The 89,358-nt window shown below is 62.4% G+C and carries 89 protein-coding genes; 35 read left to right on the top strand and 54 right to left on the bottom strand.

The features are described 5' to 3' along the window. Positions 1-166: 166 nt before the first annotated feature. The 8 genes from AC0IYH_RS26020 to AC0IYH_RS25985 all read right to left on the bottom strand — a co-directional run bounded on the left by AC0IYH_RS26020 (position 167) and on the right by AC0IYH_RS25985 (position 7,812). On the bottom strand, positions 167-1,342 hold the full coding sequence (locus tag AC0IYH_RS26020) for an ABC transporter substrate-binding protein (protein ID WP_471836901.1): 1,176 nt from the start codon (positions 1,340-1,342) through the stop codon (positions 167-169). Next, complete coding sequence (locus tag AC0IYH_RS26015) at positions 1,339-2,313, bottom strand: CobW family GTP-binding protein (RefSeq protein ID WP_471836899.1); 975 nt, start codon at positions 2,311-2,313, stop codon at positions 1,339-1,341. The genes AC0IYH_RS26020 and AC0IYH_RS26015 overlap by 4 nt, the downstream gene beginning before the upstream one ends. After that, positions 2,310-2,609 (bottom strand): hypothetical protein, encoded by a 300-nt coding sequence (locus tag AC0IYH_RS26010; protein ID WP_116630578.1) that lies wholly within the window; start codon positions 2,607-2,609, stop codon positions 2,310-2,312. The genes AC0IYH_RS26015 and AC0IYH_RS26010 overlap by 4 nt, the downstream gene beginning before the upstream one ends. 13 nt (positions 2,610-2,622) lie before the next feature. Next, complete coding sequence (locus AC0IYH_RS26005) at positions 2,623-3,372, bottom strand: SDR family NAD(P)-dependent oxidoreductase (protein WP_471836898.1); 750 nt, start codon at positions 3,370-3,372, stop codon at positions 2,623-2,625. A 79-nt stretch (positions 3,373-3,451) separates the two neighbouring features. Beyond that, positions 3,452-4,213 (bottom strand): SDR family oxidoreductase, encoded by a 762-nt coding sequence (locus tag AC0IYH_RS26000; RefSeq protein WP_116630580.1) that lies wholly within the window; start codon positions 4,211-4,213, stop codon positions 3,452-3,454. A gap of 10 nt (positions 4,214-4,223) precedes the next feature. After that, positions 4,224-5,564 carry an MFS transporter gene (locus AC0IYH_RS25995; RefSeq protein WP_116630581.1) on the bottom strand — a complete coding sequence of 447 codons (1,341 nt, stop codon included), beginning with the start codon at positions 5,562-5,564 and terminating at the stop codon, positions 4,224-4,226. Between the two features lie 26 nt (positions 5,565-5,590). Next, the gene (locus tag AC0IYH_RS25990; RefSeq protein ID WP_003234086.1) at positions 5,591-6,469 is read right to left on the bottom strand and encodes a polysaccharide deacetylase family protein; all 879 of its coding nucleotides are present in this window, start codon (positions 6,467-6,469) and stop codon (positions 5,591-5,593) included. An 11-nt stretch (positions 6,470-6,480) separates the two neighbouring features. Next, on the bottom strand, positions 6,481-7,812 hold the full coding sequence (locus tag AC0IYH_RS25985; RefSeq protein ID WP_471836895.1) for an amidase: 1,332 nt from the start codon (positions 7,810-7,812) through the stop codon (positions 6,481-6,483). Between the two features lie 333 nt (positions 7,813-8,145). Between AC0IYH_RS25985 and AC0IYH_RS25980 the strand changes: the two genes are divergently transcribed. The 6 genes from AC0IYH_RS25980 to cmoB all read left to right on the top strand — a co-directional run bounded on the left by AC0IYH_RS25980 (position 8,146) and on the right by cmoB (position 14,716). Next, the gene (locus tag AC0IYH_RS25980; protein WP_471836894.1) at positions 8,146-9,135 is read left to right on the top strand and encodes a GntR family transcriptional regulator; all 990 of its coding nucleotides are present in this window, start codon (positions 8,146-8,148) and stop codon (positions 9,133-9,135) included. Between the two features lie 173 nt (positions 9,136-9,308). Next, complete coding sequence (gene lon / locus AC0IYH_RS25975) at positions 9,309-11,729, top strand: endopeptidase La (RefSeq protein ID WP_122772659.1); 2,421 nt, start codon at positions 9,309-9,311, stop codon at positions 11,727-11,729. Between the two features lie 206 nt (positions 11,730-11,935). Then, positions 11,936-12,325, top strand: coding sequence for a protease inhibitor I42 family protein (locus AC0IYH_RS25970; protein WP_116630585.1), 390 nt, complete (start codon positions 11,936-11,938; stop codon positions 12,323-12,325). A gap of 1 nt (position 12,326) precedes the next feature. After that, positions 12,327-12,983, top strand: coding sequence for a lysoplasmalogenase (locus tag AC0IYH_RS25965; protein WP_471836892.1), 657 nt, complete (start codon positions 12,327-12,329; stop codon positions 12,981-12,983). 36 nt (positions 12,984-13,019) lie between these two features. After that, positions 13,020-13,763, top strand: a complete 744-nt coding sequence (cmoA, locus tag AC0IYH_RS25960) for a carboxy-S-adenosyl-L-methionine synthase CmoA (protein WP_471836890.1) — start codon at positions 13,020-13,022, stop codon at positions 13,761-13,763. Next, positions 13,760-14,716 (top strand): tRNA 5-methoxyuridine(34)/uridine 5-oxyacetic acid(34) synthase CmoB, encoded by a 957-nt coding sequence (gene cmoB, locus AC0IYH_RS25955; protein WP_116630588.1) that lies wholly within the window; start codon positions 13,760-13,762, stop codon positions 14,714-14,716. Before cmoA ends, cmoB begins: the two co-directional genes overlap by 4 nt. Positions 14,717-14,731: 15 nt before the next feature. On the opposite strand, the gene lhpH is transcribed toward cmoB, so the two are convergent. From lhpH to lptF, 11 genes are all read right to left on the bottom strand, one after another. After that, positions 14,732-15,739, bottom strand: coding sequence for a trans-3-hydroxy-L-proline dehydratase (gene lhpH / locus AC0IYH_RS25950; protein ID WP_471836889.1), 1,008 nt, complete (start codon positions 15,737-15,739; stop codon positions 14,732-14,734). Positions 15,740-15,838: 99 nt separating this feature from the next. Next, positions 15,839-16,327 (bottom strand): tRNA adenosine(34) deaminase TadA, encoded by a 489-nt coding sequence (gene tadA, locus AC0IYH_RS25945; protein WP_116630590.1) that lies wholly within the window; start codon positions 16,325-16,327, stop codon positions 15,839-15,841. Then, a complete protein-coding gene (locus tag AC0IYH_RS25940; protein ID WP_122772667.1) occupies positions 16,327-17,703 on the bottom strand; it encodes a multicopper oxidase family protein in 1,377 nt (458 codons plus the stop codon). Before AC0IYH_RS25940 ends, tadA begins: the two co-directional genes overlap by 1 nt. Positions 17,704-17,942: 239 nt before the next feature. Then, entirely contained in the window at positions 17,943-18,686 is a 744-nt protein-coding gene (gene pdxJ, locus AC0IYH_RS25935; RefSeq protein ID WP_116630591.1) for a pyridoxine 5'-phosphate synthase, read from the bottom strand. Positions 18,687-18,737: 51 nt separating this feature from the next. After that, a complete protein-coding gene (recO, locus tag AC0IYH_RS25930) occupies positions 18,738-19,421 on the bottom strand; it encodes a DNA repair protein RecO (RefSeq protein WP_116630592.1) in 684 nt (227 codons plus the stop codon). Between the two features lie 142 nt (positions 19,422-19,563). Beyond that, positions 19,564-20,466: a GTPase Era gene (gene era / locus AC0IYH_RS25925; protein WP_005785147.1), complete on the bottom strand. Its 903-nt coding sequence runs from the start codon at positions 20,464-20,466 to the stop codon at positions 19,564-19,566. Beyond that, positions 20,459-21,148 (bottom strand): ribonuclease III, encoded by a 690-nt coding sequence (gene rnc, locus AC0IYH_RS25920; protein ID WP_116630593.1) that lies wholly within the window; start codon positions 21,146-21,148, stop codon positions 20,459-20,461. The genes era and rnc overlap by 8 nt, the downstream gene beginning before the upstream one ends. Before the next feature lie 146 nt (positions 21,149-21,294). Beyond that, complete coding sequence (gene lepB / locus AC0IYH_RS25915) at positions 21,295-22,149, bottom strand: signal peptidase I (protein WP_116630594.1); 855 nt, start codon at positions 22,147-22,149, stop codon at positions 21,295-21,297. A 5-nt stretch (positions 22,150-22,154) separates the two neighbouring features. Then, on the bottom strand, positions 22,155-23,954 hold the full coding sequence (lepA, locus tag AC0IYH_RS25910) for a translation elongation factor 4 (RefSeq protein WP_032859966.1): 1,800 nt from the start codon (positions 23,952-23,954) through the stop codon (positions 22,155-22,157). 151 nt (positions 23,955-24,105) lie between these two features. After that, on the bottom strand, positions 24,106-25,185 hold the full coding sequence (gene lptG, locus AC0IYH_RS25905) for an LPS export ABC transporter permease LptG (protein ID WP_116630595.1): 1,080 nt from the start codon (positions 25,183-25,185) through the stop codon (positions 24,106-24,108). Continuing rightward, positions 25,178-26,296, bottom strand: coding sequence for an LPS export ABC transporter permease LptF (lptF, locus tag AC0IYH_RS25900; protein ID WP_116630596.1), 1,119 nt, complete (start codon positions 26,294-26,296; stop codon positions 25,178-25,180). The genes lptG and lptF overlap by 8 nt, the downstream gene beginning before the upstream one ends. A 284-nt stretch (positions 26,297-26,580) precedes the next feature. Here lptF and AC0IYH_RS25895 point away from each other — a divergent pair, with 284 nt between their 5' ends. The 5 genes from AC0IYH_RS25895 to rlmF all read left to right on the top strand — a co-directional run bounded on the left by AC0IYH_RS25895 (position 26,581) and on the right by rlmF (position 33,226). After that, positions 26,581-28,071, top strand: a complete 1,491-nt coding sequence (locus AC0IYH_RS25895) for a leucyl aminopeptidase (RefSeq protein WP_471836886.1) — start codon at positions 26,581-26,583, stop codon at positions 28,069-28,071. 54 nt (positions 28,072-28,125) lie between these two features. Continuing rightward, the gene (locus tag AC0IYH_RS25890) at positions 28,126-28,554 is read left to right on the top strand and encodes a DNA polymerase III subunit chi (RefSeq protein ID WP_122772653.1); all 429 of its coding nucleotides are present in this window, start codon (positions 28,126-28,128) and stop codon (positions 28,552-28,554) included. Between the two features lie 7 nt (positions 28,555-28,561). Then, complete coding sequence (locus tag AC0IYH_RS25885; protein WP_116630599.1) at positions 28,562-28,930, top strand: DNA polymerase III subunit chi; 369 nt, start codon at positions 28,562-28,564, stop codon at positions 28,928-28,930. Positions 28,931-29,143: 213 nt separating this feature from the next. Further along, complete coding sequence (locus AC0IYH_RS25880) at positions 29,144-31,990, top strand: valine--tRNA ligase (protein WP_116630600.1); 2,847 nt, start codon at positions 29,144-29,146, stop codon at positions 31,988-31,990. A 216-nt stretch (positions 31,991-32,206) separates the two neighbouring features. Continuing rightward, positions 32,207-33,226 (top strand): 23S rRNA (adenine(1618)-N(6))-methyltransferase RlmF, encoded by a 1,020-nt coding sequence (gene rlmF, locus AC0IYH_RS25875; protein ID WP_116630601.1) that lies wholly within the window; start codon positions 32,207-32,209, stop codon positions 33,224-33,226. 64 nt (positions 33,227-33,290) lie between these two features. On the opposite strand, the gene AC0IYH_RS25870 is transcribed toward rlmF, so the two are convergent. Continuing rightward, complete coding sequence (locus AC0IYH_RS25870) at positions 33,291-33,572, bottom strand: HU family DNA-binding protein (protein WP_003188840.1); 282 nt, start codon at positions 33,570-33,572, stop codon at positions 33,291-33,293. Between the two features lie 396 nt (positions 33,573-33,968). On the opposite strand from AC0IYH_RS25870, the gene yejK reads away from it, so the two are divergent. Together yejK and AC0IYH_RS25860 are read left to right on the top strand one after the other, a co-directional pair. Beyond that, positions 33,969-34,973: a nucleoid-associated protein YejK gene (yejK, locus tag AC0IYH_RS25865; RefSeq protein ID WP_003171997.1), complete on the top strand. Its 1,005-nt coding sequence runs from the start codon at positions 33,969-33,971 to the stop codon at positions 34,971-34,973. Next, complete coding sequence (locus AC0IYH_RS25860; RefSeq protein WP_116630602.1) at positions 34,973-35,326, top strand: glutaredoxin family protein; 354 nt, start codon at positions 34,973-34,975, stop codon at positions 35,324-35,326. The genes yejK and AC0IYH_RS25860 overlap by 1 nt, the downstream gene beginning before the upstream one ends. On the opposite strand, the gene AC0IYH_RS25855 is transcribed toward AC0IYH_RS25860, so the two are convergent. Genes AC0IYH_RS25855 through AC0IYH_RS25835 form a run of 5 tightly spaced genes read right to left on the bottom strand, consistent with a single transcriptional unit; the run spans position 35,327 to position 39,088 of the window. After that, positions 35,327-36,304: a FecR family protein gene (locus tag AC0IYH_RS25855; protein WP_471836882.1), complete on the bottom strand. Its 978-nt coding sequence runs from the start codon at positions 36,302-36,304 to the stop codon at positions 35,327-35,329. Then, the gene (locus AC0IYH_RS25850) at positions 36,301-36,879 is read right to left on the bottom strand and encodes an RNA polymerase sigma factor (RefSeq protein ID WP_116630604.1); all 579 of its coding nucleotides are present in this window, start codon (positions 36,877-36,879) and stop codon (positions 36,301-36,303) included. Before AC0IYH_RS25850 ends, AC0IYH_RS25855 begins: the two co-directional genes overlap by 4 nt. 9 nt (positions 36,880-36,888) lie before the next feature. Next, complete coding sequence (locus AC0IYH_RS25845) at positions 36,889-37,215, bottom strand: DUF3325 domain-containing protein (protein WP_116630605.1); 327 nt, start codon at positions 37,213-37,215, stop codon at positions 36,889-36,891. Beyond that, a complete protein-coding gene (locus tag AC0IYH_RS25840) occupies positions 37,215-38,789 on the bottom strand; it encodes a PepSY-associated TM helix domain-containing protein (RefSeq protein ID WP_471836880.1) in 1,575 nt (524 codons plus the stop codon). Before AC0IYH_RS25840 ends, AC0IYH_RS25845 begins: the two co-directional genes overlap by 1 nt. Beyond that, positions 38,786-39,088, bottom strand: a complete 303-nt coding sequence (locus AC0IYH_RS25835) for a DUF3649 domain-containing protein (RefSeq protein WP_101266816.1) — start codon at positions 39,086-39,088, stop codon at positions 38,786-38,788. The genes AC0IYH_RS25840 and AC0IYH_RS25835 overlap by 4 nt, the downstream gene beginning before the upstream one ends. 170 nt (positions 39,089-39,258) lie before the next feature. Here AC0IYH_RS25835 and AC0IYH_RS25830 point away from each other — a divergent pair, with 170 nt between their 5' ends. The 3 genes from AC0IYH_RS25830 to fecA all read left to right on the top strand — a co-directional run bounded on the left by AC0IYH_RS25830 (position 39,259) and on the right by fecA (position 43,112). Further along, positions 39,259-39,747 carry a sigma-70 family RNA polymerase sigma factor gene (locus tag AC0IYH_RS25830; RefSeq protein WP_116630607.1) on the top strand — a complete coding sequence of 163 codons (489 nt, stop codon included), beginning with the start codon at positions 39,259-39,261 and terminating at the stop codon, positions 39,745-39,747. After that, positions 39,744-40,685 (top strand): FecR domain-containing protein, encoded by a 942-nt coding sequence (locus tag AC0IYH_RS25825; RefSeq protein ID WP_116630608.1) that lies wholly within the window; start codon positions 39,744-39,746, stop codon positions 40,683-40,685. The genes AC0IYH_RS25830 and AC0IYH_RS25825 overlap by 4 nt, the downstream gene beginning before the upstream one ends. Before the next feature lie 90 nt (positions 40,686-40,775). Next, positions 40,776-43,112, top strand: coding sequence for a TonB-dependent Fe(3+) dicitrate receptor FecA (gene fecA, locus AC0IYH_RS25820; protein ID WP_471836878.1), 2,337 nt, complete (start codon positions 40,776-40,778; stop codon positions 43,110-43,112). On the opposite strand, the gene AC0IYH_RS25815 is transcribed toward fecA, so the two are convergent. Further along, positions 43,113-43,985, bottom strand: a complete 873-nt coding sequence (locus tag AC0IYH_RS25815; protein ID WP_471836876.1) for a LysR family transcriptional regulator — start codon at positions 43,983-43,985, stop codon at positions 43,113-43,115. It lies immediately after the preceding gene. A gap of 104 nt (positions 43,986-44,089) precedes the next feature. Between AC0IYH_RS25815 and AC0IYH_RS25810 the strand changes: the two genes are divergently transcribed. Next, positions 44,090-45,586: an MFS transporter gene (locus AC0IYH_RS25810; RefSeq protein WP_471836874.1), complete on the top strand. Its 1,497-nt coding sequence runs from the start codon at positions 44,090-44,092 to the stop codon at positions 45,584-45,586. Between the two features lie 52 nt (positions 45,587-45,638). Here AC0IYH_RS25810 and AC0IYH_RS25805 read toward each other — a convergent pair whose 3' ends face one another. Together AC0IYH_RS25805 and AC0IYH_RS25800 are read right to left on the bottom strand one after the other, a co-directional pair. Then, entirely contained in the window at positions 45,639-46,049 is a 411-nt protein-coding gene (locus AC0IYH_RS25805; protein WP_101266804.1) for an HPF/RaiA family ribosome-associated protein, read from the bottom strand. Between the two features lie 212 nt (positions 46,050-46,261). Next, on the bottom strand, positions 46,262-47,209 hold the full coding sequence (locus AC0IYH_RS25800) for a LysR substrate-binding domain-containing protein (protein ID WP_116630612.1): 948 nt from the start codon (positions 47,207-47,209) through the stop codon (positions 46,262-46,264). 137 nt (positions 47,210-47,346) lie between these two features. Between AC0IYH_RS25800 and AC0IYH_RS25795 the strand changes: the two genes are divergently transcribed. The 3 genes from AC0IYH_RS25795 (at position 47,347) to AC0IYH_RS25785 (ending at position 50,666) form a co-directional block, all read left to right on the top strand. After that, positions 47,347-48,723 carry an L-serine ammonia-lyase gene (locus tag AC0IYH_RS25795; RefSeq protein WP_116630613.1) on the top strand — a complete coding sequence of 459 codons (1,377 nt, stop codon included), beginning with the start codon at positions 47,347-47,349 and terminating at the stop codon, positions 48,721-48,723. Positions 48,724-48,783: 60 nt separating this feature from the next. Continuing rightward, entirely contained in the window at positions 48,784-50,073 is a 1,290-nt protein-coding gene (locus tag AC0IYH_RS25790) for a serine/threonine transporter (protein ID WP_471836872.1), read from the top strand. 275 nt (positions 50,074-50,348) lie between these two features. Further along, positions 50,349-50,666 carry a DUF3509 domain-containing protein gene (locus AC0IYH_RS25785; RefSeq protein WP_122772642.1) on the top strand — a complete coding sequence of 106 codons (318 nt, stop codon included), beginning with the start codon at positions 50,349-50,351 and terminating at the stop codon, positions 50,664-50,666. Here AC0IYH_RS25785 and AC0IYH_RS25780 read toward each other — a convergent pair. The 3 genes from AC0IYH_RS25780 to relB form a co-directional block, all read right to left on the bottom strand. Beyond that, positions 50,663-51,151, bottom strand: a complete 489-nt coding sequence (locus AC0IYH_RS25780; protein WP_057724703.1) for a phosphate-starvation-inducible protein PsiE — start codon at positions 51,149-51,151, stop codon at positions 50,663-50,665. The two genes, AC0IYH_RS25785 and AC0IYH_RS25780, sit on opposite strands and share 4 nt — an antisense overlap. A gap of 170 nt (positions 51,152-51,321) precedes the next feature. Then, positions 51,322-51,591: a type II toxin-antitoxin system RelE/ParE family toxin gene (locus tag AC0IYH_RS25775; RefSeq protein WP_471836869.1), complete on the bottom strand. Its 270-nt coding sequence runs from the start codon at positions 51,589-51,591 to the stop codon at positions 51,322-51,324. Beyond that, the gene (relB, locus tag AC0IYH_RS25770) at positions 51,581-51,769 is read right to left on the bottom strand and encodes a type II toxin-antitoxin system RelB family antitoxin (RefSeq protein ID WP_122772640.1); all 189 of its coding nucleotides are present in this window, start codon (positions 51,767-51,769) and stop codon (positions 51,581-51,583) included. Before relB ends, AC0IYH_RS25775 begins: the two co-directional genes overlap by 11 nt. A gap of 305 nt (positions 51,770-52,074) precedes the next feature. On the opposite strand from relB, the gene AC0IYH_RS25765 reads away from it, so the two are divergent. Continuing rightward, complete coding sequence (locus AC0IYH_RS25765) at positions 52,075-52,335, top strand: YebG family protein (protein WP_003171979.1); 261 nt, start codon at positions 52,075-52,077, stop codon at positions 52,333-52,335. A 55-nt stretch (positions 52,336-52,390) separates the two neighbouring features. Here the strand turns inward: AC0IYH_RS25765 and AC0IYH_RS25760 are convergent, their stop codons facing one another. Next, complete coding sequence (locus tag AC0IYH_RS25760; protein WP_122772639.1) at positions 52,391-53,410, bottom strand: Glu/Leu/Phe/Val dehydrogenase dimerization domain-containing protein; 1,020 nt, start codon at positions 53,408-53,410, stop codon at positions 52,391-52,393. Positions 53,411-53,596: 186 nt separating this feature from the next. On the opposite strand from AC0IYH_RS25760, the gene AC0IYH_RS25755 reads away from it, so the two are divergent. Continuing rightward, a complete protein-coding gene (locus tag AC0IYH_RS25755) occupies positions 53,597-54,400 on the top strand; it encodes a transglutaminase family protein (RefSeq protein ID WP_122772638.1) in 804 nt (267 codons plus the stop codon). 15 nt (positions 54,401-54,415) lie between these two features. Here AC0IYH_RS25755 and maiA read toward each other — a convergent pair whose 3' ends face one another. Genes maiA through hmgA form a run of 3 tightly spaced genes read right to left on the bottom strand, consistent with a single transcriptional unit; the run spans position 54,416 to position 57,637 of the window. Continuing rightward, entirely contained in the window at positions 54,416-55,051 is a 636-nt protein-coding gene (maiA, locus tag AC0IYH_RS25750; RefSeq protein WP_471836866.1) for a maleylacetoacetate isomerase, read from the bottom strand. Positions 55,052-55,063: 12 nt separating this feature from the next. After that, on the bottom strand, positions 55,064-56,350 hold the full coding sequence (gene fahA / locus AC0IYH_RS25745) for a fumarylacetoacetase (RefSeq protein WP_471836864.1): 1,287 nt from the start codon (positions 56,348-56,350) through the stop codon (positions 55,064-55,066). A 3-nt stretch (positions 56,351-56,353) separates the two neighbouring features. Then, positions 56,354-57,637 carry a homogentisate 1,2-dioxygenase gene (hmgA, locus tag AC0IYH_RS25740; RefSeq protein ID WP_471836862.1) on the bottom strand — a complete coding sequence of 428 codons (1,284 nt, stop codon included), beginning with the start codon at positions 57,635-57,637 and terminating at the stop codon, positions 56,354-56,356. Between the two features lie 120 nt (positions 57,638-57,757). On the opposite strand from hmgA, the gene AC0IYH_RS25735 reads away from it, so the two are divergent. Beyond that, entirely contained in the window at positions 57,758-58,537 is a 780-nt protein-coding gene (locus AC0IYH_RS25735; protein ID WP_116630621.1) for an IclR family transcriptional regulator, read from the top strand. A 1-nt stretch (position 58,538) separates the two neighbouring features. On the opposite strand, the gene dacB is transcribed toward AC0IYH_RS25735, so the two are convergent. The 8 genes from dacB to AC0IYH_RS25695 form a co-directional block, all read right to left on the bottom strand. Continuing rightward, entirely contained in the window at positions 58,539-59,996 is a 1,458-nt protein-coding gene (dacB, locus tag AC0IYH_RS25730; RefSeq protein WP_471836860.1) for a D-alanyl-D-alanine carboxypeptidase/D-alanyl-D-alanine endopeptidase, read from the bottom strand. A 54-nt stretch (positions 59,997-60,050) separates the two neighbouring features. Further along, the gene (locus AC0IYH_RS25725) at positions 60,051-61,091 is read right to left on the bottom strand and encodes a YncE family protein (protein ID WP_471836858.1); all 1,041 of its coding nucleotides are present in this window, start codon (positions 61,089-61,091) and stop codon (positions 60,051-60,053) included. After that, a complete protein-coding gene (locus tag AC0IYH_RS25720) occupies positions 61,091-63,508 on the bottom strand; it encodes a TonB-dependent siderophore receptor (protein ID WP_471836856.1) in 2,418 nt (805 codons plus the stop codon). The genes AC0IYH_RS25725 and AC0IYH_RS25720 overlap by 1 nt, the downstream gene beginning before the upstream one ends. A gap of 109 nt (positions 63,509-63,617) precedes the next feature. Continuing rightward, positions 63,618-64,553, bottom strand: a complete 936-nt coding sequence (locus tag AC0IYH_RS25715) for a glutathione S-transferase family protein (RefSeq protein WP_471836854.1) — start codon at positions 64,551-64,553, stop codon at positions 63,618-63,620. 75 nt (positions 64,554-64,628) lie between these two features. Further along, positions 64,629-64,904 carry a GIY-YIG nuclease family protein gene (locus AC0IYH_RS25710; protein WP_101266778.1) on the bottom strand — a complete coding sequence of 92 codons (276 nt, stop codon included), beginning with the start codon at positions 64,902-64,904 and terminating at the stop codon, positions 64,629-64,631. Between the two features lie 36 nt (positions 64,905-64,940). Next, complete coding sequence (locus AC0IYH_RS25705) at positions 64,941-65,411, bottom strand: nuclear transport factor 2 family protein (RefSeq protein WP_471836852.1); 471 nt, start codon at positions 65,409-65,411, stop codon at positions 64,941-64,943. A gap of 94 nt (positions 65,412-65,505) precedes the next feature. Further along, positions 65,506-66,141, bottom strand: a complete 636-nt coding sequence (locus tag AC0IYH_RS25700; protein ID WP_116630626.1) for a response regulator transcription factor — start codon at positions 66,139-66,141, stop codon at positions 65,506-65,508. Between the two features lie 199 nt (positions 66,142-66,340). After that, positions 66,341-67,072 (bottom strand): response regulator, encoded by a 732-nt coding sequence (locus tag AC0IYH_RS25695; protein WP_122772629.1) that lies wholly within the window; start codon positions 67,070-67,072, stop codon positions 66,341-66,343. A 431-nt stretch (positions 67,073-67,503) separates the two neighbouring features. Here AC0IYH_RS25695 and AC0IYH_RS25690 point away from each other — a divergent pair, with 431 nt between their 5' ends. From AC0IYH_RS25690 to AC0IYH_RS25655, 8 genes are all read left to right on the top strand, one after another. Continuing rightward, a complete protein-coding gene (locus tag AC0IYH_RS25690) occupies positions 67,504-68,133 on the top strand; it encodes a DUF1120 domain-containing protein (protein ID WP_122772628.1) in 630 nt (209 codons plus the stop codon). A 43-nt stretch (positions 68,134-68,176) separates the two neighbouring features. Next, positions 68,177-68,794 carry a DUF1120 domain-containing protein gene (locus tag AC0IYH_RS25685; RefSeq protein ID WP_471836850.1) on the top strand — a complete coding sequence of 206 codons (618 nt, stop codon included), beginning with the start codon at positions 68,177-68,179 and terminating at the stop codon, positions 68,792-68,794. 43 nt (positions 68,795-68,837) lie between these two features. Beyond that, on the top strand, positions 68,838-69,470 hold the full coding sequence (locus AC0IYH_RS25680; RefSeq protein ID WP_471836848.1) for a DUF1120 domain-containing protein: 633 nt from the start codon (positions 68,838-68,840) through the stop codon (positions 69,468-69,470). Between the two features lie 68 nt (positions 69,471-69,538). After that, a complete protein-coding gene (locus AC0IYH_RS25675) occupies positions 69,539-70,165 on the top strand; it encodes a DUF1120 domain-containing protein (RefSeq protein ID WP_471836846.1) in 627 nt (208 codons plus the stop codon). A gap of 28 nt (positions 70,166-70,193) precedes the next feature. Next, complete coding sequence (locus tag AC0IYH_RS25670) at positions 70,194-70,892, top strand: fimbria/pilus chaperone family protein (RefSeq protein ID WP_471836845.1); 699 nt, start codon at positions 70,194-70,196, stop codon at positions 70,890-70,892. A 125-nt stretch (positions 70,893-71,017) separates the two neighbouring features. After that, positions 71,018-73,402 carry a fimbria/pilus outer membrane usher protein gene (locus tag AC0IYH_RS25665; RefSeq protein WP_471836903.1) on the top strand — a complete coding sequence of 795 codons (2,385 nt, stop codon included), beginning with the start codon at positions 71,018-71,020 and terminating at the stop codon, positions 73,400-73,402. Positions 73,403-73,413: 11 nt separating this feature from the next. Further along, entirely contained in the window at positions 73,414-74,535 is a 1,122-nt protein-coding gene (locus AC0IYH_RS25660) for a DUF1120 domain-containing protein (RefSeq protein WP_471836843.1), read from the top strand. Positions 74,536-74,550: 15 nt separating this feature from the next. Further along, a complete protein-coding gene (locus tag AC0IYH_RS25655; protein ID WP_471836841.1) occupies positions 74,551-75,201 on the top strand; it encodes a DUF1120 domain-containing protein in 651 nt (216 codons plus the stop codon). Here the strand turns inward: AC0IYH_RS25655 and AC0IYH_RS25650 are convergent. After that, entirely contained in the window at positions 75,198-76,463 is a 1,266-nt protein-coding gene (locus AC0IYH_RS25650; RefSeq protein WP_116630635.1) for a CynX/NimT family MFS transporter, read from the bottom strand. The genes AC0IYH_RS25655 and AC0IYH_RS25650 overlap by 4 nt on opposite strands. Next, a complete protein-coding gene (locus AC0IYH_RS25645; protein WP_116630636.1) occupies positions 76,453-77,112 on the bottom strand; it encodes a FadR/GntR family transcriptional regulator in 660 nt (219 codons plus the stop codon). The genes AC0IYH_RS25650 and AC0IYH_RS25645 overlap by 11 nt, the downstream gene beginning before the upstream one ends. A gap of 159 nt (positions 77,113-77,271) precedes the next feature. Here AC0IYH_RS25645 and AC0IYH_RS25640 point away from each other — a divergent pair, with 159 nt between their 5' ends. Together AC0IYH_RS25640 and AC0IYH_RS25635 are read left to right on the top strand one after the other, a co-directional pair. Further along, positions 77,272-77,583, top strand: a complete 312-nt coding sequence (locus AC0IYH_RS25640; protein ID WP_471836839.1) for a type II toxin-antitoxin system MqsR family toxin — start codon at positions 77,272-77,274, stop codon at positions 77,581-77,583. Further along, on the top strand, positions 77,580-78,068 hold the full coding sequence (locus AC0IYH_RS25635) for a type II toxin-antitoxin system MqsA family antitoxin (protein ID WP_116630638.1): 489 nt from the start codon (positions 77,580-77,582) through the stop codon (positions 78,066-78,068). Before AC0IYH_RS25640 ends, AC0IYH_RS25635 begins: the two co-directional genes overlap by 4 nt. A gap of 58 nt (positions 78,069-78,126) precedes the next feature. Here the strand turns inward: AC0IYH_RS25635 and AC0IYH_RS25630 are convergent, their stop codons facing one another. From AC0IYH_RS25630 to AC0IYH_RS25615, 4 genes are all read right to left on the bottom strand, one after another. Then, complete coding sequence (locus AC0IYH_RS25630; protein WP_003171943.1) at positions 78,127-78,891, bottom strand: amino acid ABC transporter ATP-binding protein; 765 nt, start codon at positions 78,889-78,891, stop codon at positions 78,127-78,129. Positions 78,892-78,902: 11 nt separating this feature from the next. Next, the gene (locus AC0IYH_RS25625; RefSeq protein ID WP_116630639.1) at positions 78,903-80,000 is read right to left on the bottom strand and encodes an amino acid ABC transporter permease; all 1,098 of its coding nucleotides are present in this window, start codon (positions 79,998-80,000) and stop codon (positions 78,903-78,905) included. Positions 80,001-80,010: 10 nt separating this feature from the next. Beyond that, positions 80,011-81,192 carry an amino acid ABC transporter permease gene (locus tag AC0IYH_RS25620; RefSeq protein ID WP_116630640.1) on the bottom strand — a complete coding sequence of 394 codons (1,182 nt, stop codon included), beginning with the start codon at positions 81,190-81,192 and terminating at the stop codon, positions 80,011-80,013. A 72-nt stretch (positions 81,193-81,264) separates the two neighbouring features. Next, positions 81,265-82,296, bottom strand: coding sequence for an amino acid ABC transporter substrate-binding protein (locus AC0IYH_RS25615; RefSeq protein ID WP_116630641.1), 1,032 nt, complete (start codon positions 82,294-82,296; stop codon positions 81,265-81,267). A 347-nt stretch (positions 82,297-82,643) separates the two neighbouring features. Here AC0IYH_RS25615 and AC0IYH_RS25610 point away from each other — a divergent pair, with 347 nt between their 5' ends. Then, on the top strand, positions 82,644-83,300 hold the full coding sequence (locus AC0IYH_RS25610) for an alpha/beta hydrolase (RefSeq protein WP_471836835.1): 657 nt from the start codon (positions 82,644-82,646) through the stop codon (positions 83,298-83,300). Between the two features lie 101 nt (positions 83,301-83,401). Beyond that, on the top strand, positions 83,402-84,862 hold the full coding sequence (gene rhlB / locus AC0IYH_RS25605) for an ATP-dependent RNA helicase RhlB (protein WP_177411992.1): 1,461 nt from the start codon (positions 83,402-83,404) through the stop codon (positions 84,860-84,862). Positions 84,863-85,008: 146 nt separating this feature from the next. Here the strand turns inward: rhlB and moaE are convergent, their stop codons facing one another. From moaE to AC0IYH_RS25580, 5 genes are all read right to left on the bottom strand, one after another. Further along, positions 85,009-85,458, bottom strand: coding sequence for a molybdopterin synthase catalytic subunit MoaE (gene moaE / locus AC0IYH_RS25600; protein WP_116630644.1), 450 nt, complete (start codon positions 85,456-85,458; stop codon positions 85,009-85,011). Positions 85,459-85,460: 2 nt separating this feature from the next. Beyond that, complete coding sequence (gene moaD / locus AC0IYH_RS25595; protein ID WP_471836833.1) at positions 85,461-85,703, bottom strand: molybdopterin converting factor subunit 1; 243 nt, start codon at positions 85,701-85,703, stop codon at positions 85,461-85,463. Then, the gene (moaC, locus tag AC0IYH_RS25590) at positions 85,700-86,173 is read right to left on the bottom strand and encodes a cyclic pyranopterin monophosphate synthase MoaC (protein WP_116630646.1); all 474 of its coding nucleotides are present in this window, start codon (positions 86,171-86,173) and stop codon (positions 85,700-85,702) included. The genes moaD and moaC overlap by 4 nt, the downstream gene beginning before the upstream one ends. A gap of 75 nt (positions 86,174-86,248) precedes the next feature. Beyond that, positions 86,249-87,643: a PhoH family protein gene (locus AC0IYH_RS25585; protein ID WP_116630647.1), complete on the bottom strand. Its 1,395-nt coding sequence runs from the start codon at positions 87,641-87,643 to the stop codon at positions 86,249-86,251. 339 nt (positions 87,644-87,982) lie between these two features. Next, positions 87,983-89,107 carry a polysaccharide deacetylase family protein gene (locus AC0IYH_RS25580; RefSeq protein WP_122772620.1) on the bottom strand — a complete coding sequence of 375 codons (1,125 nt, stop codon included), beginning with the start codon at positions 89,105-89,107 and terminating at the stop codon, positions 87,983-87,985. Positions 89,108-89,358 lie beyond the last annotated feature (251 nt).

Genomic DNA, 89,358 nt, shown 5'->3' with positions numbered 1-89,358 from the left:
GGCCCCCCACATCACTGTCGGATTACGGGCATGCCGAGCCTAGGCGAGGCACCGAGTGGTGGGGCGAGGACCTTTTGCTTACTTTTGGGTCCTTCCAAAAGTGAGCCGCTGTAAGAGCGGAACCCTAAGCCGCCGTTACCGCAGCAACGGATAGGTACTCAACCAATCAAACACAACGAGCCCGCATAAAATCCCCCCACCTGCGCACCAGATAATTGTGCTCATCCATCACCGAATTCCACACCGCAATATGCCCCATCCGCTGCTCATACGACCCCCCATCCCGCACTTCACCCACATCAATCAGCGGCAACCCATCACTCCCCAACAACTCCTCCCGAGCCGCCTTCCCGGCATACCAGTAATCCCACTCGGCGCTGCTCAAGTGATCGCGACTGCGCGCCGGATTACCGATGTAGTACCCCTGCCGCGCCATCACCGCCCCAGGCCAGCCCGACAGCCACCAATTCAAGTACGCATACGCCGCATCCAGCACCAGCCCCCGGGCATGCCGCGACAACGACAACCCACCAAACCAGGCCCGATACCCCTCGCGCGGCACCGCCAACCGATACTTCACCCCCGCCCGATGCAAGCGCATCAAGGTCGGCGACCACAAACTCTGAATATCAATGCTCGGGCTGAGCATCAGTTGCGCAGCCTCCTCGTCATCCGACCAGAACGCCGCAAAGTGCCCTTCCTTCTGCTTGCGCACCAGAATGTCGGCGAGCACATCGATCTCCTCGATGCTCATATTGCCGATGTCCCTGAAGCTGGCCAACCCCGCCCCCTGCACCGCCAACGCCGCATCCAGGGCGCCGATGGCCGCGTCGCTTTGCAGCGCCGTGCGCGCACGCCAGGCGGGGTCGAGCAGCCAGCCCCAGCTTTCATTGCCGTGGCAAAAGCCCTCCGGCAAACGCTCGGGGCGGTAAGCGAAGCTGTCGGCGTTGTGGGTCAGGGGCAGCATGCTGATGCGCTCGGTCACGGTGCTGCCGAGGCTGCCATCGTGCTGCACGAACAGCCGCTCGCTGGGCACGCTGCCGCTGCCCAGGCGGTCATCGGGCGACAGGCGCCCACGCTTGGGCAGGTCATTGATCTCGTGCCACAGCGCAATGCGCCGCGTGTCGATGGGCTGGATCGCCCGCGCCGGCCACACGAAGTCGACGTTGTGGAACCACTGGTCATACAGGTCGTAGCTGTCGGGCTGCATCACCGCGATGCGCTGGGCCTGTTCGACGTCATGCACCTGGTACACCAGGCGAATGCCCAGCTCCTGTTCGGCGCGCACGCGCAAGCATTCCAGCAAGGTCACCGAGGTACCGAGGACGCGCAGTGTGATCATGCCGCGAACCGCCGCGAGAACACGTCAAAGGAGCGCCGCAGCAGCACGGGGTCGAGGCCGCGCAGGATAAATACCAGGCGCGATTGACGGTCTGTGCCCGGCCACGCAGGCAAGTGCACCGGGGCATGCAGGCAATGCTGCACGCCATGAATGACGATGGGGGCGTTACTGGCGTTCACGTTGAGCAGCCCTTTGACGCGGAGGATTCGTTCGCCGTGGCATCTTAACAGCATCGACAACCACACCCCGAACCCCACCCAGTCCAGCGGCTGGTCGAACGTCAGGCTGCACACCTGCGCCGCGCCATGGGTGACGCTGGTGGCCTGGTGCAGTTGCCAGCGGCTGACTTCCACCGCGGGCTCGGCGCTGCGCAAGCCTTCGCCGAGCAGCAGTTGGTCGCCGCTGTGGATGTCCTGGGTATTGAGGATCGGCGTACCGGTGTTCAGCGCGTGCAGGTGGGCGCGCAACTCAGTGCACTCGCCTTCGAGGTCGGTCTTGCTCAGCAGCAGGCGATCCGCCGCCGCCACCTGCGCCAGCCATTCCGGGTGCAGGCGTTCTTGCAGCGTGGCGTGGCTGGCGTCGACCAGGGTGATGACCAGGCCGATATGGAAACGCCCACGCAGTTGCACGTCGTTGTTCAAGGTCGCGAGGATCGGCGCCGGGTCGGCGAGGCCGGTAGTCTCGAGGATCACCCGCTTGAACGCGGGGATTTCACCGCGCTCGCGGCGTTGCAGCAGGCCGAGCAGCGCGTCTTTCAGCTCGCCACGGATCGAGCAGCAGATGCAGCCGCTGGGCAGCAGCACGGTGTTCGGCGCCACCTCTTCGACCAGCAGATGGTCGATGCCGACATCGCCGAACTCGTTGATCAGCAGCGCCGTGTCGCCCAGGCTTTCACCTTGCAGCAGACGCTTGAGCAAAGTGGTTTTGCCGCTGCCGAGGAAGCCGGTGATGACATTCAGGGCGATGCTCATAAGGCTGACTCCAAGTGATCCAGCAGTTGCGGATCGAGAGGATCCAACGGGCGGCCGAGCATGGTTTCGGCTGCCTGCCAGAGTTGATCCAGCCCGCTGGCCAGTGCCTGCTTGCCGGTGGCGCCGAGCAGCAAATACGAGGCGCCCTGGAAGTCTTCGACCTTGAGCCGGAACACCGCCAGCACCTGGTTGATCGCGGCGATGCGGCGCAAACGCTCGCGGCGCCTGGGCAGCTCATCGCCCAGGGGATCGCTCCAGTGCAGGTCTTCGCCGAGCAATCCGCAGAGTCCGCACATGGCTACACCTTACTCATGGCATGACATCGCCGGAGTTCGGGCCGAGGGTCTGGCCAACGAACAGATTACCGCCCGGCTCGCTGGCGAGCAGCACGGCGGTGGGCGCCACTTCGTCCGCCAGGCCGAAGCGGCCCAGGGGCAGCTCCTTGGCCTTGGCGCGTTTCCATTCGTCGCTGATGCCGCCCACCAATGGCGTCTCGATCGGGCCGGGGGCGATGGCGTTGACCAGCACATTGTCCTTGGCCACTTCCAGCGCGAGGGATTTGGTAAAGCCGATCACCCCGGCCTTGGCGGCGGCGTAGTGGGTCAGTTCGGCGCCGCCCTTGATACCCAGTTGCGAGGCGACGTTGATGATCCGCCCCCAGCGCTGCGCGAGCATGTGCGGCAAGGCACGCTGGCTGGCGACAAACACACTGGTGAGGTCGACGCGCAGCATGTCGTTCCACATCTCGATGGACAGGTCGACGCAACGCGCCTGGGTGAGCATGCCGGCGTTGTTGACCAGGATATCGATGCCGCCGAAGTGCTCGACGCAACGGTCGACACTGGCCTGGGCGCCTTCGACCGTGCCGACATCGGCCAGGCATTCGAACACCTCGGCGCCGAGGTTGCGGCAGGTGATTGCGGTTTCGGCGAGGCTCGCAGCGTTGCGGTCGGCGAGCAGCAGGCGTGCGCCCTCGGCGGCGTAGGCACAGGCGATGGCGGCACCGATGCCGCTGCCGGCGCCGGTGATGACGGCACGGCGGTTAGTCAGTTGAGGCATGTAAATTCTCCAAAGCCAAACACAGGTCCAATGTGGGAGGGGGCAAGCCCCCTCCCACATTTGGATTGATGTACACCCGTTAGTCGGGCCAGCGCACAGTTAAGCCGCCGTCGATGATGATGCTTTGGCCAGTCAGATAGCTCGACGCTTCACTAGTCAAAAACTGCACCAGCGACGCCACTTCATCCGCGCGCCCTACCCGCCCCAGCGGAATCGCGCGCGCGGCCTTGGCCAGGCCTTCCGGCCCCAGCGAGTTCTTCGCATCCAGCGACTGCGGCGTCTCGATCAACCCCGGAATCACCGCATTGCAGCGAATGCCCTTGGCCGCCAACTCCACCGCCAGCGACCGGCACAACCCCGGCACGCCGGCCTTGGCCGCCGCGTAATGGCTGTGTTCCTGCCAGCCATAGACGCCGCCGGCAATCGATGAAATCGCCACCAGCGCGCCGCCCTCGCCCATATGCCGCGCCGCCGCACGGAAGGTGCGCATCACCCCCGTGAGGTCGACATTGAGCATCTCGTTCCACAGCGCGTCGGTCATGTCCAGCAAGGGCGCGCGGCGCAGCAAACCGGCGTTGGCCACCGCGTAATCGAGGCGGCCAAAATGCGCCACGGCCTGGGCGGCCAGCGCGTCTACCGAGTCGGTGTCGCCCACGTCCAGCGGCAACATCAGGCACTCGCCGCCCGCCTCTTCCACCAACGCTACGGTGGTGTGCGGGTCATGGGGATCGGCCGGGTAATACCCGCCGACCACCGCCACGCCGACGCGCGCGTACGCCACGGCGAGGGCTTGGCCGATGCCGCTGGCGGCACCGGTAATCAAGGCAACTTTACGGCTCATCGATAACTCCTTACTGAACGGTTTCCGGGCGCACATGGCGGGCGGCAAACATCAGCATCCCGGACAAGAAGCACGGCACGGCGCCAAACCACAGCGCGGCGGTCTGCCAGTCGCTGCCGGCGGACAACACCTGGGTAGCGCCGAAACCTGCGACCACTGCGCCAATCGGGCCCATGGCATGGATGATCGCGCCGCCGGTGGCACGGATGCTGGTCGGGAAACTTTCACTGATAAAAAACAGCGCCGCCGAGTAAGGCCCGATCAGGAAGAACAGGCCCAGGCTATACAGCCCGACCACCATCGCCATATTGCTCGGACCAAACAGCATCCCGGCAAACGACAGCCCGCCGAGCATCCAGCCCAGGCCAATGACATTGCGGCGGCCGATCTTGTCGCCCATCCAGCCGTGGCTGAGGTAACCGCAGTAGCCCACCAGGTTCGACAGCACGAGGATGATCAGCGAGTTCTCGAACGAGATGTGGTGCACGCTGACGATCACCGAAGTGCCCAACACACTGAACACCTGGATCGCCGCCCAGTTGAGCAACAGCGCAGCGCCGATCACCAGTGTCGCGCGGCGCGCCGGGCCACGGAACGCGGCTTTGAGGCCGGCCTTGCTGTGTTCGTCGTAGTCCACGCCGTAAGTTACGGCGACGTTCTGCGCTTCTTTCACCGCGCCGCTTTTACGCAGCTGGCTGATGCGTTGGTGGATCTGGAACTGCGGGCTCTCCTTGAGCTTGCGCGCCATGATCGCGATCACCACCGCCGGGATCGCGGCGAAGATAAAGCAGCCCTGCCAGCCGATGACCGGCAACAGCAGTGCGGTCAAACCGGCGGCGATCAGCGCACCGACCGGCCAACCGCCTTGCACCAGGCTGTAGATAAAGCCGCGACGCTTGGTCAGGCGCGGGTCTTCCGACGCACCGTACAGCTCGGTCAGGTACGTGGCGTTGACAGTTTCCTCGGCATACCCCAGGCCGCCCAACGAACGGATCAGAATCAACGGCGACTTGCCCCACGCCCCGCCAATCGCGGTCAGCGCCGAACACAGTGCGGAGCCGGCCACGGTGAAAATAATGCCTTTGCGGCGCCCCAGCTTGTCGACAATCGGGCCGATGGCCAGGGCGACCACGGCGGTGCCCACCGCCACCCAGGTCGCGATTTCAGCTTGCTCCACTTCACCCCAGCCAAAGTGCCGGCCGATCTCCGGCAGCAAGGTGCCGAACAGGATGAAGTCATACACCGCAAACACCCAGGCGAAAAACGCGATCCAGGTGGCAAAGCGCACTTCCTGGGACGTCAGTTGCCGGGGTTTCCAGCCAGTCAGGTCAAGCTTGTTGTAGATGGACATAAATCGCGCCTCGGAGGGGTTGGGAGTCAGGTACGCGGTTGGCGGCGGATAAAGTCGTCGGCGATTTCGTCGAAGGTGACGAAGCGCACGCCGGCATGGCTCTGGATGTGTTCGATCAGGCGTTCAAGCATCAGCAGCACTTGCGGACGGCCGGAGACGTCGGGGTGGATGGTCATGGTGAACACCGCGTGTTCGTGTTCGCGGTAGACCCAGTCGAACTGGTCGCGCCACATTTCTTCGAGGTGACGCGGGTTGACGAAGCCGTGGCTGTTGGGGGCCTTTTTGATGAACATCATCGGCGGCAGGTCGTCCAGGTACCAGTTGGCCGGGATCTCTACCAGGTCGGTTTCTTCGCCGCGCACCAGCGGTTTCATCCAGGTGTCGGGGTGCTGGCTGTAGTCGATCTTGGTCCAGCTGTCGCCCTTGCGTACGTAGTAGGGGTGGAAGTCGTTGTGCATCAGGCTGTGGTCGTACTTGATGCCTTTTTTCAGCAGTAACTCGTTGGTGACCTTGCTGAATTCCCACCACGGCGCGACGTAACCCGTCGGGCGTTTGCCGGTGACCTGGGTGATCAGCTCGATGGACTTATCCAGCACGATTTCTTCCTGCTCGGCCGTCATCGCAATCGGGTTTTCATGGCTGTAGCCATGCACGCCGATTTCGTGGCCGGCGTCGGCCACCGCCTTCATCTGCTCGGGAAAGGTTTCCATCGAGTGGCCGGGGATAAACCAGGTGGTGCGCAGGCCGTAGCGCTCGAACAGCTTGAGCAGGCGCGGCGCGCCGATTTCGCCGGCGAACAGGCCACGGGAGATGTCATCGGGCGAATCTTCGCCGCCGTAGGAGCCGAGCCAGCCGGCGACGGCGTCAACGTCGACGCCAAATGCACAAAGGATGTCTTTAGCCATGGTGTGTCTCCTTAAACGTTAAGTACGGATTCGACGGACAGGGCCGCGCGCAACAGGCGTGCGTCTTCTCCCGTCGGGGCGCTGAGCAGCAGCCCGGTGGGCAGCCCCTGGGCATCGCGGCCGCTGGGCAGGCTGACGCCCGGCATGTCGAGCAAACTGCCGGGCATGGTCAGGCGCAGGGTGGCGAGGTTGGTTTTAACGAAGAGGTCGTCGTCGGCTTCCAGCGGTGCCAGCGCCGGGGCGACGTGGGCGACTGTCGGGGTGATCAGGATTGCGCCGTCGAGGTCGTCGATCAGCTGTTGCTGCAGGCGCAGGCGTGCGTCGGTCAGGTGGATCAGTTGGCTGGCCGGCAATGCGCGCGCGGCTTCGAGACGGCGGCGCACGCGTGGGTCGAGTTGTTGCGCATCGGGGCTGTCGAGCAAGGCTTGGTGCAGGGCGAAGGCTTCGAAGGAGCCGAGCCAGCCGTGGTGTTTGATCAGGTCCAGGGTGGCCTGGAATCCACGGCTTTCACGTTCTTCGATCAACGCGCCTGCGGCCTTCAGCTGTTCTACGGCGCGCAGCAGGTTATTGCGTACGGCGGGGTCGATGTCTTCCAGCGTGCCCTGCTCCAGCACAAAACGCTGGCCCTTGAGGCTGCGGGCGCTGTGGCTTTGCGTGCGGCCGTGGAGCAGGTCGTCGATGGCCAATGCATCGCGCACGCTGCGGGTCAGCGGGCCGAGGCTGTCGAGGGTGTGTGCCAGCGGGAACACTGCGTCGCGGCTGTAGCGTCGGCTGCTGCTGCGATAGCCGACCAGGCCGTTGAGCGCGGCCGGTATGCGGATGGACCCGGCGGTGTCGGTACCCATGGCAATCGGCACAATACCGGCGGCAACCGCCACCGCCGAACCGGACGATGAGCCACCAGGGATGCGCGGCTGATCTGTGCCGTGGGGGTTATGCGGCGTGCCGAAATGCGGGTTCAGGCCCAGGCCCGAGTACGCCAGCTCGCTGAGGTTGGTCTTGCCGACGCTGACCATCCCGGCGCGGCACAGCAGGCCCACGGTTGGCGCATCGAGCAAGGCCGCGGGCGCGTTGCGACGGTAGGCGGCACCGGCGGTGGTGATGCTGCCGGCTACGTCGTACAGGTCCTTCCAGGCCAGGGGCACGCCGTCGAATACGCTCAACGGTTGCCCGGCACGCCAGCGCGCGGCAGACGCTTCGGCTTCGCGGCGGGCGCGCTCGGGGGTCAGGGAGATAAATACGCTGGTCGAACGGCTCGCATGCTCGAGTGCCTGTTCGAGCGCTTGCACCGGGTCGCTGCGGCCGCTGGCGAAAGACTCGGCCATTGAGGTAGCGTCTGACATCGGGAAACCTCTAAAACGTACATATTAATAAAATGTACATTTTACAAAGGCAGATTTCGTGCCAGTCTCTGTCCAGGGTTTTTCCTGCAACCCGGCGTTATCGTCAATAGCAGCGGGATAGATGGTTTTGCGCGAGGTAAAAAAATTGGGCGGCGCTGCCGGAATGGGCCGCCAATGAAATAATGTATCTTTTATTAATAAGTACATTTTGGTGCAGAAAAGTAACATTCCCACCTCCAGGGCCCCAAAAAAGTGCCACCGACGTGGCGCAGAGTGACAGGTGCATCTATGAGAGAATCCCCGGCCACCGACCTCTTTACCTCAGAGAACGCAATGAAAGCAGTGTCCGCCTCGGCCTCCCGTTACGCGATGATTCACCAGCTATTGCGTGACGCGATCGTCAACGGCACCGCCCGCCACGGGCTGGTGTTGCTGGAGGCACCGCTGGCCGAACTGTTCGGCACCAGCCGCGTACCGGTACGCAAGGCGCTGGACCTGCTGCATGCAGAAGGCCTGATCTGCCGCTTCAACGGCCGGGGTTACCTGATCAACCCCGAAGGCCTGGCCATGGAGCCGCTGCGCCTACCCCTGAGCCATGCGCACCTGGGCCTCAACGGTGACGACGAACTGGTGGACACGCGGCCGCTGGGCGAGCGCATCGTCGAGGAAATCGGCGCGGCGCTGTCCACCTGCATCGCCTTTGGCCATTACCGCCTGGACGAGCAGACCGCCGCCGACCACTACGGCGTCAGCCGCGCGGTGGTGCGTGAAGCGCTGATGCGCCTGCGCGACCGTGGCCTGGTGGAAAAAGAGCCCTACTCGCAATGGCTGGCCGGGCCCCTGACCGCGCGGGAAGTCACCGAAGACTACGAACTGCGCGCCTGCCTGGAGCCCGAAGCCCTGCGCCAAAGTGCGCCGAACCTCGACCGCGAGCAGCTCGAAGCCATGTTGCAACGCGTGCTCAATGCCCAGGACAACCCCGAGTGCAGCCTGGAAGCCATCGAGCAGATCGAGGAAGACTTGCACCAGCACTGCCTGGCCGGCCTGCAGAACCGCAAGATCGCCGCGCTGATCCGCCAGGGCCAGAGCCCGATGATCATCAGCCGGATTTTTCACCGCTTGCTGGGGATCGGCGCCGATCCCGCCATGCTTGCCGAACATCGCTTGATTCTGGAGTTGTTGCTGCATGGTGCGTTTGATGCTGCGGCGTTGAACCTGCGTGAGCATTTGCAGCGGGCCAGGCAGCGGATGTTGCAGCGGTTGAAGGTGCTCTCCGTACTTCCAGAACAACCCTTACCCGCCTACCTGCACAAAATCAGCTGAATGCTCGCAGGACAAAATGTGGGAGGGGCGGAGCGACGATTCGACTTGCCCCCTCCCACATTGACCGCATTGCAGCAGATAATTTATGCAATATGTTGCTATCTCACCCCCGCCATTGAAACCACCGCTGCCCCGCCCCATCTAACCTCCATACTTCCTTATGCAGGTGCCCCATGAGCGACCAGCAAGAATTCCCTGATTACGACCTAAACGACTACGCCGACCCCGAAAACGCTGAAACCCAGTCGTCCAACACCGGCCTGGCCCTGCCTGGGCAAAACCTGCCGGACAAGGTCTACATCATTCCGATCCACAATCGGCCGTTCTTCCCGGCGCAAGTGCTGCCGGTGATCGTCAATGAAGAGCCGTGGGCCGAAACCCTCGAGCTGGTGAGCAAATCCGACCACCACTCCCTGGCGCTGTTCTTCATGGACACCCCGCCCGAAGACCCGCGCCACTTCGACACCTCCAGCCTGCCGCTGTACGGCACCCTGGTGAAGGTGCACCACGCCAGCCGTGAGAACGGCAAACTGCAATTCGTCGCCCAGGGCCTGACCCGCGTACGCATCAAGACCTGGCTCAAGCACCATCGCCCACCGTACCTGGTGGAAGTCGAATACCCGCACCAGCCGACCCAGCCGACCGATGAGGTCAAGGCCTACGGCATGGCGCTGATCAATGCGATCAAGGAACTGCTGCCCCTCAACCCGCTGTACAGCGAAGAGTTGAAAAACTACCTCAACCGCTTCAGCCCCAACGACCCGTCGCCGCTCACCGACTTCGCCGCCGCGCTGACCTCGGCCACCGGCAACGAGCTGCAGGAAGTGCTGGACTGCGTGCCCATGCTCAAGCGCATGGAAAAAGTGTTGCCGATGCTGCGCAAGGAAGTCGAAGTCGCGCGCCTGCAAAAAGAGCTGTCCGCCGAAGTGAACCGCAAGATCGGCGAGCACCAGCGCGAGTTCTTCCTCAAGGAGCAACTCAAGGTCATCCAGCAGGAGCTGGGCCTGACCAAGGACGACCGCAGCGCCGACGTCGAGCAGTTCGAACAGCGCCTGCAAGGCAAGGTGCTGCCGGCCCAGGCGAAAAAACGCATTGATGAAGAACTGAACAAACTGTCGATCCTGGAAACCGGCTCGCCGGAATACGCGGTCACGCGCAACTACCTCGACTGGGCCACCTCGGTGCCGTGGGGCGTGTATGGCGAAGACAAGCTCGACCTGAAACACGCGCGCAAGGTGCTGGATAAACACCATGCGGGCCTGGACGACATCAAGAGCCGCATCCTCGAATTCCTCGCGGTGGGCGCTTATAAAGGCGAAGTCGCCGGCTCCATCGTGCTGCTGGTGGGCCCGCCGGGTGTGGGCAAGACCAGTGTGGGTAAATCCATCGCCGAGTCCCTGGGCCGGCCGTTCTACCGCTTCAGCGTCGGCGGCATGCGCGACGAGGCCGAGATCAAGGGCCATCGCCGCACCTACATCGGCGCCCTGCCGGGCAAGCTGGTGCAGGCGCTCAAAGATGTGGAAGTGATGAACCCGGTGATCATGCTCGACGAGATCGACAAGATGGGCCAGAGCTTCCAGGGCGACCCGGCTTCGGCGCTGCTGGAAACCCTCGACCCTGAGCAGAACGTCGAATTCCTCGACCATTACCTGGACCTGCGCCTGGACCTGTCCAAAGTGCTGTTCGTGTGCACCGCCAACACCCTGGATTCGATCCCCGGCCCGTTGCTGGACCGCATGGAAGTCATTCGCCTATCGGGTTACATCACCGAAGAAAAAGTCGCCATCGCCAAGCGCCACCTGTGGCCAAAACAGCTGGATAAAGCCGGCGTGGCCAAAACCAGCCTGACCATCAGCGATGGCGCCCTGCGCGCATTGATCGACGGCTATGCGCGGGAAGCCGGGGTGCGCCAGTTGGAGAAACAGCTGGGCAAACTGGTGCGCAAGGCGGTGGTCAAGCTGCTGGACGAACCGGATTCGGTGATCAAGCTCGGCACCAAGGACCTTGAAGGTTCACTGGGCATGCCGGTGTTCCGCAACGAGCAAGTGTTGTCCGGCACCGGTGTGATCACCGGCCTGGCCTGGACCAGCATGGGCGGCGCCACGTTGCCGATCGAGGCGACGCGTATCCACACGCTCAATCGCGGCTTCAAGCTCACCGGGCAGTTGGGCGAAGTGATGAAGGAATCCGCCGAGATCGCCTACAGCTACATCAGCTCGAACCTGAAGTCGTTTGGCGGTGACCCGAAGTTCTTCGACGAAGCCTTCGTGCACTTGCACGTGCCGGAAGGTGCCACGCCGAAAGACGGCCCGAGCGCCGGCGTGACCATGGCCAGTGCGCTGCTGTCGCTGGCGCGTAACCAGGCGCCGAAAAAAGGCGTGGCGATGACCGGCGAGCTGACCTTGACCGGGCATGTACTGCCGATTGGCGGCGTGCGTGAGAAGGTGATTGCGGCGCGGCGTCAGAAGATTCATGAGCTGATTCTGCCGGAGCCGAACCGTGGCAGTTTTGAAGAGTTGCCGGAGTACCTGAAGGAAGGGATGACGGTGCACTTTGCCAAGCGGTTTGCGGATGTGGCGAAGGTGTTGTTCTGATAGCTATGTAGTGACTCAAATGGCCTCATCGGGGGCAAGTCGAATCGTCGCACCGCCCCTCCCACATTTTGAACTGTGAATACTTTCAAGTGTGGGAGGGGGCTTGCCCCCGATGAGGCCAGACCTGCCAACACCACCCCCCTCCAGTCACACCTTGTCTCATCTTCGGTTATGCTCGCCCTTCGTCATCTTTCAACGGAGCCTTCATGACCGCTGCCCGCCTGCTTCTCCCCTTGAGCCTTGCCCTGCTGGCCGCCTGCGCCAGTGCCCCCAAGCAAAACATCAGCGTGGAAAACCAGAGCGCCTGCCCGCTCCAGCTTAAAACCGGGCAAAACCTGATCCTCACCCTGCCAAGCAACCCCACCACCGGCTACCGCTGGGCCATCCAGGACTCCGCCGGCGGCGTGCTGCGCGCGCTGAGCCCCGAGGTCTACAGCAGTTCCGAATCCGGCGTGATCGGCGGCGGTGGCCAGTCCACCTGGCGCTTCCAGGCCTTCGCCGCCGGCCAGGGGCGTTTGCGCCTGACCTCCCAGCAACCCTGGGAGCCGGAAGCCGAACCCGCCGAGACTTTCGACTGCGCCATTACGGTGAACTGATATGCCCTGGCTGATCCTTGCGTTGATGGGCGCCGGCACGTTTATCTACGGCTTGAGCACCCATGCGGCGTTGTTGTGCCTGCTGGTCAAACCCATGCCGGTGCTGGCACTGCTGGGCTGGCTGCATGACGCACCGCCCAGCGACTATCGACGCTGGATCAGCCTGGGGCTGATTTTTTCCCTGGTCGGCGACGTGTTGCTCGCCTGGCCGGGCGACTTGTTTATCTTCGGCCTGGGCGCCTTTCTGTTTGCACACCTAGCCTACCTCAAGGCGTATTTCAGCGACTGCCGACGCTTGGCCCTGCTGCCGCTGGTGTTGGCGCTGGGCGTGAGTGCGATCCTGTTGAGCATCCTGATCTCCCACGGCCTCGGCGACCTGCTGATTCCGGTGGTGGTTTACGCCCTGGTGATCAGCGCCATGCTCTGGCGTGCGTTGGCGCGCCTGGGCAGTAACGTGCCGAAACGCTCGGCACTGCTGGCGGCGGCGGGTGCGGCGTCGTTTGTGTTTTCCGACACGCTGATCGGCATCAATCGGTTTGTCGTGTCATTCGAAGCAGCACCGTATTTGTTGATCACCACCTATTGGCTCGGGCAATGGGGCATCACCGCCTCGGCTTTCCATCAGACAACCCGCGCGCGCGTGGACGAACTTGGCTAAAATGCCGGCCTTTCCCCTGTCGTCGCCGGAACAACCGTGAGCAAAGAACCCGATCGCCTATTCGCCCAGCCCCTGCCCCAGGTGCCGGACTTCGCCTTTAACGAGGACGTGGTGCGGGTGTTCCCGGACATGATCAAGCGCTCGGTGCCGGGTTACCCGACCATCGTCGAAAACCTCGGCGTGCTCGCAGCGCAGTTTGCCCAGCCGAACAGCGTGCTCTATGACCTCGGTTCGTCCCTTGGCGCGGTGACCCAAGCCCTGCGCCGCCATGTGCGCACCGACGGCTGCCGCGTGATCGCTGTGGATAACTCGGCGGCCATGGTCGAGCGTTGCCGCGAATACCTCAACGGCCAGGACTCGATGTTCCAGGAGTTGCTGCCGGTGGAGGTGATCGAGGGCGACATCCTTGCGCTGCAGTTCCAGCCGGCCTCGGTGGTGGCGCTGAATTTCACCCTGCAATTTATCGCCCCCGAGGAGCGCCTGGCGCTGCTCGGGCGTATCCGCCAGGCGCTGCTGCCGGGCGGCGCGTTGATCCTTTCGGAAAAGCTGCGCTTCAACGATGTTGAAGAACACGCGTTGCTCACCGACCTGCATATCGCGTTCAAACGCGCCAACGGCTACAGCGAACTGGAAATTGCCCAGAAGCGCAGCGCCATCGAAAACGTCATGAAGCCCGACAGCCTCGAAGAACACCGCGAACGCCTGCTGGCGGCCGGGTTCTCGACAGTCGTGCCGTGGTTCCAGTGTCTTAACTTTGCCTCGTTGATTGCCTTGCCATGATTGATCTGTCCCCCCTCGCCCGCCACTTGGTCGGCACTCCCTTGGCCGTGTGGGCCCAAGGCCTGCAAGCGCAACTCGATAGCAAGATGGAAAAGGGCCATGGCGACCTGGAGCGTTGGCAAAGTGCGCTGGATGCGCTGCCGAACATCCAGCCCAGCGACGTCGACCTGCTCAACGGCCTGGTGCTGGACACCGATTGCGACGACGCCACCCGCGCACAGATGCACACTGCGCTGATGGGCCTGAGCCCGTGGCGCAAAGGGCCGTTCCACCTGTTCGGCGTGCACGTGGACACCGAATGGCGCTCGGACTGGAAGTGGTCGCGGGTCGCGCCGCACCTGAACCTGAAAGGCAAACGCATCCTCGACGTGGGCTGCGGCAACGGCTACTACATGTGGCGCATGCTCGGCGCCGGTGCCGACAGCGTGATTGGCGTGGACCCGAACTGGCTGTTTTTCTGCCAGTTCCAGGCGGTGCAGCGTTACCTGTCCGCGCCGAAAGCCTGGCACCTGCCCTTCCCGTTCGAAGACCTGCCGGCCAACCTGGAAGGTTTCGACACGGTGTTTTCCATGGGCGTGTTCTACCACCGTCGCTCACCGATCGAGCACCTGCTGGCATTGAAGGACACCCTGGTAAAAGGCGGCGAGCTGGTCCTGGAAACGTTGGTGGTGGAAGGCGATCAACAGCAAGTGCTGGTGCCGGAAGATCGCTACGCGCAGATGCGTAACGTGTGGTTCCTGCCATCGGTGCCGGCGCTGATGCTGTGGCTGCGTCGCGCGGGTTTCAGTGACGTGAGGTGCGTGGATGTGAGCGTGACCACCCTCGAGGAACAGCGTGGGACCGAGTGGATGAAGTATCAGTCCCTGAGTGATTTCCTTGATCCGCAGGATCACAGCAAGACCATCGAAGGGCTGCCGGCACCGATGCGGGCGGTGATTATCGCCCGCAAGTAGCACGCCTAACGCAGATCAACGCACCAGGAAGCCGTTACTCAGCGGGTCCCGGTCGTCGATCAGCCAACTGGCAAAACCATAGATATAAGCGCTGCCCGACACTTCGGGAATGACCGCCGCAAATTCGCCGACCTCAGCCTGTTCAATGACATGCCCACTGAACACGGAGCCGATGACCGATTCATTCACCAGCGTTTCACCGGCGGCCAACTGCCCACGCAAATAGAGCTGAGCAATGCGCCCGGCCGTCCCCGAACCCGTGGGCGAGCGGTCCACCTGCCGATCGGCAAACACGCAGCAGTTGGCCTGCGTCGAACCCGAGTGTCGCGCCGGGCCGTCAATAATCGTGCCGTAGATATGGTTCAACTCCGGGATAAACGGGTGCACCACCGGGTACTTGGCATTGGCCGCCTGCTTGACCTCATCGCCAAATTGCGTGAGCGTGCTGACCGATGCCTCATCGATGCTCAGCCCTTTGGCGGCGCCCGAGGTGTAGAAGTAAAACGCTCCGCCATAGGCAATGTCGCCGGTGACGCTACCGAAACTTGGCGTCTCGACCGTTGCATCGCGCAGGTAGATGAACGACGGCACATTCACGAACCTCACCGCCCCGCAACGCTCGCCATCCCACTGCACAAACGCTTCGATAAACCCACACGGCGCGTCAATGCCTACACGGGTTTCAGGCGACGTGGGCTGAACCCAGCCCAATTCTACGGCGGCCGTAGCCAAGGCAATGACGCCATGGCCGCAATGGTCGCTGTACCCTTGGTTGTGCACAAAGATGATGCCGAAATCAGCCCCGGGCGACACCGCTTCGGTCAGGTAGCCGGCGTACATGTCCGCGTGCCCGCGCGGCTCGAAGATCAGCGCCGTGCGCACGCTGTCCAGGTTGTCCTTGATCCACTGGCGCCGCTCGACGATGGTATTGCCGGGAAAGCGCGGCAACCCGCTGGTGACAATCCTGAAGGCTTCACCGCCGGTATGAACTTCCACGGTGTCGATTTTTTTACCGAATTGCATGAGAGGGGCCCGCCTGGTCGGTTAAATAACGATGGGCTTTTTTACCCTCGACCCGGGAACAAGTAACGCCTGCATGTGTTACCGAATTTCTGCGACGCTCTAGCGTGCGCGACGCGCCTTGAAAAACTCACTGAGCACCGCACCGCATTCCTCCGCCAGCACCCCGCCTTCAAACAACACCCGGTGATTCAAAAATCCCTGGGTAAAAAACTGCCCCTGGCTCTGCACAATCCCCGCCTTTGGCTCCAGCGCGCCATACACCACCCGCGCGACCCGCGAATGCACGATCAACCCCGCACACATGCTGCACGGTTCCAGCGTCACATACAGCGTGCTGCCCACCAGCCGGTAGTTGCTGATCGCCTGCGCGGCAGCGCGGATGGCGACCATCTCGGCATGGGCGCTGGGGTCGTTGCCGCTGATCGGGCAATTGAAGCCGCGGCCGATGATTTCACCGTTTTGCACCAGCACCGCGCCTACCGGTACTTCACCGAGGGCGGCGCCTTGGGCGGCGAGGGCCAGGGCTTCGCGCATGAAGTCCTGGTCGCGGCTGCGGTCGATGATCGCTGCGGGGCGAACCTGGCGCATCACGCCACCTCGATGGCGGCCATCAGGCCGGTTTCCATGTGGTCGATCACGTGGCAGTGGAACATCCACACCCCCGGGTTATCCGCCACCAGCGCCACGCGGGCGCGTTCGTTCTTGCCCAGCAGGTAGGTGTCGGTGAAATACGGAATCACCTTGTGGCGGTTCGAGGCGATCACCTTGAAGCTCATGCCGTGCAGGTGGATCGGGTGCTGGTACTGGGTCATGTTCTTCAATTCGAAAATGTAGCTCTTGCCCTTCTCCAGCTTGGCAATCGGGCGGTCGGCGCAAGTCTTGTCGGTGATGTCCCAGGCCTTGCCGTTGATTTGCCACAAGCTCGGCGGCTTGCCGTTATCCACCGACACGGTGCCGACCCACTCGAAATTGAAGTTGAGTTTCTCGGCATTGGCCAGGTCCGGCTCGGCAATCGGGTTGGCCGGCAATGCGGGCGGCCACTCGGTCGGCGCGTCGGTGTTGGCGACTGAGCGGAAGGTGCCCAGGCGCACCGGGCCGTTGCGGATCGACAGCTCTTCGCCGGCCGGCGGCGCCTTGATCGCCAGGCAGATACGCATGCCCGGGCCCAGCCAGTATTCCTTGCCCAACGGGCGCGGCTCGATGGGGTTGCCGTCCAGCGCGTAGATCTGCGCTTCGACGTCGGGGATGTTGAGGCGGTAAGTCAGGGTGTTGTCGAGGTTGAGCAGACGCACGCGGGTGATTTGCCCGGCGGGCAGATCGATCACCGCCTGGGACACGCCATTGATGGTCGACAGGCGCCCCGCCGTGCCGCCACGCGCCGCCTCACGCGGGATGCTGAAGGCGACAAACGCGCCCTCTTCGTCCACATGCCAGCTCTTAAGGCTCAAGGTGCGTTCGTGCTTGAACCCGGTGGGCTCGCGCTCTTCGATGATCAGCGGGCCGACCAGGCCACGGCCGAGTTCTTCGCTGCTGTTCACATGGGGGTGATACCAGTAGCTGCCGGCGTCGGGCACGCGGAATTTGTAGTCGAAGTATTCACCGGGCAGCACCGGCAATTGCGAGACGTAGGGCACGCCGTCCATTTCCAGCGGCAGGCGGATGCCGTGCCAGTGGATGGTGGTGGCGACCGGCAGGTGGTTGATAAAGCGTACCCGCAGCCATTCGCCCTGGCGCACGCGCAATTCGGTGCCCGGCGCCGACGGGCCGAACGCCCAGGCTTCGGTTTTGTGGCCCGGCACCAGCTCCACGTCGAGTGGCGCGGCGATCAACTCGTAGTCATGCCCCGCCTCGGCCTCGGCGACTTTCCCCAGCCAGTAGCGATAGGCACCACCGGCACCGACGCCCACTACGGCCAGGCCGGCAAGGCCACCCAGGATTTGTCGACGGGAAAAGGATCGGGACACAACAACCTCACGTATCTGCCGCAGGCACACGGCCTGCAAAGGGCAGATACGATACACCTGCATCGGCTAAACAGTAAGACTTCGCATTGCCGCAGGATTGAATTCACTGAGGATCAAAATGTGGGAGGGGGCTTGCTCCCGATAGCGGTGGGTCAGCTACAGATAAGTTGGCTGACACACTGCCATCGGGGGCAAGCCCCCTCCCACATTTGAACTTCAGTGCTTGTAAGACTGTGTTTCTAGTGCTTGGCAGCAGCCAGGATCAGCGCCTTCATCTCCGCCACCGCCCCCTTGAAACCGACGAACAGCGCATGGGCTACCAGCGCATGGCCGATGTTCAGCTCGTTGATGCCTTTGATCGCCGCCACGGCTTCGACGTTGTGGTAGTGCAAGCCATGCCCGGCATTGACGATCAGGCCTTCGCCCAGGCCGCAGTTCACGCCGTCGATGATGCGTTGCAACTCTTCGGCGACTTCGGTCGGCGTGGTGGCATCGGCATAACGGCCGGTGTGCAGTTCGATGGCCGGCGCACCGACACGGCGCGAGGCTTCGATCTGGCGCTCGTCGGCGTCGATGAACAGCGACACTTCACTGCCGATCTTCGACAGGCGCTCCACGGCAGCCTTGATCCGCGCTTCCTGGCCGGCCACGTCGAGGCCGCCTTCGGTGGTGAGTTCCTGGCGGGTTTCCGGGACCAGGCAGATATGCGCCGGGCGGATGCGTTCGGCGAACAGCATCATTTCCTCGGTGACGCCCATTTCGAAGTTCATGCGGGTCTGCAGCACGTCCTTGAGCAGCAACACGTCGCGCTCCTGGATGTGCCGGCGGTCTTCGCGCAGGTGCACGGTGATGCCGTCGGCGCCCGCTTCTTCGGCGTCCAGCGCGGCCTTGACCGGGTCCGGGTAACGGGTGCCCCGGGCCTGGCGCAGGGTGGCGACGTGGTCGATGTTGACGCCAAGAAGAATGCGATTGCTGGTGGTCACGGAAGCGCTCCTGAAAAGGGAAAGAATCGGTGCACAGCATACACGGGGATGTCAGGGCTTTCGAAACAACTCGCGACTGACCAGCGGCCGGCCGCCCAAGTGCACGGCCAGCGCCTGGCGCATCAAACGCTTGGCCGCAGACAAGGCGCCGGGGGCGGTCCAGTCGGCTTCGCTCATGGCCAGCAGCTCGGTGCCCTGGAACAGGCCCGGTTGCAGCAGGTACACGCGCTCAAGGCCGGCGTCGACTTGCAGACGGTACATGCCATCGGCGGCGATGGGTTCGCCGTGCAGGTCGTTGCTCAATTCGAAGCCGTAGCCCAGGTCGTCCAGCAGGCGCCATTCGAAGGCGCGAAGCAACGGCTCCAGCGGGCGGCCTTCAGCCAGGGCCAGCAAGGTGGCGGCATAGTGATCGAACACGCCCGGGTGCGGGTCTTCGGCGGGCAGCAGGCGAATCAGCAACTCGTTGAGGTAGAGGCCGCTGAACAGCGCCTCGCCATTGAGCCAGGCGGAGGTGCCGACGCTTTCCAGGCGGCCGACGTTTTTAAGCTCGCCCTTGCCGCGAAACTCCACGTCCAGCGCCACGAACGGCCGCGCCAGCGTGCCCGCCTTGCCCCGCGCACTGCGCAATACCGCACGCAGGCGGCCCTGGGGCGTTAGGAAGTCGACCAGCGCGCTGGTCTCGCGATAGGCGCGGCTGTGCAGGACGTAGGCGAGTTGGCTGATGGGTTGGGACATGGGTTCTCGATCTTGAAAACAACACAAACCTAATGTGGGAGGGGGCTTGCCCCCGATGGCGGTGGTTCAGTCACTTACGCATTAACTGACCCACCGCCATCGGGGGCAAGCCCCCTCCCACATTTTTTGCCCTGCGGTGTGCTTACAGGTCGCCGTAGCCCAGGGAGCGCAGCGCACGCTCGTCATCGGACCAGCCACCCTTAACCTTCACCCACAGGTTGAGCATGATCTTGGAATCGAAGAGCAATTCCATGTCCTTGCGCGCTTCGGTGCCGATGCGCTTGATGCGCTCGCCCTTGTCGCCAATGATGATTTTTTTCTGGCCGTCACGTTCGACGAGGATCAGCGCGTGGATGTGCAAGGTCTTGCCCTGCTGCTTGAACTCTTCGATTTCGACGGTGATCTGGTACGGCAGCTCGGCGCCCATCTGGCGCATGATTTTCTCGCGCACCAGTTCAGCGGCAAGGAAGCGGCTGCTGCGGTCAGTGATCTGGTCTTCCGGGAAGAAGTGCTCGTTCTCCGGCAGGTAGCCGGCGATCACGCGCTCCAGGGCTTCGAGGTTGTGACCGTGCTGGGCAGAAATCGGCATGATCTGGGCGTTCGGCAGTTGTTCCTGCAGCCAGGTCAGGTGCGGCATCAGCTCGGCTTTGTCTTCGATGCGGTCGGTCTTGTTCAGCGCGACGATCAACGGGCCGGTCACGTACTGCACGCGCTCCAGAACCATCTGGTCTTCGTCGGTCCACTTGGTGCGGTCGACCACGAAGATCACCACGTCGACGTCTTTCAACGCCGCCGAAGCGGTCTTGTTCATGTAACGGTTAAGGGCTTTCTCGCCGCCTTTGTGCATGCCCGGGGTGTCGACGTAGACCGCTTGCACGTTGCCTTCGGTCTTGATGCCCAACATGTTGTGGCGGGTGGTCTGCGGCTTGCGCGAGGTGATCGCGAGCTTCTGGCCGAGGATGTGGTTCAGCAGCGTCGACTTGCCCACGTTCGGGCGGCCAACGATGGCGACATAGCCACAGCGTGTTGCGGTTGAATCAGTCATGGCCATTCTCCACGCCCAGGGCAATCAGTGCTGCAGCGGCCGCTACCTGTTCGGCAATACGACGGCTCACACCCTGACCTCGGCTTTTTTCATTCAGTAAGGTGATTTCACATTCCACGAAGAACACGCGGCAATGGGGTTCACCCTGGATATCCACCACTTCGTAGCGTGGCAGTTCGCAACCGCGCGACTGCAGGTATTCCTGCAGGCGGGTCTTGGGATCTTTGTTGGTATCGACCAGCGTGAGGCTTTCGATTTCCGAAGACAGCCAGGCGACGACGCGCTCCTTGGCGGTTTCCATGCCTGCATCGAGGTAGATCGCACCGATCAGCGCTTCGAGGGCATCAGCCAGGATCGATTCACGACGAAAACCTCCGCTTTTCAATTCACCGGAACCCAGGCGCAGGTACTCGCCCAGGCCGAAACCACGGGCCAGCACGGCCAGGGTCTCGCCTTTCACCAGGCGGGCACGCAGGCGCGACAGCTGGCCTTCGCGCGCTTGCGGGAAGCGCTCGAACAGCGCCTCACCGGCGGCGAAGTTGAGAATGGCGTCACCGAGGAATTCCAGGCGCTCGTTGTTGCGCCCTGCAAAGCTGCGATGTGTGAGGGCAAGGACCATCAATTCCTGATCCTTGAAGGTGTAGCCGAGCTGGCGCTCGAGACGACTTAGAGAAACGCTCACGGTTTACCCATATATGTTTGGTGGCACCGGCGGCCATCGACGATTGACGCAGTGTTCAAATTCAAATCCTGATGACTACAGCAGGGAGCCGGAATTGTCCGAGCCCCAGAAAAGCATTCGGCGCTGTGTGAACAGCGCCGCTTGTATTACTTGATCAGCCCGACCCGCGAGAAGTTCGGCAGGTGGCTGAGTTTGGGTTCCGGCCAGCTCATCCAGACCGCAAAGGCCTTGCCGACGATATTCTGGTCAGGAACCATGCCCAGCAGCTCTTTAGGGATAGTGGGGTCATCCCAGTAGCGGCTGTCATTGGAGTTGTCACGGTTGTCGCCCATCATGAAATAGTGCCCGGCCGGCACTTTCCATTCGCCGTCAGGCTGAGCCCGGTAGCGGCTCATTTCCTTGCGAATTTCGTGCTCTACCGCACCGAGTTTTTCCTGGTACAGCTCGGCGCTGCCCAGGCTGTTCGGTTCGGAACCGATCAGTTTCTCGGCCACCGACTCGCCATTGATGAACAGGCGCTTGTCGCTGGTGTAGCGAATCACGTCGCCCGGCAGGCCGACCACACGCTTGATGTAGTTGACGTTCGGGTCGCTGGGGTAGCGGAACACCATCACGTCGCCGCGCTGCGGGTCACCGATCTCGATGACTTTCTTGTCGATCACCGGCAGGCGGATCCCGTAGGAAAACTTGTTCACCAGGATGAAGTCGCCCACGTCCAGGGTAGGTTTCATCGAGCCCGAAGGGATCTGAAACGGTTCCACCAGGAACGAACGCAGCACCAGCACGATGAACAACACCGGGAAGAACGACTTGCCGTATTCAACCAGCAAAGGCTCTTTGTTCAGCTTCTCGATCACCACGCCATCGGGCTGGCTGACGCTGCCCTGATAGGACGCGATAGCCGCCCGCCGACGCGGGGCGAAGAACACCAGATCGAGCAACGCCAGGAGACCGCAAACGGCAACGGCGATGACCAGCAACAGCGGGAAATTTAGCGACATAGGACCTAACTATCCAACCTGAGCACCGCAAGGAAGGCTTCTTGTGGAATTTCCACGTTGCCCACTTGCTTCATGCGTTTTTTACCGGCCTTTTGCTTCTCAAGCAGCTTGCGCTTACGGCTTACGTCACCGCCGTAGCATTTGGCCAGTACGTTCTTTCTGAGAGCCTTGACGGAGGTTCGCGCAATGATCTGCCCGCCGATGGCGGCCTGGATCGCGACGTCGAACATCTGGCGCGGAATCAGTTCTTTCATCTTCTCGGTCAGCTGGCGACCTTTGTAGTGCGCGTTGTCCTTGTGCACGATGAGTGCCAGGGCATCGACCTTGTCGCCGTTGATCAGCACATCCAGTTTCACCAGATTAGCCGATTGGTAACGATCGAAATGGTAATCCAGCGAAGCATAGCCGCGGCTGGTGGATTTGAGACGGTCGAAGAAGTCCAGGACCACTTCGTTCATCGGCAAATCGTAGGTCACTTGCACCTGGGTACCGAGGAACAACATGTCGTGCTGTACGCCACGTTTTTCGATACACAGGGTGATGACGTTGCCCAGGTGTTCCTGCGGTACCAGGATATTGGCCCGCACGATCGGCTCGCGCATGTCTTCGATGGAGGACAGGTCTGGAAGCTTGGACGGGTTGTCGACGTAAATCGTTTCACCGGTTTTCAGCAACAATTCGAAAATAACTGTTGGCGCGGTGGTGATCAGGTCCAGGTCGTATTCGCGCTCGAGGCGCTCCTGGATGATCTCCATGTGCAGCATGCCCAGGAACCCGCAGCGGAAGCCGAAGCCCAGGGCATCGGAGCTTTCCGGGGTGTACTGCAACGACGAGTCGTTGAGGGTCAGCTTCTGCAGCGCTTCGCGAAAATCTTCGAAGTCGTCGGAGCTGACCGGGAACAGGCCGGCGTAAACCTGCGGCTGGATGCGTTTGAAGCCCGGCAGCACGTCTACATCAGGGGTCGAGCTCAGGGTCAGGGTGTCACCGACCGGTGCACCGTGAATGTCCTTGATGCCGGCGATGATGAAGCCCACTTCACCGGCCTTGAGGTCGGTGGTGGCAGTGTGTTTCGGGTTGAACACACCGACGCTGTCCACCAGGTGGATCTTGCCGGTGGATTTGACCAGGATCTTGTCGCCCTTCTTCACCCGGCCATGGCGCACACGTACCAGGGAAACAACGCCCAGGTAGTTGTCGAACCAGGAGTCGATGATCAACGCTTGCAGCGGATCTTCGTAGTTGCCGGTCGGCGCAGGAATGGTTTTCACCAGGCGCTCGAGCACTTCGTCGACGCCCAGGCCGGTCTTGGCGCTGCACTCGACGGCGTCGGTGGCGTCAATGCCGATGATTTTTTCGATTTCTTCCTTTACGCGGTCCGGATCGGCCTGTGGCAGGTCGATCTTGTTCAGTACCGGCATGACCTCCAGGCCCTGCTCGATCGCGGTGTAGCAGTTGGCCACGGATTGGGCTTCTACGCCCTGGCCCGCGTCCACTACCAGCAGAGCACCTTCACAGGCCGCCAGCGAGCGGCTGACTTCGTAGGTGAAGTCAACGTGGCCGGGGGTGTCGATGAAGTTGAGCTGGTACTTGATACCGTCTTTGGCGGTGTAGTACAGGGTAACGCTGTGGGCCTTGATGGTGATCCCGCGCTCGCGTTCGAGGTCCATGGAATCCAGTACCTGGGCTTCCATTTCACGCTCGGCAAGGCCGCCGCACATCTGGATGAATCGATCGGCCAGCGTCGACTTACCATGGTCAATGTGGGCGATGATGGAGAAATTGCGGATATGACTCAAATCACTCACGGATCAACACTCAAAAAGGCTGCAGGCAGATTGCCCGCTGAAAAATAGCCGGGAATTGTACCTGATGCTCAGGCCAGACGTCATCTTTGCTGACCAGAACAAAAATGCCCCACTCATATGAGCGGGGCATTTTTTGTGCATAAGCGCGATATCAACCGGCTCGGCGCAACAGCCAGAACCCGGCCAGGGCGCAGATGGCGGTCGGCACCAGCACCGCAAACAGCGGCGAGAAACCGAACACCAGGCTCGACGGGCCCAGCAAGTCCTGGGCAATGCGGAAGGTAAAGCCCACAAGCACGCCGGTAAACACACGCTGGCCGAGGGTGACCGAACGCAACGGGCCGAAGATGAACGAAATCGCCATCAGCACCAGTGCAGCGGTGACGACCGGCTGCAACACCTTGACCCAAAACGCCAGCCAGTAGCGGCCGTTATTCAGGCCCTGGTCCTTGAGGTAGTGGATATAACCCCACAGCCCGGAGATCGGCAGGCTTTCCGGGATCATCACCACGGTATTGAGCAATTGCGGCTTGAGGGCGATATCCCACTCTTCGCTCGGCGTATTGATCACTTCGGTGCTGGCGTTGGTGCCCTGGCCGACATTGCGGAAGTGCGTCGTGGTGATGTCGCTCAGTTGCCATTTTTCGTTGCTGTACTGCGCACGTTTGGCGAAGCTCGACGACAGCAGGTGGCGCTCCTTGTCGAACGTGTAGCGGGTCACGCCAACCAGCAGGCCGCCCGGTTGCACGGCGTTGATGTGGATGAACTCATCCCCCTGGCGGTGCCACAGGCCGTGCTTGGAGCTTTGTGCATCGCCCGAGCCCTGGGCCAGGGCGCGATTGGCCTGGGCGGTGGTTTCGGCCGGCGGCGCGACGTATTCGCCGATCAGCACGCTGCACAGCATCAGCAGCAACATCGGCTTCATGACCGCCCAGACGATACGCCCGATGGACACACCGGCAGCGCGCATGATGGTCAGTTCGCTGTTGCTGGCCAGGCTGCCCAGGCCGATCAGGCAGCCGATCAGCGCGGCCATCGGCATCATGTCGTAAAGCCGGCGCGGCGCGGTGAGGGCCACGTAGCTCAGCACGTCCCACACGGTGTAGGTGTCGCTGACGTTGCCGACTTCATCGATGAAGGCGAACAACGAGGCCAGCCCGAGGATGATGCCCAATACCGCCAGGATGGCGATCAGTACGCTGCTACCAATGTAGCGATCGAGCTTAGCCACGAGCCAACTCCTTCTGGCCACGACGGCTCATCATTTTCAAGCGTATAGGTTCCCAATACAGCAGCCCCAGGCCGATCAGCAGGAAGATGCCGTGCACCCACCACAGGCCCAGGGTCGTCGACAGCTTGCCCTTCTCCAGGGCGCCGCGGGCGGAAATCAGGATGGTCAGGTAAGCCATGTACAGCAGGATCGCCGGCAACAGCTTGAGGAAACGACCCTGGCGCGGGTTGACGCGCGACAGCGGCACGGCCATCAGGGTCACGATAAATACCAGCAGCGGCAGGGAGATACGCCATTGCAGCTCGGCAATCGAGCGCCGTTCATTGCTGCCGAACAGCTCGCTGGTGGGGATGGCGTCGCGGTCGGTGACTTCGTCGCTGATATCCGGGCGGGCCAGCATCACGCCATAGGTGTCGTATTTGATCGCACGATAATCCGCCATGCCTGGGCTGCCATCGTAGCGATAGCCATTTTCCAGGATCAGGTAGCGGCTGCCGTCCGGGCGCACTTCCTGGCGACCCGAATCGGCCACCAGCACGGAAATGCCACGGTCTTTCTTGTCTTGCCCCAGACGCTTTTCGGAAATGAACACCCCGCCGAGGTTGGCGCGGTCGTCGGTCAGGGTTTCGGTGTAGGTCACCCGCGAACCGTCATTGAGTGCCTGGAAACGGCCCGGTTCGAGGGTGTCGAACTCGGTCATCGCGTCCTGCTTGTTCAGCACCAGCTGGAATTGCATGGCGCCCTGCGGGGCCAGGCTCAGGCTCAGCCAGGCGACCAGCAGCGCAACGCCGGCGGCCGGGATCATGGTCATGCCCAGCAGGCGCTGCTGGCTCATGCCGGTGGCCGAGAGCACGGTCATTTCGCTTTCGAGATACAAGCGGCCGTAGGCCAGCAGGATGCCGAGAAACAGGCCCAGCGGCAGGATCAGCTGCAGGAACCCCGGCAGGCGAAAGCCCATGATCAGGAACAGCGAGCCTGGGTCCAGGGCGCCGGAAGCAGCCTGGGCCAGGTATTTGACGAAACGACCACTCATGATGATGACCAGCAACACCGCACTCACGGCACTCAGGGTCAACAGGACTTCGCGGGACAGATAACGGAAGACAATCAAACCAGACACTCCAGGGTTGTCAGGCTAAGGCGGCCAAACAAGCAAGCATACCGAGTCAGCCCGTTTGCAGCGGGCCGGCTAAAAAGATGGCGCATTATCCTGTGATTGACCGCGCCTGTCACTGCGCAACCTCATGCACATGTACAAAGCGTGCGCCAAGGGTTGTCAGGCTCCGCCGGCGAGGTTCAAACTGCGGCCTTTGTCGCGGGCGGTTTACACAGCTGCCCAGCTTTAAAGCCTGCGTACAGACGCCAGGCTCTCAGACCTTTATAAGGGACCCGAAAATGGAATTGGTTGTAAAAAGCGTTAGCCCCGAAACGTTGAAAACCGCCACCCTCGTGGTCGCCATCGGCGAAGGCCGCAAGCTCGGCGTCGCCGCCAAGCAACTCGATGAACTCAGCGGCGGCGCCATCAGCGCCGTGCTCAAGCGCGGCGACCTGGCCGGCAAAGTCGGCCAGAGCCTGCTGTTGCAAAGCCTGCCCAACCTGAAAGCCGACCGCGTATTGCTGGTGGGCGTGGGCAAGGACGCCGAACTCGGCGACCGCCCGTTCCGCAAAATCATCAGCAGCATCCTCACCACCCTCAAGGGCCTGGGCGGCAGCGATGCGGCACTGGCACTCGATGAAATCGTGGTCAAGGGCCGTGACAGCTATGGCAAGACCCGCCTGCTGGCCGAAACCCTGGTGGACGGCGGCTATATCTTCGACCAGTTCAAGAGCCAGAAGGCCGAACCGCGCGCCCTGAAGAAAATCACCCTGCTGACCATCAAGGCCGCCCAGGCTGAAGTCCAGCGCGCCGCGACCCACGCCACCGCCATCGCCAACGGCATGTCGTTCACCCGCGACCTGGGCAACCTGCCGCCGAACATCTGCCACCCAACCTATCTGGGCGAACAGGCCAAGGCGCTGGGCAAAGAGTTCAAGGGCTTGAAGGTTGAAGTGCTGGACGAGAAAAAGATCAAAGAGCTGGGCATGGGCTCGTTCTATGCCGTGGGCCAGGGCAGCGACCAGCCGCCACGCCTGATCGTGATGCAATACAACGGCGGCAAGAAAGCCGAAAAACCTTACGCCTTGGTGGGTAAAGGCATCACTTTCGACACCGGCGGCATCAGCCTCAAGCCGGGTGCCGGCATGGATGAAATGAAGTACGACATGGGCGGCGCCGCCAGCGTATTCGGCACCCTGCGTGCCGTGCTGGAGCTGAAACTGCCGATCAACCTGGTGTGCATCCTGGCCTGCGCCGAGAACATGCCGAGCGGCGGCGCGACCCGTCCTGGCGATATCGTCACCACCCTGAGCGGGCAGACCGTCGAAATCCTCAACACCGACGCCGAAGGCCGCCTGGTGCTGTGCGATGCGCTGACCTACGCCGAGCGCTTCAAACCGCAAGCCGTGATCGACATCGCCACCCTCACCGGTGCCTGCATCGTGGCCCTGGGCTCCCACACCTCGGGCCTGCTGGGCAACAGCGACGAGCTGATCGAGCAACTGCTCAGCGCCGGCAAGGCTGCCGACGACCGCGCCTGGCAATTGCCGCTGTTCGATGAGTACCAGGAACAGCTGGACAGCCCGTTCGCCGACATCGCCAACATCGGTGGGCCGAAAGCCGGCACCATCACCGCTGCCTGCTTCCTGTCGCGCTTTGCCAAGAACTTCAACTGGGCGCACCTGGACATCGCTGGTACGGCCTGGACCAGCGGCGGCAAGGACAAGGGCGCCACCGGCCGTCCGGTACCCCTGCTGACCCAGTACCTGCTGGACCGCGCCAAAGCCTGAAACTGAAGATGCCGGGGCGGCGACACGCTTGCCGCCCCAGCCTCAGGAACCGCAATGACCCAAGTCGACTTCTATATATTGCCCAGCGCCGATCCCTCTGCGCGCCTGGACTTTGCCTGCAAACTCACTGAAAAAGCCTGGCGTATGGGCCACCGCATCTACCTGCACTGCAGCGACGCCGCCCAACGCGACGACCTGGATGCACGCCTGTGGCGCTTCAAGGGCGAAAGCTTCGTACCCCACGGCCCCGCTGAATCCGAACCCGAAGGCCTGGTAGTACTGGGATTGGGCGACAGCTGCGGCGACCACCATGACCTGCTAGTCAACCTGGACCTGAAAGTGCCGCCCTTCGCCAAGGCCTTTGCCCGTGTGGCGGAAGTGGTGGTGGAAGACCCGGCTATTCGTCAGGCTGCGCGGGAGAGTTTCCGCTTCTACCGCGAACAGGGCTATCCTTTGCAAGATCACCGGCTACAACGACTTTGAGTACATGATGGACACTCCCAACCCTGTAAAAAAAGACGACCACCTGCTGGACGACCTGGAGTCTATCCGCCAGTTGCTGGGTGATGATGACTTGCAACCGCCGCTGCTGACTGAATCGGTAGCGGACGACGTGCAGATCCCCATGCTGTTCGACTCGGTTGACAGCAAGCCTGCCGCCAAAGCCCCGCCCGCCCCTGCGCCGGTCGCCGAAAAGACCCAGGACGCTCTGCTGCTGCACCTGGACAACGAACTGCGTGCCGCTGCGCAATTGATTATGCAAGACGTAATCGACGACTTCGCCCCGCATATCGAAACCGAGATCAAGCGCCGCCTGGATGCGCGGATGGAACGCTTGTTGAGCCAATACCAGTCCTGAGCCGCACATACATCCAATGTGGGAGGGGGCTGGCCCCCGATAGCGCTGGGTCAGTTATAGATTTACCAACTGACCCACCCACATCGGGGGCAAGCCCCCTCCCACATTTGCCCCGCATACACTTCAAGCCCTGTCTTCGCCTCGCCCTGCGCCCTATCCCTCGTTATACTTGCCGGCTTTCCTGAATAAATGCCAACTAGGGTCCCGCCGCGCATGGATAAGACCTACCAGCCGCACGCTATTGAAACTTCCTGGTACAACACCTGGGAGTCCGAGAACTATTTCGCTCCGCAAGGTGCGGGCGAGTCCTACACCATCATGATTCCGCCACCGAACGTCACTGGCAGCCTGCACATGGGCCATGGCTTCAACAATGCGATCATGGATGCGTTGATCCGTTTCCGCCGCATGCAGGGCCGCAACACCCTGTGGCAACCGGGTACCGACCACGCCGGTATCGCCACCCAGATGCTGGTGGAGCGCCAACTCGAAGCCACCGGCCAAAACCGTCACGACCTGGGCCGCGAGAAATTCCTGGAAAAGATCTGGGAATGGAAAGACCAGTCCGGCGGCAACATCAGCCGTCAGATCCGTCGCCTGGGTTCGTCCGTCGACTGGAGCCGCGAACGCTTCACCATGGACGACGGCCTGTCGGAATCGGTGAAAGAAGCCTTCGTGCGCCTGCACGAAGACGGCCTGATCTACCGCGGCAAGCGCCTGGTCAACTGGGACACCAAGTTGCACACGGCGATTTCCGACCTCGAAGTGGAAAACCACGACGAGAAAGGCTTCTTGTGGAACCTCAAGTACCCGCTGGCCGACGGCGCCAAGACTGCCGAAGGTAACGACTACCTGATCGTCGCCACCACCCGTCCGGAAACCATGCTCGGCGACGCCGCCGTGGCGGTTAACCCGAACGACGAGCGCTACCAGGCGCTGATCGGCAAGTTTGTCGAGCTGCCACTGGTCGGCCGCCGCATCCCGATCATCGCGGACGACTACTGCGACCCTGAATTCGGCACCGGCTGCGTGAAAATCACCCCGGCACACGATTTCAACGACTACGAAGTCGGCAAGCGCCACAACCTGCCGCTGCTGAACATCTTCGACAAAAATGCCGCCGTACTGCCGGCCTGCCAGGTGTTCAACCTGGACGGCACACTGAACGAAAGCATCGACGGCAAGATCCCGGCTGAATACGCCGGCCTCGACCGTTTCGAAGCACGCAAGCAGATCGTAGCGGCCTTCGATGCGCTCGGCCTGCTGGTGAGCGTGGACGACCACGGCTTGAAAGTACCGAAGGGCGACCGCTCCGGCACCGTGATCGAGCCGTGGCTGACCGACCAGTGGTACGTGTCCACCAAGCCGCTGGCCGAGCCGGCAATTGCGGCCGTGGAAGATGGCCGCATCCAGTTTGTGCCTAAACAGTACGAAAACATGTACTTCTCGTGGATGCGCGACATCCAGGATTGGTGCATCAGCCGTCAACTGTGGTGGGGCCATCGCATTCCGGCCTGGTACGACGAGTCGGGCAAGGTCTACGTGGGCCGCGACGAAGCCGAAGTACGCGCCAAGCACAACCTCGGTGCGGACATCGCGCTGCAACAGGACAACGACGTACTCGACACCTGGTTCAGCTCGGGCCTGTGGACCTTCTCGACCCTGGGCTGGCCGCAGCAGACCGAGTTCCTGAAGAAATTCCACTCCACCGACGTGCTGGTCACCGGCTTCGACATCATTTTCTTCTGGGTTGCCCGGATGATCATGCTGACCATGCACCTGGTGAAGAACGAGGACGGCACCCCGCAGGTACCGTTCAAGACCGTGTACGTGCACGGCCTGGTGCGTGATGGCCAGGGCCAGAAGATGTCCAAGTCCAAGGGCAACGTCCTCGACCCGCTGGACATCATCGACGGCATCGACCTGGAAACCCTGGTGCAGAAACGCACCTCGGGCCTGATGCAGCCAAAACTGGCGAAGAAGATCGAGAAGCAGACCCGCGACGAGTTCGCTGACGGCATTGCCAGCTACGGCACCGACGCCCTGCGCTTCACGTTCTGCTCGCTGGCCTCTACCGGCCGCGACATCAAGTTCGACATGGGCCGCGTCGAAGGCTATCGCAACTTCTGCAACAAGATCTGGAACGCGGCGCGCTACGTGCTGGACAAAGGCGAAGATTGCGGCCAGAACGGCGAAGCCTTTGAGCTGAGCCTGGCGGATCGCTGGATCATCTCGCAGTTGCAGCGCACCGAAGCCGAAGTGACCCGTCAACTCGACCAGTTCCGTTTCGACCTGGCCGCACAGGCCTTGTACGAGTTCATCTGGAACCAGTATTGCGACTGGTACCTGGAACTCTCCAAGCCGGTGCTGTGGGACGAAAACTCGCCGATCGAACGCCAGCGCGGCACCCGTCGCACCCTGGTGCGCGTGCTCGAAGTGGCGCTGCGTCTGGCGCACCCGTTCATGCCGTTCATCACCGAAGAAATCTGGCAGCGCATCGCGCCGCTGGCCGGTATCGAAGGCAAGACCATCATGCTGCAACCTTGGCCAGTGGCCAACGAAGCACGCATCGATGAGGCGGCCGAAAGCGATATCGAATGGCTCAAGACCCTGATGATGGGCACGCGTAACATCCGTGCCGAAATGAACATCGGCCCGGGCAAGCCATTGGCCGTGTTCGTGAAAAACGCCAGCGCCGAAGACCAGCGCCGTCTCACCGAGAACGATGCGCTGCTCAAGAAGCTGGCGAAGCTGGAGTCGATCACTGTATTGGCGGCTGGCGAAGACGCACCGCTGTCCGCCACCGCACTGGTCGGCGAGATGGAAGTGCTGGTGCCGATGGCCGGCCTGATCGACAAGGGCGCGGAACTGGCCCGTCTCGACAAGGAAATCGCACGCCTGCAAGGCGAAGTGCAGCGAGTGGGCGGCAAGCTGTCCAACGCGGCATTCGTCGACAAGGCGCCCGCGGAAGTGATCGACAAAGAACGCGCCAAACTGGCCGAGGCCGAACAGGCCCTGGGCAAGCTGGCGGAGCAACATGCGCGGATTTCCAGCCTGTAAGGCTTGAACCGTGTGAAAAAAGAGGCCTTCGGGCCTCTTTTTTTATTTGCGAACCCGGTCAATGTGGGAGGGGGCTTGCCCCCGATAGCGGTGGGTCAGCTGCAGATAAACTGGCTGATCTACCGCTATCGGGGGCAAGCCCCCTGCCACATTTGCCCGAGATCACCTCAAGATGTGTGACAATGCCCGCCACTTTGAGCCAACACCAGAATCATCATGACCGCCCCCAGCACACCAAAACCTCCGCGCAAGAAGCCTAAAACCGCCGCCACGGCCAAGCCTGTGGTGCCGCGCAAAGAGGCCACACTGCATCCGCGCAACCGCCACACGGGCCGTTACGACTTCCCGGCGCTGATCAAGACCACGCCGGAACTGGCGCAATTCGTGATCATCAACCCGTACGGCAAGGAAAGCATCGACTTCGCCAGCCCGGATGCGGTGCGCGTATTCAATCGGGCGTTGCTCAAGTCCTTCTATGGCATCCAGCATTGGGACATCCCGCAGGATTACCTGTGCCCGCCGGTGCCGGGGCGTGCCGACTATGTGCACTTCCTCGCCGACCTGCTGGCCAGCGTCAACGACGGCAAGATCCCGCGCGGCTCGATCGTCAAGGTGCTGGACATCGGCATGGGCGCCAACTGCGTCTACCCGCTGATTGGCTACATGGAATACCGCTGGAATTTCCTCGGCTCCGAGGTTGACCCGATCGCCGTGGCCGCCGCCAAGGCCATCGTGCAGTCCAATGACCTGAGCAAGGTCATCCAGTTGCGCCAGCAGCCGAACCCCAAGCACATCCTGCTGGGCCTGCTGGAGCCGGGCGAGCGCTTTGACCTGACCATGTGCAACCCGCCGTTTCATGCGTCCATGGACGAAGCCACCAAGGGCAGCGAGCGCAAGTGGCGCGCCCTGGGCAAGGCCGACCCCAAGCGCAAGCTGCCGGTGCTGAATTTCGGCGGTCAGTCGGCCGAGCTGTGGTGTGAAGGCGGTGAAGCGCGCTTCGTGACGCAGCTTATTGCTGAAAGCGCGAATTTTGCCCACAAGGTGCTGTGGTTCAGCACCCTGGTGTCAAAAGCGTCGAACTTGCCCGCGATCGAGACCGCCCTGAAAAAAGCCGGCGTGCTGGAAAGCCAGGTGGTGGAAATGTCCCAGGGCCAGAAGCAAAGCCGTTTCGTCGCCTGGACCTTCCAGACCAAGAACGAGCAGCAGATCTGGCGCCAGCGCTGGGTTCGCGACTGACAAATCGCAGGCAACAAAAAACCGTGCCCGGATCGCTCCGGAGCACGGTTTTTTTTGCTGCGTCTTACTTGTTAACAGCGTCGGTCAGGCCTTTGGCCACAACCAGCTTGATAACTTTCTTGGCAGCGATTTCGATGGCAGCGCCAGTCGAAGGGTTACGGCCAGTACGGGCAGGACGCTCGGTCACTTTCAGTTTGCCAACGCCTGGCAGAGTGATTTCGCCGCCGTTTTCCAGCTGATCAGCAACAACTTGGCTCAATTGGTCCAGCAGAGCGCGCACGGTAGTTTTCGGTGCGTCTACTGCTTCAGCCAGGTCAGCGATCAGTTGGTCTTTAGTAATAGCCATTGTGGTGTTCCTTCCCTATCAAATTCATATGGATTGCAGAGTGCAGTGTCAGCCGTCGAGCCCGACCATCATGGCCCGGCACCCCCGGCTATAACCACGGAGATCGGGGTTATAGATGCTTGAAACGGGGATTGGTTCGACCTGACAGATGCTGAATGCACGCTTAACGCCGAGACTTGGCGTAAGACGGGGCAAAACTAGCACAGAGACGGGGAAATATCCGCCTCTACCTACCCATTTGGTCAGCTTTATCGCTCTAAACCGTGAAAAAAAGGCATATGCCCCGTCGGAGAGCGTCCAAAATGCCCTTCGACGCGTGTCTTGGCCAATGGGTGCGGTACACTGGGCGACTTTTTGGGGAGGCCAACCGCTCCCCTTCAACCAGCCGAGAAGCCTATGCCGATCCGTCATTGCATCGTCCACCTGATCGACAAAAAACCCGACGGCACACCCGCAGTTCTCCACGCCCGCGACTCGGAGCTGTCCGAATCCGCCGCCATCGAGAACATGCTTGCCGACCTCAACGAGAGCTACAACGCCAAACAAGGCAAGGCCTGGGGTTTCTTCCATGCCGAGTCCGGCGCGCACCCGTTCAGCGGCTGGTTGAAGGAGTATTTCGACGGTGGCCAGGATTTCACCACGTTCAGCCGCACGGCGGTCGAACACCTGCAGAAGCTGATGGAAGAGTCCAACCTCTCCACCGGCGGCCACGTGCTGTTCGCCCACTACCAGCAAGGCATGACCGACTACCTGGCCATCGCCCTGCTGCACCACAGCGAAGGCGTGGCGGTGACCGACGAGCTGGACGTGACCCCTTCGCGTCACCTGGACCTCGGCCAACTGCACCTGGCGGCGCGTATCAACGTGTCCGAGTGGCAGAACAACAAGCAGTCCAAGCAGTACATCTCGTTTATCAAAGGCAAGAACGGCAAGAAGGTTTCGGAGTACTTCCGCGACTTTATCGGCTGCCAGGAAGGCGTCGACGGCCCGGGCGAAACCCGCACCCTGCTCAAGGCCTTCAGCGACTTCGTGGAAAGCGAAGACCTGCCGGACGAATCCGCCCGTGAAAAAACCAAGACCCTGGTCGACTACGCCAGCAGCCAGGCCAAGCTCGGCGAGCCCATGGGCCTGGAAGAGCTGTCGGGCCTGATCGATGAAGATCGACCAAAAGCCTTCTACGACCATATCCGCAACAAGGACTACGGCCTGTCGCCGGAAATCCCGGCCGATAAGCGCACCCTCAACCAGTTCCGCCGCTTCACCGGGCGCGCCGAGGGCCTGTCCATCAGCTTTGAAGCGCACCTTCTGGGCGACAAGATCGAGTACGACGAAGCCGCCGGCACCTTGATCATCAAGGGCCTGCCGACCCAACTGACCGACCAGCTCAAGCGCCGTAACTGATGCTTGGCGGGGTGCTCAAGAAAGTCCTGCTGGTGTTGCTGGTCGTGGTGGTGATCCAGAACTGGGGCAAGATCGAGCGGGTGTTCAACCCCGCGCAAGTGGCGCCTGTAGCAGTGCGCGAGGGCGCGCGGGTGGTGCTGTATGCCACCGACTGGTGCGGCTACTGCAAGCAGATCCGGCGTTTTCTCGACCAGAAAGCCATCCCCTACCAGGCCTTCGATATCGAGAAGGACGCCCAGGCGCGCAAGGCGTACGAGGCTTTGGGCGGCGGCGGGATTCCGTTCGTGGACGTAAACGGCACGTTGATTCGCGACTACAACCCCGAGCAGATCATGGCTGCGCTGACAAAGTAATCAGCGCAGCACGATCACCCGTCCCAACAGGCTGTGCTGCTCAAACCCCAGCACCGCCTGCAAGGCATTCAGCACCGCCTGCGGGTCTTTGCTCGGGAAGGTGCCGCTGACGCGCTTGGCGCCCATCGTTTCGTTCAACAGCAGGATGCGGCCGGGGTAGTAACGCCGCAGATCCTCGACCACCTCCGCGAGCGGCGCCTTGTAGTAGTTGAGCCAGCCGTCGCGCCAGGCCAGGCGCGATTCGCTGTCGACGGCGTGCATCGGGTCAGCCACACCATCGGCGTAGGCCACTTGCTGACCCGCTGTAAGAATCTGCTGCATGCCCTGCCTGGACGGGGTGACACCGACCCGTCCTGACAGCACCGTCACCTGTGCCCCGGCCGGTTGCAGGCGTACTTCAAACTGGGTGCCCAGCACCCGCGCCTCGCCATTGCCCGCCTCCACCACAAACGACTCGCCGGTGTGGGTCACGCTGAAAAAGCCTGCACCGCGCCGCAGCTGGACGTGCCGCTCGCCATGGCTGAAATCCACGGCGATGGCGCTGTCGGCGTCCAAAGTAACTTGGGACTGGTCGGCCAGGGTCACGGTTTTCACCTCGCCCGGCGCGGTCACGTAGTCGGCGCCGAAGTCATCGACCCAGCGCGACGGCTGCCAGCCGGCGCCCATGACCACCATCAACAGCAGGCACGCGGCCATGGCCAAGGCGCCGGACCAGCGCACGACCCTGGAGCGCTTCGGCGTGTTCATCGCATTCAGGTAACCCTGCAGGGCCAGGGCGTCTTCGTCCGCCAGTTTGCGCGCGGGCACTTCGCTCAACTCCCACAGCACCTGCGCCTGGGCATAGGCCTCGACGTGGGCGGGGTCGGCGCGCAGCCAGTGGCTGAAGGTGGCCTGGTCGCCGCTGCTGGGCTGGTCGTGCAGCAGGCTCAGCCAGGCCAGGGCGGCTTGTTCCTGGTCGGGCGTGGGGGTGAGGTTCACGGTGCTTTCCCTGGCGTGCGTGGGGGCGATGGTTCGCGAAGGCTGGCCTTGCAGGCTTCGAGGGCACGCATCATATGTTTTTCCACGGCACTTTGGGACAACCCCATGGCCTTGGCGATCTGCGCGTATTTGCGCCCGTGGATGCGGTTGAGCAGGAATATCTGGCGGGTGCGCTCGGGCAGGCTGCGCAGGGCGGCCTCGACATGGCGCAGGTCATTGCCCGCTTCCAGCGCCGCCTGGGGTTCGGAGCCTTGGTGGTCTTGCTGTTCGGGCAGCCAGCCTTCGCTGCTGCGCACCCGTGCACCTTCACTGCGCAGGTGGTCGATGGCGATGTTGCCGGCGCAGCGCAACAGGTAGGTGCTGAGTTCTTCGACCTGCACCAACGGCCGGCGCCAGAAGCGCAGGAACAGATCCTGCACCAGGTCGGCCGCCGTGGCGCGGCAGCCCACGCGTCGGTTGACCAGGGCTTCCATCTGCGAACGCTGGGACAGGAACACTTGCAGAAAATGCGCGCGCCCGCCCGGCGCTTCAGCCTGATGGCTGTCCTGTGATTCGGGCGGGGTGCTGATCATCATGTCTGGGGCTCAGAGCGTGGCGAAGGCTGCGACGGGGCTGGCAAGCAGGCCGACGCCCGCCAGGATCAAGGCCAGCCTTGGCCGATACGGCAACAGCAACACCAACAGCAGCGCGCTGAGCATCAACACCGCACACCACTCCACCAGGCCCTGGGCCCAACCGGCGAGGCTCACGGCCGGCCAGATCGACACACTCAGCAGCAACCAGCCGAGTACACGCAGCCCCACGCGCCGACGTGGCGAGGGCTTGCTGTGCAGCAACTCGCCGTGGTGGCGGTCGGTGGACAGGCACAGGGCGGTGAACCCGGCGTAACACATCAGCAGCGCGAGCAGCATCAGTGCGCCTCCGGCTTGAGCGTCAGCCCACGCGCGCGCTCGGCCTTGGGTTGCGGCACGCTGCGGCGGTGCATCTTCCAGGCCGCCCAGCCAAGGAACACACCACTGGCCAGGCAGGTCAGGTCGAAACCGGCCATGGCCCAATCGCCCGTGACCAGCGAGACGCCCAGGTGGCTGGAGGTGGTCAGCGCGTTGAGCAGTGGAATCGCGGCAAACAGCAGCGCGCCGAGGCTCAACTGCTCGACCCAGCCCTGACGGCCACGCCGCAGCATGGCGTGCAGCAGGCTCAGGCCCCAGGCGATAAAGAAGATTTGCACTTCCCAGTCGGAGCGCTCGGCGAAACTCACCGGCAACAAACGGTTAGCCCAGAAAAACCCGGCAATCGCGAGCATCAGCCCCGACATACTGGCGATGTTCAGCACTTCCACCAGCCGCAGTTCAAACGGCATCACCCCGGTCCTGGCGTGTTTGAGCTGCCGCTTGCCGAGCCAGATCACCAGCCCGGTGCCGATCATCGCCGTGCCCGCCAGGCCGCAGATAAAGTACAACCAGCGCAGCACCGGGCCGGCGAAGTGGCCCATGTGCAAGCCATAGAAACTGCCGCCGATAGCCGCCGGCAGCGACTGCTCGGCACTGACTCGCAGCAATTCACCGGTGCTGCCGTTGAACGACACGGTGCTGCCGAAATCATGCACCACCCGGTCGGAACCAGCGCGGAACACATTCACCGACGCGTTCACATCGCTCGGATTATTCACCGCCACACGCCCCACATGCCCACCCGCCCAATGCGCGCGGGCCTGCTCGTACATCGGCACCAGCGGTAGCAATTTCGCGGGCTGGCCGAGTACCGGCGCGTTGTTGGTCGCAGGGAACACATCGTTGAAAAACCCACGGGTGTCGTTGCCATAGGAGGCCAGAATCGGCGCCGGCATCACCATGCTCATGAAGATCACCAGGCTGCTGTAGGTGATCATCAAGTGGAAAGGCAGCACCAGCACCCCCACCGCGTTATGCCCGTCGAGCCAGGAACGCTGGCCTTTGCGGGGGCGGAAGGTGAAGAAGTCCTTGAAGATTTTCTTGTGGGTGATGATGCCGGTGATCAACGCCACGAACATCACCATCGCCGCGATGGTGGTCAGCCAGCGACCCCAGGGGTAAGGCATCTGCAGTTGGTAGTGGAAGCGATAGAAGAACTCGCCGCCCATGCTTTCGCGGGCCTGCACGGCGTCACCGCTGACCGGGTCGAGGGTTTTGGTGATGAAGTTGCCGCGCTTGCCGGGGTCGATCTTGTCTTGCCACATCACCGACAGGCCGGGGTCACGGCTGTCCGGCAGGGTGATGAACCAGCGCGCGGCCGTCGGCGCCACGCGTTCCAGGTAGGTTTGCGCGACGGTCAGGCTGCGCGCATCGTCCAGGGCATGCGCTTGTACCTCGGGCTGCATCCAATGGCTGATTTCATCCTTGAAATACGCCAGGGTTCCCGTAAGGAAAATCGCAAACAGCAGCCAGCCGAAGATCAACCCAGCCCAGGTGTGCAACCATGCCATGGCCTGGCGAAAGCCCTCTTTCATGTGCGCACCATCCAGAAACCCACACCCGCCAGGGTGGCGAACGCGGCACTCGGCAACATCACGCCAAACCAGGCGCGCCATGCCGTTCGGCAGGCAAAGCACCAGATCACGGCCAGCAGGTAGAACACAAAGGAACTCATCATGCCGGTGATCACCGCATCGGCGCGGGACGTGGGCATCCACAGGGCCAGGCACACCGCGGCCAGGGACGCCATCAGATAACCACCCACCACAGCCGCCAACACGCGCGAGGTCACGGCGAGGCGATAGGAGGCGGGCAGTGAGGTTTTGCTTTTCATGCGGGAAGCGCCAGGTTCATCAGCGCGCAATATTAATGATAAATATTCTCATAAGCAAAACAGAACGGATGAATCACCTGCGCTGCCTCATTGCCGAAGCTCCTCTTGCACCCTACAATGCGAACAATTCTTGTTCTCTAAAGCGCATCGAAGCTTGCGGAGTGTCTGCGTTGAGCCCGTCCACCACCGTCGAAGTTCTGTACAACGACCATCACCTCTGGCTCACCGGCTGGTTGCGACGCAAGCTCGGCTGCCCGGACAGCGCCGCCGACCTGGCGCAAGACACCTTCATCCGCGTGCTCACCGCGCGCGAAGCCCCCACGTTGATCGAACCTCGCGCGTTCCTCACCACCGTGGCCAAGCGCGTGCTGTTCAACTTCTACCGCCGCCAGGACCTCGAGCGCGCCTACCTCGACGCGCTGGCGCAAATGCCCGAACACGTGGCGCCCTCGGAAGAAGAACGCGCAATCATCCTGCAAACCCTCATGGAGCTGGACCAACTGCTCGACGGCCTGCCCGTGCAGGTCAAACGCGCCTTCCTGCTGGCCCAACTCGACGGCCTGACCTACGCACAAATCGGCGCCGAACTGGGCATCTCCATCGCCACCGTCAAACGCCACCTGAATAAAGCCGCCATGCGCTGCTACTTTGCCCTATGAACTTCTCCACCCAGGTAGCCGAACAAGCCGTGCATTGGCTGATGGAAATGCAGCAAGGCGCACTCAATCCGCGCCAGCAGGCGGCCTGGCAGCAATGGCTGAATGCCCACAGCGAGCACCAGCGCGCCTGGGACCATATCCAGCGCGTCAACCAGCGCCTGCGCGGCATGCCCTCGCCCCTGGCCCATGCGGCGTTGAACGCACCGCAGTCGCGCAGCCGGCGCCAGGCGCTCAAGCTGTTGTTGATCCTCGGCGCCGGTTCGGCTGCGGCCTGGAGCCTGCGCCAGCAGCACATCCTGCCGCCATTGAGCGCCGACTACCGCAGCCCTGTCGGCCAGCGCCGCAAGGTGCAACTGGCCGATGGCAGCCAATTACAGCTCAATACCGGCAGTGCGGTGGATGTGCATTTCGACGGGCAGCAACGCCTGATCCGCCTGCTCGAAGGCGAAATCCTGCTGACCGCCAGCGCCGCCACCACGCCGCTGCGGGTGCTGACCAGCCAGGGCCTGCTCAGCAGCCAGGCCGCGCGCCTGAATGTGCGCCAGTTCAACGATCACACCCAACTGGCGGTCTTGGACGGCCACGTCGAGGTGATGCCCAACACCTACAGCGGCCTGCCGTTGACGGTCGACGCCGCGCGCCAGGTGAATTTCACCCGCAAAGGCTGGGACACCCCGCGCGCCACCGACGCCAACAGCGGCGCCTGGGCCGACGGCATGCTGGTGGCCGCGCACATGCGCCTGGAAGACTTCCTTGCCGAGGTGGGCCGCTACCGTCGCGGCCAGCTCAATTGCGACCCGCAAGTGGCCAATCTGCTGATTTCCGGCAGCTACCCGCTGGACGACAGCGAGCGCATTCTCGACCTGCTGGAGGTGAGTTTGCCGGTCAAGGTCCGGCGCTTTACCCGCTACTGGGTGACCGTCCAGGCCCGCGTCTGAATTTTTTTAAAAGAATGTGAGCCGTTTTCCACACCTCGCGTGACAGAGAAGGAAAGCCACCTTGATCCTTCCTTCTCAGGACCGCTCTTCATGCCCCAGCAACCCACCCGAATCGCCCGCACCTTGCGCCAACTGTTACTGGGCGCGAGCCTGAGTTTCACGGTATTGCCTGCCGTGATGGCAGCCGACGCCAAGCCGTATCACATCGCTCCCACTACCCTGGAAGCCGCGCTGAACCAATTTGGTCGCGAGGCGGGCGTGCTGATCTCGTTCGGTTCCCAAGTGACGGCAGGCATGCAGAGCCGTGGTCTGTCGGGTAATTACAGCGCCGCCGAAGGCCTGCAGAAACTGCTGGAAGGCACCGGCCTGCAAGCGCGTGCAGAAGGTGACAACGCCTTCAGCCTGCAACCGGCCAGTGCACCGGCGAGTGTCGAGCTGGCTACCTCCAGCGTGGTCGGCGACTGGCTCGGCGATGCGGCCCAGACCAATGTGTTCGAACACCCCGGCGCGCGTGATGTAATCCGCCGCGAAGAGTTCGAACGCCAGGGCGCCACCCAGGCCAAGGACGTGCTCAACCGTATCCCCGGCGTCAACGCCCCGGACAACAACGGCACCGGCAGCCACGACATGGCGCTGAACTTCGGCATCCGTGGCCTCAACCCACGCCTGGCGTCGCGCTCCACCGTATTGATGGACGGCATCCCGGTACCCTTCGCGCCCTATGGCCAGCCGCAGCTGTCGTTTGCGCCGATCAGCATGGGCAACATGGACGCCGTGGACGTGGTACGCGGCGGCGGTGCCGTGCGTTACGGCCCGCAAAACGTCGGCGGCGTGGTCAACTTCGTGACCCGCGCGATCCCGGATGCGCCCACCGTCAAAGGCGGTTTGCAGACCGAGACCAGCCCGTCCTCCAGCCATGACGGCTTCAAGACCACCGGCAACCTGTTGGCAGGCGGCACCGCCGACAACGGCCTGGGCGGTGCGATTCTGTACTCCGGCACCCGTGGCGGCGACTGGCGCGAAAACAGCAACACGCGCATCGACGACTTGATCCTCAAAGGCAAGTATCAGGTGGACGACGCCAACAGCTTCAACGCCATGGCGCAGTACTACGAAGGCCAGGCGGATATGCCGGGCGGCTTGAACGTCGCCGACTACAAAGCCAACCCGTACCAGTCCACCCGCCCCTACGACAAGTTCTGGGGCCGGCGCACCCTGTTCAACGTCGGCTATCGCTACGAGCAGGACCGCCGCGAATTCACCATCAACAGCTTCTTCACCAAGACCCTGCGCAGCGGTTACCTGGACCAGGGCAACTTCCTCTCGCTGTCCCCGCGCGAGTATTGGGTGCGCGGCCTCGAAACCCGCTTCGCCCAGGGCTTCGACCTCGGCCCTACCAGCCATGAAGTAGGCGTCGGCTACCGTTACATCAACGAAGCCGGCCACGAGCTGCGCTACCGCACGCCGATCAGCGTCAACCAGCAGATCCCCACCACCGACAGCCGCAACGACCGCGATACCCGTGGCGGCACCGAAGCCAACGCATTCTTCATCGATGACCGGATTGATATCGGCAAGTGGACCATCACCCCGGGCATTCGCTACGAGATGATTGAATCGCAACAGACCAACAACCTGACCAACGCCAAATACAAAGGCGACTACAACACCGCGCTGCCGGCGCTCAACGTGCTCTACCACCTCACCGACAGTTGGAACCTGTATGCCAATACCGAAGGCTCGTTCGGCAGCGTGCAGTACAGCCAAATGCCAAACCGCGTGACCAGCGGCGAAGTCAAACCGGAAAAAGCCCGCACCTGGGAACTCGGCACTCGCTACGACGACGGCACTTTGCGTGCAGAGATCGGCGCGTTCCTGATCAACTTCGACAACCAGTATGAAAGCAACCAGACCGACGACTCGGTGATCGCCCGTGGCGAAACCCGCCACCAGGGCGTCGAGACCAGCGTCAACTACGCCCTCGACGGGCTGAGCCCGGCGCTGACCGGCTTTGATGTGTACGCCACCTACGCCTACGTGGACGCCACCATCCGCGAAGACGGCCCGAACAAAGGCAACCGTGTGCCCTTCTCGTCCAAACATAAAGGCACCCTCGGCGTGGGTTACACCGAAGGTCGCTGGAAGCTCAACCTGGACAGCAGCTACCAGAGCAGCCAGTTCGCCGACAACGCCAACACCGAGAAAGAAACCGCCAACGGTGCCAACGGACGAATCCCCGGCTACATGCTGTTCAGCAGCCGCGCCGCCTACGATTTCGGCCCACAGCTGTCGGACCTGAATGTAGCGGTCGGGGTGAAAAACATTTTTAACACCCAGTACTTCACCCGTTCATTCAACGATAACAACAGTGGCAAATACGTCGGTGAACCCCGCACGGTCTACGTGCAAACCTCCATCGCGTTCTGATCAACTGCCCGCCAGGCACGACGGCGTGCCGGCCACCAACGCGTCGATGGCGCAGCGCGTCTTGGCCGGCATATGCGCCGCCGTGGGCCAGATCACATGGATAGGTGACGGCTGCTCGCGGTAGCCCGGCAGCACCGGCTCCAACTGCCCGCGCAGCACATAGTGGGCGATCAGCCAGCTCGGCAACCAGGCCAGGCCCACGCCAGCAATCGCGGCGTCGGCTACGGCCTGGAGGTCGTCCATCCATAAGGGTGACGCCAGGCGGGCGCGGTGCGGGGTGTTGCTGCGGTAGGCGATGCCCCGGTGGTTGGCGAGGTCTTCGATAGAGCCAACGGGACCGACGCGCTGCAAGTACGCCGGTGCAGCCGCCAACCCCACGGACTGCTCGCCCAGGCGCCGCGCGCTCAGGCGGTCGGTGTCGGGCAACGGGCCGATCCGCACGGCCAAGTCGAAACCTTCCTGGGCCAGGTCGATCAGGCGGTCGGAAAACGAAATCTCGATCTCCAGCGCTGGATATCGCTCCATCAAGCCCCACAGTGCGGGCGCCGCATAGTGGTGACCAAACGCCAGTGGCAAGCTCGCCTTCAAGCGCCCGCGTGGCTGCTGCCGCCCGCTTTCCAATACCGATTCGGCCGCCTCCAGCTCCGCCAGTGCCCGCAGGCAATGCTCGTAATACGCCTGGCCATCTTCGGTCAGGCGCTGGCGGCGCGTGGAGCGCTGCAACAGGCAGGTGCCGAGCCGCGCCTCCAGGCGCGCCAGCCCTTTACCCACGGCGGAACGCGTGAGATTCAGACGTTCGGCGGCCTCGGTCAGGTTGCCGCTTTCAACGATTTGTAAAAACAGTTCAACACCATCAAAACGCGGCGTGGCCATGGGCAGATTGTCGCTCTGAATTCCCTGATAAGCGGAAAACTTATCACGAATAAAGAACCAGATTCCCCTGAAAATAACCCGACATCCAACGACAGGAGAATCCCATGCCACCCGCCGCCACATTAACGGCCACCCGTTCTGCACGCCCCGCCAGAGACGGCCTGGCCCTCACCGCTGTGTGCCTGGTAGCGCTGATGTTCGGCCTGGAAATTTCCAGCGTACCGATCATCCTGCCCACCCTTGAGCAGCAACTGGGCACCGGCTTTGCGGATGCCCAATGGATCATGAATGCCTACACCCTGGCCTGCACCAGCGTGCTGATGGCAGCCGGCACGCTGGCGGATCGCTTTGGCCGGCGGCGCATGCTGGTGCTGTGCCTGTGGGTGTTTGGCCTGGCGTCGCTGGCGTGCGGGTTGGCCGGCACGGCCTCTACGCTGATCGCGGCGCGGTTCGTCCAAGGCATCGGCGGCGGCGCAATGATGATCTGCCAGTTCGCGATTCTGTCGCACCTGTTCCGCGAGCCGGCAGCGCGGGCACGGGCCTTTGCGATATGGGGCGTGATTGCGGGCGTGGGCCTGGGTTTCGGGCCGATGGTCGGCGCGTTGATTCTGGCCGTTGCGGACTGGCGCTGGGTGTTTCTGGCGCATGTGCCGCTGACTCTGTTCACGCTGGTGCTGCTGCGTGTCAGCGTGCAGGAATCCCGCGACCCGGCGGCGCATCGCCTGGACATCGCCGGCATGCTGACCTTGACGCTGGCGGTGTTTGCGCTGGTCTACTTCATCACCCAAGGCAGCGAAAACGGCTTCGCGCCGGGCTGGGCGGGCCTGGCGCTGGCCGCGCTGCTGGTGTTCATCCTTATCGAGCGGCGCAGTGCCCAGCCGATGTTCGATTTCTCGGTGTTTCGCATACGCCGCTTCAACGGCGCACTGATGGGCTCGATTGGCATGAACTTCAGCTTCTGGCCGTTCATGATCTACCTGCCCCTGTATTTCCAGGCCGGCCTGGGCTACGACACCCTCACCACCGGCAGCGCCCTGCTTGCCTACACCTTACCCACGTTACTGGTGCCGCCAGTGGCCGAACGCCTGGCCCTGCGTTATGGCGCCGAGCGCATCATCCCCCTCGGGCTGGGGCTGATGGGCGCGGGCTTTTTGCTGATGGCCGCCGTCAATGGCGCCGCGCGGCCCAGCATCGGCTGGGTGTTGACCAGTTGCGTGATCGCCGGGGTCGGGCTGGCGTTGACCAATTCGCCCACCACCAACACCACCACCGGTTCAGTGTCGGCCGACCGCGCGGGCATGGCGTCGGGTATCGACCTCAGTGCACGGCTGATCACCCTGGCCGTCAACATTGCCCTGATGGGGCTGGTGCTGTTGCTTGGGATCAGCCATGAGTTGGCCGCCATCCTACCCGCAAGCACGGCGATGGATTGGCCGGCCATCAGCCAGCAGATTGCCGCCGGCAAGCTGGACTCGCCAGGGCTGGCCTTCAACGATGCCCAGGCGGCACTGCGCAATGGCGCCGGTTGGGCCATGCTGTTTGCAGGGTTGGGAGCGGGTGGGCTAGCGATATTGAGCGGGTATTTTTTCCGACGCCGCTAAACGAAAACGGGCCTGCATAAGCAGGCCCGTTTGTAGGGGGGTTAAAAAACGCTTAGCCGTTGATCACAGCGTTTTCGTTTTCCAGGAATTCCTCTTCCAGCGCGTCTTCATTCACTTTGTTGATTGGCTGGTTTTTCGCGGCAGCGCGAGGCTTGCCTTGCAGTCTGCCAAACAGATGTTCCAATGCGTGGTCCAGCTTGGTCGCCGCACCGTCGATCGCCTGTTCCAGGGTATCGCCCTTGGCGGATACCGACAGCGGTTGATGGCCTTTTGGCCGCGCTTCCAGGCGGCAACTCAAATCATGGGGGCCGGGCTTGTCGCCGTTCTCATCCCGCAGGTAGACCTCAACACGGGTCAAGTCTTCTTCATAACGTTCGAGCGTGCTCTCAATGGTAGTACGTACCCACTCCTCCAGTCGGATGCTGCTTTCAATATGGTTATCGCTATTGACTTGGATTTGCATAGTTCTTCCCTTATTTCAGCTAGCTCGCGAGAGGTCACAACTGCGACACCAGGGTGGTGAAACCATGACCTCTTGATTACACAATTGAGCAGCCGGAGGAACATTTCAACCCCTTTGCAAAGATAAATCCCACATTACAAATTAAGCCTGACGACGGGTAAAAACGCTGTTAGGGTGGGGAGTTAGTTACATCTTCTTACGCCCAGCGATCCTCACAATTGCCCCTCTCCCAACGGGTGCAATCCGCGAAAAATCCCCGCTTCCTCAACAAGCCAGTCATGTACCGCCCGCACCCCCGGATGGCTCAGCGCGCCCGGCGCATACAGCAGCACGTAGCGTTTGTGGTTGGGCACGGCGAGGCCGAACGGCACGATCAAGGTGCCGCGCTCCAGTTCATCATTGAGCAACGTACGCCGCGCAATGGCCACGCCCATGCCGGCAATGGCGGCTTCGATGGTCAGGTGGTTGCGGTTGAAGGTATGGCCGCGCCGTACATCGGCGTCGTGGCAGCCGATGGCATTCAGGTAAAACTCCCACTCGGCGTACTCATAACTCCCACGCCAGGCGGTGATGTCATGCAGCAGCGGGAAATGCACCAGGTCGGCCGGGCCATGCAACGGCGGGCGGCCGCGCAACAGGCTGGGGGCGCACACCGGGAAAATCTGCTCGTCGAGCAAGGCTGTGGATAACAGGCCGGGGTAGCTGCCGTCGTTCAGGTCGATGGCTAGGTCGAAATCCCCTTCGTGCAGGGCAATGCTGCTGTCTTCGGCGACCATGCGCAGCTGGATATCCGGGAATCGCTGCTGCAAACGCGGCAGCCGTGGGGTCAGCCACTTGCCTAGAAACGACGGGATCGAGCGCAACCGCAAGGTGCCGCTGATCATCCCCGCGTCCAGCCGCTGCAGCTCCGCATCGATGCTGCCGTAGGCCTCCCCCACCGTGGTCGCCAGCCGTTGGCCCTCGGCGCTGAGCTCCACGCCGCGCGCGCGGCGATGGAACAGGCGAAAACCCAAACGCTCCTCCAACTGGCGGATTTGCTGGCTCACCGCCCCCGGCGTGATGTGCAGTTCTTCGGCGCAACGGGTGAACGACAAATGCCGCGCCGCGCAGGAAAAAACGTGCAGCCAGACATAGGTCTGGCCGTGGAGGTGCCGGCTCATAGGGTTTAGTCCTGCTAAAGGGTGTCTTAGGATAATTCGTTGGTCAGTGCCGTTCCAGAGGCTCAGTATCGCGCCAATTCCGCCTGCTCTACAAAACATGGCAGCGATTTCTACTCCATTGCTTGTAAGGCTTTAGCATGGCTATCAGTGTTTTTGATCTATTCAAGGTGGGCATCGGCCCGTCCAGCTCCCATACCGTCGGCCCCATGCGCGCCGCTGCGACCTTCGCCCAGGCCCTGACCGACCAACAATTGCTCAGCGACACCCGCCGCGTCGAAGTGCGCCTGTATGGCTCGCTGTCCGCCACGGGCGTGGGCCACGCCACCGACCGCGCCTGCGTGATGGGCCTGATGGGCGAATGGCCAGACACGGTTGACCCGACCTCGATCAACACCCGCATCCAGCAACTGCGCGAAAGCGGCCGGCTGTTACTCGCAGGCTCACAGGAAATTGCCTTCAACTGGCACACCGACCTCCTGCTGCTCGACGAAAGCCTGCCCTACCACCCCAACGCCATGTCCCTGCATGCCTATGGCGAAAACGGCCTGCTCAGCGAACAGACGTACTACTCGGTGGGCGGCGGTTTCATCATCGAAGCAGCGGAAGCCGCCTCAGGCATTGCGCCTACCAGCGATGTGGAATTGCCCTACGACTTCTCCAGCGCCGTTGAACTGCTGGCCCTGTGCAACAAGCACGGCCTGCGGGTTTCCGAGCTGATGATGGCCAACGAGCGCGCATGGCGCAGCGACGAACAGATCCGTAGCGGCTTGCTGCATATCTGGTCGGTGATGCGCGAATGCGTGGAGCAAGGCCTGCGCGATGAAGGCATCTTGCCCGGTGGCCTGGACGTGCCGCGCCGCGCGGCGAAACTGCACCGCAGCCTGTTGGAAATCGGCAAACCGAATGTCATCACCTCGACCTTGTCGGCGATGGAATGGGTCAACCTGTTCGCCCTCGCCGTCAACGAAGAAAACGCCGCCGGCGGGCGCATGGTCACCGCGCCCACCAACGGCGCGGCGGGGATCATCCCGGCGGTCCTGCATTACTACATGAAGTTCAACGCCGACGCGTCTGACGATGATGTGGTCAATTTCTTTTTGGCCGCCGCCGCCGTCGGCATCCTCTGCAAGAAAAACGCCTCCATCTCCGGCGCCGAAGTCGGTTGCCAGGGAGAAGTCGGCTCGGCCTGCGCCATGGCTGCCGCCGGCCTGGCCGATATCCTCGGCGCCACCCCCGAGCAACTGGAAAACGCCGCCGAAATCGGCCTGGAACACAACCTCGGCCTGACCTGCGACCCGGTCGGCGGCCTGGTGCAAGTGCCGTGCATCGAGCGCAACGCCATCGCGGCGGTCAAGGCGATCAACGCCACGCAAATGGCCCTGCGCGGTGACGGCAAACACTTCATTTCCCTCGACCGGGTGATCCGCACCATGCGCGACACCGGCGCCGACATGCATGACAAATACAAAGAAACTTCACGGGGCGGCCTGGCCGTGAGCTGGGTGGAGTGCTGAGGAGCATTCTCTGACCGCCCCAACGTGAGCCCGCGCAAAAATAATAACGAGGCAATAACGATGACCGATGTACGTACACCTGCTGCCGAAAATCCTGTTGACGTAGAAAACACCGCAACCACCGGCTGGACCAAACACGACACCACCTGGATGCTCGGCCTCTATGGCACAGCCATCGGCGCCGGCACGCTGTTCCTGCCGATCAATGCCGGCGTCGGCGGCTTCTGGCCGCTGATCGTACTGGCGCTGCTGGCCTTCCCGATGACCTTCTTCGCCCACCGTGGGCTGACGCGCTTTGTGCTGTCAGGCAAATCCGGCGATATCACTGAAGTGGTCGAAGAACACTTCGGCGTCGGCGCGGGCAAGCTGATCACCCTGCTGTATTTTTTCGCGATCTTCCCGATCCTGCTGGTGTACAGCGTGGCGCTGACCAACACCCTGGGCAGCTTCATGGAACACCAACTGCACATGGCCCCGCCACCCCGGGCGATTCTGTCGCTGGTGCTGATCCTCGGCCTGATGGCCATTGTGCGCTGCGGCCAGGGCGTGATTGTCAAGGCCATGAGCATGCTGGTGTACCCGTTCGTCGCCGCCCTGCTGTTGCTGGCGTTGAGCCTGATCCCCAACTGGAACGGCGCCTTCTTCGCCTCCGCCAGCGAGGGCATGCCGCTGCCGATCTTCTTCAAGACCCTGTGGCTGGCGATCCCGGTGATGGTGTTTTCGTTCAACCATTCGCCGATCATCTCCGCGTTTGCCGTCGACCAGAAGCGCGTGTACGGCCCGCTGGCCGAGCGCAAAAGCAGCGGCATCCTTGCAACCGCCCACGGCATGATGGTGCTGACGGTGATGTTCTTTTGCTTCAGCTGCGTGCTGGCGCTGTCGCCTGCTGACCTGGCCGCCGCCAAGGCGCAGAACATTTCGATCCTGTCGTACCTGGCCAACCACTTCCAGACCCCGGTGATCGCCTACGCCGCACCGTTGATCGCGCTGGTGGCGATCACCAAATCCTTCCTCGGCCACTACATCGGCGCCAGCGAAGGGTTCCAGGGCCTGATCGTCAAATCCCTGCGCGGGCGTAACCGCTCGATGTCGGCCAAATGGCTGGAACGCAGCACCGCGCTGTTCATGATCCTCACCTGCTGGGCCGTGGCCACCTTCAACCCAAGCATCCTGGGCATGATCGAAACCATGGGCGGACCGATCATCGCGTGCCTGCTGTTCCTGATGCCGATGTACGCGATCCGCCGCGTGCCGGCTTTGCGCCAGTATTCGGGCCAGCTGTCGAATGTGTTTGTGGTGGTGATCGGCCTGATTGCGCTGTCTGCGATCGTTTTCTCGGTATTGCCCTGAAATAGCTCACCGCCCCAAGACAACACAAAGCCAATGTGGGAGGGGGCTTGCCCCCGATGGCGGTGTACCCGCTGAACATTCATTGGCTGACACACCGCTATCGGGGGCAAGCCCCCTCCCACATTGGCTGTACGGCACGGCCCTTGCTGTACAGCCCTTGAGGACAACGGATTTTGTGAAACCTCAGCGACGGAGTGGCCGGTGGTCAGGCAATGCGAACTAATCCCGATACCGGTCGTCAATGACTGCATGTTCTTATCAGGCGGTAACGCACCATGGACAATCCTTTTCAGATCATCACCGACACCTTCACCCCCAAATACCGGGTCAACCTGAGCATCCAACGGCTGGACGGCAGTATCATGCTCACCCTCTCCGATGAGGCTGGCGTGGTGGCCAAACGCATGATCAGTGCCGAACAACGCAACGACCCGCAACGCCTGAAACGCCTGGTGCAAAGCATCCAGTTCGGCATTGCCATCGAGCAGGGCCACAGCGCCATGGAGATCCTGGCGGTGATGACGGACGGGGACAGTCACAAACTGTTGCAGCGACCGCCCGCCCGCACCCTGCCCTTCAGCGTCGGGCTTTAAAGCTCGCCCTTCTCGGTTTCCAGGCTCGCCTCGCCCTTGCGACGCGGGCCTTCAACCTTCACCGACGGGAACGCCGACGAGGCGTAGCGCACCACCAGAATCGCGAATGCCAACAGCAGAATCCCACCGCACAGGTAGATGATTCCCACGTCTGGCGGGTTGTGGTGCGACACGTTGGAAATCAGCAGACGCGTCAGCGCCGTGATCGCCACGTAGATCAGAAAGCGCACGGGCATGTGGTTGGTCTTGAAATAAATCCCGACCATGGCGCCCAATTCCAGGTAGATGAACAGCAGCAAGATGTCATCGATCTTGATATGCCCGTTCTCCAGCATCCCCAGAAATTCCATCACCGCGGCCCATGCGGTCACCGCACCAATGGCGAACAGCGCCAGGTAGTGAAACGACTCGACAAACAGATTGCCCAGCGACTCGGCCAGCCCGTGGACTTGCTGGCGCAGCTTTTCGGCCCAGTTGATTTTCATGCGGGTACTTCCTTAGGTCGACTCGACCGGATAATGCGGGTTGGACGTGACGGTTGTTCTGCATGCAGAAAAAAGGCCAGAGGCTGGGGAGTGAGATGGTGGCGGCGTGACATGAGGCACGTGTGAGGATGAGCAGAGTAGATACTTTGCTCATTCAAGAAGCGGATATGTCAGGGATATCGCTGACGCGCGTGTAAAACCGAGAGAACCCGAATGTTGTCGGTCACCTTGTAAACCACCAGATAATTCGGATGCACCACCATCTCTCGTGTACCGGTGATTCTGCCGGGGCGGTAAAGTTGGGGTCTGCGAGAGAGAGCTAACACCGACGCTTCGATTGATCGCTTTAACTCGAGAGCTGCCACAGGATTGCGATGACTGAGGTATTCAATAATTTGCCGAAGTTCCACCCGCGCTGCGGGTAACCATTCAATCAGCATCGCCTTTCTTAAGTTTGGACTCGATCAGCGCTTGCATCTCGGCCATGACCTCGTCGTGAGGAACGCCGGGACTTGTGTCATCAAGAGCGGCTTGCACTCTGGCGCGAAACCAGCGGTCGTAGCTGTCAGCCTGCTCTTCAGTATCTGCTTGGATACCAGAGGAAAAGGAAGTGTCCATAAAAGCCTCCGTTGTCGATGAAGAAGGAGTCTAGTCGTTGGCGTTTTCGCTGTCGTGCTCTGAGCGATGAAGTGAGTAACAGGAAAAATCGTAGCCGCCGAAGCAAAGCCCGGGGAAGGTAAGCCATCGCAGGATTACCCGGCAACCTCGCCGTATTTTCAGAAATTTGCGGTGTAGCAAACCCCCATTTCCCAACTACATTAAAAACCTGCTATCCAAACCGCCGCGTTTGGCATATCCTTTTCGCTGTATATCGATACAGTAGTAGCAAAAGACAACTATCGTGAAGGCATGTGAGGTGGTGAATGGCCGTCGAAGTGGTATACCGCAGCAGCCGAGATCTGGAGCGTTTGTTCATGGATAAAGCCGAAGCTGACCGTCATGACAAAATGCTTGAACTCGCTGAGTTGCTGGCAGAAGTGTTGCAAAAAGCCGTGCCGTCCCTGAGCGAGCAGCAGGTGGAAGAAGCCGGGATCTACATGGCGAAGAATCGCGATGTATTTGCCAAGGCGTTCAAGAGCCAGCCGGACGCGTTGTCCGAGTTGCTCAACGCAGCAGCGGAATAAAGCCCGAATTGAACAGGCCCTGAATCATTGGTTCAGGGCCTTTTTAATGCCTGGGTTATTTGTACAAGATGCGTTCGGCCAACTCATCTGCCACCCGCGCGGGGGAACGTTTTTCGGCTTGGGCGTGGGCAAAGATTTCGGTCAGGCGCGTGCCGATGTTCGTCAGGTGCGCGGTGATGGACGCAAGCTCGGCGCCGCCGTGCTTGAGGGCCACGTAGATCAGCCCGCCGGAGTTGATCACGTAGTCCGGGGCGTAGAGGATGCCGCGCCCTTCCAGTTGGTCGGCCACTTGCAGGTTGGTCAATTGCGCACTGGCGGAACCGGCCACGGCGGCGCAGCGCAGTTGGCCCACGCTCTGGCGATTGAACACCGAGCCGACGCCGCACGGCGCGAGGATGTCGCAGGGCGTGCTAAGCAACGCGTCGTTGGCGATGGGGTGCGCGCCCAGCTGCTCCATGGCCAGCTGCACCTTGCCGTGGTCGATATCGCTCACCAGCAGTTCGGCGCCGGCGGCGTGCAGTTGCTCGGCCAGGGCGTAGCCGACGTTGCCCAGGCCCTGGACGGCCACGCGCAAGCCTTCAAGGTTGTCGCTGCCCAGCCGCGCCATGGCGGTGGTGCGGATGCCGGCGAACACGCCCATGGCCGCATGGGGCGAGGGGTCACCGGCGGCGGTGGTGCTGGTGACGAAGCGGGTGTGCTGGGCAATGCAGTCCATGTCGGCCACCGAGGTGCCGCTGTCGGTGGCGGTAATGTAGCGGCCACCGAGTTGCTCGATGCAGCGGCCGAAGGCTTCAAACAGCGCCGCGCGGCTTTCCACATGGGCGGGGCGCAGGATCACTGCCGTGCCGCCGCCCACCGGCAAACCGGCCAGCGCCGCCTTGTAGCTCATGCCCTGGGCCAGGCGCGCGGCATCGGCCACGGCACTTTCGTCGTCGGGGTAGGCGAGGTAGCGACAGCCGCCCAGGGCGGGCCCGAGGCGGCTGTTATGGATGGCTATGACCGCCTTCAACCCGGTCACCGGGTCGATGCTCAGGTGCAGGGATTCAAGGCGGTGGCCGTGCATGAGAGCAAACATCGTCGAGCTCCCGGATCACTTCTTGTAGTCGCCAAGTATAGGCGTGCGGCAGAAAACTGCCGGACTGCGCTGGAATAAGGCGCTCGGTTTGTCGGGCTCTGTGACATAAGCGCATGGGATATTTCTTATGCCACTGGACGAAAATTGCCAGCAAGGCTAAAACGGGGGCATCCGCCGGAGAACGCAATGAACCCCCGCAAAGCCTTTTTCGCCTGCCTGGAACGTTCCCCCCCTGCGCTGTTTGAAGCCGCGCTGTGGATTGCTGCCGAGCATGACCCGGCGGTGCAACCCCTGCTGATTCTTCAGGAACTGACGGCGCTGCAATTGCAAGTGAGCCTGGGCATGCCCATGCTGCCGGCGGACGAGCTGGGCCAACCGCTGCTGCGGCGCATGAATGACCTGGGCTTTGCCCAGGATGACTTCACCCCGCTGCGCCCCGCCGCCGCCTTGCTGGACAAGGTGTTGCAACGCAAGCGCGGGCAGCCGCTGGCCATGGGGCTGATCGCCATGGAGCTGGCGCGCCGCCTGAATATACCCATGGTGGGCGTGAATTTCCCCGGCCACTTCCTGCTGCGGGTGCCTGGCGCCGATCACTTGCTGGACCCCTGCGGCGGTCGACGCCTGTACCCCAACGACTGCCGCGAACTGCTGCAACGCCAGTACGGCCCCAACCTCAAGTTGCAGGCCGAGCACCTGCACAGCGCCGAGCCACGGGCGATGTTGCAACGTCTGTCGCGCAACCTGCGCCAGTTGCACCTGGCCAATGACAACCCGCTGGCCGCCCTGATGGACGCAGAGCGCGTGCTGGAGCTGGGCAATGCCAACGCCGCCGACTACCTCGCCCGCGCCAGCCTGTACCAACGCCTGGACTGCCCGAACGCCGAGCGCTTCGATCTGGAACACGCGCTGCTGCTCAGCGAAGACCCGATCCAGCGCCTGCGCCTGACCGAACGGCTGGGGCACCTGCCGCCCAACACCGTGGTGCACTGAAACTGGCGCATTGTTTTAGGGTGTGTCCGGTTGGTTAGCGGGGTGCGCCTGGATGAACGCCGGATGCTGCGCCGCCAACGCCGCCACCCGCCCGATATGCGGGTATGCCGCCAGCGGCACCTTGAAACGCTCCGCCGCATACAGCTGCGGAATCAGAAACGCATCCGCCAGCCCCGGTTGCTCGCCGAAGCAAAAGCCCGTATCGCCAATCAACTGCTCCACCGCGCCCAGCCCCTGGCTGATCCAATGCCCGATCCATTCCAGCAGTTGCGCCTCGTCGTGCCCCCACTGGCGCAGCAGGTTCTGGGTGCTGGAGTTGTGCAGCGGGTGAATATCGCAACCGATGATCGACGCCACCGCACGCGCATGGGCGCGGGTGGCCAGGTCGTCGGAGAGCAGTGGCGCCTGTGGATAACGTTCGTCCAGGTACTCGATGATCGCCGGCGACTGAATCAACAGCTCGCCGCCATCGGTGCGCAAGGCTGGCACGCGCCCTTGCGGGTTGATCGCCAGGTACTCGGGCTGGCGATTGGCACCGCCCGCCGGCACCAGCAGGTTGACCGGCACCGCTGTAAAATCCAGGCCCTTGAGCGCCAACGCGATACGCACCCGGTACGACGAAGTGGAACGGTAGTAGGTATAGAGCTCCATCACCCTGCCCTCTTAACGCGCTGCGGTCACGGTGCCACGGCATTCGCCGAAGCCGATGGAGGCAAAACCTTCACGCTTGCAGCGGGCGCGCAGGATGATTTCGTCGCCGTCCTCAAGAAACCGGCGCACCTCGCCGGATGGTAGTTCGAGCACTTTTTTGCCGCCTTCGGTCATCTCCAGCAGGCTGCCGAATTGCCCGGCTTCGGGGCCGGACAAGGTGCCCGAACCAAACAGGTCGCCGGCCTGCAACTGGCAGCCGTTGACGCTGTGATGCGCCACCAACTGCGCGACGGTCCAGTACATATGCAGGCTGTTGCTCAGCGCCAGGCGGTGGGGCGGCAGGTTCTGCTCGCGCATGGCGGCAGTGGTCAGCAGCACTTCGAGTTCGATATCGAGGGCGCCGGCGGCCTGGTCGCGCTTGTCCAGCAGGTAGGGCAGCGGTTGCGGGTCGCCTGCAGGGCGTGCCGGTTGCGGCTTGCGGAACGGTTCCAGGGCTTCGGCCGTGACCACCCAAGGGGAAATGCTGGTGATAAAACTCTTCGACAAGAACGGCCCCAGCGGCTGGTATTCCCAGGCCTGGATATCCCGCGCCGACCAGTCGTTGAGCAGGCAGAAACCGGCGATGTGTTCGGCCGCGTCGCCAATCGCAATCGAGTCGCCCATGGCATTGCCCTGGCCGATCCAGATGCCCAGTTCCAACTCGTAGTCCAGGCGCGCGCACGGGCCGAAGCTCGGCTCTGTCTGGCCGGCCGGCAGGGTCTGGCCTTTGGGGCGACGCACCTCGGTACCGGAGGGGCGGATGGTCGACGCGCGACCGTGATAGCCGATGGGTACGTATTTGTAGTTGGGCAGCAAGGGGTTGTCGGGGCGGAACAGTTTGCCGACGTTTTGCGCATGCTCGATGCCCACATAGAAGTCGGTGTAATCGTTGATCCGCGCCGGCACGTGCATCTGGCAATCGGCGGCGCGGTGCAGCACCTCGGCCTCGCGGGCTTGCAGCTGGCTGCCTTCGCCAAGCAGTTCCAGCAGGCGTTCACGCAGGGCCACACGCGGGCCACGGCCCAGTTCGAAGAAGGCATTCAACTGGCCGCCGGCGGTGGCGTCGACCGCTCGGCGCGCCTCGCCGTCAAAGGCATCCAGGGCGGCGTGCAGGTCGAGGATGTAGTCACCAATCGCCACGCCGCTGCGCGGCGCCGAGCCGTTGACGCTGAACACGCCCAGCGGCAGGTTTTGCAGGGGGAAATCCGCGTGGCCGTTGGCGGAGGCGACCCAGCTGCGGGTGAGGGTTGGCTGAGTCATGGGTTATCTCCGGTTCGGGTTGAAGGTGTTGGGCAGCGAGGCCCAGCACGCGTCGTAAGAGGGTTGCAGGTGCGGGCAGTCGAGGGCGAATTGGGTGGGGCGCAGCACTTGGCTGGTCTCGAACATGAAGGCCATGGTGTTATCGATCTTGTGCGGCGCCAGCTCCGCGTTGATGGCCTTGGTGCAGGTTTCGCCGTCCGGGCCGTGGGCGCTCATGCAGCTGTGCAACGACGCACCGCCGGGCAGGAAGCCCTCGGCCTTGGCGTCGTAGGCGCCCTGGATCAGGCCCATGTATTCGTTCATCAGGTTGCGGTGGAACCACGGCGGACGGAAGGTGTTCTCGGCCACCATCCAGCGCGGCGGGAAGATCACGAAGTCGAGGTTGGCCAGGCCGTGCACGCTGGTGGGCGAGGTCAAGACGGTGAAGATCGACGGGTCCGGGTGATCGAAACTCACCGTGCCGAGGGTGTTGAAGCGGCGCAGGTCGTATTTGTACGGCACGTTGTTGCCGTGCCAGGCCACCACGTTCAGCGGCGAATGGTCCAGCTCGCAGGCCCAGAGTTCGCCGAGGAATTTCTGCACCAGGGTTGTCGGCTGTTTCAGGTCTTCGTAGTGGGCCACCGGGGTGAGGAAATCCCGCGGGTTGGCCAGGCCGTTGCTGCCGATAGGCCCCAGGTCCGGCAGGCGCAGCGGGGCGCCGTGGTTTTCGGCGACGTAACCGCGCGCTTGCGCATCCAGCAGTTCGACGCGGAATTTAAGGCCGCGCGGCAGCACCACGATTTCCAGCGGCTCAACCTCCAGCACGCCCAATTCAGTGGCGATGCGCAGGCGGCCCTGCTCGGGGACGATCAACAATTCGCCGTCAGCGTTGAAGAATACGCGCTCCATGGAGCGGTTGGCGCGGTAGGTGTGGATGCTGATGCCCGAGGGTTTTTCCGAGCCGGAGTTGGCGACCATGCCTACAAGCCCGTCGATAAAATCCGTCGGCTCGCCGGGAATAGCCAACGGGTTCCAGCGCAGGCGATTTGGCGTCACCGCGCCCAACGGCCCACCGGCCAATTGCCGTTCCAGCTTGACGAATGCAGGGTGGTTGGCCGACGGCTGAATGCGGTAGAGCCAGGTGCGGCGGGCTTCGCTGCGCGCCATGGTGAAGGCCGTGCCGGAGAACAGTTCGGTGTAAAGGCCGTAGGGGGCTTTTTGCGGGGCGTTCTGGCCGATGGGCAGCGCGCCATGCAAGGCTTCGCTGGCAAATTCATTGCCGAAGCCCGACAGGTAGTCGAGGTTCATGGATCATCCTCTGTAAGGAAGTTGTTTTTATCGTAATCCAGTTACGCACAACGTAATTTGATCACTGTCGACCGTCAAGCTATAAAGACGCCCATTCATCTTTCGGATTCTCGCCCCTCCATGGAAAAGCCCCGCGACACCGGTAAACAGAAAGTCCGCTCGGCCGAAGTGGGCACCGATATCCTCAAGGCCCTGGCCGAACTGTCGCCGGCCACCTCGCTGTCGCGCCTGGCCGAGCATGTGCAAATGCCGGCGAGCAAGGTGCACCGCTACTTGCAGGCGCTGATCGCCTCGGGGTTTGCCGAACAGAACGCCGCCACCAACCATTACGGCCTGGGTCGCGAGGCATTGCGCGTGGGCCTGGCCGCGCTGGGCAGCATGGACGTGCTGAAAGTCGGCGCCCTGCCCCTGGCGGAACTGCGCGACGAATTGAATGAAACCTGCTTTTTGGCGGTGTGGGGCAACCAGGGCGCGACGGTGGTGCAGATCGAGCCGGCGGTGCGCGCGGTCACCGTGGTCACGCAACTGGGCTCGGTACTGCCATTGCTCAGTTCATCCACCGGGTTGGTGTTCAGCGCGTTCCTGCCGTCGCGGGAAACCATCGAGTTGCGCGAACGTGAGGTCCAGGCCGGCACCGCCCACGCCTTGGCCGACGATGATGCCTACGCCAGCGCCTGCGAACAGATCCGCCAGCGCGGCCTGCACTTTGTGCATGGCCTGCTGATGCCAGGGGTAGATGCGTTGTCGGCGCCGGTGTTCAACGCGGTCGGGCAAGTGGCGGCGGTGATGACCGTGGTCGGCCCCACCTCACTGTTCCACGCCGACGAAGATGGCCCGGCGGCCCAACGTTTGCTGGCCGCGACCCGGGCCGTGAGCTGGCGCATGGGCTATCAGCCCTGAGCTAGTCGCGCCAATGGCTCAAAGCCAGCGCCACGCGGTTTTCCAGCGCGCGGATGGGCGCGGCGTCGCTGAGGTAGTTATTGCTGACCATGGAGAACACCAGGCGCCGGCCCTTGGCGTCGGTGATGTAGCCGCTCAATGACGACACGCCGGCCATGGAGCCGGTCTTGGCGTGCAGGTTGTTTTGCGCCGCCGTGCCGCGCAGACGGTAACGCAGGCTGCCGCCGGTCATGCGGTCGGCATTCCCGGCAATCGGCAAGGCGTTGTACCAGGCGTCGAACCAGGGTTGCTTGGCGGCCGCCAGCAGCAGGTCGGTGAGGTTCTGCGACGACACCAGATTGCGCCGCGACAACCCCGAACCGTCCACCTGGCTCAACGTCGCCGGGTCCAGGCCCTGGCGCTGCATAAACCCCGCTACCGCCGCCACACCTGCCGCCGCCGTTCCCGCATTCGCGGTCTTGCGGCCCATGGCCTTGAGCAAGGCTTCGGACATGTTGTTGTTCGAGAGTTTGAGCAACGGCGTGATCAAGTCCTGCAACGGCGCCGATTGATGCTCGGCCACCACCGTGGCCGTCGCGGGGGTTGCGCCGCCGATCACGCGCCGCCCCAGCACCTGGATGCCCTGCTGCGCCAGCGCCTGTTCGAACAGATTGGCCACCAGTTGCGTCGGCTCCCACACACTCACCCATTGCCGGCTCTGCTTGCCGGGGGCCAGCGCGCCGCTGAGTTGCAGCAGGTTGGTGCCGTGCTGGCGGGTGATGCCATAGCTGTTGCCGGTGCCGCTGACGGCGCGGTTGCTCAGTTGCACATAGTCGGTGGGCGGGCTCACCACCACCGTCACCGGCTGACCGACTGCGGTGGGCGCCTTGGCGGTAACCAGTAAAGTGCCGGCATCAAAATCGGTATTCGGTGACACCGTGAGCGCCGAAATCTGCGCGCCGTAGTAGGTGCTTTCGTCGTCGTGGGCCCAGTCCACACCCAGCCGCTCGGCGTCAAACCAGCTGTCGTCGAACACCAGATCGCCCTGCACCTGGCGTACGCCCTGGCTGGCCAGTTGGGCGGCGAGTGCCTGGTAGTCGGCGAACTGCGTGGTCGGGTCGCCCAGGCCGCGCAGGTACAGGTTGCCGCTGAGCCGCTCGCCCTGGCGGGTGCCCGTGCTCAACAGCTGCGTGGAAAACCGGTACTGCGGCCCCAGCACATCCATCGCTGCGGCGGTGGTCAGCAGCTTGAGGTTGGAGGCCGGAATCAGGCGGGTGCGCGGGTTATGTTGATACAGCGTGCTGCCGCTGCGGGCGTCGCGCACCATCAGGGAGACGGTGGCGCCGTTCAACGCCGGGTCGGCCAGTACCTGATCCAGGTTTTGCCCGCTGGACGTCCTCGAGGCCGTAGCGCAACCGCCCAGCAGCATCGTCAACCCCAGCAGTATTGCGCCGGCCTTTGTCCTAAGTCCCAACCGCATAAATCTGACATTCCTGACGCTGAAAGAGTACGCAGCTTGGGTAATTAACCGCGCTCAATCAAGTGCCAGGGTGGTGATGGAGAATGTGCCCGGCTGAAACTGTGGGTCGGGTTTCGGCTCCGCCGGGCTCGGAGCGGGCTGCACGAAGTCCATGGCCGGCAGGTAAACCTGTTGGCGTGGCGCGTCGAACGCCATGTTGTAGGCCATCGGCAACGTGCTGACCGTCGCAGCCAAGGCGTAATGATCGGCATCCTGCTGATCGATCACCAGCAGGTTCGCGTCCACACCGCTGGGCACCAGCACACGCCGCAGCCGGGCGTCATAGGCCACGGCGTTGACGTCACGCCCGATCGGCAAGCGCGCCTTCACTTCGCCGGTCTCGCGGTCCGCCACAATCAGCTGCGGCGTATCGCCTCGGCAGGCCACGAACAGGCGCTGACGCTCAACATCCTGGGCCAGCGCGCTGGGTTTGGGGCAACCGGCGAATTGCCAGGTATCGAGCACGGCGAAGGTGCTGGCCGAATACCGCGCAACCTTGCCTTCATCGCGCATCGGCAGGAAGAAACTGCCATCCCCCTTGAGCAGCAGCGGGTCGATCTTCTTCACCGCCAGTTCATGCGCGCCGGTAATGCGCTCCTGTTCGGGGTCAAACTCGAACAGCGTCGAGCGGTCCGCGCGCCGTCCGCTGACGATAATCACCTTGCCGGTGGCGGGCTCATACACCGCGCTGTTGAGGTTGCTCTGCGCCACCGCGATGCGCTTGAGCGGCTTGAGTGTGGATAACTGCACGACCCCCAGGCTGCCGTCGGTGTTGAGTACGAATACCCGATCCAGTTCGGGTACGAACACCATGCCGTTGGCGCCTTCGGACTGCGCCACGGTCTGGACCGCACGCTGGTGCTGCACGTCGAATACCGTGAGGCCGTTTTCACGCCGAGCCACAAACAGGTAGGGCCGTGTCGGGTCGAGGCCGACGAAGCCCCAGCTGTGCCCGGAACCGGGCAGGGTTACCCGGTGCTCGCGGTGATACATCGGCGGCTCGGCCAACGCCGAGGCGCTAACCAGCAGGGCCAGAACGGCTGCGAGTTTTTTCATCAGAACTCCAACGTGCTCGACACCGACACCTGCCGTGCATCGCCGATGGACACAAACAACCGGCTGGCTGCCGAGGTGTAGTAGGTGCGGTCGAACATGTTCTTCACGTTGACCTGGAACTTGACCTTCTGCCCGTCGATCTTGGTGTCGTAAGTGGCGAACGCGTCGGCCACGGTATAGCCCGGCAGGTCGAAGTCATTGGCGGCGTCGCCAGCGCGCTCGCCGACGTACCGCGCACCGGTGCCCACACGCAGTTGGTCGCCGCCGAAAATGCTGCCGAAGTCGTAGGCCACCGACAGCGAGCCAGTGTGTTTGGCCACGTTTTGCAGGCGGTTGCCCTCCAGCGTCGGGTCTTTGTCTTTGACATCTTCGGCGTCGGTGTAGGCGTAGCTGCCGATCAGGCTCCACTGGTCGGTCAACTGGCCGGTGGCGTCCAGCTCCAGGCCACGGGAGCGAACCTGGCCCGCCAGGCTGTAGATGGTGCTCCCCGCCACTTCCGAGGACACCAGCACATTGCGCTTGTCGATATTGAACAGCGCCGCACTCGCGGTAATGCGCCCAGGAATATCCAGCTTGGCGCCCAGTTCCCAGGACTTGGCCTTCTCGGGCGTGAGGTCGCCGGTCAGGGTGCTGCCATCGGCCAGCGCGGCGATGGTGGAGTTGGGCTTGAACGATTCGGTGTAGCTGCCGTAGAACGACAGCTCGTCGGTGTAGCGGTACACCAGGCCGGCACGCGGCACCCAGGCCTGGCCATTGCCGTTGGTGTTGGCCTTGAACGGCACGCCCTTGCCGGCGTATTGGTCGTACATCTGGTAGCGCGCGCCGGCGACGAAAATCCACTGGTCGGTCAGGTGAATGGCGTCCTGAAAGAACAGCGAGTCGCTGCGCAGCAGGTCGGTCTGGGCGCTGTCGGCGGCGCTGACGGTGGTGCCCGCGACTTCATTGCCGTAGACCGGGTTGTTGTAATTGAACGTGCCGCGCGAATTCTGGCGGATCAGGTCGGCGCGGTAGATCTTGCGGTACTCGTCGTCCATGCCAAACACCAGATCGTTCTGCAGGCCGAACAGATTGACCTTGCCTTCCAGGCTCGCCGTGGTGAAACGGTCGGTGGTGATCGCGCCTTTGGTACCGTCCATCCGGCGGGTCAGGTTGCCGTTGGTGGCCACGGCGCTGACGCGCACCTGGCTGGCGTCATAGGTTTCACGGTTCCAGCTGTAGCCGAAATGGGCTTTCCAGTCGTCGTTCAAATCGTGGTCGGCTTCAAAGCGGTACAGGTCGGAGCGGCCTTCCATGTTGTTGAACGGCTCGTCCAGACGTCGGGTAGACGGGATATCCAGCGGGTGGTTGGACTTGTCGATGGCGGTGCCTCGGTCGAACGGCGAAAGAAATTCGCGGTGTTCATACGCGAGCAACAGCTTGGTGCTGTCGCCATACCAGGCCAGGGACGGCGCCACCAACGACTCACGGTGGGTGCCGAAATTGCGCCAGTAGTCTTCGTCTTCATGATCGACGATCAGGCGATAAGCCAGGCCGGAATCACCAATAGGCCCGGTGGTGTCGAGGTTGCCGCCGCTGCCGTTCTTGCCGTCGCCGAAGGTGGAGCCGCGTACGGTCAGGGCGGTGGATTGCACCAGCTCAGGCTTTTTGCTGACGATATTGACCACGCCGCCCGGGTCCTGGATGCCATACAGCAAGGATGCCGGGCCCTTGAGCACTTCAACCCGCTCGGCCGTTGAGTTCAGCGCACGGCCCTGCACTATGGGCATGCCGTCGCGCATGATCGAGCCGTTGCGGTTGTCGCCGAAGCCACGCAGCATCACCGCGTCCTGGGTGCTGGCGAGGGTGTTGGCCTGGGTGATGCCGCTGATGTTGCCGAGGGCGTCATCCAGGTTGCGCGGGGTCTGGTCGCGCAGCACCTGGGCGGGCACCACGTTGACGGTTTGCGGGGTTTCCAGCAGCAGGCCGTGGGAGCGCATCACCGAACTGGTGGGCGGCGGCTGGTAGCTGGTGCTGTCCTGAGCCTGGCCAACGCCGCTGATGGTGGTGGCGCCAAGGTTGACCGCGCCGTCGGTAGGCACCGGTTCCAGGGCCAGGGTGCGGGCGTCGATCTGGCGGAAGGTGAACCCGGAGTTGCCCAGCAGGCGTTGCAGGGCCTGGGTCGCGCTCATTTGCCCGCTGACTGCCGGGGCATTCAGGCCGTAGGGCGCTTCATCGGTATAGATCACGCTGATGCCGGTAACCCGGCTGAAATCGCTCAGCGCCTGGGGCAGCGGTTTGGCTGCCAGGGTAAAAGTGAACTGGGCGCTCTGCTGCTCCTGCGCCTGCGCGACGCAAAGGGGCAGCAACGCCAGCCCCGACACCGCCAATACCGAGGCTCCCAGCCACTGTTTAACCAAACCGCCCGCCATCGATTTCATGCTGTGAGAACCCGTGTAGAAAACGCCGTTAATGCGAATAGATCGCAGTTTCAAGCACTACACGGATGGGCGGGGGATTTACCTCACATTTGTTTGCAAATATTTTTACTTATTGCGCCTGAATGCGAAAACCCATGCGTGGGAAATGCACATGCACGCTGCCAGCGCGTTCGTCGCTGCGGCGTAGGATCAACTCCTCGCGCCCGGCAAACAGCAGCTCGCCGGCCACCGGGTCGACGCCGTAATCGATGGCGCTGATGGTCACGTGCTGGCCGGGGTGGAAGCCATTCAAGTCCTCGAATTTTTCGTCCGGCAGCGCTGCCGGCGTGGCATTACGTGCGATGTCCAAGGCCTGCTCCGCGGTCATCTGGCTGGCCGTGCCGTGGCCGAAACCGAGCACGCGGCCCAGCCACGCCGAAACAGCCGGATACGCGTCCACCAGCGGCGCGGTCACCGGCGTGGCCTTGAGAAACCACAGCGGGTGGGCCAGGGCAAAGTCGGCAATCGAAGGTTCGCCGAACAGGAAGTCACCCGGCTCGCGCTGCAGTTGCTGCTCCAGGCGCGTCATGATCGCCGGCCATTGATGCTTGGCCAATTCGGCCGGCAGCTTGCTCGCCGTGCCGCCGCTGAACAGTGCGGCGCGGTCGGCCAGGAACGCCTTGATCGCTTCCGGCGGCAACTTGCCGAAGCGTACCGCCACGGATTCGGGCTGGAACACCAGGCTCACGGCGTGGGCGAATACCACGCTGTCGGCCCAGGTGGCGAAGGTTTGGGTGATCATTTCCTGGCCAAGCGGGAACAGCGCCGGGGTGGCTTTTTCTTGCTCCAGGCGGCGGGCGATCAGGGCGGTGTCGCAGTAGATATCGGCGCCGACTTGCAGCACCGGGGTCTTGCGATAGCCGCCGGTCAGGGCCGTGAGATCGGGCTTGGGCATCACCGGCGAGATATGCACCGAGTGCCAGGACAGGCCTTTGAAGCCCAGCAGCAGCCGCGCTTTTTCCGCGAAAGGGGATGTGGGGTAGTGGTGCAGGATGAGCTCAGACATGCCGGGGTCCACTTGGAAAATGAACCCGCAGCTTAACGCGCAACCTGCGCCGATGGCGTGATGGGAACCCATCACTCAAATCAATGAGCCACTCGCCGCCAGGCATTCCTTGGCGCTTTTTTTCAGCTTTTTGATCAAGCGCTCCTGGCGCAGCGCCTCGCCTTTGCTCGCGCATTGCTCGGTGTACACCAGCGCCACGGCCGGGCTGGACAGGAAAAACCGCGCGCCCTTGCCGCTCTGGTGCGAGGCAAAACGGCGCACCGGGTCATTGCTGATGCCGCAATACAGCGCGCCGTTGGCGGCGCGCACCAGGTAGACGAACCAGGGTTTGGGTTCAGTGGGAGTCGTCACGGATCAATTCGGCAAACCAGAGGAACGCCAAGCTTATCAACGACTGGCCTGGAATGCCTTCAAGCCTTTGCGTGCCTGGGCGCGCACGGCGTTTTTCAGCGCCGGTGACCAGCCCAGCAGCAAGCCCTTGAGGCCCAGGGCCTGGCGCGACCAGCGCCACAGGTCGAAGTGATCATGGTGCTCGCAGATCTTGCCGTCGCGAAACACAAACCGCGCGCCGATATCGTTGATCACGGTGTTGCCGGTCGCGCTGAACAGGTACGTGGCCACCCAATGTGCGCTGCCGGTGCTGTCATCGCTGCGCACATGGTCGAAGGTCAGGGAAAAATCCTTGGCCCGGGTGGTCAGCATGCGCCACATATCCCCGGCATCGCGCCCACGCAATTCACCGAACGCCGGGTCGCTGAACAGCACGTCCTCGGTGTAGCAGGCCGCCATGGCTTCGGCGTCCAGGCGCTGGAAAGCACTGTAGAACTCGGTGATCAGGGCGTTATGGGCGTCGCTCATGGGCAGTTTCCGCAAAAGGGTCGAGGGGCTGGATACGATAATCCTCAAGCGCGAAGAACACTATCGGCATTAATGACAGGAATACCCCTTCCACCTAAGGCACCATCCCACAGCTACGCGCATAGGCGAACAGCTCCACGTCGGTGCAAATGCACAGGCGGTTCATGGCCGTGCTTTTCTGCTTGCTGATGGTGGACACGCTGCGGTTGACCTGGGCGGCGATCTCGCTGACGGTCATGCCGCTGGCGAGCATGCGCACCACTTCGCGCTCGCGGCCGGACAACTGGGGCTGCGAGGACTGATCACCGGTCCCGGCCTCGACCATCTGCGCACGCAACCCCTCGCTGACGAACGTCTTGCCCTGGCTGACCGCCCTGATCGCCAACGGCAACTCCTTGGATGAGGCGCTCTTGGCGATGATCGCCCGCGCGCCCTGGGCAAACGAGGCGCGCAACGTGACGATATTGGCGAACATCGTCACCAGAATCACCGGCAAATTGGGGTATTGGCGGCGCAGCAAGCCCAGCAGCACGTAGCCATCAGCCTGCTGCCCACCCGGCATGGTGAAGTCGGTCACCAGCAGGTCGCAGGGCGTGTTGCCCAACAGATCAAGCAACTCATCCGGGCCATCGGCCTCACCCACCACCTTGCACGTGCCGCCCGCCTCGATCACCACCCGCTGGCCAATGCGCACAATGGGATGATCGTCGGCAATAATTACGCGAAACATAAAAAACCACGAATGCTGGCAAATTGATCAAGAAAAATAGCCCCGTCCACCGCCGCCAACAACCGCCCAACCACGGCCGATTTTCACTGCGCCCCGTGTGGATTAGCGTTTGAATTCCTGCCTACAAAATAAAAGGACATGACTTACAGATTAAAACTACAAACAGTGCAGACATAACCTACAAAACCGTCTGAGCACGTCATAAATCTGTCAAATACCGCAGGTAAACAATCACGCCTTGTTCGAATTCCTGCAGCGCTTGCTGATTCAGCACGATGCCATGTTCACGCAAGTCTTCGATCAAGCGGCCCGAGCGCGAGTCCGGCTCGGTACCGGCGAGGAACGCCAGGCTGCCCAGCAAGCGATGCAAACACTCGACGGCGGCGTGTTGATCCAGGGTGCTACAGGCCTGCAGCAGGCCGGCATAGTCCACATTGGCCTCATGCAAGAGGCTGCTCAGCAGGCGGTTCACCACCTGCTCATCGCCAAAGGTTTGGATCAGTTCGGCGCGGGTTGGCCAGTGTGCCTGCACCACGGCCACAAACGGGCTGGCGATCTGGCCTCCCGGCGCGGGCAGCCAGTGTTCCAGGACCTCACGCAAGCGTTGGGCCGACAAGGGTTTGAGCAGCCAGGCGTCCATGCCGGCCTCAAGGCCACGCTGCACATCGTCGGGGGTTACCTGGGCGGTCAAGGCAATGATGGGCACGCGCTGGCGGCCTTCGACGTGCTCGCGCCGGCGCATCTGCCGAGCCATGTCGTAGCCATCCAGCACCGGCATGCGGCAATCGCTGATCACCAGGTCGAAACGTCGCAGCCCGCTGGCTACCACGGCCTGCTGCCCGTCGCCGACCACCTCATGGCCCAGGCCGAATTTTTGCAGGAACCAGCCCATCAAGGCGCCGTAGGTGGGGTGGTCGTCGGCGACCAGCACGCTCAGGTTGCACCAGTGCGCAGGGGGGCTGCCCCAAGGTGATGGTTGAGCAGGACCCCTTGGCCGCATGGCCACCTCGATATCTATTAAGACGATGAAAGGTCCTCTCGGCGGCCGTTTTGGCACACTCGAAAAAGAACACTAGTTCGACATTAGATATCCATATAAGTGGCCTTGTTACGATACAAAAACTACGAAAGATTGCATCTTTTCCTACACCGCGAAAGCCCAATTCCGACACCGACGGAATGTCGTATTTGTTGTATTCCCCCTCCCCTGCACCGGCGCTAAATTGCGCCCCAGCCCAAAAGGGCAACCCGCCAACTCACCTGGCGGCCAACCATTCGAACTGACCCAATGCCCCACCGCGCCCTTTCAGGCGCAGCGGCGACGTGCACTTGTCAGTTGACCCATTACCGAGACGACACACCATGAACAAGCACCTGATCGCACTTGCCAGCGCCCTGCTGATCACCGGCACCGCCCCGGCCTTCGCCGCCAGCACCGTAGACCTGACCGTCAAAGGCATCATCACCCCGAACGCCTGCACCCCAGCCCTGTCCGGCGGCGGCGTGATCGACCACGGCAAGATGTCGGCCAAGGACCTGAACACCGACCGCAACACAATACTGCCGACTGCCAGCCTGCAAATGACCGTGAACTGCGATGCACCGGTGCTCTTCGCCCTCAGGGCGATGGATAACCGCCTGGGCTCCGGCACCGCCAGCGGTTTCGGTTTGGGCCTGATCAATGGCACCCAGAAGCTGGGCTCCTATGACTTGAGCCTTGGTTCATCCGCCAACCCACCGCTGGCCGACGGTGAAGTCGTACAGGCCATCGCCTCCTTCGACAACGGCACCACCTGGGAGAAATACAACTCCTTTGAACACGGCCTGATGCTCTCCGTCGCCGCCCTGTCGGACCTGACCACCCCACGCCCCACCGAGGAGCTGGTGACCGAGGTTAACTACCTCGGCTACATCAACCGCACCGACGGCCTGGACCTGAGCGAAGAAGTGCAGATCGACGGCTCGGCCACCATTGAAGTGGTGTACCTGTAACCCCCTATACCCTCGACTCTGCAACCCAAGGTGACGCTTGCCTATGAATTTCTCACCCGCTGTTTTGTTCACCGCTTTGCTGCTGGCGCCCGCCGTACAGGCCGCCAGCAGCGCCGACTTTGCCGTCACGGGCACCATCACGCCGAGTGCCTGTGGCCCCACGCTCTCCAGCGGAGGCGTGGTGGATTACGGAAAGATGACGGCCAAGGAGCTCAGCGCGGACACGCCAACCTCGCTGACGCCGCAGACCATGCAACTGGAAATCCAGTGTGAGGAAGCGACGTTCATCGCGCTGAGCACCATCGACAACCGCGCAGGCACGTCGGCGATCAACCAGAACTGGCATGGCCTGGGCATGACTGGCAACAACGAAAAACTCGGCAGCGCCGGGTTCGGTCTGTTCAATCCAGCCGCCGACGGCGTCGCCGTCAAAACGGTCACCTCAACCGATGGCGGAGCCACCTGGCTGCCGTCGGTGTCCCTGGGGCATACCCGGCAAACCTCTATCGCCGCCGCTGGCCCCAGCCATGCGCCGATTGCCGTGAAACGGTTCACCGCAGACCTGCGCCTGTTCACCATGATCGATGGTACCGACCGGCTGACCGTGCTCGAAGAAGTACCGCTGGATGGCCACGCCACCGTGCAACTGAAGTACCTGTGAGCCTTTTCTCAACCGGCCCTACTCGAAAGGAAACGTGTGCCCCATGAAACTTACGCTCAATGCCCTGGCTACCGCGCTGCTGATCAGCACCAGCGCGAGTGCCGTGGCAGCGTCCACCGTCGACTTGACCGTCAAGGGGGTGATTACCCCCAATGCCTGCGAACCGAGCCTGTCGGGCAACGGCGTGGTCGATTACGGCAAGATCTCGGCCAAGGACCTCAATCTCACCACCATCACCGAACTGCCTAGAACCACCTTGCAGCTGCAAATCAACTGCGAGGGCAAGACCCTATATGCATTCAACGGGACCGATAACCGGGCCGGCTCAGCGCCTTACGCCTTCATGTACGGCCTGGGCCAGATCAACGACGCCCAGAAACTGGGGGGCTACAGCCTGCTGCTCAACAGCGCCGTGGGCGATAACGTCGCCATCACCCCGCTACAGTCCCACGACAATGGCGCCTCCTGGATGGAAATGTATGAAGACTCCAGCATAGGGCCGATGGACCTGGCGGGCTTTGGTGACCGCACCACCGGTGTGTGGCTGCCAATCGCGATCGAGCAACTGACCACCAACCTGGAAATCAACGCGTTCATCGCCCGGGCCGACAGCCTGGACCTGAGCGATGAGCACCCCATCGACGGCTCCGCCACGTTCGAAGTGAAGTACCTGTAAACCCGCCGCCTCGCCGTTCGCGGCGAGGCGCCTTAATTATTTGCCTCAAACACATTGAAGACCGAATGATGAACAGAACCCTACGCCTGTGCGCGGCGCTGTTATTGCTCAACACCGGCTCTAGCGTGTTTGCCAGCAGCGCGACCGAGATGACCCTCGCGGGCCTGGTCACGCCCAGTTCCTGCACCATCGCGCTGTCCGGCAGCGGGGTGATCGACCACGGCACCATCCCTGCCCATACCTTGAACCAGGAAGCGCCCACAGCCTTGCCCAGCCAGTGGCTGGAGGTGGAGATCATCTGCAGCGGCCCGATGCTGTTTGCCCTGATCGGCGTGGACAGCCGCGAGGATTCGTCCGCCGCACCCGGCACCGCCTACGGCCTGGGCAAAAATCCCAACGCGCCCACCGAACACTTGGGCTCGGTTGGCCTGGCGTTCGAAGCGGCGCAAGGCGACGGCCAGGCCATGCAGTCGCTGGCGTCAAAAACCCAGGGCGGCATCTGGTCGCCTCAACCGGCCATATACCCCAGGACCCTGATGGGCTTTGCCCGCCCCGGCCGGCCGTTTCCCGAACCCATCGTCATGTTGAACACCCGTATCCGCGCGCAAACCACCATCAACCCGGCGAACCGCCTGACCCTCAGGCAAGACGTTCCCCTCGACGGTTCATTGGTGCTGGACCTGCGTTACCTCTAAAGCCCGTGATCATTTCAGGAAGTGCATCATGAAAACCTCTGCAACCTTGCTGGCCCTGGGCTGGCTACTGAGCACCCAAGTATTCGCCGACGGCATGGTGCCCGACACCTCGGTGGTGATCGTCAACGAGGCCGATGGCGAAGCCTCGGTGTCGGTCACCAACACCGACGGCAAGCTGGCGCTGCTGCACGTCACCCTCGAGAACATTCCGGAAGACACCGAGTCGCTGCTGTTTGTCACCCCGCCCCTTGCCCGGGTGGAGGCGGATAAAAGCCAGCTGGTGCGCTTTATTCTGCAAAACCGCACGCCGCTGCAAACCCAGCGCCTGAAACGGGTGATCTTCGAAGGCATGCCCAAGGACCGCGACGCCCAACAGGCCGGGCACGCGCGGGTCGGCGTGACCGTGCGGCAGAACCTGCCGGTGATCATCCACCCCAAAGGCCTGGCGCCGAACCGTACACCCTGGACCGGGCTCACCTGGTCGCTCAAGGACGGCCACCTGAACATCGACAACCCCACGCCTTACGTGGTGCGCCTGGCGCAGGAGCTGCAACTGCTGCCCGGCAAACAAGGTCTGGTGCTGCCGCGAACCTACGTGCTGCCCGGCGAAACCTTGCGGCTCAGCACACCTCACGCCGCCACCGCCGTACGCCTGCAACCGGCCACCGTCTACGGCTTTGCCGTCGCCGCCTATGAAGCACCGATAACCGCAGCCAACGCTGAATAACGAAGTGACAGCCCTGTGACTGTCACCGGGAAGCCCGCCAACCGTTGCGCGCTTCCATAACTTGAGTGCCTTACGTGAACACAGTAACCACTGACCCGGCCGGCGCAGCCGTGCTCGACTGTCCTTTGTGCCCTGCCCTGTTCAGGGCCGCGCTGCCACTGACCCTGGCGCTGCTGTCGGCCGAGGCCCGGGCCGACGCCTTTGACGCGCAAACCCTGCACCAGCGCGGGATCGACCCGGAGCTGGCCTACCTGCTGCTGGACGCACCGCGCTTCACCAGCGGGCATCACGCGGTGAGCCTGACAGTGAACGGCCAGCGCCGTGGCCGCCTCGATGCACGCTTCGACCCCCAGGGCGCGCTGTGCTTTGACCGGCCCTTGCTGGACGCCGCCGACCTGGTGGTGCCGGCGCCGCTGGGCGACAGCGGCTGCCATGACTTCCTCGGCGAATACCCGCAAACCGTGGTGGAACAAGACCCGGCCAGCCTGAGCATCAACCTGATGGTGCCCACCGATGCCCTGCGCCCACGCCAACGCGAACTGTCCGGCTATGAAACCGGTGGCTTCGCCGCCCTGCTCAACTACGACCTCACCGGTTTGTACAACCGTTATGGCGACGACGCCAGCCGCTTCGGCTCGGCCAATACCGAGGTCGGCTTCAACGCCGGCGACTGGATCGTGCGCAGCCGCCAGGTGCAGACCTGGCAGGATTCACGTTCGCGCAGCACCCACCTGGAAGCCTATGCCCAGCGCACCTTCGCCGAACAGCAGGCGGTGTTGCAGGCCGGGCAAATCAGCCTCTACAACCCGGTGCTGTCCTCGGCGCAGATCACCGGCATGCAGGTGTTCACCGAACAGGCACTGCAGGACCAGGAACAAGGCTCGACCATCAACGGCATCGCCAACAGCCCGGCCCAGGTTGAGGTGCGCCAGAACGGCGCGCTGATTCACTCCACGGTGGTGCCGGCCGGGCCGTTCACGCTGACCGATGTGCGGCGCCTGAACACCCGCGCCGACGTCGAAGTCACGGTCAAGGAAAGCAGCGGCGAAGAGCGCCGCTTCAGCGTGCCGGCGGCCATGCTCGGCATTGGCCTGCCGGCAGCCGGATACTCGGTGGGCGCCGGGCGGGTGCGCAATATCGGCAATACCCGTGGCGACGATCCCTGGGTGGTCAGTGCCGGCTGGAGTGGCGCACTGAATACACGCCTGAGCGTGGGTGCCGGCGGGCTGGTCGCCGAGGACTACCGCGCGACCGGCGCGAGCCTGGGCCTGTTGCCGTGGCCCGACGGCCAACTGCAGCTGTCGACCCAGATTGCCGATGCCCAACGCCTGCAGGAGCGCGGCGTGCAAACCGACCTCACGCTGTCCCAGCGCCTGGGACAGCAGTGGTCGATCAGCGCCGGCACGTCCCACCGCACCATGGGTTACCGCGAACTGGAAGACGCGAGTTACTACGATTCGCGCGACGACGAAGGCCGGCGCACGCGTTATCGCGATCAACAGAGCCTGTCCCTGGGCTGGGCCCATCCGTGGCTCGGCGCATTCAACGCCGGGCTGTCGCGCACCACCGCCTTCAATGGTGAAAACAGCAGCCGCGCGCTCGCATCCTGGGGTACCAGCGTGCGCGGTGTGTCGCTGTCGGCCAGCGCCGAATGGCAAGTCAGCGGCCGTGAGAATGACGAGAACGCGGTGTACCTGAACCTCAGCGTGCCCCTCGGCGAAAGCCGTCGAGGCCGCGCCTGGGTGCGCAACTCAGGGGGCGAGCACCGCATCGGCCTGGGGGTCAACGAGCAGGTCAACGATCAACTCAGCTACCGGGTCAGCGCCGAGCACGACAGCCGCGACCATCAGGTGGAGTCCACCTTGGGCGTGTCCTACTTGCCGCGTTACGCGCAACTGGACCTCAACTACAGCCGCTCCGACGCCGAGCGCTCCAGCTACCAGGGCGGCGCACGCGGCGCGGTGGTGGCCCACAGCGGCGGGGTGACGTTCTCGCCGTACCCGGTGCGCGACACCTTCGCGCTGGTGTCGGTGGGCGACATGGCCGGGGTCAAGCTCACCACCCCAAGCGGCCCGGTGTGGACCGACGCCCTTGGCCAGGCGGTGGTGCCGCAGGTGTCCGCCTACGGGCGTAGTGCGGTGGAAGTGCAAACCCAGTCGTTGCCGCGCAACGCCGATATCAGCAACGGCCTGGCCGTGATTACCGCCGGGCGCGGCGCGGTGGACCGCGTGGAATTCGGCGTGGCCCTGACCCGTCGCGCCTTGCTCACCGTGACCACCGACCACGGCGCGCCGCTGCCCCGTGGCGCCACCGTGAGCACCGCCGACGACGAGTTCGTGACCCTGGTGCAGGAAGGCAGCCAGGTGTTCCTGCCGAATGTGCTGGACCCGCGCAGTTTGTGGGTCAAGGCCGAGGGCATGAACCGTTGTGAACTGCAGGTAGACCTCGCGCAAGACCCCGACCCGCAGGTGTATTTCGAAACCGCCCCGGCGCGCTGTGTGACGCCATGAGGAATCTTCCGATGAAGCGACTTTTACTGCTGGGCCTGGCCACCCTCGTCCTGGGCCAGGCGCAAGCCGACGATTGCCAGCTCAACCTGAGCCAGGCGCGCCTGGATTTCGGCGTGATGAACCGCGCCGTGCAGCGCAACCCCAGCGCTGAAATCCTGCTGGGTGAACGCCGCCTGAGCCTGAACCTGAACTGCTCGACAGCCACCGACCTGCACGTGTTTTACCGGGCCTTGGCGGCCACGGCCGAGCGTTACCGCTTTACCGAGCGCGGCAGCTACCGCGTGCACGTCAGCGATGCGGTACTCGACGGCCAGGCCGTGGAACTGGGCCTGGTCACCGGGCAAGGCCAGGCGCCCAGCGAACGCGGCCAGGCACTCGACTGGCGACCTGACCACGCCATCGTGCCCCTGCGCGATGGCGTGCCCACCACCGGCAGCAGCTTTTCTGTACAACTGCAGGTGAGCGCCTGGGCCCAGGCCGACGCCACGCAAGTTCGCGACGCGGTGACCTGGGATGTCAGCGGGCTGATCGACGCCGTGGCCACCGGCCGCGCCCGCGAGTTGTCGCTGCAAGCCGGCTTCGCTCCGGCGGCCTGCGAGGCCACTTTGTCCAATGGCGGCATCGTTGATTTTGGCCGCATGTGGGCCAAGAACCTGAACGCAGACAAGGAAAACGCCCTGGCCTCACGCAGCCTGCTGCTGGGCATCGGCTGCGACGGCCCCACCCGCTTTGCCTTGCGCATGCAAGACAACCGCAAAGGCTCGGCCACCGGCGGCATCGACGAAACCGCCTACGGCCTGGGGGTGGATGACGGGCGCAATAACATCGGTCGCTATTACCTGTATTTCGACCCCTTCGACCTGCGCGCCGACGCCCTGCCCCAGGTGTATCGCACCGACTCCACCACCGGCGGCGTGGCCTGGAGCAGCTCCAGCGGCTACCCCATCCCCATCGGCAGCAACAGCCTGCTGGGCTTCACCGATACACCCGGCAGCCATGCCGGCCCCACGGCGATCCAGAACCTGAGCGGGCAGATCAGCGTGCGCGCGATTCTGTCGCCCATGAACAGCCTGGACCTGCGCACCGACGTCGTGCTCGATGGTTCGGGCACGATTGAAATCATCTACCTCTGATCCAGGAGTATGGTCATGAACCTACGCCAGCTTTCCCTCGCAACCCTGGCTCTGTTGAGCCTCAGCGCCGGCGCCATGGCGGCGTCCAGCACCGAACTCGCGGTCACCGGCCTGCTCACCCCAACCGCCTGCACCCCTACGCTGTCGAGTAACGGGCTGATCGACTACGGCAAGATATCCCAACAGGATTTGAACGCCGATCGCGGCACACGCCTGCCGGTGCGCTACCTCAATGTGACCATCACCTGCGAGGCCGCGAGCCGTTACGCCTTGCGCATGGGCGACAACCGTGACGGTACCGCCAACGTCAACAGCGAGATTTTCTACGGACTCGGGCTGGATCAAAGCGGTAATAAAATCGGCCTGTTTTCCCTGACTTTCGACCCCAGCCAGACGGTGATCGACACGCTGCCCCAGGTCTATGGCACCGAATCCACCAGCGGCGGCGTCGCCTGGCGCACCGCCAACAGCAACCCGATCGACATCGGCGCACGCAGCTTCCTGGGCTTTACCGACACCGCCGGCAGCACCAGCGGGCCGACGGCGATCCGGAGCCTGAGCAGCACGGTCAGGGTCGACACGATCATCGTTGCCACTCGCGACCTGGACCTGAGCAGCGACGTGCATATCGACGGCTCCAGCACCATGGAAGTGTTGTACCTCTAGACCTTTTCGCTGGTCACGGCCACATACCGCGCGCGGCCGGCGCCCAACCCCGCGATGATCGCGCCCAGGCCGATCACCGCGAAGATCCAGCCCACCGCGCCCCAGCCGCCGGTCCAGTCGTGCACCAGGCCCACCGCGAACGGGCCCATGGACGCCAGGGTGTAGCCGATGCCCTGGGCCATGCTCGACAGGTTGGCCGCCACATGGGCATCGCGCGAGCGCAGCACGATCAAGGTCAGCGCCAGGCTGAACGTACCGCCCTGGCCCAGGCCGAGCAGAATCGCCCAGCCCCACAGCCCGTCCAGCGGTGCATACAGGCAGCCGAACAGGCCGCCGAGGGTCAGCAGCATCACCACCACAATCGCCAGGCGCTGGTCTTTGCCACGGGTGGCCAGCCAGGGCGCGGCCAGGGAGCTGGCCAATTGCACGATGATCGAGCCGGACAGCGCCAACCCGGCTTCGGTGGCACTGAGGCCACGGCCGATCAGAATCGACGGCAACCAGCCGAACACGATGTACGCCAAGGACGATTGCAGGCCCATGTACAAGGTCACCTGCCAGGCCAGCGGATCACGCAGCAACCCCCTCACCCGGTAAGCGACCTGATGGGCGCCGTGTTTCTGGCCGACCTGGGGCAGCCAGAACAGCGCCGCCACCAGTGCCGGCAGGACCCAGAAACCCAGGCCAACCGGCCAACTGTCAGCAAAATAATGGCTCAACGGCACCGAGGCGCCCGCCGCCAGCGCCGCACCCAGGCACAGGGCCATGGTGTACACGCCGGTCATGGCGCCCGCCTGTTTGGCGAAATCACGCTTGACGATACCCGGCAGCAACACACCGATGATGCCGATGCTCGCACCGGCAATCAGGCTGCCGGCGAACAGCCCCACTTCGCCCAACGAACTGCGCAGAATAATCCCCGCAGCCAACGTCAGCAGAATCCCCAGCACCACCCGCTCGGCACCGAAACGCCGCGCCAGGATTGGCGCCATCGGCGCGAACAGGCCCAGGCACAGCACCGGCAAGGTCGTCAGCAGACCGGCCTTGGCCGCCGACAACCCCAGGCTGCTGGAGACGTCGGCCAGCAACGGCGACATGCTCGACAGCGCCGGGCGCAGGTTCAACGCCACCAAAATCAGGCCCAGCAGCAACAGCCAGGGGCGACTCACCACCGGGTGGCTGTGTTGCACCACCTCGTCGTCGGCTTCGGCGTCGATCAACAGTTCTTCGAGTTCGGGTGGGCGCTTGGCTTCAAGGTTCATTGATCAACTGCCGGCAGAGGGATTTGGCGCGTTCCGGGTCCTGGTGTTCCACGGCTTCGAGCAGGGCGATATGCAGGTCGAACACCGCCTGGCGACGCGGCGAGATGTTCAGGGTCTGGCGCAGTTGGGCGCCGACGATGGCGGAAAAGTACTGGTACAGCTCGCTCAACGCCGGGTTGTGGGCGGCGTCCACCAGGCCTTTGTGGAACACCAGATCGGCGCTGATGTAGGCCTCCAGGTCACCGTGATACAGCGCGGCGCTTTTTTGCAGGGCCTCACGCAAGTCAAGCAAGTCTTCCTCGGTACGGCGCAGTGCCGCCAGGCCGATCGCTTCCACTTCGAGGATCTGCCGGGTTTCCTGCGCCTGTTCCAATGTGCAATGGGATAACGCGCGCATCGCGCCCAGCGGGTCGGTGGTGGAGCGCAAATAGCTGCCGTCGCCCTGGCGGATTTCGATCAAGCCGGAGAACGCCAATACGCGCATGGCCTCGCGCACGGTGTTGCGGCTGATGCCCAGCTCGGCGGAAAGCTCCGGCTCGGTGGGCAGGCGTTCGCCAACGGCCCATTGGCCTTGGGTGATGCGTTGGCGCAGTTGCTCCAGGGCCTGGTCGACGAGGGAGCGTTTTATCAGTGGGGCGATGTCTGTCATGGATTGCGCACTTTCGTCCAATCATAGGATGAATTTTCCCACAGCCTATTCGGACTTGCCTACAAGGGCAAGGCACTAGGGTTCTTAGACAGGAAAAGGAGCAGTATTTTCGATTGGTAAAATTACCCTTAGAGGGTAATTATTGGACTCAGGTGTCTTATGGAAAAGTACACACCTCATTACGATTTGGCGTTGGTTAAAGCGGATGTCATCAGGCTGGGCTTGCGAGCCTTTACTGCAAGTGCGCGGGAAGGTGCGCGACAGCTTGAGTTGAACATCGGCCAGATGCGACTCGCGGTTTGCGCCCTTGAGACTCGAATGTTGCATAAATCAATGACGACGTATTCAGACCATCGCATCTGGCAGGACGTCTATCTGATCAAGGTCTACGGCACGGAGATTTACATCAAGGTCACTCACCGCCCGGGCGGGGGGCCTCCTGTAATCTCCTTCAAGGAGAAAACCTTATGAAAACCCAACAATGCATGAGCTGTGGTGCCCACGACGGCATGCGGCATTTTGAAGGTCGCACTTTCACCATCAATACTCGCGGCATGATTCGAGAAATCCCTGACATTGCTGGCTGGGAATGCCATGCCTGCAAGGAGATAGAGTTCGATTACGATGACGACAGTGCAGAGCGTTATTCAGAGGCCAGCGATCAGTTGTTGATCGATGCCAAAATAGTTATCGCAGCGGAAATGAAGCGAATCCGTCGCAAACTGCATCTGACACAGAAGGATGCCGCGCTATTACTGACCATTCGCGGGCACAACGCATTTTCTCGCTACGAAAGGGCGGAAATCTTTCCGCCGGAACCGCTGCTCACACTCATGCGTCTTTTGGATAAACATCCCCACTTGGTAGCCGAGATAAAGACCCTCAATGTCGGCGAAGACTTGAACCAACTGCTCATCGCAAAAGACGCACAGCAACTCGCAGCTCACGCTTCCTGAAAGATTCAAGGCAAAAATAAACCCGGCACCAGGCCGGGTTTATTCTTTCAAACCTCGATCAATGCAGAATCTGGCTCAAGAACAACTTGGTCCGGTCATTCTGCGGGTTGTCGAAGAAGTCATTCGGCGCCGCCTGCTCAACGATCTCGCCCTTGTCCATGAAGATCACGCGGTTGGCCACGGTACGCGCGAAGCCCATTTCGTGGGTGACGCACAACATGGTCATGCCGTCTTCGGCCAGGCCGATCATGGTGTCCAGAACCTCTTTCACCATCTCCGGGTCGAGTGCCGAAGTCGGCTCGTCGAACAGCATGATTTTCGGCTTCATGCACAGCGCGCGGGCAATCGCCACACGCTGTTGCTGGCCGCCGGACAGTTGCCCCGGAAACTTGTGGGCCTGCTCCGGGATGCGCACGCGCTCCAGGTAGTGCATGGCAATTTCTTCGGCCTTGCGCTTGGGCATCTTGCGCACCCACATCGGCGCCAGCGTGCAGTTCTGCAGGATGGTCAGGTGCGGGAACAGGTTGAAATGCTGGAACACCATGCCGACTTCACGGCGGATCGCTTCGATCTGCTTGAGGTCGTTGGTCAGCTCCACGCCATCGACCACGATGCGGCCCTGCTGGTGCTCTTCCAGACGGTTGAGGCAGCGGATGGTGGTGGACTTGCCCGAACCCGACGGGCCGCACAGCACGATACGCTCGCCCTGCTTGACGTTGAGGTTAATGTCTTTCAACACGTGGAACTGGCCGTACCACTTGTTGACGCCCTGCATCTGGATAATACCTTCAGGGCTCACAGGCTGTTTGATCGCTTCGCTCATAACATCAACTCCTAACGCTTGTGGCCTGTGTCGAGCTTGTGTTCCAAATGAATGGAATAGCGCGACATACCAAAACAGAAAATCCAGAACACCAGGGCGGCGAACACGTAGCCTTCAGTGGCCATGCCCAGCCATTTCGGGTCGGCGGCAGCTTGCTTGACGCTGTTGAGCAGGTCGAACAGGCCGATGATGATCACCAGGCTCGTATCCTTGAACAGCGCAATAAACGTGTTGACGATGCCCGGGATCACCATCTTCAGGGCTTGCGGCAGAATCACCAGGCCCATGCTGCGCCAGTAACCCAGGCCCATCGCCGCGGCCGCTTCGTACTGGCCCTTGGGAATTGCCTGCAAGCCACCGCGTACCACTTCGGCAACGTAGGCCGACTGGAACAGGATCACGCCGATCAATGCGCGCAGCAACTTGTCGATGCCCATGCCTTCGGGCAGGAACAACGGCAGCATCACCGAGGACATGAACAGCACGGTGATCAACGGCACGCCGCGCCAGAACTCGATGAAGGTCACGCAGACCACACGAATCGCCGGCATGTTCGAACGCCGCCCCAAGGCCAGCAGGATGCCCAGCGGCAAGGCCCCGGCGATCCCGACGGTGGCGATCACCAGGGTCAGCATCAGGCCGCCCCATTGGCTGGTCGCCACATTGGCCAGGCCGAACACCCCGCCATGCAGCAGGCAGAAGGCGACGATCGGGTACACCACCAGAAAGCTCAGGCCGTAGATCGCCTTGCGCTTGAAGCGCGAGATGAACAACGGCGCCACACCGACGATGGCCAGCCACACGGTCAGGTCCACGCGCCAGCGCAGGTCGGCAGGGTAATAGCCGTACATGAACTGCCCGAAGCGCTGTTGGATAAACACCCAGCAGGCGCCCTCTTTGGTGCAATCGGCGCGTGTGGTCCCGACCCAGTTGGCGTCGATGATCGCCCAGCTCAGGATCGGCGGCACCACCAGGTAAACCAGGTAGAACGCCAGCAACGTCAACAGGGTGTTGAGCCAACTGGAAAACAGATTGGCGCGCATCCATGCCACCGGACCGAAGACTTTGCTCGGCGGCGGCATATCAGGTTTGAAAGTATGCGAACTCATGTGCGTTTCCTCACCGCTCGATCAGCGCAATGCGCTTGTTGTACCAGTTCATCAGCAGGGAAATGCTGATGCTGATCGCCAGGTACACGCTCATGGTGATGGCAATGACTTCGATGGCCTGGCCGGTCTGGTTGAGCACCGTGCCGGCAAACAGCGAAACCATTTCCGGGTAACCGATACCGGCGGCCAACGACGAGTTCTTCGCCAGGTTCAGGTATTGGCTGGTCAGCGGCGGAATGATCACCCGCAGCGCCTGCGGGATGATGACCTTGCGCAGCGTCGGCCCAGGGCGCAGGCCCAGGGAGCGTGCGGCTTCGGTCTGGCCATGGCTGACGGACTTGATGCCCGAACGCACGATCTCGGCGATAAACGCTGCCGTGTAGACGGTAAGCGCCAGGGTCAACGCCAGCAGTTCAGGGATCAATACCCAGCCGCCGACAAAGTTGAAGCCCTGCAACTTTGGCATTTCCCAGTGCAACGGCGCGCCGAACACCAGGGCGCACAATGCCGGGATCACGATCAGCAGCGCCAGGCCCGCCCAGAACTTATGGAACGGGACGCCGGTGGCTTCAAAGCGCTTGTTGGCCCAACGCATCATCAGCACGATTGCCACGATGGCGACGACGATGCTGACCACAAACGGCCAGAACCCGTCAGCCGCCAGCGCGGCCGGCATGTTCAGGCCCCGGCTGCTGACAAAGAAGGTATCGCCGAAGTTATGGCTGTTACGCGGCCCCGGCATGGTCAGGAACACCGCGAAGTACCAGAACAGGATCTGCAACAGCGGCGGAATGTTGCGGAACACTTCCACATACACGGTCGCCAGCTTGTTGATCATCCAGTTCGGCGACAGCCGTGCCACGCCGATGATGAAACCGAGCAGGGTCGCCAGGACCACGCCGATCACCGTCACCAGCAAGGTGTTGAGCAAGCCGATGACAAAGACCCGGGCATAACTGTCCGACTCGGTGTAATCGATCAAATGCTGCGCGATGCCAAAGCCGGCACTGCGTTCAAGAAAGTCGAAACCCGAGGTAATGCCCCGGTGTTGAAGGTTGGTCTGGGTATTGTTGAAGAGGTACCAGCCCAGCGAGACCACCGCCACAATCGTGATGATCTGGAAGAGCCACGCACGCACTTTGGGATCGCTGAAGCTGAGCTTCTGCTTTGGTGCGCCGATTTGATTTTGCATGAAGTGCCCCGGAAATAATGGAACAGAACATCACCCGGCGGTTGGCCCACCGGGTGATTGAACCATCAGCGATCAGCGCACAGGTGGTGCGTATTGAATGCCGCCGGCGTTCCACAGTGCGTTCAGGCCACGGTCGATTTCCAGTGGGGTGCTCTTGCCCAGGTTGCGCTCGAACACTTCACCGTAGTTACCGACTTGCTTGACGATCTGTACAACCCAGTCTTTCTTAACTTTCAGGTCTTTGCCGTATTCGCCATCAGCACCCAGCAGACGAGCTACGTCAGGGTTCTTGGTGGACTTGGCTTCAGCTTCGACGTTTTTGGAGGTGATGCCGGCTTCTTCAGCGTTGAGCATGGCGTAGCCAACCCAGCGCACGATGGCCAGCCACTCGTCGTCGCCGTTACGCACGACCGGGCCCAACGGTTCTTTGGAAATGGTTTCCGGCAGAACCACGTAGTCTTTCGGTGCGGCCAGCTTGCTGCGCTGGGCGAACAGTTGGGACTTGTCGGAAGTCAGCACGTCGCAACGACCGGATTCCAGCGACTTGGCGCTTTCATCGGAGGTGTCGAAGGTGATCGGGGTGTATTTCAGGTTGTTGCCGCGGAAGTAGTCGGAAACGTTCAGCTCGGTGGTGGTACCGGCCTGGATGCAGATGGTTGCACCGTCCAGTTCCTTGGCACTTTTAACGCCCAGCTTGTTGTTTACCAGGAAGCCGATGCCGTCGTAGTAAGTGATGAAGCCCGGGAATTTCAGGCCCATGCCGGCGTCGCGGGAGCTGGTCATGGTGGTGTTACGGGACAGGATGTCGACTTCGCCCGATTGCAGCGCGGTGAAACGCTCCTTGGCGTTCAACTGGCTGAATTTGACCTTGGTGGCATCACCGAACACAGCAGCGGCTACAGCGCGGCAAACGTCAGCGTCGATCCCGAGGATCTTGCCGCTGGCATCCGGCACCGAGAAACCCGGCAGGCCGTCACTCACGCCACATTGCACAAAGCCTTTCTTCTGTACGGCGTCCAGAGTGGCGCCGGCTTGGGCCAAACCGCTGACACCCAGTACAGCCGCCGCGCAAACGATGGCCAGGGTGGATTTCAATACCTTCATTCAAACCTCCAGTTTTGCTCTTGTTGTGTCGGAGCTCGAACCCCACCGCACCCTTTTGAGGCGACCTTGACCCGTGTTGGCTTTTTTTGGGGTCAAACGGTTCGGGGCTGTCGCTATAAGTCCAGTTGCTATCCCACAAGCGGCAGTCACTGATAGTGTTACCGCCGTAAGAGAGACCTGACATCGCGTTATGCATAGCAAGCGCCGTACCAGAGTGACGGCTGAGTCGTTTCAGCCCATGGTCAAGCGAAAAAGATTCAACGTTGCGACATTCACTTAACAGATCCACTCGTTACGCACCGTTCCGACGCACCCAATCGGAGCGCACGCACATATATGGAGCAGACATGACCGAACCCTTGATTCTTCAGCCCGCCAAGCCCGCAGACGCCTGCGTTATCTGGTTGCATGGCCTGGGTGCCGATCGCTACGACTTCCTGCCGGTGGCCGAAGCCCTGCAGGAAAACTTGCTGACCACCCGTTTCGTTTTGCCCCAGGCGCCGACCCGTCCGGTGACCATCAACGGCGGCTACGAGATGCCCAGTTGGTACGACATCAAGGCCATGAGCCCGGCCCGCTCGATCAGCCTGCAAGAGCTGGAAGAATCGTCAGCAATGGTCACGGATTTGATCGAAACGCAGAAAAGGACCGGAATAGACGCCTCGCGGATTTTCCTGGCAGGCTTTTCCCAGGGCGGCGCCGTGGTTTTCCACACCGCGTTCCTGAATTGGCAGGGGCCTTTGGGTGGCGTGATTGCCCTCTCCACCTACGCGCCGACCTTCAGCGACGAGCTGGAGTTGTCGGCCAGCCAACAGCGCATTCCGACCCTGTGCCTGCACGGCCAGTACGACGACGTGGTGCAAAACGCCATGGGCCGCAGCGCCTATGAGCACTTGAACAGCCGTGGTGTCACCGTGACATGGCAGGAATACCCAATGGGCCACGAAGTGTTACCCGAGGAGATACGCGACATCGGTGCCTGGTTGGCCGCTCGCCTGGGCTAAAACCAGCGTTTATGTAGCCGTATGACAGACGCACTACGCCGCGCCCGATTCTTGCATTACACTGGCCGGCGTATATTCCTTAACCAATTAATGAGATCACCGTGCTCAAAGCACTCAAGAAGATGTTCGGCAAAAGCGAGGCTGAGCCGCTCGCGCCTGTTCCCAGTGCTCCTGTCCCCACGCCCGGCAGCCGCAACGACGGTCAACAGCCCGTCCGGACCGCACCTGTCGCCCCGGCGCAGGCGCCCAAGGTGACCGCCCCCGAGCCTGCGAAAGCCGAAGAGCCTGCACCCGCGCCGGCCCCCAAGCCTCGCCGCGAACGCGCGCCGAAGCCGCCGGTGATCCCATGGAAACTCGAAGACTTCGTCGTCGAGCCCCAGGAAGGCAAAACCCGCTTTCACGATTTCAAACTCGCCCCGGAACTGATGCACGCCATCCAGGACCTGGGCTTCCCGTACTGCACGCCGATCCAGGCGCAGGTGCTGGGCTTTACCCTCGCGGGCAAAGACGCCATCGGCCGCGCCCAGACCGGCACCGGCAAGACCGCCGCGTTTCTGATCTCGATCATCACCCAGCTGCTGCAGACGCCGCCGCCCAAAGAGCGCTACATGGGTGAACCGCGCGCGCTGATCATCGCCCCCACCCGCGAGCTGGTGGTGCAGATCGCCAAGGACGCCGCCGACCTGACCAAGTACACCGGCCTCAACGTCATGACGTTCGTCGGTGGCATGGACTTCGACAAGCAGCTCAAGCACCTCGAAGCCCGTCATTGCGACATCCTGGTCGCCACCCCGGGCCGCCTGCTGGACTTCAACCAGCGCGGCGACGTGCACCTGGACATGGTCGAAGTGATGGTGCTGGACGAAGCCGACCGCATGCTCGACATGGGTTTCATCCCACAAGTGCGTCAGATCATTCGCCAGACCCCACCGAAAGCCGAGCGCCAGACCCTGTTGTTCTCCGCGACCTTCACCGAAGACGTGATGAACCTCGCCAAGCAGTGGACCACTGACCCGTCCATCGTCGAGATCGAGGCGCTGAACGTCGCCAGCGAAAACGTCGAGCAACACATCTACGCCGTGGCCGGTGCCGACAAGTACAAGCTGCTCTACAACCTGGTCAACGACAACGGTTGGGAACGCGTGATGGTGTTCGCCAACCGCAAGGACGAAGTGCGCCGTATCGAAGAACGCCTGGTGCGCGATGGCGTGAATGCCGCGCAACTCTCGGGCGATGTGCCGCAACACAAGCGCATCAAGACCCTGGAAGGCTTCCGCGAAGGCAAGATCCGCGTGCTGGTGGCCACCGACGTGGCGGGCCGTGGGATTCACATCGACGGCATCAGCCACGTGATCAACTTCACCCTGCCGGAAGTGCCGGACGACTACGTGCACCGTATTGGCCGTACGGGTCGTGCCGGGGCTGCGGGTGTGTCGATCAGTTTTGCCGGTGAGGATGACTCGTATCAGTTGCCGTCGATCGAGACGTTGCTGGGGCGCAAGATCAGCTGTGAGACGCCGCCGACGCATTTGTTGCGGGCTGTAGAGCGCAAACGCCCATAAAGCTGAAATGCGATTAAATGTGGGAGGGGGCTTGCCCCCGATAGCGGTGGGTCAGTTACAGTTTTATCGACTGACACACCCTCATCGGGGGCTTGCCCCCTCCCACATTTTGATCCCAGTTGATTCTGAGAGATGTGATCGGCTGGCTACTTCCAGCGATCGGCTGCGGTGTGATCGCTGCTGCGCCCTTCTACCCAACGCGCGCCCTCAGGGGTGTTTTCTTTCTTCCAGAACGGCGCCCGGGTCTTCAGGTAATCCATCACAAACGCACAGGCATCGAACGCCGCTTGGCGATGGGCACTGGCTGCCGCCACGAACACAATCGGCTCACCGGGCTCCAGCGCGCCGATACGGTGCAACACTTCCAGCTTGAGCAACGGCCAGCGCTGCTCGGCTTCCACGGCAATCTTGGCCAAGGCTTTTTCGGTCATGCCGGGATAGTGTTCAAGAAACATCCCCGACACGTCGCGACCATCATTGAAGTCGCGCACATAGCCGACAAAACTCACCACCGCGCCCACGCCAACATTGGCCGCGTGCATCGCGTTAACCTCTGCGCCGGGATCAAACGCCTCGGCCTGCACCCGAATGGCCATGCTCAGCCCCCGGTCACAGGCGGGAAAAACGCGACTTCATCGCCGGCCTGCACAGGCTCGTCCAGCGCGCACAGCTCTTCGTTGCGCGCGCACATCAGGCTGGGTTCGTTGAGCACGGCAAACTCCGGGTCACTCGCCAACGCCAGGCGCACCGCATCGACGGTGGCGAAATCGCCTTCCATCTCCAGCGAATCAAAGCCCACGGCTTCGGCGTAGCTTGCAAAAAACAGTACGTTGATGCTCATTGTTCATCCACCTTGAAATGCCCGCTTTTGCCGCCGAGTTTTTCCAGCAGGCGAATGGTTTCGATGGTCATGCCGCGATCCACCGCCTTGCACATGTCATAGATCGTCAGCGCGGCGACGCTGGCCGCCGTCAACGCTTCCATCTCCACGCCGGTCTGGCCGCTGAGTTTGCAGCGCGCCACGATGCGCACGGCGTCCACGCCGTCGGCGCTGAGTTCAACCTTGACGCCGGTGAGCATCAGCGGGTGGCACAACGGGATCAAATCACTGGTTTTTTTCGCCGCCTGGATCCCGGCGATGCGGGCCACGGCAAACACGTCGCCCTTGGGGTGGGCGCCGTCGACAATCATTTGCAGGGTCTCGGGCAGCATGCGCACGCGCGCTTCGGCCACCGCCTCACGGAACGTCACGGATTTGTCGGTGACGTCGACCATATGGGCGCGACCTTGGGAATCGAGATGAGTCAGCACAGGGATACTCCTGATCAGGAGCACCGATTGTAAACCATGTGGGAGGCAGCAAGCCCCCTCCCACACAGACCGCGTTTACAGGTGGGATTCGGCGTATTCGGCCAGGATCGAACGAGGTACCCCTTGCAGCGCAATGTGCACGCCGTTCGGGAAGTCTTTGAAGCGTTCCGTCAGGTAAGTCAGCCCGGAGCTGGTCGCGGACAGGTAAGGGGTGTCGATCTGTGCCAGGTTGCCCAGGCACACCACTTTGGAACCGGCACCGGCACGGGTGATGATGGTTTTCATCTGGTGCGGCGTGAGGTTCTGGCATTCATCGATCAAAATCAGGCTTTGCTGGAAGCTGCGACCTCGGATGTAGTTGAGGGATTTGAACTGCAACGGCACTTTGCTGAGGATGTAGTCGACGCTACCATGGGTGTTTTCGTCATCCATGTGCAAGGCTTCGAGGTTGTCGGTGATCGCCCCCAGCCACGGCTCCATTTTTTCCGCCTCGGTGCCAGGCAGGAAGCCGATCTCCTGGTCCAGGCCCTGCACGCTGCGGGTGGCAATGATACGGCGATAGCGCTTGGTCACCATGGTCTGCTCGATGGCGGCAGCCAGGGCGAGGATGGTTTTACCCGAGCCCGCGGCGCCGGTCAGGTTGACCAGGTGGATGTCCGGATCGAGCAGCGCATACAGCGCCAGGCTCTGGTAGATGTCACGCGGTTTCAGGCCCCAGGCTTCCTGGTGCAACAGGGGTTCCTGATGCAGGTCGAGGATCAGCAGCTTGTCGACCTGGATCTCTTTGATCCAGCCCACAAAGCCCTGTTCGTCGATGATGAATTCATTGATGTGCACAGCCGGCAGGTTGTCGATCAGCTGTACCTGGTGCCAGGTGCGGCCGTGGTCCTGACGGGTTTCGACCTTGCTGACCAGGTCCCAGAACGAGCCGGTCACCGTGTGATAACCACGGGACAGCATCGACACGTCGTCGACCAGTTGGTCGGTACTGTAATCCTCGGCAGCGATCCCACACGCTCGTGCCTTGAGGCGCATATTGATGTCTTTGGTCACCAGCACCACGCGCAGGTCCTTGTCGCGGGCGTGCAGGTCGATCAGTTGGTTGATGATTTTGTTGTCGTTCAGATTTTCCGGCAGCAGGCTGTTGGGCTCGCTGCGCTTGCTCATCAGAATCGACAGCAAGCCCTTGGGCCCGCTTTTGCCACGCTGGATCGGCACGCCGACCTCTACGTCCTCGGGCGAGGCTTCACCCAGGGTCTTGTCGATCAGGCGGATGGCCTGGCGGCATTCGGCGGCAACGCTGTGGTGGCCGCTTTTGAGCTTGTCGAGCTCCTCAAGCACGATCATCGGGATGGCGACGTGGTGTTCTTCGAAGTTAAGCAGCGCGTTTGGATCGTGGATCAGTACGTTGGTATCAAGCACATAAAGGATTGGCTGGTCGGAAGAAGGGTTACGTCCATGATCATCCATACTCGGTCACCTTTGTGGGAGCCAGTCGACGCAATACCTGGGCGGTGCTGCGCCTCGATTCGACCACCGAACACACCTGAGGGACGTCAAGTGCGTTGCCCACCTGAGGAGTCTTGGAAGACGCCACCTGTGTTGCAGGTTTCGGCGATCTGACTTCGTAATACCGCAAAACCCATGACAGGAAAAAGCACTTTGACGCTTTTTTGAAGTTTATTTTTCAGGATGACGAATAGCACTAGCCGAGTGCCAGGTACCCCGTTAAAGTCGGAAGTCCGCCTGCATCGAAATGTCCCACAAAATCACCCCGATTTCGCCCTAACCCCAACAGGGCCGGGCTCTTCAGCGAAACGCCTCGCGGCAGTCCTGCCAACCCAAGCCACTCTGCGCCGTCGCCTGCAACAACATCGGCAACGCCACCCGCGCCTTGTCCTGGGTGTCGTGAAACACAATCACGCCTTTGCGCCACAGCAGCATCAATGTCAGCACCCGTTGTGCCGATTCATCGGCCTTGAGCTTGCCCGGTTCGTCCTGGGAATCGATGTCCCATAACGCCACCTGCAAGCCTTGGGCCTGGAAAAAACCCTGACTGTCGGCGCGGCGCTGGCCATAGGGCGGGCGAAACAGCGGTACATAGTTTTCCGGCATCAGGTTCTGTGCCAGCGATGCGCTGCGGGTGATCGAGCTTTGCCAATCGACCCAATGGCTATGGGAGCGGTACTGCCAGCCTTGGGTGCCCACGCATTGATTCTGGTAGAGCGCCTGCACATCGGCGACCGAGCTGCGCTCCACGCGGGTTTGCAGGCTGCTGCCGAGGGCGAAGAAGGTCGCGTTCATCTTCTGCTTGCGCAAGTAATCGGTGAGCCAGTCGGTGTTGCCGCTGACCGGCGCCGGGCCGCCGTCGAAGGTCAGTAGGAACAGGCGGTCGTTGAATTCATCGCCGTTGCGTTCGTGGTCGCCAAAGCGTGCGACTTCGCTGCTGATCTGCGGGAACAGCGCGGCCTTGCGCAATAGCTCGTCCAGGTAGCGCTCGTGGAATTGGTGGCTGGGGGCGGCCCAGCCTATATAGAAGGAGTCTTCGCTGAGCTGGAACTTGCCGGCCTGTTCGCGCAGGTCGTCCATGTTTTCCACCAGGTAGCAGAACGAGGCGTCTTCTTCGCAGCTTTGCTGGGCGAAGGTGTAGTTTTCCAGCAGGCGTTGCCAGAGTTGGCGGCGCAGGTCGTCGATGGCGGCCTGGTTGATGATCTTCAGGCCCAGGCGCTGTTTGAGGGCGGCTTCGTCCTGGTTTTCGCTGGCCAGCAGGCTGTGGGCGAACATCAGGATTTCGGCGCGGGAGGCGACGTCGAACAGCGCCGGGCTGGCGAGTTTTTCGGGCCATGTGCCGCGGTCCAGGCTGGCAAGGTCTACCGGCGCGGCCTGGGTGTTCAGGCAGAGCAGGCAGGCTGAGAGTAAAAGCGCTATACGCACGCAGGGGGTTCCTTTGCAGAGTTGGGGGGCACTATAGCCGATGATCGGGTGTATATCCGTTGCTGCGGTAACGGCGGCTTAGGGTTTCGCCCTTACGGCGACTCACTTTGGAAAAGCCCCAAAGTAAGCAAAAGGCTCTTGCCCCAACACTCGGTGCCTCGCCTAGGCTCGGCATGCCCTCTCTCCGGCTTGAATCCGTGGGCCGCCGCAATGGGCCATCCTTGGCCCAGTGCGGCTAACCCGGCGTCCTG

This window comes from Pseudomonas sp. AC463 (genome assembly GCF_979253585.1).
This window is presented reverse-complemented; position numbering and strand designations above follow the sequence as displayed.

Coding starts and splice junctions, on each gene's coding strand:
- AC0IYH_RS26020 (WP_471836901.1), bottom strand. CDS start 1,342: ATGATCACACTGCGCGTCCTCGGTACCTCGGTGACCTTGCTGGAATGC.
- AC0IYH_RS26015 (WP_471836899.1), bottom strand. CDS start 2,313: ATGAGCATCGCCCTGAATGTCATCACCGGCTTCCTCGGCAGCGGCAAA.
- AC0IYH_RS26010 (WP_116630578.1), bottom strand. CDS start 2,609: ATGTGCGGACTCTGCGGATTGCTCGGCGAAGACCTGCACTGGAGCGAT.
- AC0IYH_RS26005 (WP_471836898.1), bottom strand. CDS start 3,372: ATGCCTCAACTGACTAACCGCCGTGCCGTCATCACCGGCGCCGGCAGC.
- AC0IYH_RS26000 (WP_116630580.1), bottom strand. CDS start 4,213: ATGAGCCGTAAAGTTGCCTTGATTACCGGTGCCGCCAGCGGCATCGGC.
- AC0IYH_RS25995 (WP_116630581.1), bottom strand. CDS start 5,564: ATGTCCATCTACAACAAGCTTGACCTGACTGGCTGGAAACCCCGGCAA.
- AC0IYH_RS25990 (WP_003234086.1), bottom strand. CDS start 6,469: ATGGCTAAAGACATCCTTTGTGCATTTGGCGTCGACGTTGACGCCGTC.
- AC0IYH_RS25985 (WP_471836895.1), bottom strand. CDS start 7,812: ATGTCAGACGCTACCTCAATGGCCGAGTCTTTCGCCAGCGGCCGCAGC.
- AC0IYH_RS25980 (WP_471836894.1), top strand. CDS start 8,146: ATGAAAGCAGTGTCCGCCTCGGCCTCCCGTTACGCGATGATTCACCAG.
- lon (WP_122772659.1), top strand. CDS start 9,309: ATGAGCGACCAGCAAGAATTCCCTGATTACGACCTAAACGACTACGCC.
- AC0IYH_RS25970 (WP_116630585.1), top strand. CDS start 11,936: ATGACCGCTGCCCGCCTGCTTCTCCCCTTGAGCCTTGCCCTGCTGGCC.
- AC0IYH_RS25965 (WP_471836892.1), top strand. CDS start 12,327: ATGCCCTGGCTGATCCTTGCGTTGATGGGCGCCGGCACGTTTATCTAC.
- cmoB (WP_116630588.1), top strand. CDS start 13,760: ATGATTGATCTGTCCCCCCTCGCCCGCCACTTGGTCGGCACTCCCTTG.
- lhpH (WP_471836889.1), bottom strand. CDS start 15,739: ATGCAATTCGGTAAAAAAATCGACACCGTGGAAGTTCATACCGGCGGT.
- tadA (WP_116630590.1), bottom strand. CDS start 16,327: ATGCGCCAGGTTCGCCCCGCAGCGATCATCGACCGCAGCCGCGACCAG.
- recO (WP_116630592.1), bottom strand. CDS start 19,421: ATGTCCCAACCCATCAGCCAACTCGCCTACGTCCTGCACAGCCGCGCC.
- era (WP_005785147.1), bottom strand. CDS start 20,466: ATGACTGATTCAACCGCAACACGCTGTGGCTATGTCGCCATCGTTGGC.
- lepB (WP_116630594.1), bottom strand. CDS start 22,149: ATGTCGCTAAATTTCCCGCTGTTGCTGGTCATCGCCGTTGCCGTTTGC.
- AC0IYH_RS25895 (WP_471836886.1), top strand. CDS start 26,581: ATGGAATTGGTTGTAAAAAGCGTTAGCCCCGAAACGTTGAAAACCGCC.
- AC0IYH_RS25890 (WP_122772653.1), top strand. CDS start 28,126: ATGACCCAAGTCGACTTCTATATATTGCCCAGCGCCGATCCCTCTGCG.
- AC0IYH_RS25885 (WP_116630599.1), top strand. CDS start 28,562: ATGGACACTCCCAACCCTGTAAAAAAAGACGACCACCTGCTGGACGAC.
- AC0IYH_RS25880 (WP_116630600.1), top strand. CDS start 29,144: ATGGATAAGACCTACCAGCCGCACGCTATTGAAACTTCCTGGTACAAC.
- rlmF (WP_116630601.1), top strand. CDS start 32,207: ATGACCGCCCCCAGCACACCAAAACCTCCGCGCAAGAAGCCTAAAACC.
- AC0IYH_RS25870 (WP_003188840.1), bottom strand. CDS start 33,572: ATGGCTATTACTAAAGACCAACTGATCGCTGACCTGGCTGAAGCAGTA.
- yejK (WP_003171997.1), top strand. CDS start 33,969: ATGCCGATCCGTCATTGCATCGTCCACCTGATCGACAAAAAACCCGAC.
- AC0IYH_RS25860 (WP_116630602.1), top strand. CDS start 34,973: ATGCTTGGCGGGGTGCTCAAGAAAGTCCTGCTGGTGTTGCTGGTCGTG.
- AC0IYH_RS25850 (WP_116630604.1), bottom strand. CDS start 36,879: ATGATGATCAGCACCCCGCCCGAATCACAGGACAGCCATCAGGCTGAA.
- AC0IYH_RS25845 (WP_116630605.1), bottom strand. CDS start 37,215: ATGCTGCTCGCGCTGCTGATGTGTTACGCCGGGTTCACCGCCCTGTGC.
- AC0IYH_RS25840 (WP_471836880.1), bottom strand. CDS start 38,789: ATGAAAGAGGGCTTTCGCCAGGCCATGGCATGGTTGCACACCTGGGCT.
- AC0IYH_RS25835 (WP_101266816.1), bottom strand. CDS start 39,088: ATGAAAAGCAAAACCTCACTGCCCGCCTCCTATCGCCTCGCCGTGACC.
- AC0IYH_RS25825 (WP_116630608.1), top strand. CDS start 39,744: ATGAACTTCTCCACCCAGGTAGCCGAACAAGCCGTGCATTGGCTGATG.
- fecA (WP_471836878.1), top strand. CDS start 40,776: ATGCCCCAGCAACCCACCCGAATCGCCCGCACCTTGCGCCAACTGTTA.
- AC0IYH_RS25815 (WP_471836876.1), bottom strand. CDS start 43,985: ATGGCCACGCCGCGTTTTGATGGTGTTGAACTGTTTTTACAAATCGTT.
- AC0IYH_RS25810 (WP_471836874.1), top strand. CDS start 44,090: ATGCCACCCGCCGCCACATTAACGGCCACCCGTTCTGCACGCCCCGCC.
- AC0IYH_RS25805 (WP_101266804.1), bottom strand. CDS start 46,049: ATGCAAATCCAAGTCAATAGCGATAACCATATTGAAAGCAGCATCCGA.
- AC0IYH_RS25800 (WP_116630612.1), bottom strand. CDS start 47,209: ATGAGCCGGCACCTCCACGGCCAGACCTATGTCTGGCTGCACGTTTTT.
- AC0IYH_RS25795 (WP_116630613.1), top strand. CDS start 47,347: ATGGCTATCAGTGTTTTTGATCTATTCAAGGTGGGCATCGGCCCGTCC.
- AC0IYH_RS25790 (WP_471836872.1), top strand. CDS start 48,784: ATGACCGATGTACGTACACCTGCTGCCGAAAATCCTGTTGACGTAGAA.
- AC0IYH_RS25785 (WP_122772642.1), top strand. CDS start 50,349: ATGGACAATCCTTTTCAGATCATCACCGACACCTTCACCCCCAAATAC.
- AC0IYH_RS25780 (WP_057724703.1), bottom strand. CDS start 51,151: ATGAAAATCAACTGGGCCGAAAAGCTGCGCCAGCAAGTCCACGGGCTG.
- AC0IYH_RS25775 (WP_471836869.1), bottom strand. CDS start 51,591: ATGCTGATTGAATGGTTACCCGCAGCGCGGGTGGAACTTCGGCAAATT.
- relB (WP_122772640.1), bottom strand. CDS start 51,769: ATGGACACTTCCTTTTCCTCTGGTATCCAAGCAGATACTGAAGAGCAG.
- AC0IYH_RS25765 (WP_003171979.1), top strand. CDS start 52,075: ATGGCCGTCGAAGTGGTATACCGCAGCAGCCGAGATCTGGAGCGTTTG.
- AC0IYH_RS25760 (WP_122772639.1), bottom strand. CDS start 53,410: ATGTTTGCTCTCATGCACGGCCACCGCCTTGAATCCCTGCACCTGAGC.
- AC0IYH_RS25755 (WP_122772638.1), top strand. CDS start 53,597: ATGAACCCCCGCAAAGCCTTTTTCGCCTGCCTGGAACGTTCCCCCCCT.
- maiA (WP_471836866.1), bottom strand. CDS start 55,051: ATGGAGCTCTATACCTACTACCGTTCCACTTCGTCGTACCGGGTGCGT.
- fahA (WP_471836864.1), bottom strand. CDS start 56,350: ATGACTCAGCCAACCCTCACCCGCAGCTGGGTCGCCTCCGCCAACGGC.
- hmgA (WP_471836862.1), bottom strand. CDS start 57,637: ATGAACCTCGACTACCTGTCGGGCTTCGGCAATGAATTTGCCAGCGAA.
- AC0IYH_RS25735 (WP_116630621.1), top strand. CDS start 57,758: ATGGAAAAGCCCCGCGACACCGGTAAACAGAAAGTCCGCTCGGCCGAA.
- dacB (WP_471836860.1), bottom strand. CDS start 59,996: ATGCGGTTGGGACTTAGGACAAAGGCCGGCGCAATACTGCTGGGGTTG.
- AC0IYH_RS25725 (WP_471836858.1), bottom strand. CDS start 61,091: ATGAAAAAACTCGCAGCCGTTCTGGCCCTGCTGGTTAGCGCCTCGGCG.
- AC0IYH_RS25720 (WP_471836856.1), bottom strand. CDS start 63,508: ATGAAATCGATGGCGGGCGGTTTGGTTAAACAGTGGCTGGGAGCCTCG.
- AC0IYH_RS25715 (WP_471836854.1), bottom strand. CDS start 64,553: ATGTCTGAGCTCATCCTGCACCACTACCCCACATCCCCTTTCGCGGAA.
- AC0IYH_RS25705 (WP_471836852.1), bottom strand. CDS start 65,411: ATGAGCGACGCCCATAACGCCCTGATCACCGAGTTCTACAGTGCTTTC.
- AC0IYH_RS25700 (WP_116630626.1), bottom strand. CDS start 66,141: ATGTTTCGCGTAATTATTGCCGACGATCATCCCATTGTGCGCATTGGC.
- AC0IYH_RS25690 (WP_122772628.1), top strand. CDS start 67,504: ATGAACAAGCACCTGATCGCACTTGCCAGCGCCCTGCTGATCACCGGC.
- AC0IYH_RS25685 (WP_471836850.1), top strand. CDS start 68,177: ATGAATTTCTCACCCGCTGTTTTGTTCACCGCTTTGCTGCTGGCGCCC.
- AC0IYH_RS25680 (WP_471836848.1), top strand. CDS start 68,838: ATGAAACTTACGCTCAATGCCCTGGCTACCGCGCTGCTGATCAGCACC.
- AC0IYH_RS25675 (WP_471836846.1), top strand. CDS start 69,539: ATGAACAGAACCCTACGCCTGTGCGCGGCGCTGTTATTGCTCAACACC.
- AC0IYH_RS25670 (WP_471836845.1), top strand. CDS start 70,194: ATGAAAACCTCTGCAACCTTGCTGGCCCTGGGCTGGCTACTGAGCACC.
- AC0IYH_RS25660 (WP_471836843.1), top strand. CDS start 73,414: ATGAAGCGACTTTTACTGCTGGGCCTGGCCACCCTCGTCCTGGGCCAG.
- AC0IYH_RS25655 (WP_471836841.1), top strand. CDS start 74,551: ATGAACCTACGCCAGCTTTCCCTCGCAACCCTGGCTCTGTTGAGCCTC.
- AC0IYH_RS25650 (WP_116630635.1), bottom strand. CDS start 76,463: ATGAACCTTGAAGCCAAGCGCCCACCCGAACTCGAAGAACTGTTGATC.
- AC0IYH_RS25645 (WP_116630636.1), bottom strand. CDS start 77,112: ATGACAGACATCGCCCCACTGATAAAACGCTCCCTCGTCGACCAGGCC.
- AC0IYH_RS25640 (WP_471836839.1), top strand. CDS start 77,272: ATGGAAAAGTACACACCTCATTACGATTTGGCGTTGGTTAAAGCGGAT.
- AC0IYH_RS25635 (WP_116630638.1), top strand. CDS start 77,580: ATGAAAACCCAACAATGCATGAGCTGTGGTGCCCACGACGGCATGCGG.
- AC0IYH_RS25630 (WP_003171943.1), bottom strand. CDS start 78,891: ATGAGCGAAGCGATCAAACAGCCTGTGAGCCCTGAAGGTATTATCCAG.
- AC0IYH_RS25625 (WP_116630639.1), bottom strand. CDS start 80,000: ATGAGTTCGCATACTTTCAAACCTGATATGCCGCCGCCGAGCAAAGTC.
- AC0IYH_RS25620 (WP_116630640.1), bottom strand. CDS start 81,192: ATGCAAAATCAAATCGGCGCACCAAAGCAGAAGCTCAGCTTCAGCGAT.
- AC0IYH_RS25615 (WP_116630641.1), bottom strand. CDS start 82,296: ATGAAGGTATTGAAATCCACCCTGGCCATCGTTTGCGCGGCGGCTGTA.
- AC0IYH_RS25610 (WP_471836835.1), top strand. CDS start 82,644: ATGACCGAACCCTTGATTCTTCAGCCCGCCAAGCCCGCAGACGCCTGC.
- moaE (WP_116630644.1), bottom strand. CDS start 85,458: ATGGCCATTCGGGTGCAGGCCGAGGCGTTTGATCCCGGCGCAGAGGTT.
- moaD (WP_471836833.1), bottom strand. CDS start 85,703: ATGAGCATCAACGTACTGTTTTTTGCAAGCTACGCCGAAGCCGTGGGC.
- AC0IYH_RS25585 (WP_116630647.1), bottom strand. CDS start 87,643: ATGGATGATCATGGACGTAACCCTTCTTCCGACCAGCCAATCCTTTAT.